Consider the following 115,343-nt stretch of genomic DNA (forward strand, 5'->3'; position numbering starts at 1 on the left):
GGATCTGGTGGAGCACGAGGTGTACGGCAACGGCATCCAGAAGCAGGTGTTCGACGTCCGTCGATAACCGTAATCGTCGAAGACCCGGATTCGTCGACAGCGCGCGATTCAGATGTCGTCGCTCTTCAGGGTGCGCCGCCGAACGGCTACGAGATGAAGCTCGGGTCGGGACGCCGCCATCCGCTCGACCCGGTCGAGGATGTCGGTCACGTGCTCGAGGTCGCCGGCTACCACCGACGCTCCGATTTCGGCCCGTCTGTGCAGGTCGCGATGGTCGGTTTCGGCGACCGACACCGCGAATTTTCGATGCAGCTCCGAGATCACGGGCCGAATCACCGAGCGCTTCTCCTTCAGGGAGTGCACGTCGCCCAACAAAAAATCCAGTTCTATCCATCCGATCCACATAGGCTTTCGACTGTACCGCGGTAGTGGGCGGGGCTACCTGGTGCGAGCCGAAGGGCCCGCACCAGGTAACGGTCAGCTCTTGGCCACCAGGCCGAGTGCTACCAGATCGGCCAGATACTTCTCGATCAGTTCTCGCCCGAGGTGTGGGATATCGCCGACAGCCGACGCGAATTCGTCTGCCGGCAGGATTGCTCCCGACGACGGGTGCTGGGGATGCGCGTAAGAGTGGATCAGCGGCAACAACGAGTGTGACCGTTGTTTCTCCGGTAGTTCCTGAACTGCCGCGCTGAACCTCTCGAACCATTCGTCGTAGTCGTCGACGATCTCGATGGTGCAGCCTGCATCACGTAGCCAATCGACGAACGTATCCAGCGATATGTCGTCGTCGTGGGGGTTCAGGATGTCGAAGGTTCGGTAGCCTGCCACGTCGTCGCCCGCGATCGAGGTGATGGCCTCTGCACTGAAGTCCGCAGGCAATCCGTCGTAGTGAGCCAGTGGCCTGCCCTGCTCGTCGGTGGGCGCTCCGGTGTCGGTGGCATAGAAGCTTCTCGGTGCCAGCCCGGTTGCGACCACCGACAGGATCAGGCGCGTGAATACGTCGGGCACGTTCAGCTGACCGGACCAGGTGCTGTGGGCGAGGATCATGTCGGACCGGAAGACCGAAACGGGAAGCGAGTACTCGTCGAAAGCATTGCGCAACAACACTTCGCCTGCCCACTTGGAGTTTCCGTAACCGTTGGCGTACGACTCGTCGACTGCTCGTTGCGGACTGTCCACCCGAATGTCACCGTTCTCGTGGAAGTCGTCGACACCGACGGCAACCGCGACCGTCGACAGGTAGGTCACCGGCTTGATGTGGTCGGTCAAGGCCAACCGGATCACCTCGGCCGTTCCGACGACGTTCGGTCCGAAGAGGTGCTCGTACGGCAGCGCGTGATTGACCAGTGCTGCCGGGTGCACGACGCGGTCCACGCGGCGGGAAAGTTCCTCCCAGACATCGTCGGTCAACCCGAACCGGGGAGTGCCCAGATCGCCTGCAATCACGTCGAGTGCGGCGTCGGCCAAGGCGCGGTATCGATCGGACAACGTCGCGTCCCCGCTGTCGAAGGCGGCGTCGAGCCGAGCGCGGGCATCGGCATCGGAGCGTCCGCGCACCAGGCAGATGACTCTTCCGCCGGCGGCTGCCATCTTCTCGAGCCATTCGAGGCACAGAAACCTGCCCAGGTAGCCATTCGCTCCCGTCAGCAGCACGGTGTTCGTTACCGTCCGAGGGCCTGGAATTCGATGAGCGGCATCGAGCAGTGAGGCGTCCAGAAATGCCGACAGGGTCAGATCCGATGCGTGCGCGACGGAAGCGTCGCGTCCGTGAACCGACGCGAATGTCGCTGTGTCGGAATCGTTGTCGATTGCGGACGTGATGTAGTCGGCAAGAGCCGCCAAGTCCATTGCGGGTCCGGTGATCACCCCGACCGGGATGTCGACGTCGTAGATGTCGCGCAGCAATGTGGAAAACGTCAACGCCGACAACGAGTCACCACCGAGATCGGTGAAGTGGGCATCGGGCCGGATGTCCGCGCCCGAACAGCCGAGCAGAGCCTGGGCGGCGTCCCCGACCGTGGCGAGCACGGGTGCCTGGGCACCGGAACGCCGGAGCTCACGCAGTCGATCGGTCTGCCCCGATTCGAGTTCTGCGTAGCGACGCTCGAGTTCGTCGCCGTACCGCTCGACGAGTTTGGGACGCAACTGCTTTCCGGCACCCGACAGCAGACCGTTGTCCTGAGTGAAGGGCTCGCGTTCGAGCACGACCTCGCGAGGTATCTCGTACGAATTCAGCGACTCCGTGCGAGCGATCCGCTGTAACGACTCCATGATCGCGCCCGCAGTCGAGTTCGCTTGGGCAGGAACGACGATCGCCAACAGATACGACCGCTGGCTGTTGCCGTACAGGAAGATCTGGTCCACCAGCTCGCTCGTACCGAACACCGCTTCCAGGCGCGCCAACGCGACGAATTCGCCCTGGGCCAACTTCAATACGTTCTTGCGACGATCCACGTATGCGAGCCGGTCCGGTTCCAGCTCGGCCACGACATCGCCGGTGCGGTAGAACCCGTCCGAATCGAAGACGTCTGCGGTCACATCGGGCCGCTTGTAGTAGCCGGGGATGATCGACGTCGTCTTGAGCAGGAGCTCACCACGTGGATGGGGAGTGTCGGTGGAGAAATAGCCGAGTTCGGGCACGTCGTCCAACTTGTATTCGAGAACCGGTGGCCGCGCGACGATCCCGTCGAGAAGTACCATTCCGGCTTCGGTCGAACCGTAATTGTCGCGCACCCGAACGTCGAGCAAGTCGGTCACGAAATCCTTGACCTCGGCGGCGATGGGTGCGGTGCCCACCATTGCAGCCAGGATTCGTCCACCGAACTGCTCGGACCGCACGCGCTCGAGCACGCCTCGCGAAATCTGCTCGTGTTCGCCCGCATCGGTACCGTCGACCGCACGATCGATTTCGGCGAGCACTGTGTGGCGAATCATCTCGCACACCCGCGGAATCAACAACGCCAGCGTAGGGCGCGCCAGAGCGAAGTCCTCGAACAACGTGGACAGGTCGCTGGAGCCGGCGAAATGAACCGTGCCGCCCGCCGCCAGAGTCGAGAAAACGAGCCCGCGGCCCGCAAGGTGGCTCATCGGTAGGTAGTCGAGAGTGATGACGGGAAAAGCCGGCTCGTCGACACCCTCGGACGAGGCACCCGTCCGATGCCAGGCCCCGGTCCACACACCGGACACGATCTGCTCGGTATGCATCGCCCCTTTCGGAGTACCGGTGCTGCCGGAGGTGTAGATCAGTGCGGCGAGGCGCTCGGGATCCTCGACGTCGAACAACGGCACCTGGGGGAGTCGGGAACCCTCGTCCACCAGTTCGGTGAGCGGTCGAACAGCAATGCCGGACCCGTGGACACCCTCGCGCGCGGACGTCAGCGCGCGGGTGTCGGCATCGATTCGGTCGTCGTAGTCGAGTACGACCACTGTGCGGATCGACCGGCAGTGACCGGCGACCTCCATCGCGACGGCGAGGTTGTCCACGTCGGAGGCCAGGACCACCGGCTCGACCTCGTCGACGATGGCCCTCAGTTGACCCGCGGTGGCTCCGGCCTGAAGTGGAACTGCGACTGCGCCCACACGGATGGTGGCCAGTTCGGTGATCACGTAGTCGATGCCGGCGAAACCGAGCGTGGCCACGAAGTCGCCCGCAGCGATGCCGCCGTCGTCGTGACCGAGGGCGGACGCCAAGGCTCCCGCGTCGGCCCAGGCCTGCCGGTAGGTCACCGTGTCGAATCGGGGGAGCAAGCGAGCGGTAGTGCTGCCGTCGGTGTCCTCGATCGTGCGCGCGCGGCGTCCCAGGGCGGGGCGGTCGGCGTACCTGGTCATGATCTCGGCAACCACGCGAGCGAGGTTGGGGGCCAATTCTCGAGCAGCGTCGGCAATCGACCGATCCGGCTCGGCAGCCCGGAACTCCGGATCGCTGTCGTGCAGATGCTGGAAACGGTCTCGTTGGCGGATGTCTCGATCGTGTTCGCTGTCGACGGCCACTGTGCTTTTCATGGCAATTGTTCGGGTCATGCTTCGCTCCCCTCCACGATGCACCGGACGACGCCGGATCATCGTGCTCGTACGTCGAATATCGTTATCAAAGGTAAGTATATGCCCGTGGCCGAGTAGGCAATCGTGACGCTGCTCATAGTCCAATTGGCCGGAAATGTCTGTGTTTCAACCTTTCTCGCGTACTGCTATGCCGGGCAACCGTCGTGTATCCGGGCGGCGTAGGTACTCGATGTGGACGACCGAACTCGACTTGTATGGTGAGTTGCACGTCACGTGCGACGCGGTTGCCGCTCCCTCGTAGAGCTCACGCCGTCGGCTCACGCGTCACCCCTCTCGATCGGAGCAGCGAAATGTCGGACGTTCTCTCACGCCGCGACCTGGATTTTCTGTTGTACGAATGGCTCGATGTGGTTGCGTTGACGGAGCGGCCACGTTTTGCGGAACACTCGCGCGAAACGTTCGATGCGGTACTGGACCTGAGCGCAGACATCGCCCACAAGCATTTCGCCCCGCACAACAAGAAGGCCGATGCACACGAGCCCACCATGAACAGGGATGGTGCGGTGGAGCTGATCCCCGAGGTGAAGGCCGCTCTCGACGTGTACCGCGACGCGGGGTTGATGGCCGGGCAGTTCGACGAATCGATCGGCGGTATGCAGTTGCCCGCCACCGTCTCTCGAGCTGCCATGGCGTTCTTCCAGGCTGCAAATGCTGGAACGTCGTCTTATCCGTTCCTGACGATGGCCAACGCCAATCTGATCGCCACCTACGGCAGCCCGGAGCAGGTGCGCGACTACGTGCGGCCCATGATCGACGGGCGTTGGTTCGGCACCATGTGCTTGTCCGAACCGCAGGCCGGGTCGTCGCTGGCGGACATCACCACGAAGGCTGTGCCGCAGGACGACGGCAGCTACCGGCTCACCGGTACCAAGATGTGGATCTCCGGTGGAGATCACGAACTGACCGAGAACATCGTGCACCTGGTTCTGGCGAAGACGCCGGGTGGACCTCCCGGCGTCAAAGGGATCTCGCTGTTCATCGTTCCCAAGTTCCTGCCGAACGGTGAGGGCGGCATCGCCGAACGTAACGACATCGTGCTGACCGGGCTCAATCACAAGATGGGCAACCGCGGTACCACCAACACCCTGCTCGCGTTCGGCGACGGAACCCATTCTCCCGGTGGGAAAGCCGGGGCAGTCGGCTATCTCGTCGCGGAGGAGAACCGTGGTCTGTCGTACATGTTCCACATGATGAACGAGGCCCGGATCGGCGTCGGATTCCTGGCGATCGCACTCGGCTACGTCGGCTACCTGAAGTCCGTCGAGTACGCGAAGACGCGCACCCAGGGACGGCCACTGGGAGCCAAGGATCCGGCCGCGCCTCCGGTCGCATTGATCGAGCACGCCGACGTGCGCCGAATGTTGTTGGCGCAGAAGTCGTATGTCGAGGGGGCATTGGCCCTCGGGCTCTACTGCTCGCGTTTGGTGGACCACCAGGATTCGGCATCGGACGCCGCCGACGCAGCTCGATCGACACTGTTGCTCGACGTACTGACACCGATCGCCAAGAGTTGGCCCTCGCAGTGGTGTCTCGAGGCCAACAGTCTTGCCATTCAGGTGCACGGGGGTTACGGCTACACCCGCGACTACGACGTGGAACAGCACTACCGCGACAACCGGCTCAACCCCATTCACGAAGGTACACACGGCATTCAGGGCTTGGACCTACTCGGCCGCAAGGTCGTCATGCAGAACGGTGCCGGGTTGGCGCTGCTCGCCGAGCGAATCGCCGAGACCGTGACGCGAGCATCGACTCACGGGGGAGCGGCCGAGCAGTACGGCACCGAGCTGAACAACAGGTTCTCGAGGATCGTCGAGGTCACCGCCGCAGTCTGGGGTACCGGTGACGCCGCCGTGGCGTTGGCGAATTCCACGGCCTACCTCGAGGCAATGGGCCACACGGTCATCGCGTGGATGTGGCTCGAGCAGCTGCTTGCCGTGGGAGACCGAATCGGAGACTTCTACGACGGAAAGCGCTCTGCTGCACGGTACTTCTTCGTCTACGAGCTACCGAAGGTCGATGCACAGCTCGATCTGCTGGCGCTTCTCGATCGAACGACCCTCGATATGTCACCCGCCTGGTTCTGAGCACGAGACACCCGATACAAGGAGATTTCAGAACATGTCGATCTTGGACAAATTCCGCCTCGACGGCCGCGTCGTCATCGTCACGGGCGCATCGTCCGGTTTGGGAGTGTCTTTCGCGAAAGCGGCGGCCGAGGCCGGAGCCGACGTGGTACTGGCCGCCCGTCGCGTCGACAAGTTGGCACAGACTGCCGCACTGATCGACAGCGTCGGTGGGCGTTCGCTGAGCGTGGCAACCGATGTGGTCGATCCAGACCAGTGCACGGCCATGGTCGAGGCCGCCGTCGCCGAGTTCGGCAAGGTGGACGTGCTGATCAACAACGCCGGCGTCGGCACGGCGTACCCCGCCACCCGCGAGACTCCCGAGCAGTTCCGCTCTGTCATCGACATCAACCTGAATGGCTCCTACTGGGCCGCTCAGGCGTGTGGACGGGTGATGCAGCCCGGAAGCTCGATCGTGAACATATCCAGCATTCTGGGGCTCACCACCGCCGGTCTGCCTCAGGCTGCCTACAGTGCCAGCAAGGCGGCCATCGTCGGTCTCACTCGTGACCTCGCGCAACAGTGGGGCGCTCGAAAAGGCATCCGCGTCAACGCTATTGCGCCTGGTTTCTTCGAGAGCGAGATGACCGATTCCTACCAGCCGGGATACCTCGAGGCATTGGCTCCCCGAATGATCCTCGGACGCAAGGGCGACCCCGAAGAACTGGCCGCCACCGCGGTCTGGCTCGCCTCCGACGCGGGCGGATACGTGACGGGCCAGACCATCGCAGTGGACGGCGGCGTGACCATCACCTGATGGTCGGGGTCACCATCACTCGATGGCGGTGACTGCGATGCCTTCGCGCACGAGCCTGCGACCGACCACGACAGCATCGTCGGTGTCGAGGCCGGGCAGAGAATCCAACCGGCACGGCGATCCTTCGAGCAACAATTCGAGGGCATCGGCGCACTGAGGCGGCATCGACACGGTTTTGTCGCGCAGCACGACAGCCGCGGACTCGGGGGTTCGCACCACTCGCGCGATCACCCCGGCCCTGAGCCGAATCGAGTCCTGACCCCGCAGCGCGCCCATCTGGGCAACACTGCGAACGGGGCGCACCGGTTCGGGTCGAACCAGCTCGTCGTACCGACTCGCAACACGCTCGGTGATCCGATGCAGCGCCTCAGGATCTCGATCCAACTCGTCGAGAGCTCGGCGCATGTCGCCGAGCACGCGGCGTACGTGGGGGAGAACGGACTCGGAATCGGTCGGGTCCCATCCGGCCGGCAACGGTGCGCGCAGTCCCTCGACGTCCTGAAGAGCACCGAGGGTGTGATGGGCGATGTCGTAATCGTTGAACGACGCGACGCCTATCGTCAGATGCACCGTCGTCTCGCCCAGGGCCTGCGCCGAATGGATCCAGCCGCGCGGGAGATACAGAACGTCACCGGGCTCGAGCACGATGTCCAACTCCGGGGAGTCGTCGGCGTGACGTTCCACTGCTGCTCGTCGGTCCGACCACGGCTGATTGTTCAGTGGATGGCGATGCACCGGCGAGTGAATCGTCCACCGCTTACTACCGGCGATCTGCACGACGAACACGTCGTGAACATCGTAATGCGGCGAAAAGCCCTGGGACGCAGCCGGAGTGACGTAGGAATTGACCTGTACCGGGTGGCCGAGCTCGCGAACGAGCTCGCCGGTGAAAGCAATCAAGGGCGGCCACAGGCGATGCAGGCCCTGCAGCACCAGAGTGTTGCCGGCCGCGAAGGCCGACAGAACCGCCGCGGAATCGACCTGGTCGGTGATCTCGGCGCCGAACCCTCCGGACCCCGTGAACTTGTTCTTCTCCAGCAGGCGGCCGTCCTTGGCCATCCGCACGAACGGGGTGCGTACGCCGCGCTCGGCGATCAACTCGTCGACCGCGTCGACCGTCATCAGATCCTCGAACGATCCGGACAGTTCGGCAGATCGGGTGAACTTGGGTGCTATGCCCCAGTGACGCTCCGCGAAAGTGGCGGCGTCGATTCCGGTGAGACGACGAAGCGCGGACCGGTTGCCCGGTCCGCGCTCGTCGTTCGACTCGATGATCAAGCGGAACCGTCCGCACCGCCGTCGTGTCCGCCGGGGTTGGATCCGCCGTCGGCCGGGCCTTCTCCACCCGCTGGGCCGTCGGCTCCGCCGTCGTGTCCGTCAGGATTCGATCCGCCGTCAGCGGGTCCTTCGCCTGCTCCGGCCGGGCCGTCGGCTCCGCCGTCGTGTCCGCCGGGATTGGATCCGCCGTCAGCGGGTCCTTCGCCTGCAGATCCGCCTGAGGTGGTGATGTCGTCGTCGTTGATGCTCATCGAGGTCCTTCCGTTGATGGAGGTTCGTGCTCTCGCGCAGCGCGGGAACATCGGGGGTATTGACGCAATCTCTGTGATTCAAACAGCGACGGCACCGGGAAATATCACTCCTGATCGTCGGCGATCTCCGGGGCGTTCTCTCGTGTCGCCATCCCACCGCCGCCTCCGCCGTCCACCGGTCCGGGGCGGCCGCCCTTGGGGGAGTCCGCCGTGTCGTGTTCGGTCGAGGTGCCGCCGTCTGTCTTGTCCTTGTCGTCCTGTCCCATGGTTCGACACTAGACCGGCCGTCCGTCCGTGGGAGCATGGAACGATGGATCGATCCCCTGCGCAGCACGTGGTGCTGCTCGACGACGAAGGCCGCGCCGTCGGCACCCAGGACAAGACCACGGTGCACACCGAACAGACCCCGCTGCACCTGGCGTTCTCCAGCTACGTGGTGCGTGAGGACGGTGCCGTGTTGCTCACGCGACGGGCGTCGAGCAAGACGACATGGCCCGGCGTGTTGACGAACAGTTGTTGTGGACATCCAGCACCCGGCGAGGACCTGGAGTCGGCAGTGCTCCGGCGCATCGGCGAGGAGCTGGGTCTGCAGGCCCGGTCCGCGGAACTGGTGCTGCCGCATTTTCGGTACCGCGCTGTGATGGACAACGGGATAGTCGAGAACGAGATCTGCCCCGTCTACCGAGTGACGGTCGGCGACGACGCAACACTCGACCCGGATCCTGACGAGGTCGACGAAACGCGATGGGTGTCCTGGTCCGAATTTTCGGCCGACGTGCTCGCAGACCGAATCGATGTATCGCCCTGGTGTCGAACACAAGTGGAGCAACTCGCCGGGTTGGCCGAGCACGCACTGGCCTGGCCCGCGTCCGCCGACGAACTCCTTCCTCCGGCCGCGCGTCTCGCGGATTCCGCGTGACGGCAATCGAATCGGTGGGTACTCATGGCGCGTAGCGACGAGTCGAGCGACTGCCTCGGCCGCGACTCGATGGAGCGCGCACTCGGCCACTTCGAGTTTCGGACAGCAGATGCCGACGGTCTGCGCCACGCAGCTGTTGCTCTGGCGGTCGGCGGGGAGCGCGGAGACCATCGCCTGCTGTTGACCAGACGGCCGAGCCGATTGCGCGCTCACCCGGGTCAGTACGCGCTACCTGGTGGCGGAGTCGATCCGGGCGAAACCCCGGCACAGGCCTGCCTGCGTGAACTCCAGGAAGAGTTGGGCATTCGTACCGACCCGGGGGAGGTACTCGGGCGCCTCGACGATTACGTCACCCGTTCGGGTTACGTCATCACACCGTTCGTGGTGTGGGTGGGCGAGTATTCGTCGTCGCTGCAGCCCAGTGCCGACGAGGTGGCCGAAGTGTTCGAGGTGACCGAGGCCGAACTCGATGTCGATGCGGAATTCGTCACGATCCCCGAGTCGCCCCGACCCGTGATTCGGTGGCCGTTCCGAACCGGTGCCATCCATGCTCCCACGGGTGCCATCGTGCACCAGTTTCGTGAAGTGGTCCTTCGCGGTCGACACACCCGGGTCGCGGACTTCGAGCAGCCGGTGTTCGCGTGGCGCTAACGTGGCCTCGAACCGCCGGTGTGCTCGCGCCGGCTGCCACGACGCCCGAGGCGACAGGAGGTGAGCGGTGACGGACAAGAGCGAACTCGAGGTAACGGATCGGATCGCAACTGTTCCCAACCTGCTCAGTGCCGTGCGACTCGCCGGCGTTCCGCTGTTCTTGTTTCTTCTTCTCGGCCCCCAGGCAGACGGCTGGGCGCTGGTCATTCTGCTCGTCAGCGGCGGCACCGACTGGCTCGACGGAAAACTCGCGCGTTTGCTCGGGCAGTCGTCGCGGCTGGGGGCGATTCTCGACCCGCTCGTCGATCGCTTGTACGTCGTCAGCACGCTGGTCGCATTCGTGGTGCGCGGCATCATCCCGTGGTGGGTCGCTGCCATCCTGATCGGGCGAGACGCGGTTCTCGGCCTGACCATGTTCGTCTACCGACGTCGCTCCCTCCCGCCTCCGGACGTGATCTATCTCGGGAAGGCAGCCACGTTCGTGGTCATGATCGCGCTGCCGGTGCTGTTGGTCTCCGTGGGCACCGGTTCCGTGGCCGACGCCGCTGGGCCGCTCGGTTACGCGCTCCTGATCTGGGGGACGGTGCTGTACACGTGGACCGGTGCGTTGTACCTCGGCAAGGCAGTGGCCGTCGCGCGAGCGATCGCGCCCACCTCCGCACCGGGCAGGTGACGGTGCAGCCACCAGCACGACCGAAGAGGAACCCGACTCCGTCACTGCTCACATCGCTGTTGACGGATCACCTCGATCCGGGTTACGCAGCCGCTGCCGTCGAACGGTCGGCGCACCACGTGCGTACCCCTAGGGTGCCGCCTGTCCTCTGGCTGATCACCGGTGCCGTCGCTGTCGGAGTGGTCTTCGGGGTCGCGATGTCGCAGCTGGCCTCCGACGCGGCGGAGATCGACCGGGCCAGTGCCGACGCCTCTGCTGCAGTGCGTGCTGCCCAGGAGCGTGAGGCCGAACTGGACGTCACGAGGGACGAACTCGCAGCCCAGGTATCGACCGAGCGTGATCGCGCGCTCCAGTCCGATGCTGCCGGGAGCGAGCTCCTGGACCGTCTCGATGCGGTCGAGTCGGCGGCCGGTATCGACTCGGTGACCGGTCCCGGCTTGTCGGTCGTCGTGACAGAACCTGCCGCAGGCGGTGCATCCAACAGATCGGTCCGTACCGGTTCCGGCGCAACCGTTCTCGACCGCGACATCGCTGCCGTCGTCAACTCCCTGTGGGCCAGCGGCGCCGAAGCGGTGTCCGTCGACGGCAATCGAGTCGGGCCGAACGTGACGATCAGACAGGCAGGCGGCGCGATGCTGCTCGACAATCGCCCGATCACCTCGCCCTACGACATCGATGCGATCGGTCCACCGCAGCGCATTCAGGTGCAGTTCGCCGTCAGCGACGCGTACCTGCGCATGAGCACGGTCGCTCAGCTCTACGGTGTCGGTTTCTCGGTACGGCCTGCCACCGATCTCGAGTTCGGGCCGGCCGTCGCCAGGGAGTCGTTCGAGGCGAAGGAGGTGGCCCCACGATGACGGCGAGTGACGTCCCGGACGTCGAGGCATCCGACTCCGGCAGCCCCGGTCCCGAGGTGCCCGGCGGCACCGAGCCCGCCGCCACCGGCCGCGCCGGATTCGCGCTCGCAGCATTGGTCGCGCTCGTCGTCGGAGTCGTGATCGGTCTCGTCGCCGGGCCTCGAGTTCCAGCAGTCGTCGCCCCATACCTGCCGATCGCCGTCGTGGCCGCTATCGATGCAGTGTTCGGCGGCGTGCGCGCCTTTCTCGACGGCATTTTCGACGCCAAGGTGTTCGTCGTGTCCTTCGTCTTCAACGTCCTCGTCGCGGCGCTCATCGTGTGGCTCGGCGATCAGCTCGGAGTCGGAACGCAACTGTCCACCGCCATCGTCGTCGTGCTCGGAATACGTATCTTCGGCAACGCCGCTGCGTTGCGCCGACGGCTTTTCGGTGCCTGACCGATGAACGCAGGCCCCGGACGGCACGGTCGGCGCACCCGACGTGGACAGCGCACGTGGTTCGGCATTCTCGCTCTCGTGTTGATGTGTGCCCTCGGAATCGGAATCGCGACACAGGTGCGGGAAACGAGCACGTCGGGCAATCTGGAGAACTCGCGGCCCGAGGACCTTTTGGTGGTGTTGGACTCCCTGACGCGACGCGAGGCGTCGATCCGCGACGAGATCAGCGCGCTTCAAGGCACGCTCGCCACCCTCCGGCAGTCCGGTTCCGGGTCGGACGCCGCGGTGGCGGAAGCCCAGGAAAGATTGTCCGCGTTGTCCATTCAGATCGGCACCGTGGCGGCCCGAGGACCCGGCGTCACGTTGACGATCGACGACACCGACGCCGGCGTCGGAGCAGAGGTTCTGCTCGACGCGTTGCAGGAGCTGCGGGCCGCCGGTGCCGAGGCGCTGCAGATCGACGGTGGTGGGGTCGCGGTCCGCATCGGTGTGGATTCGTGGATGGCCGGACCGGCCGGCCGAGTCGTGGTGGACGGCCGAGAACTACGCGCTCCCTACACCTTCACTGCCATCGGAGATCCGGCGACTCTGGAAGCTGCACTGAACATTCCGGGAGGGGTGATCGACACGGTCGCTCGCAACGGGGCGAGCTCGCGAGTCGAGCGATCGGACCAGGTCACGGTCTCCGCCTTGCGAGATCCGCGCCCACGTCAATACGCTCAGCCCGGAAACTGATCGCCCGCTCGCCCCGGGCCACGATGGAAGGGAATGCCGCGTTGAGCGACATCGACACACCAGCTGATCTGCTTTACACCCCCGAGCACGAGTGGGTGCAGCGGACGGGGCCCGCGACGGTTCGAATCGGTATCACCGACTACGCCCAGACGCAGTTGGGCGACGTCGTGTTCGTTCAGCTTCCGGCAATCGGTGACAGCGTCACCGCGGGCGAGTCTCTCGGTGAGGTGGAATCGACCAAGAGCGTGTCCGACGTGTTCAGTCCGCTCACGGCCAAAGTCGTTGCCGTGAACGAAGATCTGGATTCCGAACCCGAGAAGGTGAACTCCGGACCGTACACCGGCGGGTGGCTGATCGAGCTCGAGGTCGCATCCTCGGAGGCATTGGACGCGGCGCTGGCACCGATGCTCGATGCCGCCGGATATGCTCTCATCACAGCTGAGTGACGAAGGGCCGTACACACCGGCCAACCGACCACAGGTCCTCGGCGCGCAGGGTACGGTCGACACCGAGCGAACAGCCTGTCGGGGCGAAGGTCGCGCATGGTGAGTGGTCCGCCACGCACCGAGGAACCGAAACGCACCACCGAACGCCAGCAGAACCAGAAGTGAAGACCATGTACTGCGTTACCCGAGGTGATCGTTGCCCGGGTCAACGGACTGAGAAGGAGTAACGGTGAGCCAGAACGACAACGACAGCAACTACGGGGAGTCGCCGGCCGAGACCACCTCGGTCTTCCGCGCCGATTTCCTCCAGGAGCTGGACAACTCCGCTACCGCCCAGAGCACCGAAGCTCCGGTATCGGGTGTCGAGGGCTTGCCTGTCGGAGCTGCCCTGCTCGTCGTCAAGCGTGGTCCCAACGCCGGATCCCGATTCCTGCTCGACCAGCCGACCACGTCGGCCGGTCGTCACCCCGACAGCGACATCTTCCTCGACGACGTCACCGTGAGCCGTCGACATGCAGAGTTCCGCCAGGACGAGGACGACTTCCAGGTCGTCGACGTGGGCAGCCTCAACGGCACCTACGTCAACCGCGAGCCGGTCGACTCCGCCGTGCTGGCCAACGGTGACGAGGTGCAGATCGGCAAGTTCCGTCTGGTCTTCCTCACCGGGCCGCGTGGCGGCAACGGATCTGCAGTCGGCGAGTCGTCTGCGGGTGCAGGAAGCCAGTGACCGCCGTCGGGCAGCAGTCCAGCGGGGGGATGTCGATTGGCTCCGTCCTCGATCGACTCCGGCCCGACTTTCCCGACGTGACCATCTCGAAGATCAGATTCCTCGAAGCCGAGGGTCTGATCTCTCCGGAGCGCACTCCGTCGGGCTATCGGCGTTTCTCGATCGCGGACTGCGAACGGCTGCGGTTCGTGCTCACCGCTCAGCGTGATCAGTACCTGCCGCTGAAGGTGATCAAGGAACAACTCGAAGCGATCGACCACGGCGTTGCAACCGTCGAGAGAGCAGACGCCTCGGTCAAGCGCCCGCGGTCGCTGACGATCGCGGCCGGTGAGGTCTCGCCGGAGGAGTTCCTACCCGATCGCGAGGTCCGCATCAGCAAGGCAGATCTACTGGCCCAGGCCGGCATCGATGACGCCTTCCTGACCGAGTTGCTACGCAGCGGTCTGATCACTCCCGGGCAGGCCGGGTTCTACGACGACGGTGCCGTCACGCTCGCTCGTACCGCGCACGCGATGTTGCAGTTCGGGCTCGAGGTTCGTCACCTCCGTGCGTTCAAGCTCGCGGCGGACCGCGAAGCGGGTCTGGTCGCTCAGATCGCCGGGCCGGTCGCCAAGGGGCGCGATGCCGGTGCGCGTGATCGTGCCGAAGAGATGATCCGGGAATTGGCAGCTCTGTCGTTGACCTTGCATACGTGTCTGGTCAAAGCAGCGGTGCGTGGTGCGCTCGACCGGTGAGGATCGCTCGCGCCGGTTCGGATTCCAATAGACTCGGTTCTGGTGAGCTGGACCAGCGACGACCAGCGAAGATTTCTCGAGGTGTGAGGTGGACACGATGAGTGAAATGCGTGTGGTCGGTATTCGTGTCGAACAGCCGCAGAACCAGCCCGTGTTGCTGCTGCGTGAATCCGACGGAGATAGGTACCTCCCGATTTGGATCGGCCAAACCGAAGCTGCCGCAATAGCTTTGGAGCAGCAAGGTGTGCAGCCGGCTCGGCCGCTGACGCACGATCTGGTGAAGAACCTGATCTCTGCGTTGGGGCACGAGCTCAAGGAGGTGCGCATCGTGGACCTCCAGGAAGGCACCTTCTACGCCGATCTCGTATTCGACAAGGACATCCGCGTGTCGGCGAGGCCGTCGGATTCGGTTGCCATCGCGCTCCGCGCCGGAGTCCCGATCTATGCGGAGGAGCCTGTGCTCGCCGAGGCCGGCCTGCTGATGCCGGACGAGCGTGAGGACGAGGTGGAGAAGTTCAAGGAATTCCTCGAATCGGTGTCGCCGGACGACTTCAAGGCCACCGACGGGTAACGGAATAGTCTCAACCTCAACTTTAGGTTCAGGTTTACGGCGCGTTGCGTTGAATCTGGTCGATTGCCCCCATAACGTTCGTGCCAGTGAAGTTCATCGCCGGCGCAGTTCGGACCGACGCAGTTCACGCCTCTTCGATTGCCGCCGAGGCGTAGTCTGGCCCTGGTACACGGTATGACTTCACGCGAGTACACCGAGGCGTTCAGGCGCGCCTCGGACGGATCCCAGTACTGACTGGATCCGAACGCAGTGAGACATCCGAGAGGGAGCAGTCAGTGGGAGATCAGCCGCAGCAGCATCACGGCAGTCGAGAATCCGACGCCGCAAGCCGGACAGAGGACGCGTCCGCAGCCGATGCTCGGGTCGAGACCCCCGACGAGGCGTCGAATCGCCCTGTCGCACAGTCGCAGGACATTCAACCCGGCCTGTTCCCCGACGATTCGGTGCCCGACGAACTCGTCGGATACCGCGTACCCAGCGCGTGCCAGATTGCCGGCATCACCTATCGGCAACTCGACTACTGGGCGCGTACGGGCCTGGTCGTACCGTCCATCCGAGGCGCAGCAGGTTCGGGCAGCCAGCGGCTGTACTCGTTCAAGGACATGCTGGTCCTCAAGATCGTCAAGCGCCTACTCGACACCGGAATCTCGTTGCAGAACATCCGCGTCGCGGTGGATCACCTGCGCCAGCGTGGTGTCGGCGACCTCGCCAACATCACCCTGTTCTCCGACGGCACCACCGTCTACGAGTGCACGTCGGCCGAGGAAGTAGTCGACCTGCTGCAGGGCGGGCAGGGCGTCTTCGGTATCGCCGTCAACGGCGCGATGCGCGAGCTCACCGGCACCATCGCCGACTTCCCGGCCGAGCGAGCAGACGGCGGAGAGAGCCAGCCGAGCCCCGAAGACGAACTGGCGTCCCGCCGCAAGAATCGCGCGAGTCGTAAGACCGGCTAGACTTCTCACCGTCGCGCCTGCGCGGGAGAGTTCCGAGGCATCCAGTCTCGGACGCCGAAGGAGCAATACCTCCCCGTCAATCTCTCAGGCACACGGACCGTGTGGGCTTCGACAACTCTGGAAAGTGGTGGGAGCACCCACCCGCCCAAGGGGAAAGGTGCCGGTGCGCGCACGTCAGCGCGCCGTGTTCTACCGAATCTCTCAGGCGCACGCGTCAGCGAGCACACGACAGAGGGGGAGGAGCGGTCGGCGCGTATGCCCCGGCCGTCCGACGCCTTGTCTTGGGACCCCTGGGAGTAGACCGTGACCGACCGAATGACTTCGACCGCATCGGCTTTCGTCGACAGACACATCGGCCCCGACACCACCGAACTGGCCCGCATTCTCGATGCAATCGGTGTCGACGGCCTCGACGAGCTGGCCCGCAAGGCTGTTCCCGAGTCCATTCTCGATACCGTCGTCGACGGGGTTCCCGATGGCCTGGCAACATTGCCGCCTGCTCTGAGCGAGCACGATGCGCTGGCCGCGCTGGCCGATCTCGCCGGCCGCAACACGGTGGCCACCTCGATGATCGGCCTGGGCTACTACGACACCCTGACGCCTCCGGTGCTCACGCGCGGCATCCTGGAGAATCCGGCCTGGTACACCGCCTACACCCCCTATCAGCCCGAGATCAGTCAGGGCCGACTCGAGGCACTGCTCAATTTCCAGACGATGGTGTCGGACCTGACCGGTATGGATGTCGCGAATGCCTCCATGCTCGACGAGTCCACTGCCGCAGCCGAATCCATGACGCTCATGCGTCGCGCCAACCGAGGCTCGAAGTCACCCCGCCTCGTCGTCGATTCGGATATCTTCCCGCAGACCAAAGCCGTCCTCGCCACGCGCGCCGAACCCCTCGGGATCGAGCTGGTGTACGCCGACCTCGCCGACGGCCTGCCCGAAGGCGACTTCTTCGGAGTGCTGGCGCAGCTGCCGGGAGCATCAGGCCGTCTGGTGGACCACACCGCCACGATCGAAGCAGCACACGAGCGCGGTGCGCTGGTTGCAGTCGGGGTCGATCTGCTGGCCGCCACCCTGGTGACCGCGCCCGGCGAAATCGGTGCCGACGTCTGCTTCGGAACCACCCAGCGCTTCGGGGTTCCGATGGGGTACGGCGGTCCGCATGCCGGTTATCTCGCAGTGCGCTCCGGGCACTCGCGCCAGCTGCCCGGGAGGTTGGTCGGAGTGTCCGTCGATGCAGACGGACATCGGGCCTACCGCTTGGCCCTGCAGACGCGCGAGCAGCACATTCGCCGTGAGAAGGCGACCTCCAACATCTGCACCGCCCAGGTGCTGTTGGCCATCGTGGCCGCGATGTACGCCAGCTACCACGGCGCGGATGGGCTGCGCGCGATCGCACTTCGCGTCAACACCCGTGCTCGAACCGTCGCAGCAGGGTTGCAGGCTGCGGGCATCGACGTGGTGCATGCCGAGTTCTTCGATACCGTGCTCGCCGCGGTCCCCGGCGCGGCCCACACCGTCGTCGATGCCGCCAAACAACGCGGTATCAACCTCCGACCGGTCGACGACGATCACGTCGCGATCGCCTGTGACGAGGCAACCACGGAGGCTCACATCGTCGATGTGCTCGCTGCATTCGGTGCCGAGCCCGCCGGACCGGGAGCCGAGTCCGTCCCGGCCGATTGGGCCCGCACGTCCGAGTACCTGACGCATCCCGCCTTCACGCGCTACCGCACCGAGACAGCCATGCTGCGCTACCTTCGCGCGCTGTCGGACAAGGACATCGCCCTCGACCGCAGCATGATCCCGCTGGGATCGTGCACGATGAAGTTGAACGCGACCGCTGAAATGGAGTCGATCACCTGGCCTCAGTTCGCGCGCCAACACCCGTTCGCGCCGTCGACCGACGTTCCCGGACTACTCCGGGTGATCGCCGACCTCGAACAGTGGCTCGTCGACATCACCGGCTACGACGCGGTCAGCCTGCAGCCCAATGCAGGAAGCCAGGGCGAGTACGCGGGACTACTTGCGATCCGCCGATACCACCAGGCCAACGGCGACACCGGTCGCACGGTCTGCTTGATCCCGTCGAGCGCACACGGCACCAACGCCGCCTCCGCGGTGATGGTCGGGATGCGCGTCGTCGTGGTGGCGTGCCGACCGAACGGAGACGTCGACGTCGACGACCTGCGGGCCAAGATCGCCGAGCACGCCGACACCCTCGCCGCCATCATGATCACCTACCCCTCCACCCACGGTGTGTACGAGCACGAGATATCCGATATCTGCGCCGCGGTGCACGACGCGGGTGGACAGGTGTACGTCGACGGTGCCAACCTCAACGCTCTGGTCGGGTTGGCTCGGCCGGGTCGTTTCGGCGGAGACGTCAGTCACCTGAACCTGCACAAGACCTTCTGCATCCCGCACGGCGGTGGCGGTCCCGGCGTCGGACCCATCGGCGTCCGTTCGCATCTGCAGCCGTACCTGCCCGGCCACCCGCTGGCACCGCAACTGGGCGACGGTCCGACCGTTGCGGGCGCGCCGTACGGAAGCGCGTCGATCCTGACGATCACGTGGGCATACATCGCGATGATGGGTGCGCAGGGACTGCGCCGGGCGACCTTGACCGCCATCGCGTCGGCCAACTACATCGCGCGCCGCCTCGACGAGTACTTCCCCGTGCTCTACACCGGCGACAACGGCATGGTGGCGCACGAGTGCATCCTCGATCTGCGAGGTCTGACCAAGGACACCGGCGTCACCGTCGACGACGTGGCGAAGAGACTGGCGGACTACGGCTTCCACGCGCCGACGATGAGCTTCCCGGTGCCGGGGACCCTGATGGTCGAGCCGACCGAGAGCGAGAATCTGGAGGAGATCGACGCATTCTGCGACGCGATGATCTCCATCCGCAGGGAAATCGACCGCGTCGGCTCCGGCGAGTGGACCGTAGAGGACAACCCGTTGCGCGGCGCTCCGCACACGGCGCAATGCCTCGTCGCAGACTGGGACCACCCGTACTCGCGGGAACTCGCGGCGTACCCCGCAGGCTACGACCGACCGAAGGTGTGGCCCGCGGTCCGGCGGATCGACGGCGCGCACGGCGACCGCAACCTGGTGTGTTCCTGCCCGCCGATCGAGGCGTTCGCCTGACCTGCTGTTCGCCCGATGGACGAGCGGATGGTCAGCCCCGCGTGAGTTCGAGCATCGCGATCTCGGGCGGGGCTGCTACGCGTACCGGCGGACCCCACGCGCCTGCACCGCGGGTGGTGTAGAGCGTGGTGTCACCGATCGTGTCCAGCCCCTCGACACTGGGCTGCTGGAGCGGCACCAGATAGCGGATCGGCCAGATCTGCCCGCCGTGAGTGTGTCCGGACACCTGCATGTCCACGCCCAGCTCGGAGGCCTCCACAGCCTGCTTGGGCTGATGAGCCATCAACAGCACGAAGCGATCCGGGTCGATGCCGTCGAGCGCAGCGCCGAGATTCGGTTCGTACGGTTCCGGGGCAGTGGCGTCGTTGATGCCGGCGATATCGATGGCAGCGCCATCACGGGTGATCGTCGTGCGCTCGTTGCGCAACACGTCGATGTCGAGGGTCGACCAGAAGTCGAGCCACTCTCCGCCGTCGCCCGCGTAGAACTCGTGGTTGCCGCTGACAGCGAAGACCCCGAGAGGGGCTTCGAGGTCGCGCAGCGGCTCGAGGTCTTCTCCGACCAACTCCACTGTCCCGTCGATGAGATCGCCGTCGAGCAGCACGACATCAGGCTGCTGCGCGTTGACCGAATCCACGACCGTGCGCACGAAGCCCGCACCGTGAGACGGTCCGGCGTGAATATCGGACACCAATGCCACTCGCAGACCGTCGAATTCGGCCGGCAACCGGTCGAGCGCAACCTGGGTGCGTGTGACACGAGGCGAGGCGGCTTCGACGAGGCCGTACCCCACTGCGACGACGCTGACGAGAGCCACGACGACGGAGCCGACCCGCGATATGCGCAGCCGAACAGCAGTCGAATCACGATGCGACAGCGCGAACATCACCCGCACGACGGTGCAGATAAGAGCAACGAGGACCGTGCCGAGGAACAGATACAACACCACCGCCAACCAGGTCAGGCCGAGGAAAGCCGGGCCACGGGCCCAGGACGGATCGAACTCGACGCCGCTGCCGAAGCCGACCACCGCGCACAACCACAGAAGTATCAGCAACAGATCTGCAGGGCGTCCGACACGTGCCGGTGCCCTCGTTACGGAGAGAAACCGCCAGTGCAGGAAGAGCGTGACGAGGAGTAGGAAGACGCCGACAAAAAGTACACGAGACATGTTCTAGTACAGCAACTTTCCGAGTCGATCGAGGAGGTCTGGGGAATCCGATGTCGGGACCGTGTCCACGGTGCCGCCGGTGCGAGCTGCGATGTCGGTGAACACGGGGGCAGGGCTGCCGTCGCCGATGCGCACGACGTTCACCGCGACCGGCCGCGCCGGATCGGACGCCGATGTCAGTTCGGTGAGTAGCTCGTCCGCCGACAAGGGTGAGTCGTCCGGGCCGTCCGTGATCAGCACGACCGAATTGACGCGGCCGGGGACGTAACCGGCCACGGCGTCGAGATACGCGACGAGGACGGACGCGTACGTGAACGAGCCGGTTGCCGGCGTCAACGCCTCAGCGGTCGCATCGAGGGCGGAGCGCCTCGGAGTGGTCCCGACGGGAACTGTCATCGGTCCGGTCGGGACATCCACCCGGAAGGGCAGCGAGTTGTTCAGGTCTTCGCTGAAACTCCACAGACCGAGTTCGGTGGCGTCGGGGACTCGTCGGAACTGCTCGCTCAGTGCGCGAACAGTGTTCTGCAGCCGCGTCGCACCGCCTTCGGTGGTGCGCATCGACTCGGACACGTCGAGTAGAACAGTGGCACGGCGGGGCAGAACCGGATTGCGAAGCACAGCGAGCAGAGCGTCGGCAACCGGCCCCGATGGTGGGGCGACGATGCCCGCGTCCTGGGGCTCGTCCACGCTGAATCCCGCGTCCAGGAGTGTCTGCGTACCGTCGGGCTGACGAACGAAATCCACGAATGCCGCGGCTGCTCGGGTGGAGGTCTCGTCACCGGAGAGCACGACCGCCGGATGATCGGCGACAGGCGTTGCACCCTGTGGGCGAACGGCGGTCAGCGTCGAGGAATCGGTCGACGCGAGTTGCTGTTCGGTGACCGGGACCGCGTGGACGGCGGCGTCGGGGCCTGCGGCATTCTCGAGCGCCGCGAGGGCGTCGTACGTGGTGGAGGCCGAGGTTGCGGCAGCGCCGGTATCGGTCACCGCCAACTCCGACATCGCCGACACCAGTGGCGTCGAGGAGGCCTCATCGACGGTGAGTGCGGTGGTCGGGTCACCGCGTACGCCTGCCGCGATGGCCGTGACCGCAAGAGTGCTCGCGCCGGTGTCGGAGCCGGACGGCACGGCGAGTCGAAGCCCACCCCACTCGGGGAGTCCGAGAGCCTGCGGGTTGCGTTGCAGTCGTATCAGATCTGCCCAGCTAGAGCCTGCAGCGACGACGGCGTCGGCCACCGCGCTCGGTGCAGCGAGGACGATCGGACTCGATGCGACGGGCCGCGGCGTACCGTCGATGGCTCCACGGTCGGCGACGGCCTCGACGTCTGCCGAGGACTGGGGTATCCACAGACCTGGACGAGCGCCGAGCGCACCGACATCCCAATTGTCGGCGCCGGAGTTCAGTGTCGCCCGCACCGCATCGGACGCGATGGCTCGAACCTCTACTGTTACACAGTGATCGCGAATTACCGGGGCGGTCGCGTCGAATCGTGTTGCCAGCTGTTCGATCGCGGCGGAGATGTCGGGGTCGGCCGCCACGGTGAGGACGGCCGGTCCCTCCACGCAGGTGTCGGCTGCCTCGATCCCCTGATCCGAAATTCGATCACGCAGCGCAAACCATCCGAACACGGCTGCCACCAGGACCGCGATCGTCAGTACGACGATCACGGGCCCGGCGGCTATGGAACGTCCGCGCCCTGAGTTCCGGTGTTCACCCACGTGGTCGACAAGTCCGTCAGGCGTTGACGGCCTTGTACTCCCGTCGGCGACGATGCAGGATCGGCTCGGTGTACCCGTTGGGCTGGCTCGTGCCCTGGAAGATCAGATCACTCGCAGCCTGGAAGGCGATGTTGGTGTCGAAATCGGGTGCCAACGGCTTGTACGTCGGATCGGACGCGTTCTGCCGGTCGACCACCGGTGCCATTCGCTTCAGCGATTCGCGCACCTGCTCCTCGGTGACAATGCCGTGCCGCAACCAGTTCGCGATGAACTGGCTCGAAATGCGCAGCGTCGCACGGTCTTCCATGAGAGCGATGTCGTTGATGTCGGGCACCTTGGAGCATCCGACACCGTGGTCGATCCAGCGCACGACATAACCGAGGATGGACTGCGAATTGTTGTCGAGTTCGTTCTGCTTCTCCTCGTCGGTCCAGTCGGTGGACGGCGCGAGAGGGATCTCGAGGATCTCGTCGACGGTGGCGCGCTTGGCTTTCGCGATCTCGTGCTGACGGGCGAACACGTCGACCTTGTGATAGTGCAAGGCGTGCAGGGTCGCTGCGGTGGGGGAGGGAACCCACGCAGTGTTCGCGCCGGCCTTGGGGTGGCCGATCTTCTGCTCGAGCATGTCGTGCATCAGATCGGGCATGGCCCACATGCCCTTGCCGATCTGCGCCTTGCCCTGCAAGCCGGCCGCCAGCCCGGTGTCGACATTGAAGTCCTCGTAGGCGGCAATCCACTTCTCGCCCTTCATCGCTCCCTTGCGAACGACGGGCCCTGCCTCCATCGAGGTGTGAATCTCGTCGCCGGTGCGGTCGAGGAAGCCGGTGTTGATGAACACGACCCGCTCGGACGCGGCCTGGATGCAGGCCTTGAGGTTGACCGTCGTGCGGCGCTCCTCGTCCATGATGCCGACCTTGAGCGTGTTGGTGGGCAGGCCGAGAACCTGCTCGACCCGGCCGAACAGTTCGGCGGTGAAGGCGACCTCGTCCGGTCCGTGCATCTTCGGCTTGACGATGTAGAGCGAGCCCGTGCGCGAGTTCGAGAGCACGTTGTCCGGAGTCAGCGAGTGCAGACCGGCGAGCGAGGTGAACAGTGCATCGAGGATGCCCTCGGGGACCTCGTTGCCCTCGGCGTCGAGGATCGCGTCGGAGGTCATCAGGTGGCCGACGTTGCGGACGAACAGCAGCGAACGGCCGTGCAGCGTCAACTCGGAACCGTCGACCGAGGTGTAGGTGCGGTCCTTGTTCATCGCACGAGTGAACGTCTTGCCGCCCTTGGAGACCTCCTCGGTGAGATCGCCCTTCATCAGGCCGAGCCAGTTGCGGTAGCCCAGAACCTTGTCGTCGGCATCGACTGCGGCGACCGAATCCTCGAAGTCCATGATCGTGGTGACAGCCGACTCGAGCAGCACGTCCTTGACGCCTGCTCCGTCGGTCTTGCCGATCGGGCTCTCGGGGTCGATCTGGATCTCGAAGTGCAAACCGTTGTTCACGAACAGGATGGCCGTCGGCGCATCGGGTGTGCCCTGGTATCCCAACAGCTGTGCCGGATCCTTCAGGCCCACGGTGCTGCCATCGGCCAACGTCACTGTCAGCGACGCGGCGTCGACGACGTATCCGGTGGTCCCGACGTGCGAGCCGGAGCTCAGCGGCAATGCCTCGTCGAGGAAGTCACGCGCGAACGCGATGACCTTGTCTCCGCGGACCTTGTTGTAGCTCGAGCCCTTCTCGGCTCCGTCGGTCTCGGGAATGGCGTCCGTTCCGTAGAGGGCGTCGTAGAGCGAGCCCCATCGTGCGTTGGAGGCATTGATCGCAAAGCGTGCATTGAGCACAGGAACCACCAGCTGCGGCCCGGCCGTGGTGGTGATCTCGGTGTCCACGCCGGAGGTGGTGATCTGGAAGTCGGCAGGCTCGTCGAGCAGGTAGCCGATCTCTTTCAGGAAGGTCTTGTACGCTGCGCGGTCGTAATCGGCACCGGCATGTTCGCCGTGCCACGCGTCGACCTTGCCCTGGATCTCGTCACGGACGGCAAGCAACGCTTTGTTCTTGGGAGCGAGATCGGCGATCACCGACGCGGCACCGGCCCAGAAGGCCTCCGAATCTACGTCGGTACCCGGCAGCGCCTCCTTCTCGACGAAATCGAATAGGACCTTGGCGACCTGAAGTCCACCAGCCTGCACACGATCGGTCATGAATTCCTCACTCTTTCCGGTCACGGACACCGGTGACGGTGTCCCCACGACAACGCTGTCGATGTTACTCGGCGGTAGGTCCGACGCCGAACCCGCCGCCGGTGAGCAGATTTCGACACCGATCCACCAGTGCCGAGCGTAGGGGAGCGGCCTTTTCCGACAGCTCTCCCTGCGCGCGAACATACTCTGCCCGTCCAACCGCAGTTTCGATTCGGATGGGATCGAGATGGTACTCGCTCAGGTCGTACGGACTTGCGCGCATATCGATCGTTCGCGCCTCCAACGCCAACTCGAAACAGTCGGTCACGAACTCCGAGTCGATCAACGGACCCAATTTGTAGCACCACTTGTACAGATCCATCGACGCGTGGATGCAACCGGGCTGCTCGGACCCCAGGCGCGACTCGGGGGACAACGCGAGGGCGTTACGCGGTACCGCGTCCTCGGTGAAGAAGCGGTAGGCGTCGTAGTGAGTGCACCGCAACGTCATCGAGTCCACCACGGCGTCGGTTCCCTCGTGACCGAGTCGCAACGGGACCTGGCTGTGCCGGACTGCCGAGTCGCCGCCGCGGTAGACCATCGCCCATTCGTGCAGACCGAAGCAGCCGAGCAGGGGCGCTCGCTCCCGCGTCGCCGACAGCAGACCCAGAACGAACTCGATGCTGGGCCGGCGTCGCTCGAGCAGATCCGACCGCACCCGGAATCCTGGACCGTCCGCAGTCTCGACCTGCTCGTACGAGGCGAACTCGGCGAAGTCACGCGCCCGATCGCCCGTCAGAACCGTGCCGTGGCCGGGATTCCATCGGCGCAACTGACCCGGGCGATGGCTGTAGTAGGTGAACAAGAAATCCACCACCGGATGCACATTGCCGTGTCCGCGATCGACCAGATAGCTGCCGACGAGACTCTCCACCCGCGCCGAGTGCACGTCTCGCCGGGCAGTCCACTCCGCCTCGGTCAGCGTTGCCGATCCGCCCATTCAGACGTTCCGCGGGGTACCGGTAGGTGCGGACTGACCCGGTCGGGGACCGGCGACACGGTGAGTCCCGTCTCGAACCGTGCCCACGAACTCCTCCACCAGATCCTCCAGCGCGACGATGCCGACCGTGGCACCGGTCGCATCGTGCACGGCACCGAGGTGGCTACTGGCGCGCCGCAGCTTCGTCAGCGCGTCGTCGAGCACGGTGTCTATGGACACCACCGGCAGGGCCCTGACGTCGCTGCGGGGAATGACGGTCTCCGGGCCGGCGGAGTCGTCGGCCATGTCGTCGAGCACGTCCTTCAGGTGCAGATAGCCCACCAGGGAACCGCTCGCATCACGCACCGGGTACCGAGAGAACCCGGTTTCGATGACTGCGCGTTCCACCGAACCGAGGGTCGGACCGAGAGTGTGGTCCGGCCCGGACAGCTCGATACTCCGAACCTGATGCGAGGGAATCAGAACCTCGGCCACGGTTCGGCCCGAGGTCTCGAGAGCCTGGCGCAATCTGCGGTGTTCCTCGGCGTCGATCAGTCCCTCCGAGCGCGATTCGCCGATCATCTGCGACAGCTCCACCGCCGAGACGGACGAACTCAGTTCGTCCTTGGGCTCGATGCGAAGCATGCGCAGCGTCAGGTTGGCGCACAGGTTGTAGAACGAGATCAGGGGCAACGCCACCTTGATGAACATCAGGTGGATGGGCACGAGCACCATGGCGGTGCTCTCCGGGCCGGCGATGGCGATGTTCTTCGGGACCATCTCGCCGACGAGGATGTGCAGAACGACGACGAGTGTCAGCGCGATGGCGAAGGCGATCGGGTGCAGGAACGAGCCGGGGATGCCGACCAGCTCCAGGGGCACCTCGATCAAGTGCGCGACCGCGGGCTCGGCGACGCGGCCGAGCAGAATCGAGCAGATCGTGATGCCGAGTTGTGCCGCGGCGAGCATCTGCGACAGATTCTGACCGGCCTCGATGACGCTCTGCGCGCGCTTCTTGCCCTGCGCCAGCAATGCTTCGAGACGATCACGGCGAGCTGAGATCAGTGCGAACTCGGCACCGACGAAGAAGGCGTTTCCGGCCAGCAGCAGAACTGCCAGACCTACCCCGAGAAAGTCACCCATCGACCTCACCGTCCGATCGCAGACGCGCCACTGCTTCGGCGTCGACCGGCAGGATCAGCACACGATCGATACGGCGGCCGTCCATGCGGATCACGCGCGCCATCCACCCGCCGTCGCCGTCGGGGACGTCCTCCGTCGCCGGGGACGGTAGAAGCACCGCGTCTCCCTCTGATGGAATCCGGCCGAGTTGCATCAGTACCAGGCCCCCGATGGTTTCGTATTCGCCTTCCGGGGCCGAATAGCCCGTCGCCGACGCAACCTCGTCGATGCGAAGCAGCCCCGCGCAGTCCCAGCCGTCGCCCGAACGAGCGACGTCCAGTTCCGGCTCGTCGTGTTCGTCGCGCACGTCGCCGACGATCTCCTCGATCAGATCTTCCATCGTCACCATGCCTGCGGTGCCGCCGTACTCGTCCACCACGAGGGCTACCTGCATTCCGTCGGCTCGTACGCGTTCCATCACAGCGTCGCCGTCCAGGCTCGACGGAACGACCGGAACGTCGCGCGCCAGGGACTCGACAGTGGTGGACCGGCGGTCCGCTCCGGCCACCGTGAACGCATGCTTGATGTGTACGACGCCGACGGTGTCGTCCAGGTCGCCGTCGACCACCGGGAACCGAGAAAAGCCCGTTCGCGCAGCGGTTTCGATCAGGTCGGCGACGGTCGCGTCGGTGGCGAGAGTCTCGATCTTGACCCGCGGAGTCATCAGTTCCTCGGCGGTGCGGTCGCCGAACTGCAACGACCGGTCGACCAGACGTGCGGTGTTCTCGTCGATCGAGCCCTGCTGGGCCGACGTCCGGACCAGTGAACCGAGCTCCTGCGGTGACCTCGCCGAACGCAGTTCCTCGGCCGGTTCGATGCCGAGCCGTCGCACGAGCCAGTTGGCCGAGCCGTTGAGTCCGTTGATCGCCCATTTGAAGATCAGGGAGAACCCGGCCATCGCTCCGGCTGTGACCCGCGCGGTCGACATCGGTTTCGCAATGGCGATGTTCTTGGGGACCAGTTCACCGAAGATCATCGAGAACGACGTGGCCAAGATCAGAGCCACCGCGAGGGAGATGCCCGACGCGAGAGAGTCCGAGGCACCCAGCGCGGTGGTCACCGGCCTGATAAATCCTGCCAGCACCGGCTCCGCGAGATAACCGGTGATGAGGGTGGTGATCGTGATGCCCAACTGCGCGCCCGACAACTGAAAAGACAGCGTCTTGTGAGCATGCAGAACTTGACGCGAGCGTAGGTCGCCGTTCTCGGCCTGAGACTCGACCGCACTGCGTTCGAGAGCAGTGAGGGAGAACTCTGCCGCGACGAAGAGGGCAGTACCTGCCGTCAGCGCCACGAAGCCGATCAGGCTGACGATGGTGACGAGAGTGGCCACAGGTCAACGCCGCCGAAGTTGAGAGAGCAGTACCGCTCCGCTCGTCTGCGGGGACCTGTCGAAATCGGTGTCGCCGGGTTTCTCTCCCGGCTCGATAGAGGATCCCTCCGATGTGGAACCGTCGTCGTGCTGTTCCGCAGTTGCCGAACCGGCAACCGAAATAGTGGGTGCCTCGGGCACCTGATTCCCTTCTGTCTGGTTCGCGTTGCGGCACACCGGTGGTGGCCGACGCGTCGTCGATCCGCGCCGAGTCGACGTTGTCGTCTCGGCGCGGGCAACGACAGCGAACGTCGTCGAACTCGTAGTGGGTGAGTCTAACCGTCTCGGTGCGTTACCACCCGGACGGCAGGGGGCGCCCTTCGGCAAATCCTGCGGCCGACTGGACCCCGAGGACGGCTCGTTCGGCCAATTCGGGCAGGGAACGGGCCCCGGCATAAGTGCATGTGCTGCGCACACCTGCGCAGATGTGATCGATGAGGTCTTCGACGCCGGGACGATCAGGATCCAGCCGCATCCGGGAACTGGAAATCCCTTCCTCGAACAACGCCTTGCGGGCGCGGTCGAAGGCCCCGTCGGTGGCAGTGCGCGCCGCGACGGCACGCTTGGACGCCATGCCGAAGCTTTCCTTGTATCGGTTGCCCGCCGCGTCGACGCGAAGGTCTCCGGGAGATTCGTAGGTGCCCGCGAACCAGGATCCGATCATGACGTTGGCGGCACCGGCCGCGAGCGCGAGCGCGACGTCGCGAGGATGGCGAACACCGCCGTCGGCCCAGACCGACGCACCGAGTTCGGCTGCGGCAGCCGAACAGTCGGCCACGGCCGAGAACTGCGGCCGACCCACGCCGGTCATCATGCGAGTGGTGCACATGGCCCCGGGGCCGACACCGACCTTGACTATGTCCGCACCCGCCGCCACCAGGTCACGGGTGCCCTGAGCGGAGACGACGTTGCCGGCGGCGAGCGGTACGCCGAGATCGAGCGAACGCACTTCGGCCAACGCTTCGAGCATCTTCTGTTGGTGCCCGTGGGCGGTATCCATCACCAGGACGTCGGCACCGGCCTCGACCAGTGCCGTCGCCTTCTTCGCCACGTCGCCGTTGATGCCGACCGCGGCAGCGATCCGCAGCCGTCCCGACGCGTCGACGGCAGGAGCGTAGATGCCGGTGCGGACGGCACCGGTGTTCGTCACCACACCGGCCAACGAACCGTCGTCCTCGACGACGATCGCGAGCCGGGCGTGGGCGGCCTCCATCAGCTCGAAGACCTCTTTGGGTGAGGCGTTGCGGGCCACCCGCACGAAGTCGGTCGCGGCCACCGAGCTGAGCCGAGCGAAGCGATCGACGTCCGCGCAGGCGCTCTCGGTGACGACACCGACGGGCTTGCCGTGCTCGACGATCACCACGGATCCATGAGCGCGCTTGTGCACCAGGGCGAGCGCATCGGAGACCGAGGCGTTGGGGCCGAGAACGACCGGTGTGTCGGCAACGAGATCTCTGCTCTTGACGAATGCGACCGTTTCGGCGACGGCCTCGGTGGGCAGGTCCTGCGGAATGACGGCAATGGCACCGCGTCGTGCGACGGTCTCGGCCATCCGCCGACCCGATACTGCGGTCATGTTCGACACCACGATCGGAATGGTCGTTCCCGACCCGTCGACCGTGCTGAGGTCCACGTCGAAACGAGAAGTGACATCGGTCCGGTTCGGGACGAGGAAGACGTCGTCGTAGGTGAGATCGTAGGGCGGCTGGTGACCATCGAGGAACTGCACGTTGATCGAGACTACCGGTCGGATGGACTTCCTGGGTTCGACGCCCCGTCCCGAGCGGTCGGTTCGGACGCGTTCGCAGCCTGCGTACGCGACAGCAGGACCGTCGTGACGACCATGACGGCCACGGCCACGACGATGACCGTCAGGGCTGCGCCCTCGGTTCTGATTCGCTCGTTCAGGACAGTGACTCCGACGAACGCCGCGCCGAGTGGTTCACAGATCGTCACGGCCGGCATCGACGCCGACAGCGGACCCACCTGGAATGCACGCTGCTGCAGGTAGAAGCCGACGACGCCGGATCCGATCAGCGTGTAGGTCTGCCAGGCCGTCAGCGCCTCGACCGGGTTACCGTCGACGAGGTCGGTGACGTTCTTGGTCAGCGCAGCCGCCAGGCCGAACAGCAATCCTCCCGCTGCACCGAGGAGTAGTGCCCGAACTCCCGGCGAGGTGAGCAGCAATCCGCCCGCGGCGGCGCAGCCGACCACGACGGCCACCACGATCAGTGGAACGAGCCATTGCACGAAAGGGGCGTCGGTATTGCCCTCGCTCGGGTCGCCCACCACGATGAAGACGGCGAGTGCCGCGGCCATCGCCACGGCGAGCGCCCAGGTGGTGGCGGGCAGTGTTCTCCCGACCAGCTTTGCCGACATCGGGAGAGCGAACAGCAGTGCTGTCACCAGCAGAGGTTGGACGATCAGTACCGAGCCGACCCACAGCGCGGCGATCTGAACCGCATAGCCACCGCCGTCTCCGAGGACCCCTACCCACCACCGCGGGCTGCGCACCAGTGCCGAAACGAGGGATTCACCTTCGGGGACGGACGCGGCCGCACTCTGTTGCGCGACCGACGCGCAGGCGAACAGGAACGCCGAAATCAGCGCGAGTACGACCGCCGGCCAGGACGCGGTCACCCGCGTCGTCCTCTGCTACCGCCACCCCGCCGGCTCCCGGTGCCATCGCTCCGCCCACGCCTGCCCGGCGTACCCGTCCGGCCCGCACCGCGCGCAGTTCGGGGGTCGGCCCCAGCACCGCTCGTCGTCGGTACCGAGGCCGGTAGCGGTCGACCGATCGGGGTGCGTGCGCCCGTCGGTCGACGCCACGCGGACTGGTCCAGATCGGTATCGATGACCGTGGCGGCAACGCCGGCCTCGTCGGCCATCGATCGGACGCGATCCAACTGGTCGTCCGTTGCCAGCGTCACGACGGTTCCGCGGGCACCCGCACGTGCAGTACGTCCGGCGCGGTGCAGGTAATCCTTGAAATCGACCGGGGGATCGACGTGAACCACGAGCGTCACGTCGTCGACGTGAACACCGCGGGCTGCCACGTCGGTTGCGATGAGAGCCACGGACGTGCCCTCGCCGAAGGCCGCGAGCGATCGGGTGCGGTGCGCCTGAGTCTTGTTGCCGTGCAACGACGATACCGGCACACCCAGCGCGAGGCACTCGTCGGTGAGTCGATCGACGGCATGGGTGGTCCGTAGGAACAGAAGTGTCTTCCCGTCGCGGTTGGCAAGTGCGGCAGCGACTTCGGTCTTTCGGGCCGCGTCGATTCGGAAGACGAAATGGGTCATGTCGGGTTCGCTGACGGCTGCCGCGGTGGAGTGCACAGCGGGGTCTTTCAGAAACTTCTCGACCAGCCCGTCGACCTCCCCGTCCAGCGTCGCGGAGAACAGCATCCTCTGACCGTGTGCCGGGGTGGCGGCGAGCAGTGAATCGACTTGAGGCAGGAAACCCATGTCCACCATGCGATCTGCCTCGTCGATAACGGTGACCTCGACATGCTCGAGTGTGATCGAGCGTCGCTGGAGGAGATCGATGAGCCGGCCGGGAGTCGCGACCACGATGTCGACTCCGCGCTGAATATCTCGGACGTTGCGTTCGAGCGGAACACCTCCGACGACGCCGACGGTTCGAAGTCCGAAGGTGGCACCGTGGATGTCGAGTACTTCACGAATCTGCAGTGCCAGTTCCCGCGTGGGGGCGAGAATCAACCCGCGCGGTGCCGCAGGTGCGCTTCGCTTGCCGGCGAGGTGGACGAGAATCGGCAGTGAGAACGCCAGGGTCTTACCCGAGCCCGTGGGTGCGCGCCCGAGGACGTCCCGTCCGGCAAGGGCATCGGGGATCGCCGCGACCTGAATGGGAAACGGGTCGCGAGCACCTGCATTCCTGAGGGAGTGCACCAGAACGACGGGGAGACCGAGGTCTGCGAACGATCGAGTGGATTGACCCGGCATGGAGCTGACCTTACCGCCGCATCGACGACGCGTTCGACCGTTCTTGTCGGTACCGCACGCAATACTTGTCCTAGAACGTGAGTTCGAATGGCGTTCGAGACGCAATCTCCGCAGGGGCGGTTGCACGGCGAAGGTGGGGGAGTCATGTGCAAGATGTGCCGAGGGTTCGGTGTCGACAAATACATCGATGATGTGAGGGCAACGATCGAGACATTCGGGTGGGCGCTGCAGTACGTGGAATCGGAGGTCGATCGAGACGGCATTCATCCCGCGTTCTGCTACACGGTCGGTCTCACCGACTTGGGCAGCCCCGAAATCGTCGTGACGGGACGCGGGCCACGTGAATCCTCGATGATCCTGAACGCGCTGGGGACTTCGGTGGCGTCGGGGATGTTGGACATCGAATCCGGAATCGGTTGTGCAGCAGCAGGATTCGATCTTCTGGCCATCGACGTACCGGATTGTGCGGACATACTGTACGTCGCCTCCGACGTGTACGGCACGGGACGCTTCAGCGCCGTACAAGCCGTCTGGAGGGACCTCGAAGGTGCACTGCCGTGGGAGGGAATTCCGTCGACGGTGGTGCAACCCATACTCGGGCCGGTGCCCTTCTGAGCGAGCGAAGACCGGTCACACCGGTGGCACCGCACGAAAGTACGCGCGGTGCCACCGGCGGGGGACCGATGTCAGGCTTCGATCTCGGAGCGATCTCCACTCCACAGAGTGTGGAACTTGCCCTCGGAATCGGTGCGCTCGTAGGTGTGCGCACCGAAGAAGTCGCGCTGTCCCTGTGTCAGGGCGGCAGGCAGACGCTCGGCACGCAGCGCGTCGTAGTACGAGAGCGAGGATGCGAACGCAGGCACCGGGATGCCGAGCGACGCAGCCGTGATGACGACGCGCCGCCAACTGTCGATCGCGTTCTCGATGGCGTCACGGAAGTACGGCGCCAGGATGAGGCTCGGTAGTTCGGCGTTGTCGTCGTACGCGTCCTTGATGCGGTTCAGGAATCGCGCCCGAATGATGCAGCCACCACGCCAGATCGTGGCGAGATCGCCCGGATGCAGATTCCAATCGTATTCGGCGCTACCCGCCGCGATCTGATCGAAGCCCTGTGCGTAGGCGACGATCTTCGACGCGTACAGCGCCCGGCTGATGTCGTGGGTGAACTGCTCGGCATCGGTCGGCTTGTCGGCCAATGTTCCCGATGCGAGGCCGACAGCGGCCTTGCGCTGGGCTCGCGATCCCGACAGAGCCCGTGCGAACACTGCCTCGGCGATGCCGGTCACGGGCACTCCGAGATCGAGTGCCGCCTTGACGGTCCATCGACCGGTGCCCTTCTGTTCGGCAGCATCGACGATCACATCGACCAGTGGCTGCCCGGTCTTCGCGTCGACCTGGCGAAGGACCTCCGCAGTGATCTCGACGAGGTAGCTCTCCAGATCGCCCTTGTTCCACTCGGTGAAGACGTCTGCAACCTGGGCAGGCGTGTACCCGAGCGCGTCGCGAAAGAGGTTGTACGCCTCGCCGATGAGCTGCATATCGGCGTATTCGATGCCGTTGTGCACCATCTTGACGAAGTGGCCGGAGCCGTCGGGCCCGATGTGGGTGCAGCACGGCGTGCCGTCCACCTGCGCAGCGATGGACTCGAGCAACGGTCCCAGTGCCTTGTAGGACTCGGCCGGGCCACCCGGCATGATCGACGGGCCGTTGAGCGCGCCCTCTTCGCCGCCGGAAATACCGGCACCGACGAATAGCAGACCGCGGTCCTTCATGGCCGCCTCGCGGCGGATCGTATCCGTGTAGAGCGCGTTGCCGCCGTCGATGATGATGTCGCCTTCCTCCATCACACCGGCGAGTTCCTCGATCACCGCATCTGTCGGGTCGCCTGCCTTCACCATGATGAGCACGCGCCGCGGCTTCGCCAGCGCGGCCACGAACTCCTCGATGGTCTCGGTACGGATGAAGTTGCCCTCGGTACCGTGCTCGGCGATCAACGCGTCGGTTTTCGCGATACTGCGGTTGTGCAACGCGACAGTGTGCCCGTGGTGGGCGAAGTTACGCGCGATGTTGGAGCCCATGACGGCGAGTCCGGTGACTCCGATCTGAGCCAGTTCTGTCTCTTTTGCTGCTGAGGTCATACAGACAGCTTTCCTTGCCGCGCGATTTCGCGCGAGCCAACCCCCTGGGTCGGGTGCGACGCCGGCCGACACGACGAAAAAGGTGCCGCATTCGCGAAGAATGCGGCACCTCGTGGTTCGAGCGACGAAGCCCGTCGAATCAGGGCTTCGCCTCGAACGATCGATCAGTGGCTGCGTGCAGGCCCGTCGAAACCGTCGTACGAACGACGCTCGGTGCGGCTACGGAACCCACCCGACCGGTTCTCGTCCTGGCGCGGGGCGGATGCGGGACGACGGTTGTCCGAGCCACGGTTGTCCGAGCCGCGACCTTCGTAACCGCGACCCTCTGAGCCGCGGTACGAGCTCGAGTCGGAGCGACGCGGGCGGTCACCCTGGTAGCCGCCTTCGCTGCGCGGGTTGGATCCCTGGTAGCCGCCGGTGCGAGGGCTCGATCCCTGGTATCCCGTGCGGGGACGGTCACCCTGGTAGCCGCCTTCGCTGCGCGGGTTGGATCCCTGGTAGCCGCCGGTGCGAGGGCTCGATCCCTGGTATCCGGTGCGGGGACGGTCACCCTGGTAGCCGCCTTCGCTGCGCGGGTTGGACCCCTGGTAGCCACCGCTGCGGGGGTTGGACCCCTGGTAGCCACCGGTGCGCGGGCGGCTGTTGCGATCACGCGGGGTGGATTCGGCACGCAACGGCTCACCGGTCGGCTTCTTGGCTCCGGTGATGCTGTTGAGTTCGGCCGAACCGGGGGAGACGTTGACCGCGGTGGCCTTGACGCCGGCCATCCCGGTCAAACGCAGAACCTGACGACGCTGATTGGGGAGCACGATCGCGACGACGGTGCCCTTTTCTCCGGCGCGTGCCGTGCGGCCGGCGCGGTGCAGGTAGTCCTTGTGGTCGGCGGGCGGATCGACGTGTACGACCAGGTCGATTCCGTCGACGTGAATTCCGCGGGCCGCGACGTCGGTGGCCACGAGAACAGGGGTGCGACCGTTCTTGAATCGCTCGAGCACTCGGGTGCGCTGGTTCTGTGCCTTGCCGCCGTGCAGCGACTCTGCAGCGATGCCGAGGGCGCGCAGGCGATCGGTGATGCCGTCGCAGCCCAGCTTGGTGCGCGCGAACATGATGGTGCGGCCGCCTTCACGGGCACCGATCTCCGAGAGCACCAGATCCTTCTGGCCGCGGTCGACCATGAGGACGTAGTGGTCCATGGTTCGGACGCTGGCCTTGCCGTCCTGGGTGGAGTGCTCGACGTGGTCGGGCAGGAACTGGCGAACCAGTGACTGGACCTCGCGGTCGAGGGTGGCCGAGAACAGCATCCGCTGTCCGTCTGCGGGTGTATCGGCGAGTACGGCGCGCACCTCGGGCAGGAAGCCCATATCGGCCATCTGATCGGCCTCGTCGAGCGCGGTGATCTCGATGGAGTCGAGGATGCAGGTGCCCTGACGCAGGTGATCTGCCAGTCGTCCCGGAGTGGCGACCAGTACGTCGACTCCGCGGCGAAGCTGCTCGACCTGCTTGTTGAACGGGGTGCCGCCGACGGCAGGCATGACCCGGAGGCCCTGTGCGTTGGCGTAGGGAGCGAGCGACTCGACTACCTGGAACGCGAGTTCGCGGGTGGGAACCAGTACGAGCGAACGCGGGCGCTTGGCGGCCGGTCGATCGGTGTGCAGCGACAGGCGCTGCAGAATCGGCAGGCCGAAGGCGAGGGTCTTGCCCGAACCTGTCTGCGCGCGACCGAGGACGTTCTTGCCGGCGATGGCGTCGGGAAGCGCCTTTTCCTGGATGGGGGACGGCACGGTGATCGAGTTACGAGCGAGAGCCGCGACGACTGCCTCGGGCAGACCGAGCTCGGCGAAAGTGAACGCCGGTGCCGCTGCGGGCGTCGGTACGGCCGTCGAGTCGGACTCGGGGGAAACGGTGGTATTGGAAACAGCGTTGGTCACGCAGTAAAGCCTCTCCGGATTGCGGGCACGCCAATAAGCCCGAAGCTGAGAGACCCGACGAGAAGGGAAACACGAAAAACAGCCAGAACACATTGATACGAGCCAGGGCACTGTCACCTGGCCATCGGTACGCAGGTCGAACCTGCATAAAGTGGGGCTGTTTGTGCCATTTCGATTGCTTGGTCGCGATGGCGACCGAGTTCTACTGTACGGGACGTACCGCCATTTGTTCACCCGGATGGGTGTGACCTGCGTGACCCCCTGGGGAGGCGCTCGATCAGCCGAGGAGTTTGCTCAGCTCTTCGAGCCACGGCATCGCAACGTAGATGGTCGGCAGCACGAGTATGACGACGGCGGCCAGATATGCCACAGCGGCGATCCGGACGTCGCTGCCCGGCCCGCTCAACCGCTGGACGCGAATGAGTGTGTGCGGTCCGCCGGCTGCCATGGCACCCCGCGGTGCGGTGGATCCGGCACACGTCACGAGTGCGCGCGCGAGAGGGGTGGGTCCGGTGACCTTGACCGCCGTGTCATCGGCCAGCAGTTCGACCAACAGCTGAACGCTGCTCAGGGCGGACTTGCTACGAACAATTCTGGGGAACGCCTCGTTGACCGCGGTGAACGCTTCCAGTACGAGATCGTGCCGGGATCGTAGGTGTGATCGCTCGTGGCTGAGGATCGCGGTCACCTCCGCTTCGGAGAGGCTGGCAAGCGTTCCGCGGCTCAGCACCACCCGCTGCCGTAGTCCGGGCAGGCAATACGCAATCGGTTCCGCCGCGTCCAGAACCCGGATGTCTGCATCACGCAGGCCCCTGAACGGATTGTCGCTCTTGTCGGTCCGGTCGAGCAGATCGACCAACATGCGATGACGGGAGCGGCGACGGCGGGTACGCACCGCCACCTGAGCCACCGAGAAGATCAGTTTCGCTCCGATGCCCAGAGTGATCGCGAGCACCACCACGTACAAGGTCCACAGAGGCAGGCCCAAGGCGTCGATCTCGTCGGTCGGAGCCGTGGTCGGACGGCCGTCGGGGCCCGGCACGAGCAGCAATCCGCCGATTGCGAGGCCGGAACTGAAGGCCGACAACACGGCCGCGAGGGCGATGGCCTGCCACAGCACCAGAGCAGCGCGAGGAGACCGGTACGGCCAGCTCGCACGGGCGAGCATCGCCGGCACAGGTCCAGCCAGGATCAGCGCGAGTATCGCGAATACCAGCGCAGTGGTGGAGTTCATGTCCTCACTTACTACGAGGAGCCTCAGTCCGTCGGACGGCCTTCTGCAGCAGAAGGTGACTCTGTCGTCGATTGTGCCACTTCCAGCGCCGCGAGTGCTTCACGGAGGGCGGCGGCCTCATCTGCTCCGACCTGCCCGACGAAGTGCACGAGGGCGGCTGCACGACCGCCGGAGGCGGGGGCCTGGGACAACGCGTCGACCATCAGGCTCGCGACCAACTCGTCGCGACCATGGACCGGGGCGTAGCGGTGAGCTCGGTCGTCGCGCTGCTGGACGACCAAACTTTTCTTCGCCAGACGCTGCAGGACCGTCATCACGGTCGTGTACGCGAGTTCACGATGAGTCGCAAGGGCCTCGTGGACCTGACGAACGGTCTGCGGCTCCGTCGATTCCCACAGATGGTCCATTACTGCGCGTTCCAATTCACCAAGGCCAGCCATTCCTCCGAGTCTACGGCCAGTCCGACGCGGATGCGTACTACTCGTAGTAGTAACTACCGTCCGAGTGCTGTGGTCTCGGTCATAGCCGCGGTCGAGTGGCGTCGGCGGGTCGTGACCGTGAGCGGGTCCGTGGGCATACTCTGTCGAGAGTTGGTGCCGCTGGGCCGAGTCGGAAAGATGAGTGGAGACCTCGCGTGAAGTGGTTCGATTCACTGTCGTTGCTCGATGGGCCACTGCCGGTGATCGTGTCCGTGCTCGGCGCCGCCGGCGGACTGTGGTTGCTGGTCTCGAGGTCGCGTCGGTACGCCAGGCGTGCGCTGCCGATCGCTGCCACCGCGGCGATCGTCGTCACGGCTATCGGTTACGTACTGGTCGAAAAAGTATGGCGTCCGTTCCCCGATCCGATCGACATCTCGATCTACGTGTGGATCGGGGTGGGTGTGGCTGCCCTGTTCGCACTCGTACCACGGTCGATCGCAGCCCGCGGCGTGGTCGGCACAGTGGTGTCGGTGCTGGCGGCGGTCCTCGTGGTGGCAACGTCTGCTCTGCACGTCAACCTCGAATTCGATGCGTATCCGACCGTGGGTAATGCGCTCGGTGTCGAGTCGGCCGAGCGCATAGCGTTCTCGGACGTGCCGCCTCCGGTCTCCGACACCGTCACCGGCACGCCCCTGGAATCTGCCTGGTCCGCACCTGCCGACCTGCCTTCCGCCGGCCGCGTCACCTCCGCCACCATTCCTGCCACCGCGTCGAACTTCACGGCGCGAGACGCCCAGATCTACCTACCGCCGGCCTACTTCGCCGATCCCCGTCCGCTCCTTCCTGTCCTCGTACTGCTCGCCGGCCAGCCCGGCGCACCCGAAGACTGGTTCAACGGGGGCAAGCTCGCCGAGACCATGGACAACTTCGCGCGTGATCATGCCGGTCTGGCACCGGTGGTGGTCGTGGCCGACGGCACCGGCTCGTCGATCGCCAATCCGCTCTGCGTGGATTCGATACTCGGCAACGCGGCCACGTACCTCGCACGTGACGTTCCCGATTGGATCGACAACTCCCTGCAGGTGGATCGCAACCGTGCTCATTGGGCGATCGGCGGATTGTCCTACGGCGGAACGTGCTCGATACAGATGGCCACCAGTCATCCCGAGGTCTATCCCACGTTTCTCGACCTGTCGGGTCAGCGAGAGCCGACCCTCGGCGATCGAGATCGAACCGTGCAGCAGGCGTTCGGCGGCAACGCCGCAGCGTTCACCGCGATCAACCCTCTCGACCTGCTGAAATCGCGCCGATACCCGGACTCTGCCGGTATTTTCGTCGTGGGGTCCGAGGACAAGGATTACCAACCGGGTCAGCAGGAGATGTACGACGCGGCGAAGGCCGCTGGAATGGATGTGCAGTACGTGGAGGTACCAGGGGGACACAGCTTCGCGGTGTGGTCCGAAGGCTTACGTCGAGAACTGCCGTGGCTGGCTACGAGAACAGGACTGACGGCGTGAACACCGACGAGTCGGGGGGTCCGACGGAAGCGATCGATGCTGCGGCACCGACGTGGATGTCCGAGAAGGTGGCCGTCGTGAGATCCGCCGCCTCGGCGACGATGCGGCAGTCGCGGCGATTGTGGTCGCTGATCCTGTTCGGTGCCGTGGGTGCCCCGGTCAGCTTCACCCTGCTCGCCGTGGTCTGGCTTTCGGGGATGTATGCCGTCGTGTCGGACGGCCATGGTCAGGTCGACAGGTACTTCGCGGTAGGCATTGTCCCGTTCGAGCACTGGCATCTCTGGACGCCGCTGACATCTGGTCTGGCAGCGCCGAATATCGCGGGCTGCGTGGTGGCGACCGTTGCGGTGCTCCTCGCTGCTGCCCCGATCGAACGTCGTATCGGTTCCCGTCGGTTCGCGGTAGCCGCATTCGTGACGCAGGTTGCGGGGTCGTTGTTCGGGCTGGGCCTGGCCGTGCTGGCGAAGACCGTCGACGAGGATTGGGGTTTCCGCCTGCACGTAGGTACGGCCGTGGGCCCGACGACATGGGTCTGCGGAGTTGTGCTGGTTGCCACGTCGCGGATGGACACGCTGTGGCGCAGGCGGATTCGCGTCGGACTGCTGACCCTTCTGGTGACCCTGGCCTTGTTCGGCGGTCACCTGCAGGACGTCGTTCGGTTGGCGGCAGCGGTGATCGGTCTGATCGTGGGCCCGTGGATCGTCGGCCGCTCGGCGCGCGGTCCGAGGTTGGCGGGAACGCAGCGTGAAGGACGTGTGCTGGTCGCGCTGATCGTCGCCGCCAGTGCCCTCGGTCCGGTGCTGGCGGCCTTGAGCCCCAATGCCGTGGGGCCGTTCGCGGTGCTTCGCGACGTGGTGCGCGGCGTGCCGTACACAGCTGCCGAGGTTCGTGAGATCTGCGCCGATGCCACGACCGATCCGGTGGAATGCCGCCGCGGGCTGCTCGACCTCAGGCTGGGCGGAGTCGGGCCGACGATCCTGAGCATCATGCCGTCGCTGTTCCTGTTGGTGGTCAGTGACGGTTTGCGCCGCGGTCGACGATTCGCGTGGGCGATGGCAGTGATCTCGCAGGTGGTTCTGCTCGCGCTGTCGGTGGCGAACTACGCCATCCGATTCCTCGAAGCCGGTGACGACGAATCGTTGTTCTACGGGCTGGAATCTCCCACTGCCTACCGCACTGCCGTGCCCTTCCTTCTGCCCCTGATCGTCCTGCTGGTCCTGATCGTCACTCGGAAGTTCTTCGACGTGTCGGCACCGGCTGGCACGTACCGACGCTGGGCCGCGTCCGTCGTGGCCGCCGTAGTAGGACTCGGCCTGATCTATTCGATCGGTGGCTATCTCGGTCGCGGCGGTTTCGCCGACTCGCCGTCCTTCGGCGGATTGCTGATCGATTTCCCGCAGAGGCTGGTTCCGCCGGTCTATCTGCAGTGGCTCGAGCCCGCCCTTCTACCCCAGAGCACCCCGACCACCTTGCTGTTCGAGTGGACCGGCGTCGTGTTCTGGGTCGTGGTGTGTGCGCTCACGATCAGCACCTTCCTCACACCGGTGTACGGCCCGGAGACCGATGCCACCGAACGGGCTCGCAGCGTGCTGATGTCGAGCAGCGGCTCGGCGCTGTCGTGGATGACGACCTGGCGAGGGAACAAGTACTGGTTCAGCGCCGACGGCCGCAGCTACGTGGCGTATCGCGTCATTTCCGGCGTGGCGTTGACCACCGGAGATCCCGTCGGGCCGCGAGAATCGTTGCGAGACAACGTCGTCGAGTTTGCCGAATTCGCGTCGAAGAACGGGTGGATTCCGTGTTTCTACTCCGTCACCCCGGCCGTCCGGCGTATCACCGATTCTCTGGGATGGGGCGGTATCCAGGTCGGTGAGGAGACCGTGCTCGATCTGGACGGGATCGCGTTCACCGGCAAGCGGTTCCAGGATGTTCGTACTGCGCTCAATCGAGCGAAGAAGGCAGGCGTCGTCGCGGAGTGGATTCGGTTTCCCACCGCTCCACTGGCCATCACCGATCAGATCACCGCGATCTCCGAGGAGTGGGTGGCAGACAAGGGGATGCCGGAAATGGGCTTCACCCTCGGCGGACTCGAGGAGGTCGACGACGAGAACGTGCGATGCCTGATTGCCGTCGACGAACATCGAACCGTGCACGGGGTCACGTCGTGGATGCCCGTCTACGAGGACGGCGTCATCGTCGGGTGGACGCTCGATTTCATGCGGAGACGGTCGGAAGGTTTTCGGCCGACAATGGAGTTTCTCATCGCCTCTGCCGCCCTGCTCCTCGAGCAGGAGGGGGCCAGGTTCCTGAGCCTGTCCGGTGCACCTCTGGCCAAAGTCGACGAGAAGCAGCCCGAGCACGTGTCCAGCGCCGAGCAGTCGACGCTGTCCGGCTTGCTCGAACGGTTGCTCGATGTACTCGGGCGCACCCTCGAACCTGTCTACGGGTTCCGGTCTCTGCTGGCATTCAAATCCAAATTCCAGCCGCGCTACGAGCCGATGCACATGACGTTCGCCGATCCGGCCGCCCTGCCCAGTATCGGCAACGCAATCGGCCGGGCCTACCTGCCCGACGTGTCCATCGGTCAGGGCTTCAAGCTCGTCCGAACGATGATCGAGCGGTGACGCTCTGCGCTAGACGGCCCGCGAGTCCGGTGTCCCGGAACGCCTGTCCGATTTCACCGGACCACCGACCGACCCGTACACGTGGCGAGTTCCGATCGGAACGATGAGCGGGCGATCCGACATGGGATCGTCGATCACGGCTGCCTCGAGTCCGAACACGTCGAGCAGTAGTTCCTCCGAGATGACGTCCTGGGGGCGACCGGACGTGACGATGGTTCCTTGCTTCATGACGATCAACTGGTCGCTGTATCGCAGTGCGAGGTTGAGATCGTGCAACACCATGACGATGGTGCGGCCGAGCTCCTCGTGCAGGCGATCGACGAGGTCGAGTACCTCGATGGAGTGGGCGAGGTCGAGGTAGGTGGTCGGCTCGTCCAACAGCAGGATGTCGGTGCCTTGCGCCAGTGCCATCGAAATCCAGGCGCGTTGCCGTTGACCACCGGACAGCTCGTCGACGGGACGGTCGGCGAGGTCGCCGACGCCGGTGAGTTCGAGTGCGTTGGCCACTTCTGCCTCGTCGTCCGAGCTCCACTGCCTGATCCACGACTGATGGGGGTGACGACCGCGCGAGACCAGATCGGCGACGGTCAGTCCTTCCGGAGCAGTAGGTGCCTGCGGCAGCATGCCCAGGGTTCGGGCAACCTCTTTGGTCTTCATCGAGGAGATCGCCCGGCCGTCGAGCATCACGCTTCCGGCCTTGGGCTTGAGCAGGCGTCCGAGCGATCGCAACAGGGTCGACTTGCCGCAGCCGTTCGGGCCGATGACGGTGGTGATCACTCCGGTGTGAATCGCGAGGTCGAGGTGCTCGATGATGGTCCGGTCGCCGTAACCGAGGCTGAGATCGTCGGCGACCAAACGCGAGGCGTGGCTGATTGTCATACGGAAGCCTTTCGATTACTGCGCACGAGAAGGTACAGAAGGAACGGTCCACCGAGTGCCGAGGTGACGATGCCGACCGGCAGTTCCACCGGCAGGATCGTCCGCGCGATGAGATCACTCGCCACTACCAGCAGTCCGCCCAGCAATGCCGAGGCGATGATCGGCGGTCCCGGGGTTCGAAGGAGCCGTACCGCGATCTGCGGGGCTGCCAGTGCGACGAACGCGATCGGTCCGGCCGCAGCTGTGGCAACGGCAGCGAGTGCGACGGCGGCGAGCAACATCACGGCCTGGCTGTGCTGCAACCGCACTCCGAGCGATCGTGCATTGTCGTCACCCAGACGCAGTGCTCCCAGCGTGAACGTCGACACGATGGTTGCGCCCCCGACGATGACGACGGCGACTGCGACCGGCCACACCGTCGACCAGTTGGCTCCGTTGAGAGAACCGTTGAGCCAGACCTGCGCGCGCGACACGTCGTTGATGTCGGCGCTGATCAGCAACCACCCGATGACGGCCGTGAGCATGGCGTTGACGGCGATTCCCACCAGAATGAAGCGAAAGCCGTCGACGCCTTTCCGCCAGGCGAGTGAGTAGATCGCTATTGCGGTGAGTACTCCGCCGATCAGCGCTGCCAGTGGCAGCCCGAGGGTGGCGAGCAGACCGCTGAAGGTACCGCCGCCGCCCAGGACGATCAGCGCGACGGCTGCAGCACTGGCACCGGCGGTGATGCCGAGAATATCGGGACTGGCGAGTGCGTTTCGAGAGATGGATTGCGTGATCGCACCGGAAATTCCCAGGGCCGCTCCGACGAGCAAGCCCGTCAACGACCGGGGCAGGCGCAGGTCCATGACGATGAACCGTTCGATCCGCGTTCCGCCGCCGAGCAGGACGTCGAGCACCTGGGGGATCGACAGCGGAAAGTCGCCGCGGCCGATGTTGACACACATGACCAGAATCAAGGCGGCAGCCACGAGGACGGTGGTGACGACCATCAGTGGACGGCGGACAAGGGACACCCGCCCCAGGCGAACGGCGGGCCGTGCGGGCACGGTGCCGGGACCGGCCGTGGAGGGTTCGGGGGACCGGATCTCGGCGGTCACAGGCTCGCCAACTTTCTACGGCGTACCAGTGCGATGAAGAACGGCGCGCCGAAGAGTGCGAGGACGATGCCCACCTGCAACTCGCCCGGGCGCACCACGACGCGTCCGATGACGTCGGCGATCATCAGCATCACGCCGCCCATGAGGCCCGCGTAGGGCACGAGCCAGCGGTAGTCGGGTCCGGTCACCGCTCGGGCGATGTGCGGAACGACGAGGCCGACGAAGGCAATGGGCCCGCACGCGGCCGTTGCCGCTCCGGTCAGCAGAGTGATGGCCAGGATTCCGACGGTTCGGGTGACCGCGATGTTGGTTCCGAGGGATCGCGCTACGTCCTCGCCCAGGCTCATGACGTTCAGGCCCGGGGTGCTGGCGAGTGCGATCAGCACACCGAGAATCAGGAAGGGGAGAACCTGCCACAGCACGTCGAGCCCCCGACCGGCGACCGATCCCACCACCCAGAAGCGGTAGCCGTCGAGGCTCGTTTGGTCGAGCAACACGACGGCATTCGTCATCGCGGAGAGGAAGAACGCGACACCCGCGCCCGCCAGGGCGAGGTTGATCGGACTCGATCTGCCCGACCCGATGGACGACAGACCGAACACCACGACGCTCGCCACTGCCGAACCCGCGAACGCGAACCACAGGTACTGGCTCGGAGAGGTGAACCGGAACAGGTAGATGGCCATGACGACGAAGAACGCAGCCCCGGAATTGAGGCCGAGCAAGCTGGCATCGGCCAGCGGGTTGCGCGTATGTCCCTGGATGAGGGCACCTGCGATACCGAGCGCGATGCCGACCACCAACGCCAGCACCGTTCGGGGGACCCGCAAGGTCCGCACGATGATGTCGGTGTCCGTGCCGTTCGAATCGATCAATGCATGGGCGATCTCGGCGAACGTCAGTGGTCGGGCACCGATGGCGATGCTCGCAAAGATGCCGGCGGCCAGAGCGACGACCAGCACTGCCAGGCCGAGCAATCTGCGTCGGCGAATGGCGGCAACCGAACCATCCTTGGGAATGGGCTCGAAATCATCCGCTGCAGCTGTCTTCTCGCGCACGACCTCCGAAGTGGACCGGCCGAGACCGAACTGGCGACGGAGAGCTCGACGGACACCGACCGGGCCGGTGGTGTCGGTGTCGCGGAGCGTCAGACTCATCCACCGTCTACCTGTGCTCTGCCCCTCGTTGCCATCGCGGTAGCCGCGGTTCCAGACGAACAAGGCGACGGCCACCGAGAGAGAAATGGCTCCGAACACGACACGGTCGGCCTGGCCACCGCCGTTGTCGTCGCGAAGGGCGTCGACGATCGACCACCCGATGAACAACGGCACGAGCACGATCAGCGCGTCGATCCCCGCGGCTGCGATGCGTGTACTCCACGGTGCGGGCCCGGTGGGCACGTCCTCGGTCCCGTATCGCTCGTCGGGCGAGCGACGCGAGCCGTGAGGGCCGAGTAGCGGAGCTGTGGTCACTGGGGTCGTGACTCCTCGCTGGATCGAAGGGACACGGTTTAGGTTACGGAACCCTTGCTCGCCGTGCGACACGAGGTAAGGGTAGCGGTGCCTGACTCGGCAGCCGTATCTGGTTAGGCTAACCTACATCCATTGGTCGACGGTGGGGCGAGTTCACCGATCACGAACAGAAGGAGCGTTCAGGTGTCAGTTGCAACTGCGGCATTCACGGGCTGGGCCGATGTGCACCGATTCTCGGACCGATCCGGTGGGCACGCGCTGTTGGCCGAGTCGTGTTCCACTCTGCGCGCGCTCAATCCCGACTATCCGAGGATGTACGCGGTGGCCGCCATGGCCGACGAGGGCAAGCGGCGTTGGTGGCAGCTGTCGGTCGGCCTCGACGACGGTCGCGTCGAGCAGATGTACCGCCGTTCGCTCGAGGATCTCGAAGTACCGCACGCTGCGGCGGTGCAGGTGGCGACTGCGCTGATTCATGCGGTGGTCGGGCGGGTTGCAGCACTGCTCGTGCTCGAAGCGCGTGCCTGGGATCCGGGCATCGAGAACTTGTGGATCCATATGGACAGCGACGGGGGAATCGATTGGGCGGGTGTTGCGTCGCCCATCTTGCGAGTGCTGCCGGAGGATCCGGCTGCGGGCGAGCCCGGAACCGTGACGTTGCCCTGCGAACAGGCTCTTCTCGTCTGGACCGCGCATCGGTGCCTGACGTCTCTCGGGTCTGTCTATCGCGCGATCAGTGAGCGGGCTCCTCTGGATGCTCGCGTTTTCTGGGCGCTGGTGGGTGACGCGATCCTCGGTGCGTCGACGTACGTCCCGATCTTGGCCGGGACCGGCCCCTCCGCCGGAACGCGGCGCGGCCAGTTACTGCTCGACGCGATGGTCGCTGCCGGCGCGCCCGTGCGATCGCGAGTCGGAGTCCCGGGCCGGCAGCGGCTACGCGCGTCATGAAGGTCTTGCGTCGGAACTGAGGTATGCCTATGCTAATTTCATACCAACGGACCGCGCCGGAGACCTGAGGGCTGCAGTGTCTCCCGGTCCTTGCCACGGTGGGCCTCTCGTTCGACTCGAACGAGAGGCCCACCGATTTTCTCGGGCGGAGTGTCGTGTATTTCTGGTCATGGGTCGACTGCAGTCGGCGAACATTCTCAGTACGCGACCGGAAGCGGAGCAATGACCGATTCGAACGGCACCACCGAAGCGAGCCCCTTCGAGACCCTCACCCCGGAACAGCTGACCGAACTCTGCGGACGCGGATTCGACGGCGTGGTCGGACTGACCTACCGAGAAGTGACCGGCGACGTCGTTCGCGCAGAGTGGGATGTCACCCCGCAACTGCACCAGCCGGCCGGGATCATGCACGGTGGTGTTCTGTGCGCCGTGGTGGAATCTGTTGCCAGCATCGGTGGATCGGCCTGGTTCGGTTCGCGCGGTCATGTCGTCGGGGTGAACAACAGCACGGACTTCCTGCGAGCAACGCGCTCGGGCTCTCTTGCCGCGCACGGACATCCGATACATCGAGGCCGCACCCAACAACTCTGGCAGGTCGACATCTCCGACGAGGGCGGCCGCCTGGTGGCACAGGGCAAAGTGCGGCTGGCGAATATCGAAAACACAGCACGTCTGGGACAGTGAAGCCCATGACCGGACACGACGATGTCGTTCCCCCTTCCGCCGGCGGAGCGCTGAACGACGACGCGTTCGCCCGCATCGAAGCACTCTTCGAGCCCATCGATGCCGATCTGGCGCAGCACTATCCGGGAGACCGAATAGGCGGGCAGCCCTCCCACACTGTCTACATCCCGGCCTCCGAGGCGTCCGAGAACATCCCGGCCGCATGGGGAACCGCAGCCCTCGGCCTGCTCGATGCGCACCCCGAGGTCTTCGCCGGCCTCGGCACCACCGATGCTCTACCGGTGGTACGGGACCGGCTGAACGCAGCACCGATCCAGGACCTCAGGTTCGATTTCGAGGACGGCTACGGGTGGCGCTCCGACGCCGTCGAGGATCGTCACGCCGCGGCAGCAGGTGCAGCGTTGGCTGCGCTGGCACACGACACGGCGGGCCCGTCGTGGCTGGGCATCCGTGCGAAAGGCCTTGCCGCTCATGAGCGTCGGCGTGGCATTCGAACCCTGGAACTCGTCCTGGACGGGGCCGGGGGAGTGCCCGACGGGTTCGTGTTCACAGTGCCCAAACTCCGCGCGGTCGAGCAGGTTTCGGCCGTGGTCGCGTTGTGCGAAGAACTCGAGCGGGCTCACGGTCTTCCCGATCGGGCACTCCGTTTCGAGTTGCAGATCGAAAGCCCACAGGCCGTGATCGGTGCCGACGGTACGACGACGTTGGCGCGTGCGATAGCCCGCGCGGATGGTCGCTGCACGTCGCTCCACTACGGCACCTACGACTACAGCGCGGCGTGTGGAATCACATCGGCGCAGCAATCTCTGGCTCATCCGGTGGCAGACCATGCCAAGAACATCATGTTGGTTGCGGCAGCGCAGACAGGCGTGTGGGTGTGCGACGGGTCCACCCAGGTGGTTCCGACCGGTAGCTCCGAACAAGTGGCAGCGTCGGCGCGGCGCCACTTCGATCTGGTGACCAGATCCCTCGAGCGGGGCTTCTACCAGGGGTGGGACATGCACCCCGGTCATCTGGTGACGCGGTGGTTGGCCACGTTCGAGTTCTTTCGTCACGCGATGCCCGTCGCCGCAGCTCGGCTGGGCAACTACCTCGATCGTCGCGGCGGAGATGTGATGGACGAGCCGGCGACGGCGCAAGCTCTCGCGGGCGTATTGGTACGCGGCCTGGACGCGGGCGCGTTCGGGGTCACCGAACTGCAGGACGTGGCCCCTTCTGTCGACCGAAATGTCCTGCGGGGTCTGCTCGATCGGTCGGTCACCGTGCCCTTGGGCTGACTGCGTGTCAGAATTGCCGAGCATCATCACCGATCGGACGGAGAACCTACATGCGGTTGTCTCCGCACGAGCAGGATCGACTGCTCGTCAGCTACGCCGCCGAACTCGCGCGGCGGCGCCGTGCTCGCGGCCTGAAACTCAATCACCCCGAGGCGATCGCGGTCATCACCGATCACCTCCTCGAGGGTGCTCGTGACGGAAAGTCCGTGGCAGAGCTGATGGCGTCGGGCCGGGAAGTGCTCACGGCCGACGACGTACTGAGTGGTGTGCCCGAACTGCTTCCCGAGGTGATGGTGGAAGCGACGTTTCCCGACGGAACGAAGCTGATCACTGTGCACGAGCCGATCTCGCCCGAGCGCGGAGACGGCCATCTGGTTCCGGGTGAGATCTTCACCGTCGCAGGAGATATCGAGATCAACGATGGCGCCGAATCGATCACCTTGACGGTGGTGAACGGCGGCGATCGACCGGTGCAGGTGGGAAGTCACGTGCATCTTCCTCAAGCGAACGCCGCCCTGCAGTTCGATCGCGATCGCGCCTACGGGTGTCGGCTCGACATTCCGGCCGGCACTGCCGTGCGCTTCGAGCCGGGCATCGAGCAGACGGTGCAACTCGTGCCCCTCGGTGGGACCCGCGAGGTATACGGCTTGAGCATGACACCTCCAGGAAAGTTGGACAGCTGATGGCGCGTATGAGTCGCAGTCGATACGCCCAGTTGTTCGGCCCCACGACGGGTGATCGGATTCGGTTGGCCGACACCGACCTTCTGATCGAGATCACCGAGGACAGAAGTGGTGGTCCGGGCAAGGCCGGCGAGGAAGCGGTGTTCGGCGGCGGCAAAGTGATCCGTGAGTCGATGGGCCAGTCACGTGCCACCCGGGCAGACGGTGCCCCGGATACCGTCATCACCGGAGTGGTCGTCGTCGATTACTGGGGAATCATCAAGGCAGACCTCGGTATTCGCGACGGTCGGATCGTTGCGCTCGGAAAGGCCGGCAATCCCGACACCATGACCGGCGTTCATCCGGATCTCGTGATCGGACCATCGACCGAGATCATCGCGGGCAACGGAAAGATCGTCACGGCCGGCGGCATCGATTGCCATGTGCACCTCATCTGCCCGCAGATCAAGGAAGAAGCCCTGGGCGGCGGCATCACCACGGTGATCGCGGGTGGTACCGGGCCCGCCGAAGGGAGCAAGGCAACCACCGTCACCCCGGGTGCCTGGCATCTGTCCAGGATGCTCGAATCTCTCGACGACTGGCCGATGAACATCGTGCTGCTCGGCAAAGGCAACACGGTCAATCCCGATTCGATGTGGGAGCAGTTGCGCGGCGGCGCTTCGGGATTCAAGTTGCACGAGGATTGGGGGTCGACTCCCGCCGCGATCGACGCGTGCCTGCGAGTGTGCGACGAGGCGGGAGTTCAAGCGGCTCTTCACTCCGACACCCTCAACGAGGCCGGATTCGTCGAGACCACCCTCGCTGCGATCAACGGCCGTGGAATACACGCTTATCACACCGAAGGTGCAGGCGGCGGACACGCTCCCGACATCATCACCGTTGCCGCGCAAGCACACGTGCTGCCCAGCTCGACCAATCCGACGCGTCCGCACACCGTGAACACGTTGGACGAGCATCTCGACATGTTGATGGTGTGCCATCACCTCAGTCCGAGCATTCCGGAGGATCTGGCGTTCGCCGAGAGCCGCATTCGGCCGTCGACCATCGCGGCCGAGGACTTGCTGCACGACATGGGAGCGATCTCGATGATCGGCAGCGACGCTCAGGCCATGGGACGTATCGGTGAGGTGGTACTGCGAACCTGGCAGACGGCTCATGTCATGAAGGCGCGGCGCGGATACCTGCCCGGGGACAACGGTGCCGACAACAATCGGGTCAGGCGATACGTCGCGAAGTACACGATCTGTCCGGCCGTGGCCCACGGTCTCGATGCGGAGATCGGGTCGATCGAAACGGGCAAGCTCGCCGATCTGGTGTTGTGGGATCCAGCCTTCTTCGGTGTGCGTCCGCACATGGTCATCAAGGGCGGCATGATCGCGTGGGCCGCGATGGGCGACGCCAATGCATCCATTCCTACGCCGCAACCCGAACTGCCGCGGCCGATGTTCGGAGCGTCACCCAAGGCAGCCGCTGCGACGTCGCTGCATTTCGTTGCGCCACAAGCGATCGAGGACGGTCTGGCCGATCGCCTCGCGTGCGATCGTCGTCTCGTTCCGGTTGCGAACGTGCGCGGGATCAGGAAAGCCGATATGCCGCTCAACGATTCGCTTCCGGAGATCGAAGTCGATCCGGACACCTTCACCGTGCGTATCGACGGCGAGGTGTGGAAGGAACAACCGGCGTCGGAATTGCCGATGGCGCAACGGTATTTCCTCTTCTGATGGCGCTTGGATCCCTCTCGTCGACTGCGTCGTCGTACGCTGCACGTCGACAGGTCACAACCCTCCTCTCGCTTGCAGATTCGCGGCTTCCCACCGGTGGGCACGTCCATTCCGGGGGAGTCGAAGAAGCGATCGCATCAGGTTTCGTGCGCGACATCGATACCCTCGAGGCATTTCTGCGTCGGCGAATTCGGACGTCGGGAGCCACGGCGGCGTCCATCGCGGGTGCGGTTGTTCTCGGCTCGTTGGACACGGATGCGGCCGACGCCGAGTGCGATGCCCGGACGCCGTCGCCGGCAGTGCGAGCTGCGTCGCGAGCTCAGGGTCGGGGGTTGCTCAGATTGGCCAAATCAGCATGGCCGCATCACGATTGGCTGTCCATCGGCCGGCGGCCGCATCTGGCCGTCGCGGCGGGGCACGTGGGACTCGCAGCCGACCTGTCCGTCGCCGACACCGCGGCTGTGCAGGTGTACATCACCATGACCGGCTCGGCGATCGCGGCGCAACGTCTGCTTGCGCTCGACCCCGCCGAGGTTGCCTCGTGCACCATTCGGTTAGGGGACTTCTGCGACGAGGTGGCCGACGCCGCGTGCGCATCGCTCCCGGTTCTGATGGAGCTGTCCGATCCGCTGCTGGACATGTTCGCCGAAGCCCACGCCGTCCGCGATCGCCCATTGTTCGTATCCTGAACTCACGACCGCCGACACGGTTCTCGACCGCAGTACCGTTTTCTCGACCGAAGGAGATGTCATGCCCCCGCACCTGATCGATGGTGAGCCCCACGACCACGGGTTGGACCGACCCAAGCGCACACGGGTCGCAGGCGATGCTTTGCGTGTGGGAATCGGCGGACCCGTCGGGTCGGGCAAGACCGCCTTGGTGGCCGCCTTGTGCCGCCAGCTCCGCGACGAGCTGTCTCTGGCCGTGCTCACCAACGATATCTACACCACCGAGGATGCCGACTTCCTGCGGCGGCACGCAGTGTTGCCGGACGAGCGCATCACGGCCGTGCAGACCGGCGGCTGTCCGCATACCGCGATACGCGACGACATCACCGCCAATCTCGACGCGATCGACGACCTGATCGAGAACAACCCCCCTCTCGACCTGATTCTGGTGGAGTCCGGTGGCGACAATCTCACCGCCACGTTTTCGTCCGGTTTGATCGACGTCCAGATTTTTGTCGTCGACGTCGCGGGAGGAGACAAGGTGCCTCGTAAGGGTGGCCCCGGCGTGACGTTCTCCGACCTGCTCGTCGTCAACAAGACCGATCTCGCGCCGTACGTCGGTGCGGATCTGGGTGTCATGGAGCGCGACGCCGCGCAGGTGCGCGAGGGTCGTCCCACGGCCCTGATCTCTCTCACGGACGATCCCGCAGCAACGACGGTGCTCGGCTGGGTGCGTGAGCAATTGAAGGTCATCGCCGACGCCGACGCACACGACCACGCGCACTGAACGATGCACACCGAGCTCCGCATCGACGCGAGTCGTCGACGCAGTCCCCGCATCACATCGGTCGGCGGACTCGCAGGTAGGCAGACGGGGCCCGACACCGTCCACTTGATCGGCACCGCGGCCACGCCTCTCGGCGGAGACACCATCAGCGTCAGGATCTCGGTGGCTGCCGGCGCTCGTCTGGATGTGCGCAGTGTGGCGGCGTCCTTGGCGATGCCCGGTGCAGCACAACGTCATTCGTCGGCGCACTGGCACGTCGAGCTGGGGGCGGGGGCGTCACTCGTCTTCGACCCCGAGCCGATGGTTGTCGTGTCCGATGCCTCTCACACGGTGCTCAATGTCATCGAATTGGAACAAGACTCCGATCTGTGGCTGCGTGAGCGCGTACAGATCGGCAGGCTCGACGAGGTGGCGGGACAGTGGGCGAGTTCGATGCACTGCGATGTGGGAGGTACGCCGCTGTTGCGCCACCGGGTGGAACTGGGGGAGGGGACGGTGGCGCACGACGGGTTGTCGGCACCGATGTCGATGTCCAGCACGCTTCGCTATCCGGACAGCCGGGATTCCGAGGTCGATCTGGCGGGCGGCACCGTGCGCTTGGCCTTGGCTGGGGGTGGCTCGCTGAGTACCTCCGTCGGTCATCGCCTTCAGCCGACCCGATAGATCGGGCAGGGCAGAAAGAAAGGGCTCCGTCCGACGATGTGCGTCGGACGGAGCCCTTTCTGCTTCGCTTACCTTGCGGGTGCTGCGTGAATCAACCCGCTGCTTTTTCGCGTTCCTCTTCGACCTCGGCCGTCCGCTTGTTCACGTCGCCCGCTTTCTCGAGAGAGTTCAGTTGTTCGATGGCAAGCCGCGCGAACACCTGCTGCTCCGTCGATGCCATCTGAGCACGGCCTCTACCGAGGAACGTGACGAACCAGGAAATGACCGTGGTGATACGGCTGCGGTACCCCACCAGGTAGTACAGGTGGAGGGCGAGCCACATGAGCCATGCGATGAAGCCACCGAACTCCAGCTTGCCGACCTTCGCCACCGCATTGAAACGCGACACCGTGGCCATGGAGCCCTTGTCGAAGTACTTGAAGGGTGCTCGCTGGGTGGGGTCGTCCTGCCCCTTGACCGATGCCTTGATCAGCTTGGCGGCGTAGGTGGCACCCTGGATCGCACCCTGCGCCATGCCGGGAACGTCCTTGACCGACATCAAGTCGCCGATGACGAAGACGTTCGGATGACCCTTGACAGTCAGATCCGGTTCCACCAGAACTCGGCCGGCGCGGTCCGTCTCCGAACCCGACTGGTCGGCCAGCTGCTTGCCGAGCGGGCTGCCCTGCACGCCCGCGGACCAGACCTTGCACTGAGCCTCGATACGACGCGTCGTTCCGTCTTTTTCCTTGACGGTCAGGCCGTCGTTGTCGACGTCGGTGACCATCGCGTTGAGCTGGATCTCGACACCGAGCTTCTCGAGCCGTTCGGCTGCCTTGCGGCCGAGCTTCTCGCCCATCGGGGGAAGGACGGCCGGTGCGGCGTCGAGCAGGATGACGCGCGCGTCGCGGGGGTCGATGTTGCGGAACGCCCCGTCGAGGGTGCGGTCGGCGAGTTCGGCGATCTGCCCGGCGAGTTCGACACCCGTCGGACCTGCTCCGACGACGACGAACGTCATCAGGCGGTCCTTCTCCTCTTGGTCGTCGGAGAGTTCCGCCTGCTCGAAGGCTCCGAGGATGCGTCCGCGCAGTTCGAGTGCATCGTCGATTGTCTTCATGCCGGGCGCGAACTCGGCGAAATGGTCGTTACCGAAGTACGACTGCTGGGCACCGGCGGCCACGATCAGGCTGTCGAACGGGGTGACGGTGACGCGCTCGAGCAACTTGGACGTGACCGTCTTGGCTTCGAGATCGATGTTCAGCACGTCGCCCAGCAACACTTCGGCGTTCTTCTGCTTGCGCAGAATGACGCGGGTGGTGGGAGCGATCTCACCGACGGACAGAATGCCTGTGGCCACCTGGTAGAGCAGCGGCTGGAATAGGTGGTGGGTCGTCTTTGCGACGAGGGTGATATCGACGTCGGCCTTCTTGAGCGCCTTGACGCCGAACAGACCTCCGAACCCGGAACCGATGACGACGACACGGTGACGCTTCGATTCGACCGGTTGGATGCTCATTACCTGCTCCCTAGACGTTGCGATGTAGCCACAACGGTAGTCGCCCCGGGGCGGAGCGTCTCGCCAAGGGCCCAGCTATCGGTCGAGGTGCAGCTTTCACTGTCACGAGGACTACGGGGCGGTCGCCGACCTCCTGGCCAGTTCCACCGTTGCAGCGCGCAGCTCGTCCGCGGAATCGATGGGCTCGGAGTAACCGACTCTGGTGTAGGCCACACCGCGCGGTGTGTGGACGTTCAGATCGAGGCCGTATCGATCTGCGGCTGTACACGTCGCCGAGGTCGCGTCCGGGTAGCCCCCCAGCTGACGGGCCATCGCCAACAGTGACGTCGCATGGTCCGCGTTGAGGTGCTCGACGGCGTAGGCCGAGGACGGAGACACGGGATCCGGGGACGCCTCGGAGTACGCGTCGGCCGTCGCCGAATCCATTCGGCCGTACCCGCCGACCCATCGCACCCGATGTACTCGCATGACCCAAAGCGTGAAGTCGCTGTAATCCACGTAGTACTTGGCGGCCGGCACCGCGTCGAGATGCGCTTGTCGTGCGGCAGTGAGCTCGGCTCCTGCCGGTCGCTCGACCACCCCGGCCAGCGTGATGCGGCCCGAGGCCAGCGGGTCCGTCTGTGACTGGGGTGCAACGATCGACAGACTCGCTCGTGGATCACCGTCGAGATTTCGACCATGCTCCGCCATCCGCGACACGCACAGCACGGGTGCTCCGTCGAGCAAGCCGTATGTCACGAACGACGCCCATGGATCGCCGTCGGCGGTCAGGCTGGCCAGCGTCGCGATATTGGTGGACGCAGCGATCGTGCGCGCCTCCTCGGCCGCCGACGGACGACGGTCCGCGACCACCGGAGACAGGGGAGGGGGAACGGACGGGGCGTCGCCGGGATCGCCGTGATCGAGTGCCATGGGCGGCAGTCTACGTTCGTCCCGGAACGAGATGGTGTGCGTGCGTGACCGGGTTGCCGTCAGCACGAGTCGAACAGAGCAACAATAGGAGCGTCAGGCTAGCGGCCGACGAACGCGACGTCCTCGGTGGCGACGGCCGATGCGGTTCGACCGGGTGCGGTCTGGTTGTCCCAGTACATGTTCGTGTGCGCGATGACCTGCTGCGCTGTAGGCAGGGCGGGGTCCGGCAGGTTCTCCGTCGTGTGGGCGTCGCTGACCAAGGTCACGTCGTACCCACGAATCAGAGCTCCGTGCAGAGTCGATCGCACACAGAAGTCCGTTTGCGCGCCGGCAACCACCACACGACCGACGCTGGCACCGGCGAGCACCTCCTCCAAGGACGTGTCCTCGAAGGCGTCTCCATGCTTCTTGTGCACCAATGCGTCTCCGGCGTCGATCGGAAGTTCCTCCACGAGTTGCCAGCCCGGGCTGCCGGACACGAGCTCGTGGTCCGAGGAATGCTGCACCCAGATCACCGGTGTGTCGGTCTTTCGCGCTCGTGAGACCAGTCGCACCATGTTGTCGACGACGCGAGTGCGATCGTGGGCGGCGGCCATGACGTCGTTCTGGACGTCGACGATCAACAGCGCAGTTGCAGGGCGGTCGGGCAGGGTGGTCACGTCGTCTCCATCGAGTATTCGGTTCTGGTCAGCTATCCGACGTACGCGGCCAGGTGCTTCGCGGTCAGGGTGGATCCGTCTGCCACCAGATCTGCGGGGGTGCCCTCGAACACCACGAGGCCGCCGTCGTGCCCGGCCCCAGGGCCGAGGTCGATGATCCAGTCGGCGTGGGCCATGACGGCCTGATGGTGCTCGATGACGATCACCGACTTACCCGAATCGACCAGGCGGTCGAGCAACCCGAGCAGTTTGTCCACATCGGCGAGGTGTAGCCCGGTGGTCGGCTCGTCGAGTACGTACACCCCGCCCTTCTCGGCCATGTGTGTCGCGAGCTTGAGTCGTTGCCGTTCGCCGCCCGACAGAGTCGTCAGCGGCTGGCCGATCTTCAGGTAGCCGAGTCCGACGTCGTCGAGCCGTTGCAGAATCTTGTGTGCCGCAAGCAGTTTCGCCGGGCCGTCGGAGAAAAATTCCTCGGCCTCGGCGACCGACATGGACAGCACCTCGTCGATGTTTCGGCCGCCGAAATGGTACTCGAGTACCGAAGCTTGAAACCGTTTGCCCTCGCACACCTCACACGTCGTAGCAACGCCGGCCATCATGGCGAGGTCGCTGTAGATGACTCCCGCCCCATTGCACGTCGGGCAGGCACCCTCCGAATTGGAGCTGAACAGAGCGGGTTTGACCGCATTCTCCTTCGCGAAGGCTTTGCGGATGGGTTCGAGCAGACCCGTGTAGGTCGCGGGGTTGCTTCGCCTCGATCCGCGGATGGCACCTTGATCGACCGAGACCACATCGTCGGTGCCCGAAAGCGACCCGTGAATCAGCGAGCTCTTACCGGAGCCCGCCACTCCGGTGACAACGACCAGCACGCCGAGTGGAACGTCGACGTCCACGTCTCGCAGATTGTGCGAATCCGCCCCTCGAATCTCGAGCACCTCGGAGAACTCGCGAACCGAATCCTTGAGACTCGCGCGGTCGTCGAAATGGCGGCCGGTGACCGTATCGCTCTGCCTCAGTTGGTCGACGGTGCCCTCGAAGCAGACGTGCCCACCCGCACTGCCGGCACCGGGCCCCAGGTCGACGACATGGTCGGCGATGGCGATCGTTTCCGGCTTGTGCTCCACAACGAGAACGGTGTTTCCCTTGTCCCGCAACTGCAGAAGAAGGTTGTTCATCCGTTCGATGTCGTGGGGGTGAAGACCCGTCGTCGGCTCGTCGAACACGTAGGTGACGTCGGTCAACGAAGAGCCGAGATGTCGAATCATCTTCGTGCGCTGCGCTTCTCCGCCCGACAGTGTGCCCGACGGCCGATTCAGGCTCAGGTAGCCGAGGCCGATCTCCACGAACGAGTCCAGGGTCTCGCTCAGCGTCGTCAGCAGCGGTGCGACCGACGGTTCCTTCAGGCCTGCGACCCACGTGGCCAGATCGCTGATCTGCATCGAGCAGGCGTCGGCGATGTTGATGCCCTTGATCTTCGACGATCGTGCACCCTCGTTGAGCCGCGTTCCGTCGCATTCGGGACACGTGGTGAACGTGATCGCACGCTCCACGAACGCCCGGATATGCGGCTGCATCGCGTCGACGTCCTTAGAGAGGAACGACTTCTGGATCTGAGGGATCAGGCCCGAATAGGTCAGATTGATGCCCTCGACCTTGATCTTCGTGGGCTCTCGATACAGCAGATCGTCGAGCTCTTTCTTCGTGTATTTCGCGATGGGTTTGTCGGGGTCGAAGTAACCGCAGCCGCGAAAGATTCTGCCGTACCAGCCTTCCATGCTGTAGCCGGGAATCGTGATGGCGCTCTCGTTGAGGGACTTGCTCGCGTCGTACAGGGCATTCAAGTCGAAGTCGCTGATCGAGCCGCGTCCCTCGCAGCGCGGGCACATTCCACCGGTGACGGAGAAGGACTTCTTTTCGGTGGTCTGACGACCTCCCTTGTCCACCTTGTAAGCACCTGCACCGGAGACCGATGCCACGTTGAACGAAAAAGCCTGTGCAGAGCCGATATACGGCTTCCCCACTCTGCTGAATAGAATGCGAAGCATGGCATAGGCGTCGGTGGCGGTTCCGACGGTGGAGTGGGGATTGGCACCCATTCGCTGTTGATCGACGATGATGGCCGTCGTGAGCCCGTCCATCACATCGACGTCGGGCCGCGCGAGAGTCGGCATGAAGCCCTGAACGAAGGCGCTGTAGGTCTCGTTGATCATGCGCTGGGATTCGGCCGCGATGGTGCTGAAGACGAGGGAGCTCTTTCCGGACCCGGAGACACCGGTGAACACCGTGAGGCGTCGCTTGGGAAGTTCGACGCTGATGTCGGCGAGATTGTTCTGCCGCGCGCCCTGTACTCGAATCAGATCGTGACTGTCGGCGGCGTGCGCTGCCGATTTCTGCGTGACCTTGGTCGTCGCCATGCTCGCGGTGTCTCCTGATCGTCACGGCAACCGAAACCGAGAAGGTCGATTGCACCGAGGTATGTGTGCGATCACGGTAGTCGTATCGGAACGCGCATGCTTCTCGATTCCTGATCGATTCCTGTCACCGCCAACGCGTGGGTCAGACGCTGCAGATCTGCGGCGGACGATTCGAGCAACGGGCGCCGCACTGTGGCGTCGACCAGCACACCGATGGCGACCAAGGCCGCCTTGGCCATGATCGCTCCCTGGGTGGTGCGCATGACGGCCTCGACGAGAGGTAGCAGCGATCGCTGTACCGCGTTCGCGCGAGTCAGATCTCCGGCACGGACCGCGTCGAAGAGGTCGGCGTAGCGGTCGGCGACGACATTGCCGACCACACTCACCGAACCCGTTGCACCGCAGCACAGATAGGGCAGGGTCAATTCGTCGATACCGCAGTAATAGGCCAGGTCGGTTTCAGCCATGACGTTCATCGCCTCGTATAGGTCGCCTTTCGCGTCCTTGACCGCCGTGATCGAGGTATGCCGCGAGAGGTCGACCAGCGTCGACGCGTCGATCGGCACACCGGTCCGAGCCGGCACGTCGTACACCATGACCGGGAGCGCTCCGGCGTCGGCGATGGCAACGATGTGATCGGCGATGCCGGCCTGCGTGGGGCGCGAATAGTAGGGGCGGTGACGAGCAACGCGTCGGCCCCTGCATCGGCGGCACGTCGCGCCGACTCGATCCCGGCGGAGGTGTCGTTGGTGCCGACACCCGCGATCACGCGCAGGGCGTGGCCCGAGAATTCGCGCGTCGCCGTGATCAGATCGGCCTGCTCACGCGGCGTGAGAGTCGGTGCCTCCCCGGTGGTGCCGGCGACAACGACGCCGTCGCAACCGGTCGCGAGCAAGTGGGCCAGCAAGGCGTCGGTGCCGGTGCGGCTCACCTGCCCATCGGCGTTCATCGGTGTGCACATGGCAACCAGGTTGGTGCCGAACGTCGACGTGGCCGAAGAATTGGACATGTTCATCGTCCGAGTGTGAGCCCACATGATCGTCTCGGTCCAGCGATGTAATTTCGGCAGTATTGCGTACCGTTACTTCATGATCGATGTCAATGCACTCCACGCGCTGCGTGCAGTTGCCGCCCTGGGCACGCTGATGAAAGCGGCCGACGAGCTCGGCTACACCGCGTCGGCCGTCTCCCAGCAGATCAAACGGCTCGAACGCCAGGTCGGAACGCCGGTACTTGCGCAGGCGGGCAGAGGTGTTGTCCTCACGCCGGCCGGACGGGCAATGGTCGAATCTGCGGACGAGGTGTTCCACGCTCTCGAGCGGTGTCTGGAGTCGGCGAGATCGGCAGACGAGGGTGCCGCGCGCGGGGTGGTACGAGTGGTCGGATTCTCCACTGCGATCCGCGGTCTGCTCGCCCCTGCACTCGCGACCCTGAGCGCTCGCCATCCCGACCTCACCGTGCAGATCGGGGAGGAGGACCCGGATAAGGCGCTGCACAGTGTGCATTCGGGGGCAGCCGACCTGGCGCTGGTGCACGACGCCGACGGAGTTCCCGCAGTGGCTCCCCGCTCGATCGTTCGGCGATCCATTCACACCGACCACGGCGATGTCGTCATGAATCGAACCCACCCCCTCGCCGCAGGGAAGTCGCCCCTGACACCGGCAGGCCTCGCGACGTACCCGTGGGTGACGAGCCCGGCGGGCACGTTGTGCCACCAGTGGTTTCGTCGACTGTTCGCGGACACGTCGAGCGAGATCGACGTTCGGCACCTCGTCGACGACTTCTCCACTCAGCTTTCCCTGGTGGAGGCAGACAATGTGCTGGCACTGATTCCCCGTCTCGCGCGACCGCCTCTGGGCCCGACGCTCGTGGCGGTCCCGCTGGCGCGCGCCCCCAAGCGAGAAGTGCATGCCGCGTGGAGGCGCAGCGCCAATGCGAGTCCGGCGATCCACGCCGTGCTGGATCTACTCGATTCGCTCGCGCTGCGACGAGGTCAAGATGACGAGTAGACCTGTGGCTCGTGTCATCGCCACATACGTGTCGACAGCACCTGCGACGCCGGAGCCGAACAAATCCGGGTCGATCAGAACGACCAGATCGAATTCCAGACCTTTGGCGAGCTGCGGTGTCAGCGAGCTGATTCGATCGGACTGCGGAAAAGTAGGATCACCGATCACGCATGCGGTTCCGCCGGTCGTCGAACCGAGCCAATCGGCGAGAACCGTCGAAAGCGATGCGACGTCACCGTATTCGACCGGCACGCCGGTACTGTGTATCGACGTGGGAACGTTGGCGTCGGGCAGCGCCGCCCGGATCACCGGCTCGGCCACGTCCATAATTTCCTGCGGCGTCCGGTAATTTACGCCGAGAGCGGCGACGGTCACCTCGTCGATACCTACTCGTTCGAGCCGATCCGGCCACGTCTCGGTAAAGCCCCGACGAGACTGCGCTCGGTCTCCGACGATGGTGAAACTCCCAGCAGGGCATCGCCGAATCACCATCTGCCACTGCGCATCGGTCAACTCCTGAGCCTCGTCGATCACGATGTGCGCGAAGGGACCCGCCAGCGGATCCGTCGGATGGTCCTCGAAGCCGGACGAATCGACGAGTGCATCCCGAATTATCTCCTGACGGAATTGCGCGGCCATCATCTCGTCGTCGTCGACCGCCATCAACTCGTCGACGACACTGTCCATTCGCGAGCGTTCGATCGCAGCAGCCAGTGATCGGCGTCGTTGTCGTAGAGCATGTTTCGGATCGCCGAGTCGCGCCCGTGCCGCGTCGAGCAGCGGTAGGTCGGCCACAGTCCAGTGTGTCGCATCAGCGCGTCGAAGTGCTCGAATGTCGTCCGCGTCGAGCCAGGGTGCGCATGTGCGCAGGTATGCCGGAACGGTCCACAGGTCCGCGACGAGGTCTGCGGCACGGACGATCGTCCACGAGCGTTCCAGGACGTCACGCAGATCCTCGTTCAACTGCAGCGACTGCCGAAATTCTTCGCTGGATCCCTGTGCGGCACAGCGATCGGTCACGATGGTCGTCAGTAGGTCCCAGATCAGCTCGCGAGCCTCGTTGTGCGGCGTACCGGGATCTGGCGCACCGAATGCCTCCACCCAGTCGTTCGGCGTCAATACAAATGTTCCCCAGTCTGTTTCGACTGTGACGTCGTGGGTCGGTGGTTGTTCGTAGAAGGCAACAGCCGCCTCGATGACCGCGTCGACGTCGAGGTCTTCCTTGAGCCGCGCCGCAACAGGATCGGTGTCGTCGAGAGCATGTGTCCCCTCTGCGACGAGGTCTCGCAGGGTGCATGTTTGTACTCCCTCCTCGCCGAGACTGGGGAGTACGCCCGAGACGTACGCGAGGTAGGGCTGATGCGGACCGATGAACAGTACTCCGCCGCGGTTGTGTCCTATCCGTGAGTCTGCGTACAGCAGGTACGCGGTGCGGTGAAGGGCAACAACAGTTTTCCCGGTTCCCGGTCCGCCGTCGACCACCAATGCCCCGTGCGCATCGGCTCGAATGACCGCATCTTGATCCGCCTGGATCGTGCCCAATACGTCACGCATCCGAGGTGAGCGCTCGGCACCCAGACTGGCGATGAACGCGGACTGATCGTCCAGCGCGGCGTTGTCGTCCAGAGACGTGGGATCGAACACTTCGTCCCAGTAGTCGGTGATGCTGCCGTTCGTCCACCGATAGCGGCGACGGCTTTTCAGCCCCATCGGGTTGGCATGGGTTGCACCGAAGAACGGCTCGGCAGCGGGGGAGCGCCAGTCGACGAGCAGTTGCTCGCCCGCATCGCCGAGCAAGCCGGTACGCCCCACGTACACCGGTTGGTCCGAGTCGATGGGGACGAACCTCCCCAGACACAGATCGGCACCGTAACGACGCAGTTGGCGCAGTCGCCCGTTCAATCGGTGAATCTCGAAATCACGTTCCATCACCTCCTGCCCCATCCGCCCGGATGACTTCTGGATGGCGTTCAATCGAGCGATCGTGTCGGAACGTGACTTCTCGATGCTGGCGGTGATTGCCGAAAAGTGCTGTCGGTCATGACCGATGAGCGTGGGTTGGCGCTTCGGTGCGAGCCTGTCGGGGAGGTCGAAGACATGAGGCGGCACTGATTTCACGGGACTCCGATCCGATGGTGCGGGTGTGCAGCGAGCCATTCTGAACCCTCGACGGGGTCTTGCCGCAAGACCCCGGGTGAGCTATACATTGAAAGTGGAAAGAGAGCGAATCTTCTTCTCCGCATCACGCCGCAGACGCCCGTTGCGTGTTCTGCGTGGATTACTTCCCTTGATCGGCACGGGCGTATTGGCCGGCGGAGCCGTTCAGCTCGGTTTTGTGACCGGCGTACGGGTCGACGGTCACGGCGGTGAGGTCGGCGCTGCTGTCGCTCTGATCGGCGTGACATGTTGCGTAGCGCTTCTCGCGTGGGGTTGGACCGGATTGTGTGCGTCCCCGAAGGCGCTCGCGGCGGCCATCTCGACCGGGGTCCTGGCGTTCCTCACCACGGCGCTGACCATTTCCTTCGTGGCAACGCCCTACGACGCGATCGTGTGCGGACACTCATCGGACTTCTGCGGACTGGGAGTGCTTCAGGTGGTTCCGACTGTCGGGGCGGTAGCGCCATGGACCGTCGCCGGAATTCCCGGCCTACTTCTCGTACTCACGGATCGGCGTGCACGACGCGTAACAAACGATCAGACGGTCAGCCCACCACCGCGGTGGAGCTCCAGTCGGTAGATGACGCCGCCGAACAGGGTTCGTTGTACTGCTTCGTCGGCGAAGTAGCTGTCGATGTGCAGGGGTTCGAGATTGGGGTGCGCTTCGAGGTGTTCACGAATGACCGGTACGACAACATCGGGCGTGAGCACGAATCGCTCACCACCGAGGTCGGTGATGCTCGCTCGGCCGCAGCCGTCCCAATCGTGGACGTTGGACCAGTGGCGGATTCCGCAGCCCTCGATCGCTTCGATCAACAGTCGCTGCGCGTAGGGCAGCACGATGGTGCAGTGCGCGCGCACCGCCGCAAGGCCCTGCCGATACGTGACTCCGTGAGCCGCGGCGTAAGCCCGAGCTGCGTGCTTTTCGACGTGGTTCCTGGTCATGAGAGTTCCAATCGCATTGTGCACCAGCCCCGCGCGCCGTTGCACCGGTCGGAATCATGAACACGGCGTGACGTAACTGAACGTTCTTCATCGCAGATCCGGGCGGACCTTGCCCCTGAAGCGCTGTCGGAGGCGGCGCGGGTGCCTTCTGCAGCTGGGGTGGCTATGCGAGTAGCTCTGATTCGGCACGCTATCACGAAGCGAAGTGACGGGGGTTCACTCAGAAGAGAGCAGCAGATCGGTGATTGCTGCGGCGCTCATCGGACGTCCGAGCAGGAATCCCTGAGCTACGTCGCATCCTGTTGCGGCGAGTGCTTCGAGTTGTTCTTCGGTTTCGACGCCTTCGCCGACGACTGTGACGTCGAACGCGCGGGCGAGTGCAACGATCGCCGAGATTATTGCCCTGGCGCGGACGGCGGGCAATCGGGCCACGTATGACTTGTCGATCTTGAAGCTCTCGAACATCGGGTACCGGTCCAGATACGACATGGAACTGTGCCCTTTGCCCATATCGTCGAGGAGTAAGGACACGCCCATTGCGTGCAGCGCCGCAACGGTATTCGCCACTCGTTCGGTGTCTGCGACCCACACTGTTTCGGTCACTTCCAGACCCAATGCGTTCGGTGGTAGGCCGGTGTCAGCCAGGACAGTGGCGACCTGCGCCGGAAACTCGTGGTCTCGCAGTTGGAGCGCACTGACATTGACGCGCACCACGACGTCGGAGAATGCGCGCCACCGCACTGCGTCGCTGCACGCGACGCGGAGCGCCCATGCGCCCAATGGTGTTGCGAGACCTGTTCTTTCGGCGACTGCGACGAATTCGGTCGGCTCGACAGGCCCTAGATCATGATGATTCCAGCGGGCGAGCGCCTCGACTGCAACGACCTCACGCGTCGAGATGTCCACCAGAGGTTGGTATGCCATGGTGAGTTCGTTCGAGCTCAATGCCGCGCGCAGGTCGACCGACAGCGATCTGATCCGGTCGGCGTCGTACAGGTCTCCCGGGTCGAAAACTGCATGGCCACCGGTTCCGCTGTCCTTGGCGCGGTACATTGCCAGATCTGCCCGGTGAATCAGCTCATGCCTTGTCGAATTCGAGTCGGAGACAGCGACACCGATGCTGGCACTGAGGGGGATGGGGACGTCCTCGGCAGCGAATGGTTTCGCGATGGTGCGGGCGATGTGTCGCGCGATCTCCTCCGCTCGTTCCACAGTGCGCACCCCTTCGCAGATGATCAGGAATTCGTCCCCGCCGAGACGAGCAATGGTGTCGGTCGCGCTCGTTGCGGACACCAGTCGCTCCACGAATTTCACCAGCGCCCTGTCTCCGGCGTCGTGGCCCAGGCTGTCGTTGATGATTTTGAAGTCGTCGATATCCAGCAGAAGGAGGGCCAAAGTATCGGACTGAAAGCGTGCCCGAGCCAGAGCGGTGTCGAGGACGTCGTAGGCGAAAGTGCGATTGGGCAACCCGGTGAGTGCGTCGTGGGTGCTGCGCCGTCGGAGTTGGCTTTCCAGTTCCATTCGTCGAAGTGCCGCGGAGACGATACCCGCGACGGAGCTGAGGAACGAGACTTCCTGTTCGCGATACAGCCGTGCTTCCACACTGTGGATCGAGAGGACTCCCCAGGCGTCTCCAACCGCAGTCATGATCGGTACTGCCACACCGCTGCGCAGTCCGAGCTCCGCCATCGTGTCTGTACGAAACCGGCTTTCGTCGCCGCGGTTGCTGCAAATCACTGGCTGTTCGTGAGCGAGTGCGTACCCGGTCATGGAGCCGTCGCCGGAAGGAACGTCCCGACGAATACCGAGCGAACCGCTCGCGGCATCCATGGTCAAGTAAGGATCGGTGGAATTCTCGAGGTGCGCGATGGCGGAATTTCCCACACCCATCAACGTGGCGGCAGTGTCGGTGGCTGCAGTCAACAGCTCCGACAGCTCGGCGACGACTGCGAACCGACTGAGGTCGGCCAGGGCTTTTTGCTCCTGTGCGTGTCGGCTGGCGGTTACGGCATCGGCCGCCATCCGGGCACTACGTTGTTCGACGGTGTGCCGATGCCGGATGATCGAGACGACGACGTCAGGTCGGCCGTCCGGGGTGTGAACGACGTATGCCGAGACCACGACCGGAATACCTGCACCGGTCCCGTGATGGCGTAGTTCGCAGTAGCCGTCCCACCTTCCCTCGGAACGCAGCGCCGTACCGATCTCCTCGGCGCGCTCACGGCCGTCCGCAGTGAGAAAATCCAAAGCCGGCAGTGTCGATGCCTCGGCCCAGTCGGACACGCCGATGAGTTCCAAGCCTGCTGGGTTGATGTGGAGAACTGTGCCCGTCAGGTCGGCGAGTGCGACGAAGTCCGGCGATCGCTCCAGAAATTGCCGAAGCGACATCACATCGTCGGCAGCATCGAACATCGGCCCTCCGATCTGCGTCGCTCGGTGTTCGAGCGGCTCGGGCCAATGTTATTCGGCCACCGAGTTCGATGGGTTCGAACACGAGCGGGCAGTAACCCGATTGTCAGAAGCACGCCGCCTTCGAACAGTCGACAATGGTTGCGGTCAGAGACTTCTCCGCCACGGAGAACGCGAGCTTCGATGGGGCCGAAAAACAACTGGGCCAGCAATACATTTTCCGACTCGGACCCTCCCCGAGAATCACGTGCAGGCGAGTCGGATGTCTTCACCAATTGTCTCGGCAATTTTGCAGAAATTCGGAACGTAGAGAATGCCCGATGACCCGTCCGCACACAGCGCCGAAAAGGTCGGTTTCATTGCTAGCCTCGCCTTCATGGTCATCGACGAGTGGCTGCTCGATTCGGATCCAGCGATTCGATGGCAGGTACTGCGCGATCTGCACGACGCGCCCCCTGCTGATGTGGCGAGTGAGCGCAATCGAATTGTGTACGAAGGCTGGGGCGCGCGTTTGCTTGCCGCGCGCGACCCGAACGGCCTGTGGGCCGGAGGTGCTTGCTTCCCATCGGGTTTCGACGGCAATTTCTCAGGAGGGCAGCCGTGGACTTCGACGCTTCATTCGTTGACGTTGATGCGCGAGATGGGTGTCGACCCGTACGCCGGTGAAGTACGGACCGCCATCGAGGCGGTGCGCCGGAATTGCCGGTGGGAACACGCAGGCCAACGGTTCTTCGACGGTGAAGTCGAGCCCTGCATCAACGGGAGGACTGTCGCCGTGGGTGCATATTTCGGAGTCGACGTCGACGCGATCGTCACCAGATTGGTGAAAGATCAGCTCGCCGACGGTGGCTGGAACTGCGAGGCGGAGTACGGATCGACTCGCGGGTCTTTTCACTCGACGATCTGTGTGCTCGAAGGGTTGCTCGAGCACGAACGAGCCACGGGCGGCACTCCCGCGTCGAGTGCCGCACGCCACCGAGGCGAGGAGTACCTTCTGGAACGCCGGCTGGCCAGGAGGGTGAGCACGGGGGAGCTCGTCGAACCGAACTGGTTGCTTTTCTCCTTTCCGACCTGGTGGCATTACGACCTGCTTCGTGGAGTCGACTACTTCCGAACCGCTGGATCTTTCGTCGACCCGAGATTGACGGCGGCAATCGAACACATCCGGTCGAGACAGTGTGACGACGGCACTTGGCTGCTGGACAGAACTCACGCCGGTGCGGTCCACTTTCCGATCGAGAATGGCGATGGGCGTCCGAATAGGTGGAATACCCTGCGCGCCCTGCGAATCATGAGATGGTCCGGAGTGGAGACATCGTGACAATCCGCGCGTGAGCCGTCGACCGAGTGAGCAGCGAAAACCTCTGTGCGGACATCGGTTTGGTGAACCGATGCCGAATTCGCCGAGCCTCAGGAATTCTCGAGCCAGAGGGTTCCCGGATCGGACCTGACTGGTTAGAATAATGCGGTGTCGGGGATCGACCACAACCAGGTGGATCGAGCGGGTTCCGCAGGCGAACCGGCTTCGGTGTTATTGATCGCTGATCCCGGCAAACCCACTGCGCTCGCACACCGGGTGGCTGCGCACCTACCGCAACACTTACGAAGCAGAGACCACCGCGAACGCAGATGGACGTCGCGAGTACGCAGTAAGCCGTACCTCTCTGGAGAGCAAGCGGACTTGGCGGACGTTATCGACGCTGTCGATCCGTCTTCTGAGGACGCAGAATCGTCGTGTACCTCACTGATCTGCCACGGCGAGAAGACACCATGCCGGTGGTGGCCGACGTCAGCGCCGAACGATTATTCGCGCTCATCTCCGTTGCAGCGGTGGGTGGTGTGCGTATCGAGGACCGCGTCCGCACGGTGACCGAACTGGCAATCGCCTGTGCCGTGGGTGAACCGGAACTAGCCCCACCCGGCGCACCATCGCGGTTTCCCAGCGAGAACATCGAGGGCGGAACACGCTTCTTCGCACCGTCGGGACTTCGACGGTTGCGGCTGTTGTCGGGGATGGTGCGGGCGAACCGGCCGTGGCGGCTCGTGACAGGGCTGTCGAAAGTGCTGGTCGGAGCTTTTGCCACCGGAGCGTTCGCGCTGGCTACCAGCACGATTTGGTTGTTCGCCGACACAATGGGCCCATGGCGAATGTGCGCGGCGACGATTCTCTCCATTGCGGCGATGGTTCTGTGGCTGATTCTCGATCACGAATTGTGGGAGCGGCCGAAATCACCCGAAGAGCGAGACAGATCTGTGCTGTACAACGCAGCGACAGCCGTGACGTTGGTGATCGGCGTTGTCGTCCTCCACATAGCCCTGTTCTGCATGCTGCTGGGGACCGCGTGTCTCACACTTCCTCCGGGACTGCTGTCCAGCACCCTCGGACACGCGGTCGGCTTTTCCGATTACCTCAGTCTCGCTTGGCTACTCGCGTCCATTGCGACCATCGGTGGGGCGCTCGGTTCGGGCCTCGAAGACGATCGCGCAGTCACCGAAGCCGCATACGGTGTGCGGCAGAGGCAACGGATCGAAGAGACGCAGGCACGCTCGAACGACCCGGAATGACACTGCGACCGATAGAATCGTGGCCTGCCCTCTTCGACGGCGGCACGGATTTCGTCGGCCGACCATCGATGACTGCCCGGGTTCGCAACGCGCACAGTCTTTTCGATACCGGGCGAAAGCATCAATGGCACCCAAGATGGTTCGGGTGGTGCGCGTCGGGTTGCTCCATGGGATGAAGCGGTCACGGTTGTTCCGGTACCGATGGTCCGTAGTTTCGGTCTACCCTGTGGTCGGGCCGTGACTGGCGCTGTGGATGGATCACCATCGGGAAGCGGCCTCGTCTGTTGACGTCTGCCGCGCGCCTGGGCTCCCACCGAGCCGAGGAGAACCATGAGCCACACCCCACCGCGTGATACCGCCGATTCTGATGCACGTAAGACGGGTGGACTGGCGCCACCGATCACGGCAGGCGTGGTCTCGGCCTTGGTCGGGTTCACCAGTTCGTTCGTGATAGTCCTGAGCGGCCTGACAGCGGTAGGAGCGAACCACGAGCAGGCCGCCAGCGGCCTGCTCGCTGTCACCGTCGTCATGGGTCTGGCCTGCATCGTCCTTTCCTGGCAGACTCGGCTGCCGATCACCGCCGCCTGGTCCACCCCCGGCGCGGCCCTGCTCGCGACCACCGGCACCGTCGATGGCGGTTGGCCCGCCGCGGTGGGGGCGTTCCTTGTCACGGGGGTGCTGATCGTCCTCACCGGTTTGGTACCCCAGCTCGCGGCGCTGGTCACCCGGATCCCCACCTCCCTTGCCCAAGCCATGCTCGCCGGGGTCCTCCTGCAGCTCTGTCTCGGCCCGGTCACCGGGTTGGCTGTGAACCCGATCGCTGTCGCCCCGGTTGTCCTGACTTGGCTTGTTGCACTTCGGTTCTCGCCCCGTTGGGCCGCGTCCCTCGCCTTTCTTGCCGCCGCAGTCGTCATCGGGATCACGGTGGCGGCCGGTGATACCACGGTGGGCCCGGCGGACCTCGTACCTCGTGTCCATTTCACGTCGCCGACGCTCACCGTCGCGGGTGTCGTCGGGATCGCACTTCCGCTGTACCTCGTGACCATGGCTTCACAGAACGTCCCGGGTGTAGCGGTCATGGCCGGTCTCGGCTACCAGGTTCCGTGGCGGCGATCGATGCTCGTGACCGGCGCAGGCACCCTGCTCGGCGCGACCGCCGGCGGGCATGCGATCAACCTGGCTGCAATCAGCGCCGCCCTGGCTGCCGGGCCGGACGCGGGTGTGGACCGCACTCGCCGATGGATTGCAAGTCTGACTGCGGGAATCGTCCTGATGTTGCTCGGCGTGGCGTCGGCGTCGTTCGGCACACTCGTTGCACTCGCCCCCGTCGGAGTCATTGCCGCGGTCGCCGGACTCGCACTACTCGGGACACTCGCCGCGTCGTTGACCGCCGCGTTCGCTGATCCGGTAGAGCGAATCCCTGTCGTCATCACTTTTGTGACCGCCGCGTCCGGCACAGTCATCGTCGGTGTCAGCGCTGCCTTCTGGGCGCTCCTGGCGGGGCTGGCTGCACGCTTGCTGGTGGGCAAGCCACGGTCCGCCGCTTGACGTCCTCGGTAACAGCGTGAGTCGACGGGGCGCGGGGGCGAGTGTCGGTCATGGACACCGGTGTGCCGATCCGGTATTGACCTTCCCCCTGGGGGAGGTATCACCGTGGTGTCATGACCACAGAATGGGATGGACTCCCGGACAACGTGAAGAAGTTCATGACCGCCCTCGATGCTCGACAGGGCGCTCGCGCGATCACCGTGTTCACCGCAGATGCCGTCGTGACCGACGAGGGCCACGACCACTCGGGCCGCGAGGAGATCGAGGCCTGGCTGACCGCCTCGGTCAATGAGAGTGAGTACACCTACACAACGGAGTTCACTGGAGCGACCGCGACCGGCACGACCGTCGACGTCACGCAGCACCTGGAAGGCAATTTTCCCGGGGGAGTCGTCGACCTGCACTACCGTTTCACTCTGGACGGCGCGCTGATCAACCGGTTGGTGATCGAGCCATGAGCAAGCGATGGTTCATCACCGGTGGCACACCAGGCGGCTTCGGTATGGCGTACGCCGAGGTGGCTTTGGGTGCGGGGGACCGCGTGGTACTCACGGCGCGGCGTCCAGGGGAACTGGCGTCGTGGGCCGATCAGTACGGTGACCGCGTTCTCGTCGTGCCCATGGATGTTACGGACGCGGCACAGGTACTGCAGGCGGTACGAACGGCCGAAGAGCATTTCGGCGGTATCGACGTGCTGGTCAACAACGCCGGTCGCGGCTGGTACGGATCGATCGAGGGAATGAACGAAGCCTCGATCCGGGCAATGTTCGAGCTGAATTTCTTTGCAGTACTGTCCGTTACGCGAGCCGTGCTACCAGGAATGCGCACCCGCAGAAGTGGGTGGATCGTCAACGTATCCTCAGTGGCCGGACTTCTGGCGGCGGTCGGATTCGGCTACTACAGCGCTACGAAATACGCGATCGAAGCCGTCACCGACGCTCTGCGCCAGGAGGTTGCCGAGCACGGCATCTCCGTGTTGGCGGTCGAACCAGGGGCTTTCCGCACCAACGCCTACGCTGGATTCGCCGACGAGCCTGTCGCGGAAGCGATTCCGGATTACCACGACATGCTGGAACAGGTTCGTGCCGATTTCGTCGACATGAACGGGGTGCAGCCGGGCGATCCGTATCGTGGTGCCCGTGCGGTGATCGAAGCGATGGCTCAGGACCCGCCGCCGCGCCGACTGATCCTGGGCAACAGCGGGTACGACGCCGTGATCGGTGCGCTGGAACAAAACTTGGGCGACATCCGGTCGAACGAAAGGCTTTCTCGTAGCGCGGATTTTCCGGAGTAACCGAGTTGGTGGAGCTCGCTGATTCTGCCGCGGCTGCACGAGGGGACCGGTGAGATCCAGCGGTTGATCGTCGGAGGCGGACTGATGAGAGCCGAACAGAAGCGCAATTCGTTAAACATGCCAGGCGTAGGCTCCTGGCATGTCGTTCAGAATCCTTCGCTCCGACCACGTCGGCTTCGCCGTCGGTTCCCTCGATGACGCCCTTCGGTTCTGGGTCGATGGTCTCGGCGCGGTCCTCGAACGCACCGGCGAGATGGGTGGAGAGTTTCTGGGAGAGGTCACCGGAGCGCACGGGGCTACAGTCCGGATGGCGGTGGTATCCGTTGCGGGTCAGACGGTCGAACTGCTGGAATATCGCAACGTCCAGGGAGAGCAGGGATCCTCTCGACCACACGATCCTGGTTTTGCGCATCTTGCCTTCGAGGTCGACAACATCGACGCGGTCCTGACGCGAATCGCGGACTTCGGGTGGACGGCGCAGGGAACTCCTCAACTTATTGCCGGCGGGGCAAAGGTGGGCACCCGCGTGATGTACGCGGTGGGTCCACACGGAGAGACGATCGAATTCATGGAGCCGCCGCAGTGACAACCGATTACCAAGGAAGTCAGGTTCCGCACAAGGTTTGGAATCCGGCGCTGAAGTTCTCGCGCGCAGTTCAAGCGTAGCTCGACCGGTCGTCCCGTCGATCGAACGTTCAGGACAGTACCGGTAACCCTGCATATCAGAACTGGTCGTATTGCTTCGCAACCCGCAAGCCGATGCGCGAAGCCGACGCTAGGGTCGTCTCCGTGCCCGGAGATACTGAACCTGTTCTGCAGACCTCGGGAATAGTCGAGGTCGACCATGATCAATTCGTGGTCTCGAACGACGACACGGACACTCTCGACGTGCAGGCGAAAGGCACGTTGATCGAGGTTGGTCCGGGATTTCTGTCCACGTACACGGGCGTGTCCTATGGTCCTGCTCGCGTAACTGTGCAGGTGTGGCAGGCAGAGCCCGCCGCCGAGTACGACAACTGGGAAGTAGTCGAACAATCGGTCATCACCGCGTCGGCCGCAATCGAAGTGCGATCACTAGACGGGCGTCCTTCGGACGGCGTGGGGCGAATCCCCGCTGGGACCTATCGTGTTCGAGCACACGCACGTGGCCGCGATACGTCGATCTCGCAGGAGGTGACAGAACCGGTAGAGGACTACCTGTTCCAATTCTGGCCCACACAGCTCGATGACCTCGCCGAACCACCTGTGGTTGCGACGCTGAAGAAGACGGACAGGGCGTGGTCCGACGAGCAGCCGAATGACACCGAGCTGTGGCCTGACAGGTCGATGATCTATGCCCGTGACGAGAACGGTTTAACTCGAAAGGTCGACCCCGAGTCAGATCTCGGCCGCGCTGCCAGGGCGCTGAAGCTCGCTTATGGTGGTCGGCCGCTCGAGGGCAAGCTCACCGACCAAACGTATGCGAAGGCGCTGGCCTTCCTCGACCGACCCTTAGTCGACTGGCTCGCGGAACAAGGCGATGAGATGCTCGACGAGTTCAAGGCCTTCTGTGTCAGAACATGTTTCGCGGTGAGCGGGCTCGACAACTACCCTCGAGTCAACGCGTGGGCTGATCGGGCGATTGCGCAGCGCCGACTCCACGAGGACTACTTCGATCTGGCCGAACGCGTGAAGTGGGATCCGACCATTCCGAAACGGATCGTTCCCGGCGTACCGTCCAGGCGCGAGTCGCTACAGCAATACGAGGCAGTGAAGACACTGGCCGGATTCTACGAGCTGGTCCCTTTCGACTCGTTGCATCGCGCACTGGAGACCTACATGTGCGCCCTGGACACATTCGGCATGGACGGATACGAAGAGTTCATCGCGAAATTGAAGGACCGCTTCGAAATCTCGGATGAATGACGCCTCCACGATGACTCGAAGCCTACGCGGAGCCCGGACTGAACAGTGTCCGTGCGAAATATGCTGCGACACAGCATATGCAGACGACAGTAAACAAGCCGCCGCTACCATGAAAGTCGATAGCTGGAAGCTGAGGAGTGTCCAATGAGCAAATCCCACTGGGGCGCTGCTATTGCGGCCACAGCCGCAATAGCAGCGGTCGCGGGCGTAATCCTCGTGCAAGGTGACAGCACCCCAAGCTCAGACCAACAACCGGCGCAGACCTCGTCTACCGCCCCGGAGGCACACATGAATCAAGCCACTGACCCCGAAGATCCCTACATCGAGGATTCTGAAGGCCCAGGTAGCCCAAGCGAATGGCTCGAGGATGCCCGTGAGGGTCGAGATCCCAACGAGCAACCGCAACAACTGGACGGAGGGGTATCTTCCGAAGCGGGCTTCGACGAGGATGGTGCCGCAATTCTGAGATCCGAGGTCACTCCCGAGAAGTAGGAGCCGGTCTCCGATTTCAACGACGACCAGGCAGCACGTAACATCCCCACTCTGAACAGATTTCGTGCTTCAGCAAGAGATGCGTGCAGTCAGTTTTCCGGAGCTGGATGAATCATCAGATGTAACATGCAGAGGTTTGCCGGTATCCCTGCATATCACGACCGGTCGTAAGGCGGCCAGTGCAGATCCACTAGCTGGAGTACGCAGTCCACGGTCCTCAAATGCTTGCGATTAGAGTTGGTCCTGCGACTGGAACCCGCCGGCCAGGACACGCGCCTGCCGGTGGAGTACCCAATTCGCCGCCATGGACTAGACGTTGGTCTGTCGATCGCAGTCTGGATGGAGGACGAAGTGGAGACAGAATCTATTCGTGCTGTGGCCGCAGCGATGGCAGCGACATTGTTGGTGCTGTCGATAACCGTCTACGTGACGGCATTGGTGACAAAGGGTGATCAAGAGCCGAATTGGGTTATCGGTATTAAGACTCGTGCGACGAAGTCGAGCAAAGAAGCCTGGGTTGCGGGGCACCGTGCGGCGTACCCACTCATGATGGGCGGCGCGACGCACTGCGTGGTCTCCGCGGTACTGATAGCGGCGCTCCTGTTGATCGACCCATCACCTGGGACCGCGGTTCTCATACTCTCCGGTGCGCTAGCACTCGGGGCGGCCGTCATTCTTGCGATGAGTGGCCTCGAGGCTGATCGAGAGGCGAAAAAACATGTCCCAACCACCTAGATTCGCGCAGTGAGTCGAATCGTTGGTGCGTGGGTGTCGCCTGGTGTGATGGCATCGTTGAACCGCTGATAGGGGCAGGGCCGCTGATCATGATGAGGTCTCCGTCCTGTCCGACGCCGTAACGCCTGTTTGTCTGACCTGGCAGCGAGGACGACCGACAGCACCGAGTGCCCAAGTACCGAGTACCGCTCTAGATTCACGCATTTACTTGTAAGCGAAGGGATAAGGACAGATGTCCGTCTACACGGTTCGAGCGCTCCGGTATGCACGTGCGTATTCGACACGAGGCCGAAACTTTCTGCATCCAGATCCACGGCCCAGTGATCCGATGAATCTCGACTACTACATCTGGCTTCTGCAGTCCGAGAGCGAGACCGTCGTCATCGACACCGGGTTTGCTCCCTATCTTGCGGCATCACGGGACCGGGAGTACCTGGCGACGCCTCGCAGTCTTCTGGCAGCAGCAGGCGTCGACTCACACTCAGTGGAGAAGGTCGTGCTCAGCCACTTCCACTACGACCACGTCGGCTGCCTCGCCGACTTCCCTTCCGCAACGTTCTTTGCCCAGCAACGAGAGAAGGACTTCTGGTACGGCGACAATGCGCCGTCCGACGACAAGAAGCTGGTCGAAAACGCGGATCTCGAGATGCTCAACGAACTCGACCTAGCCGGCCGCATCAAGTGGTTCGACGGAAGCGGCACGGTGGCCCCTGGAGTCGAATGCCACCTCGTGGGCGGCCATACGCCCGGCACTCAGATCGTCAGCCTGGAAACTTGTGAGGGGACTGCGGTTCTGGCGACAGATGCGTCGCACTTCTACGAGAACTTTCAGAACCGTCAACTTTTCCGCTTCGTCCACTCGACCGAGGAGATGTTTGCGGGATACGAGCTCATGCGCGCCCTAGCTGACAATCCAGAACTGATTTTCCCCGGCCACGATCCCAATCTGCACGCGCGCGAATCTATCGCTGTCCCAGGCGGGGGAAGCATCCTCCACCTCCTTTGAGTATTGGTGCGAGCTTCCTCTGCTGGTAACGGCGTCGCCGGTTTCGCGCGGACCGTCTAAACTCGATTTTTTGACTGGACCTCGATGTCGGCCGCATCCTGCGACCAGACGTAAACTATTGCAGCGCAACGATACGCAGAGGCTTACTGGTAACCCTGCATATCAAGACTGGTCGTATTGATGAGACCTGCAATTCCAAAAGGTGAGGAGCGGCAGGTGTTTTTGCTTGAGTTTGAACATCGTTGGTTGGCACAGGACTTCGTCGAGGAGTCCAGACGACTGGGTGAGCTGGAGAAGACGAAAAACCAGCACTACGTACCGCAGCTGTATCTGCGCCGGTGGGCGGTCGATGGCCTCGTGCAAATGACTGTCGTAGACCGGCGGCAACCACCTCTGGTGCCGCAGCCTTCCAAGGAGATCGGGAAGCGGAGAAACCTCTACAGCTTGCCACCAGACGACAGCACGATGGGCCCGCCGTTGCGATGGATCGAGAAACACCTGTCTCGAATCGAGGGGGAGTCGGAACGGCACCTGGCGGAGCTTGAGCGACACGGTCTCGGTGTTGTGACCGACGTTGATCTCAAGCGAGATCTGTCGGTGTTCCTCGGCATTCAGATGACGCGCACTCCGAGCAACCGTGAGCGCGCTCTCGTTCTTGTCCAAGCTCCGGATCGAGCGAAGCGGCCGCTCTACCCCGGCATGTCGGACACGGAGTTTCAGGCAATGATCGACCGGACCGAGAAAGACCCTAAGCGCGAAGCGCTCAATCTGATGCTTCTCGATGTGCGCAACGTCGTTGCAGGCTCGCTGTTGCGGCGTGAATGGGCCGTTGTTGAGACCAATGGGCCACTGCTCACTTGCGATGACCCTGTGGTGCTCGTCGGTGGTGGCAACTTTCCTCGCGGCTTTGGTGGTGTCACTTTTAGCTCCGTGGTGATGTATCCGCTCAACCCGACGCGGCTGTTGGTGATGTTCATGCTGCCTGGGCGGGGTTCACGCGGTGGGTACGTCCTCGACGAACGCGAGACGTACTCAGTGAACTTGGAGATTGCTGCCGCTTCACATGCCGTGGTGTTCGAGCGCCCCGGTGACGAACTTGCTGAGCAGTTCCAGGTGCCGCCCCGCGCTCCGGTTGGTTACGACGCCGGCTTGTTGTCCCAACTCGACGATCATGCTGCGATGGTGATGATGCTGCGGGGTGCTAGTCCGCAGAGTAGGTGGGCAGGTCTACCTGATCCCCCGGAGTGGGCCGTACCGCGGTGGCACTCCTGACCTTTCGGCACACCTGCCCCTCCGCGACCGTGTCCTAGGAGATCGCCCATCAGCAAATGCCGGAAATATCTGGTATGCACGGTCACACGCAATATTCTAGAACTCCGGCCACCCTCTGCATCCGGTCGGTTCGCGCTTGCACCGATAAATAGACCAATTGGTCGTTTAATCGGCGCTCTTGGGCTTCTAGCCCACGCCGCTTCAACTCCCTTCGATGCGAGTCCGACCGAACCCCGTTTGCTGAGGTTCTACCCGAAAGAGCTCGGTAAAGAATTTGCCAAGACTTTTCTGATCCTGCCTGTTCCGAACTGGCGGGATCGATGCAAGACTTCCAAGCAGTCATCCGCCTGAGTTTGACCCGAAAGCGGTAGCAGCGCATGATATTACGTCCATCTCGTATGCGATCAAGGTCGTCGCTTGTCCTGGTCGGAGCGTGCGTCGCCACCATGGCCATGGTGCCCGGTATTGTCGTTCAAGCTCAGCCCGCCGCCCCCGAAGTCCCGGTGGTGGACGAACCCGCACCGAATTCTGCACCCGGTGCCGGCGAGTCGTGCATCAACGAGGCGTTAGCCCGCAAGCTTCCCGAATGGAGCTGTGTCGGTGAATTCTTGACGACACCGCAGGGAACCGAAACGGTAGAGGTCATACCGGATGCCCGTGTTCCGGAGGACGTGCTCCCGGAAGAGCCAGCTGTTCAACGGCGCGACCTTCCGGACCCTGACGACTACGACACTTGGTGTGAGACGTCCGCCAGCGGCAGCTGCGCCCGATGGGTATCCAACGACGTCACCGAGTCCAAACACAGCATGGCGTACGGTGACGACGACGGCGTGATCGGAACCTGGGAAATCATCATTCGCACCAATATGAACGGGCGCTCCGCCCGATGGACCGTGACATACATCTGGGATACCGGCCCACCGATCACGATTCAGCGATCCGACATCCATTGCTTCGAAGTCGTGCCGGGACCGTTCCAAGATTCACGCTGCGGCATCCACTATGCCGGAGCTCCCGCAACAATCGGTGGTGGCCCGAAGCGGTTCCAGTATGGACCGATTCAAGGTGGTCGGTTGGCCGATGCGGGAACCTACTACGGGTCGCTGTTCGGGCAGAACACGCCATCGGGCTACCCGTATGTGCTCTCGTTCCCCACGATGGAAACGGGCCGCTTCGTTTGCCCGACTCAGAACGGCAACTGCTACGTACCGGAGGACTGAACCACATTGCGTTGGAACGACTATCCGGAAAGGCAGCCTTCGAGCGCCGACAACCAGCAGGGCCTGGACTCGTATGTTCAGGTGGACGAGAACAGCTATGGCATGTTGACCGTCTGGGCCGCTGGACCCTCCCGGTCATTTCGAGTGCAGGCAAAACCCGACGACTATCGCCCCAGCAAGGTCACGACTCGGGACGACAGTGGAAACATCACCGTACGTTCTGAATCTCGAACGCAACGGGACCAGGAGATGATCGACGAAACGATCAACGAGTTTTTAGCGGAAGCTCAGGTTCCACCCGTCCTATCCGGTTTCCACTGGTTCGTGAAAGTGCCACCGCACGTCTCACGACAGCAATTGACCGATCACATCAGCGCAGCCAACGAATACCTAGATGCCCCCTCCGTGAAGAGAAGGATCGCGGAACTGTACGAAGATTTGCAGCCTTCTCCATAGCCTCGAAAGCTACAGATAAGTCGACCAACGCCAGCTCAAGCGAACAAAGGACCACTTCATGACGATGAATCGCAGCACCCTTCGAGTGGCCGTATTGTCTGCAACCCTCGCCGCCGGAATCGCGGTCGCGCTCCCCTCCGGGGCAAGCGCGGAGGTCCGTACAGGATGGATCGGGCCCACGCCTCCGGTGGGCGGAATCGTCTACCTCCACACGTCGACTATCGACAACGGAGGCGTGCCGAAGGCGTCGACGAGGATCTACACCTCGTTCGGGCAGACTGTTGTGCAAGGCACGATCGGGTCCAAAGCTCGACTCTTCCGCGAAGGTGCTCTCTGCTCGGCAACGGACTATCAATTCAACGCCTTCCTGAGTTCCTCACAGAACGCAACCGTGCAACGCGATTGTGGCCCAGGGTTTTACAACAGCCATGGCTTCGTCGCTACGTTCCCGCCCGGCGGTTCTTTGACTGAGTACGTGACTTTCCCGTCGGACCCGCTGCAGTACGCCCCTGCCTCCGCACGATCCGCAGCGCCAGCCGCTCAAACCGAGAGCGGGGTGAATACATCCGGGCAAACGTACGGAAGCGCTCTCAATGCAGAGAGCGATGCCGATCTCCCGGAATTAGTCAGTGCCGTCGGAACGAACGGGGTCGACGGATACATACGATCCTCCGATCTGACCGACCCGACACCCGACGATGCTGGTTCGCGTTCGGTACCCGTCTATGACATCAGCGGAGAGACTGTCGTCGACCAATTCGCCATCGAGGGCAGCTAGAGAAGATCCGCACGCTTCTGTGCCCGGCGAAGCATCGACAGCAACGACGTGCGCATTCCAGTGAAGTGGGGTGCGCACGTCTCGTTTTTTGCACGTCAGTCCAACCGGCGTGAACAGGGTCGAGGATGGCCCGCGAGATGCAGCCCGGTGCCGAAAGTTTTGATCCGACAACTGGGCCGAGTTTCAGCAAGGCAACTGACCTCTGGTTGGTGGGGAGCATGCCCACGCGGCAGACTCCATGCGCGCATAGGCTATTGATTCTGCTGATTCTGTATTCCCCTGGTGAGCTCACATTCTTCACCAGTCCCCGGGCGGTTCACTCCGCCGGTCGCTGCCAGGCAAGACGACCCGGGATGCTCTCCTACCTATGCCAAAAGAATGCACGCTTGATCGGGATCACCCAGGCCGCATACTACTTCCGCTGGGCGGAGTACTGCGCCCACGGTTGCGCTGCTAACTCGGCATGGCGGTGGGCGACTGAGTAGCTGTATCCGAGCATTTCGGCCGCGAGCGGCGGTGGTACCTGGGTGACGAGGGTCCGCAGCGATGCTGTGCGCGCGCCGAGCAGGTTGATTCCGAGTGATCGGATGCGGTCCATCATCGTGTTGGGGTGCAGGTGGCGTCCGGTGCGGATGCTGGGGAACAGCCAGCCGGTGTCGGTGCCGGTGAGTTGAGTTGTGCGCAAGTTAATGTGGCTGCGGAGAAGCTCTGCGAAGGGTTCAGGCACAGGGGCTGGTTCGGCACCGAGGGTAATCCATAGTCCATCGGCGTCGGTACCGACTTGATCGGTGCGTAGAGCGGCGATCTTCACTATCGGTTGGGCGTAGAGCAAGAGAAAATGCCGGCCACTCGATACAGGAGCGATTCGCTACTGCCGGTGAGTAGTTCGCGGATCCAGTGCAGTCGCTCGTCTTGGGTGAAGGTGGTTGTCGGGGCGGGGGAGCGGTGGGCGATCGTCACGTTCCGGTTGATGCGGGTTGTCTTTGCCCAGACGAAGAACGTCCGAATCTGGTGTCGGGTGGTGGGTCCGGTGGCAAGCCATTCGTCGACATCGAGCTGGTTGCATGTCGCGGCGGTGCGGCTGTGGGTGTCGTGGAGCCAGGTCAGGAACTTGATGGTTTCGGTGATGTCCTGTTTGGAGGCGTGGACGGGTCCGCGGGTGGGTTTGCCTGCGGCTGCGATTGCGCGAACTCGTTTGAGGTGGTGCCAGGTCGCGAACTGTTCGGCGTAACGCCGAATCGAGTGGTGATCGATGGAGGTCATCTTGGTGTCGATCCAGTCCTCGAAGAGGGCGAGGTAGCGGTCACGCGGCGGGATGAGTTGGTGGTGCTCGAGGATGCCCCGCAGGTGCATTGTGCGGCGATCGTCGCCGACGCTGTCGAGGCCCTCGTGGGTCATCGGAATCTGGCCGGTTGCCAGCTGACGCAACAGCTCGTGCACCTTTGCGGATCGTTTCCAGGTATGGATGCTTTCGGGGCGGTCCACGGCGCAGAAGATGCCCACCAGTGTGTTCATGGCAGCAGGATCGGCGGGGTTGTCGAGAAGTAGCGAGGTGAGGTCGTCGCGGAGTGCGCAGCGTGCGCAGATGCCGCGCCGGTAGTGCTCGGCCTCGGTGCCGCAACTGCTGCAATGGAAGTCGGTAGCAATGCCGGCGCAGTCGACACAAACAGCTGAGTCTCCGACTCGCCCGGGGATCATGCGCTCGAATCCACACGCTGCGCAGTATCCGTAGGTGCGTACGGCGGCGTGGAAGCACGTTCCGCAGATCTTGCCGTCGGGCCAGCGCACGCGTGGTTTGCCGGCCTCACGTCCGCATCGATCGCAGGTGAATCCGCCACCGGTTCTCGGTCGCCCCCGAACGGTGTTGCGGGGTCGGATCTCAATGGTCATCGCGGATCACTCGTGCGCGTCGCGGTCGGACTGTCTTGTTGAGCTCGACGACGTTCGGTGCCGATGACGTCGCAAGTCGTTTCTTGCGTTCGTCGGCTGCGGTGACGGTGACCAGGTCCTGCATTCCGCAGCCGAAGATGTCGCAGAGAGCCGCCATCATCTGCAGCGAGACACGTTCGGGTCGTTGCGTGACGAGGCGGTAGACCTGAGGGCGGGAGAGGGCGATTCCTCGTTCGAGCAGGCGGGGGATGAGGTCGGTGCTGTTGTGCATGCCGTGTGCGGCCATCAGCTCGGGTAGGCGCCAGGTGTAGTCGACGGTGCGTTTCACGAGATTTCTCCTTCCATTCCGAGAGCGTCGCTCACGGTCGCATCCAACGCTCGCCGCAATGTGCGAGTGCGGAAGTCGCTCGACACGCACGTGTAGAGGGAGGTGGTGCTGGCGTGCTCGTGACCCATCTGCTGTTGTACGAACAACGGACCCCAGCCGTCTTCGATCAGGTGGGTGGCGTACGCGCGACGCAGGGAGTGCAGGTCCAGCCCGGGGGAGAGCTGCAGCTCGGTGCAGTAGCGCCGGAACCGGCGTATCAGGGTCGATTCGGCAACGAGCGCGCCACGTTCGGACGGGAACAGATCGAGTCCCGCATCGAGATAGGGCTGGCCGTGGGTGAGCCAATCCTCGACAATCTCAGGGGTCCAGTCGAAAACCGTCAGGACGCTACGCCGTTTCGGGGGTGACCCGCGTTTGGCTTTGCCATAGCGCACGGTGAGAACTCCGAAGCGGCCGAACTCGCGTGCGTGGGGATTGCGGGCGAAGTCGACGCTCTGCAGGTGACGTACTTCGTTGAAGCGCAGCCCGTAGGAGTAGGCGAGTTTGAGCATCACCGCGTCACGGTAGGCCGGCAGCCACCCCTTGCGGCCTGTTGCCGCGATGGTCTCGACCTGGGCGTCGGAGTGGTCGAACAACAGTTGCAGCTCGGTCTTGGTGAAGGCACGCTTGGCCGGTGTCTGCTCGTTGTCCTGGACGTGTGCTGCGGTGTTCCACTCGAAGAACACCTGAGCGGGGTGCGTACCGAAGCGGCTCTCACACAGTCGATCCCACCCGTAGTCGGGGTTGCTGATGTAGGAGCAGAACAGCTTCAGCGAGGTCTGATAGCTGCGGATCGTCGAGTGTGCGATTCGCCGGATCGAGCGGAGGTCTCCAAAGTATTCCTCGACCATGGCCGGGGTCCATGCCCACGGGAACTCGTTGGTGTAGTCGATGAACCGCACGACCACCTGTTGCCGTTGCTCGATGGTCCCGAGCTGCAGATTTCGGCAGAGCTGCTGGTTCCGCCATCCCGTGAGCATATCTTCGACCGTTTGCTCCTCGGGATGCAGTGGTGTCACCGATTCGACCAGGATGACGCGCCCGCTCGTGTCGACCCCCATGACACCCCTTCGTCGTCTCGTTCAACGCATCAATGATTCACCAGATGAATCATTGATGTCAATAGCACTGCCGCAGAATGACGTTGAACATCGACAACTCTAGGGTGCTGACGCCACGGTAAGGCACTCTGAACGAACAGCCGCTCAGGCAGCGCGTAACATACTCATACTGAACAGGTTTCGCAATACCTTGCCGACAGCTTCAAGGGCGGCGGCGGAGGTCTGTTGATTCATCGGATGCAACATGCAGTAATTTACCTGACATAATGTTGATTATCGGCCAACTGTCGACCTGCAGTTCGCTGGGATCGACCGTAGTTCGCTGCAGCCCAACAACTTTGCTCGACGCAGTCGATTCGGCTGAAGCTCTTCGTTGTCCGAAGTCTGCGTCGACGCGACGCGTCCCGGTGGTATCGAAATGCCTGCGGGAAATGTGACGGGCTTCCGGTCGACAGCTATCGCAGCCGGCCCGCTGACTACCCGCTGTCATGGGATCGGCGCACTGCGGATCGGACGGCACCCTCTCCCTCTCCGCTCTTTCCTCACAGTTGTTTCGTCACTGTGACGAAACAACTGTGAGGAAACCCGTTCTGGATATCCACTGCCGCGTCGGCCGATTGTGCTGGCTACCGTAGACGAACTCTGGTTAGAGTTCGTTCGATGGACGCCTTCCTCGAGACATCCCGTCGCCGGAACTTCCACCGCCGAGTTGCTGCAGCCGTACTGATGGCCCTCATTGCATCGTTCGGCCTCGTTGGCTGCTCCGACGATCCGTCCGGCGGAGACGCCGGCTTCGAGGGTTTGACCTCGGGTCAGCGTGTCTACGACCGAACGGGTTTTTCCCTGAATCCGGCGCAGACCGCGGACATCCAACGTCAGTTGGAGAACTTGAAGTCCGACACCGGTGCGGACGTGATCGCGTACGTGCGTGAGCTCGACGCGGACCCCGACAACACGTTGGATCAAGTAGAAGACCTGCAGCAGAGATGGGTGTCCCTGACGGGCGTCGACCAGGACACTGCAGGCGCAATATTGATCAACCGGGAGCCTGGAAAGATCGACGAGGCTCGCGCGGGCATCTTCGTCGGCTCCACGTACGACGACGGTAACGTTCCGCGGGACGAACAAGAGGCCATCATCGAGGACGCACTGATTCCGCCGCTGCGAGATGGTGACGTCGCAGGAAGCCTGACCGCGGGCATAGATCGCCTGGCGTCCGACATTCGCACCGGTCCGCCGGTGACTGCCTTGGACAGATTCGCCGACGGTCCAGGCTCGACCTGGCTGCCGTGGGCCGGTTCGGTGATCGCGCTTCTCGGGCTGCTTCTGGTGGGAACGGTGTTTCGGGGCCGAGCGAAACCGACTGTCTCCCAAGAATATCCGACGACGGTTCGACCGGACCAGGCCACCGATGCAGCGTACGCGGCCGCCCTGGTGCACCGCAGCGCGCAGCCCAGCGGCGTACCGGGGACCGTACTGGCGCTTGCCACCGCCGATGCGCTCACCTTCGAGCAGGACAAGAAGCCGGGAAAGGTCGACAAAGGGACAGTCAAGATCAGGCTTGTCGACCGAACCCGTGCCCGCGGCGAGGTTCAACAGGCGGTCTGGTCGATGCTCGCCGAACGAGCCGAGGACGATGTCGTACCCGGCGACGAGTTGAAGAAGATCGCTCGAGGCCCCGGTGCAACCAAAGAACTCGTGGAGAACACACTGCGGGCGAGCGGATTCGTTGCCGACGGCTCAGGTCGACGCCGGACAGCGTTGGCCGGTCTGGGCGTACTCGGCGGGGCTCTCGCGATCGGAGGAATTGCCGTCGCGACGTCGGGTGCACCGACGATGTGGCTCGCGGTGGTGTTGTCAGGGCTTCTCTTCGTTGCAGGACTGTGGACGGCGATCGCCTACTCACGCTTCTCGGTCGCGGGCCTGGACGCCTCTCGCCCCTGGGAGGCGTACCGCGACGGACTGAAGCAGGCCGCCAAGGACAACGACGAGTCGGTCGATCTGAACGTAGCTCTGCCGGACATCGTTGCGTTCGGCTTGGCCCCGTTCTTTCGGAAACGACTCGAGGCCGCAACCGACCCCGGGAGTGACACGCCGCTACGAGCCTTCACATCACCCGCGGATGCCGACTATGCGGCGGGTGTTCCGGTGGTCCTCCCCTGGTCGGCGTTCTCCGGTGTGTTCGTCTCCAGCAGTAGCGGATCCGTTGCGTCCGGTGGAGGTGCAGGTGGAGGAGGCGGAGCGGCAGGCAGTACCTGACGACTCCCCCATTCGTTTCCGGCGAGCGCCTCCATCACTCGCACCGCCGACCTATCCGGTGTTGTCCGGTGTACGCGGCTCGTCGGTCTCGGAGTCGGTGCGATCATCGATGTATTCCGGGGTCGAATGCCCCACTTGGTCGGCCAGTTCCAATCCCGCGCCGGCGTAGACGTTGAAGGCGATATCGACGCCCTGGTCTTTTGCCCACTGCACCTCGTCGTCGTACCGTGCGACCGCCGCCACTGTTCCGCCGAAGCCGGACTCTCGCAGACACGCCAGTGCAGTGACGTTCGCACCGTGCCGCGGCATGGCGAGCACCGCGATCCGGACGGAATCCGATCTGCGTAGTCGGTGCCAGAAGTCGAGGTCGGTGGCATCACCCTCGATGACACGCAGTCCCTGCTCGGCCAGTCGACGGATGCGCGGGCCGTCGTAGTCGACTCCGACGACGTCCAATCGGTAGTGCTCGTTCAGTCGCTGGTAGGCCGCGAACCCCACACGCCCCATGCCGATGACGACGACTTCGGCGTCGCCGGCATCACCGGGGCGTTCCTCGGGGTGGAGGCTCTGCTCGTCCTGGACGGGCAGCCGGCTCGCCATCTTCTCGACCATCAGGTGGCCGCGGCCATTGACCAGCGCGGACACCACAAAACTCAGAGCCACCGCGATCGACATCTCGACCAGCCACGTGGGTTCCAGCAGCCCGGTCGTCACTCCGACGGAGACGACGATCAGACCGAACTCCGAGTAGTTCATCAGACTCAGTCCTGCGAGCAGGGCCGTTCGATACCGAAGTTTCATCGCGGCGAACAGCGCTACGTAGAGCACGGATTTGAGCGGCAGAACGAGCATCATCAGCAGAGCGACAACGAGACTGGGCACATCGGGTAGTCCGGACAGGCCTATCGAGACGAAGAAGCCCACCAACAGAAGTTCCTTGAGGTGGAACAGAGACCGTGCGAGTTCGGACGACGCGGAATGCGAAGCCAACAGGACACCGATGATCAAGGCACCGAGGTCACCTTTGAGGCCCAGCGTGGAGAACAATGCGTACCCCGGAACCAGAGCCATCACGATGCCGAACAGCGACTGCATCTCGCCGTGCCCCAGCCCGCTCCAGATTCTCCGAAGAATTCGCGTGAGCGGCCACAGCAGGACGAGGGTGAAGGCCCATGGGCTGGGCAGAGTGCCGCTGGTGACCGTCAGGAAGACGACGGCAACGATGTCCTGCATGACAAGGACGCCGATGGCGACGCGGCCGTAGAGCGCATGCGACTCCCCCCGCTCCTCGAGTACCTTGACGACGAACACGGTGCTCGAGAACGACATGGCGAAGGCCAGGAGTGCGATGGTCGTCAGGCTTTGCCCGGACAGCATGGCCAGGCCGGCCACGGCGGCCAACCACAACACCGTGGTTCCGAGCACGACGCTGATCGCGAGATGGACCGACGTGGTGAGCCAGACCTCGCGGCGCAACAGAATGCGGAGATCGAGCTTGAGGCCGATGGCGAACAACAGCAGCGTCACCCCCAAGTCGGCGAGCAGGTCCAGCTGCGGCACCTCACCGACATCGAGAGCATTGATGACGAACCCAGCCGCCAGAAAGCCGACCAATGGAGGAAGTCGCACCGCCATCGCGAGTCCGCCGAGGCCGAATGCGATGACGAGATAAATCGCGGCAACAGTCATGCTCGGTCTCCTCGGTCACGGATCGATCGGTCCGCTGACGCGTCGACGACGTCTGTGCACCCAGCCGGAACGAGCAAAGTAACCCGCGGAGTAGGAAATTGCAGGACAGATGGAATCCAGGGACGGCGACGGCGACCGACGACGTCGAAGCGTCGTCGGTCGCCGCAGACCTCATCCGGTCTCGATGCCCACGTCGGAGCGGGTCAGAGCTCGAACTCGGCCGGGTCGATTCCCACTGCGAAGCATGCGTTGCGAACGGCGGCCTTTTCGTGGTCGTCGAAATGCCCGTCGGCACCGCCGATGATGATGCCGATTTGGATGACGGCACGGGCCTGGTCCGGCTTGGACTTTAACTTGCCGATCGTCGCGGTGGCCTCGACCTTTCCGAAGTCGAAGTCACCCTGCAGCTTGTCGCAGTACCAGTCGAACTTCTGGCGGAGCTCATCGGACTCGAAGACGCGGAGAGCTTCGTTTCCGGCGATCAGCGCTGCCGTCTTCTGCCGCTCGGCCGGATCGATCGTGCCGTCCGCGGCGGCGATGAGAGCGCACATCGCCATGCTGCCGTTGGCGAACTCCTTGTTCTTGAACTGGCTGGTCTTGGTCTGCAGCTGCCCGTTCAATTCCTGTGCTTTGGACTTGAGTTGATCCCAGAACGCCATGGAGCTCCTCTGTGTGTCTTTGCGTCCGCGCAAGACGCGCGTGCGTCGCCCATTGTCCACGGACTCGGTGAACAACGACGGGAGCGATGTCGTCCACCGTCGCGCCGCACGAAGGACGACCAGCGAGGAGCCCCGAAAATACTCAGCGCAGCCGCTCGGCATCGTGTGCTTTCGCCACGAGCTCGATGCACAGGCGCTGCAGTTCGTCGGCGGCGGCGCCTTCTGCCACTGCGGTGCTGACATCCTCGGCCGCGCAGCGCAGTTCGAATGCGCGATCTGCAACGGCCGATGCTTCCTCGGCGGTCAGCACGACGGCGTCGACGGGAATGGACGTCCCCTTGACGGCACTGCGCTGCTCGTACGCACGTTGTCTGCACGATTGTCGGCAGTACCGTCGTTTGCGGCCGGTGCCGACATCGTCGATGGGACGTCCGCACCACTCGCACGTCTGGTTGCGACGGGTTTTCACGGACATGGTCGCTCAGCCTACTTTGCCGGCGAGGTAAGATGCCTTGATCTGCGCGGGCGAGCCGGGAACGAACGGACGCTCGACGACGTTGTAGATCAGTGGGTGGACGACGAAGCTCGGCCGCGCCGAAACCGGCCGGTGGAATCGGCGCACATACCTACTATCGATGGAGAGGACTTCACTATGGCAGATCGTGTACTTCGAGGTAGTCGACTGGGAGCCGTCAGCTACGAGACCGATCGTGATCACGATTTGGCACCCCGCCGCGTGGCTCGCTATCGCTGCGACAACGGTGAGGAATTCGACGTCCCGTTCGCCGACGACGCCGAGATTCCCGGTACGTGGGCGTGCCGTAACGGACTCGAGGGTTCTCTGATCGAGGGCACCGCGCCCGAGGCAAAGAAGGTCAAGCCTCCTCGTACCCACTGGGACATGCTCCTCGAGCGCCGTTCGGTGGATGAACTGGAAGAGTTGCTGAAGGAGCGCCTCGATCTACTGAAGGTCAAGCGACGCGGAGCCTGATCCCCTGAGCGATGCACCGCCCGATTGGAAACAATCCGGCGGTGCATTTTTTCGATGGGTTGGAAACTCGGAGATTTTTTTCGGGTGACTTGTGTGATTATTGTCGTTCAGCGTCCGTTTTCTTCGCGTTTGAGTGGCGCGAAAACGGCTCGGGATGACACCATCGAACATCGCATGTAGTCGGTTACCGAGTCTGTGATGATCGCGGTAACAAATGTCGGCTGCGACCGATAATCATCAGCACCGTAGTCGTCGAAAACAGGGGGGCATCAACTCGTGAGCCAGGGTTCCGATCAGTGTCTGCACGACGATCCGCGGACGGCGGCGTCCGACTCGGAATCGGACGGACGCGTTGCGGTCGGCGAACAGAAGTTGGCGGAATTGCGCCGCGAATTGGACGGTATCGACGAGGTCTTGCGCGCAGCCGTACGCGACCGAATCGATGTGTGTGTACGGGTGGCCCACGTCAAACGCGAATTCGGTATTCCCATGATGCAGCCGGGCCGGGTGGGCGTGGTGACCGAACGGGCTCGTGAGTTCGCGTCCGCGAACGGATTGTCGCCCGACTTTCTCGAAGAGTTGTACAAGTCGATGATTGCCGAGGCGTGTCGCGTCGAGGATCTCATCATCGATTCTCCGGGGCCAGAATCTGGCTTCGAGGGCGAACGATAGAGGTACGTCGATGACGATCAGAACCCTCCTTGTGGACAATTACGACTCGTTCACCTACAACCTGTACAGCCTCCTCGCCGAGGTCAACGGCCGACCACCGACCGTGGTCAAGAACGACGTCGCGTGGTCTTCCCTCGACTTCGCCGCGTTCGACAACGTCGTGATCTCGCCCGGTCCCGGCCGCCCGGACGTCGAGCAGGACTTCGGTATCAGTGGTCGAGTGATAAGCGAATCCGGTCTCCCGATTCTGGGTGTCTGCCTCGGCCATCAGGGGATGTGCCACCTCTTCGGGGGCGAGGTCGATCTGGCCCCCGCACCGATGCACGGCCGCATCACCGACATCACGCACACCGGGGTGGATCTGTTCGAGGGGATTCCCTCGCCGTATTCCGTGGTGCGCTACCACTCTCTGGTCGTCACCCGGACTCCCGCCGACTTCGAGGAAGTCGCCTGGACCCCGGACGGTCTGGTGATGGCGGTTCGTCATCACAGCAAGCCGTTGTGGGGAGTGCAGTTCCACCCCGAGTCGATCAGCACCGAATACGGGCGTGAGCTGCTGGCGAATTTCCGCGATCTGACGCTAGCGCGGTCGAGCGCAGCGAACGCAGCGGGGACCCACGATTCGATGTTCACCATCGAAACCCGCACTATCGACAGCGATTTCGACTCCGAGCGCGTGTTCCAGACGCTGTTCGCGCACGACACCAAGAGTTTCTGGCTGGACGGAAGCGCCGCACTCGAGCCCGAGTGCCGATTCACCGTCATGGGCGATTGCTCCGGGCCGCACGCCGAATACGTGACGTACTCGGTAGCCGAGACGATGGTGACCGTCGAGGGCTCCGACGGCACGAAAGAACACATCCACTCGACGTTCTTCGACTACATCGACGCCCAACTACGTCGCCGAGCTACTCCCCCGCGGCACGATCTTCCCTTTGCATTCGGACTGGGCTACGTCGGCTACCTCGGGTACGAACTCAAGGCCGATACGGGCGGGCAGCTGGTGCACACCTCGGCGACCCCCGACGCCTCGATGGTGTTCTCCGATCGGGCGTTGGTGTTCGACCACGAGGCCGGCACCCTGTACTTGATGGGGTTGGCCGATACCCCCGGGGATCCGGTCCTCGCGCAGTGGTTCGACTCGGTCACCGCAACGCTGAGTGGACTGTCCGAGAAGGCGCAGACCGTGAGCGCGCCCAGTGGGATACCTGCGTCCGGTGCTCCGTTGCTCGGCGCAGAGCTATCCCTGGAGCCACGGCTCAGGCACGATCGCACGCATTACCTCGACCTCATCTCTCAGTGCCTCGCCGAAATCCGTTCCGGTGAAACCTACGAGGTCTGCCTGACGAACACTGCCACCGTGGCCGGTTCCATCGACCCCGCGGCGACGTACTCCTACATGCGGGAAATCAATCCCACCCCGTACAGTGCCTTCTTGAATTTTCCCGACGTCTCGGTCCTGAGCGCCTCCCCCGAGCGATTCCTGCGTATCGACGCCGACCGCATCGTGGAGTCCAAGCCCATCAAGGGAACTCGGCCGCGCGGGGCCACCCCCGAAGAGGACAACGCACTCAAGGCCGACCTCGTCGCGAACGAGAAGGACAAGGCCGAGAATCTGATGATCGTCGATTTGGTGCGTAACGACCTGGCTCAGGTGTGCGTTCCTGGTTCGGTACACGTGCCGAAGCTGTTCGACGTCGAAACCTATGCTCCCGTGCACCAATTGGTCTCCACGGTTCGTGGCCGGCTGCGTGACGACGCGTCGGCTGCCGACTGCATCAGAGCGGCGTTCCCCGGCGGCTCGATGACCGGCGCTCCGAAGATTCGCACGATGGCAATCATCGACAAGCTCGAAGATGGGCCGCGCGGAGTGTATTCCGGTGCCATCGGCTACTTCTCGATCACGGGTACGGCAGATTTCTCGATCGTCATTCGCACGATCGTGGCGACCGAGCACGAGGTCACGTACGGCGTTGGAGGCGCGATCGTCGCGCTCTCGGACCCCGACGAGGAGTTCGAGGAGACGATGGTCAAAGCGGTGTCGATGCGTCGAGCCCTCACTGGCCGGACAGCGAACAGCGGGTAGAGCGCACGCGCTCTACCCGCTGTTCCACATCCCTCGGCCAGTGGCCGTCGTGCTCTACGCAGTGGTGAAGTACTCGAACACCGCAGGCTGAGCTTCGGGGTTGGCGTTGTTGATTCCGATGACCGTGCCGGCGACCGTACCGATCACGGTTCCGATGATGCAGCCCGAGATGAAGTTCGGGAAGATCGAGACGCAGCCGATGGCGAAGCCGAGGCCTGCACCGATGGCCGTGCCGACGCCGCCGCCGTTGTTCCAACCGATGGCGAGCTGGTTGACCATGTTGTCGAAGGCCTGCTGCTTGGTCTTCGCGCCTGCGACCTCAGCGACAGGAACGGTCTGCGGGGTGAGAGTGAGTTCCCGACCTTCGGCACCGATCAGGGGCGCAATGGAGTAGACGGTTCCATTGATGGAGTACTCCAGCGGGATCGACGCCACCGTGGAGCCGGCCTGGTCGACGATCGACACCGTCTCGCTCGTCGCATCGACGCGGAAGAGACCGGCGTCGAGGATGGTCTTGACGGTTCCATCCGGGTTGACCGACGTCTGGTAGTTCATCGACTCCGACGTCGGATCCGCTACGGCCTGGCCTGCGCCGGTGGCTACGGCTGCGGTCAACGCCACCGCGACCGTTGCTGTTCTGATCAGTTTCACTGTGTCCCCTGGTAGTAGTGATTCGCATTCGACCACTCGAGTATCGAAAGCCGATGGTATTCGAGCGAGTGCTCTTTCACGGAAGAACACTCGCAAACGTTATGGATATGTATTGCCCAGATGTGCGTCGACAACCGGACCGATCACCGAGACAGCATCGGGATTGGTCATTTCGTTGTGGAAAACGTCCACACCGTGGATGACGATATCTCCTGACACGTACGGTCGCCATTCCTGTGGTGACCGAACAATTCCGTCACTCGCGCCTTTCGTTGCAGAAAAGAACAAAACATTTCCGTCGAACACGTCCGGGATGAACTCGGCCATGATTCGCGTCGAGTTCTCGAATCCTGCATTGATTCTGCGCAAATGATCCGCCGTGACACCGGTGGTCTGCCCCAGGGATTCGTCGAGCAGTTCGACACCACGTTCGTAGGTCAACGGCTCGGACGACGCCTGCGCAGTCAGATCCAGCCCCAGACCCGCGAGCAGGTTCTCGACGCTCAGCTCACCGTCGGCCGTCTCGTCATGGCCGTCGACATAGCTGTCCAGCAACGCGAGAGTCTGCACTTCGCTGCCGGTGCTGCGTAGTTCCACTGCGATCGCATGGGCGAGCGAACCACCGAGCGACCACCCGAGCAGGTGGTACGGACCGACCGGCTGGACAGCCCGAATCTCGTCGGCGTACCGGTGCGCGAGGTCTCGAATCGAGCCGAACGGCGTGCCTTCCACGATGCTGGGCAACTGCAGGCCGTACACGGGACGGTCGTCACCGATCTGGGACACCAGGCCCGCATATCCCCACGACAACCCGATTCCGGGATGGACGCAGAACAGCGGTTCCTTGGAACCTGTACTGCGCAGTGGGATGACCACTCCGAACACCGAATCCAGTTGCGCACCGGACGAATCGACGTCCGACGCGACCCGAGCCGCGAGCCCTGCCGGGGTCGGATCGACGAACAACGCCTGCAGCGGGACGCGAACTCCGACCGCGTTCTCGATGGCCGGGCCGATCTTGGTTGCCACCAGCGACGTGCCACCGAGTTCGAAGAAGTTGTCGTCCATACCGACTCGTTCGACACCCAACACCTCGGCGAACGCGTCGGCGATGGCTGCTTCGAGATCGGTACTCGGTGCCCGATACGGCGTCGTCGACACCGTCAGTTCCGGCACCGGGAGCGCGCGTCGATCCAGCTTGCCCACCGGAGTGAGTGGGATGTCGGCGAGTTCGATGATCGTCGACGGGACCATGTGGCGCGGAAGAACGGTCGCGACACTGTCGCGCAATGCCTCGACGTCCACCGATGCACCCTCGGCCGGCAGGACGTAGGACACGAGAACCGTGTCTCCCGACGCCGCATTGTGACCGATGGTCGCCGCGAAGCCGACCTCGTCGTGATCGGTGAGCGCGGAGTCGATCTCGCCGAGCTCGATACGGAATCCGCGGACCTTGACCTGGAAGTCGCTGCGTCCGACGAACTCGAGCACACCGGTACTCCCCCAGCGCACGACGTCACCGGTTCGGTACATCCGCTCACCGGCGGTACCGAACGGGTCTGCGACGAAGCGTTCGGCCGTGAGCCCGAACCGTCGCAGGTATCCGCGTGCCGTACCGGGGCCTGCGATGTACAGCTCGCCCGACACCCCGGCCGGGACCGGCCGCAGGCGTGCGTCGAGCACGAGGAACCGGAATCCGGTACCAGGCCGGCCGACGTCCACCGTGCCGCCTGGCATCAACGGACCGCCGACACTCGCCTGAATGGTCGTCTCGGTCGGACCGTAGCCGTTGAACATCTTGCGGCCCGGTGCCCACTTCGCCACCAGCTCCGGAGTGCAGGCCTCGCCGCCGACGGCGAGGACGCGGACCGTGCCCAAACGTGTTTCGTCGATCGAGGACAACGCCGCCGGAGTCAGGAACGCGTGTGTGACATGTTCCGATTCGAGCAGGTCGGCCAGTTCGCTGCCACCGAACGTTCCCGGCGGCACGATCACCACGGTGGCACCGACGCCGAACGCCATCGTGAGCTCGTACACCGAGGCGTCGAAACTCGGCGAGGCGATGTGCGACACCCGCGAATCTCGGGTGGGACGGAATCGATCGATCACCTCAGCCTGCAGGTTGGCCAGGCCCCGGTGCCGCACTGCGACGCCCTTCGGGCGACCGGTCGAACCCGAGGTGTAGATCAGGTACGCCGGGTGGTCGAGGTGCAGCGTCGCGGTGCGCTCGGCATCGGTGACTGCGGCCACGGGATAGCGAGAGAGCTCCGATGACGTCTCGGGATCGTCCAGGACGAGCCACGGCACGGTGTCGGGCAGCGACTGCCGACTGTCGACGTCGGTCAATCCCATTGCCGCACGCGAATCTTCGAGCATGTGCGCAATGCGGTCGGCCGGGTAGTTCGGGTCGACCGGCAGGAATGCCGCACCGGTCTTGGCGACCGCCCACACCGACAGAACCGACTCGATGGATCGAGGCAGGGCCAAGGCGACGAACGTTTCCGGTCCGACGCCGTAGTCGATGAGCATTCGCGCGATTCGGTTCGACCAACTGTCGAGGTCGGCGTAGGACAGGCTCACACCCCGATACGTGACGGCGACCGCGTACGGGTCGAGCGCCACCGAGGCGGCGAGCATTTCCGGCCACGTTCGCAACGCGACGTCGGCGGACCCGCGAGCCGGTGCCAGAGCCTGCTTCTCGTCGGCACCGAGAATGTCGATATCCCCCACCGCGGTGAGTCGATCGTTGCCGACGGCGTCGAGTACGCGAACCAGTCGCGCCGCGATCGCATCGACGGTGGACGCGTCGAACAGCGAGGTGGCGTAATCGAACGCTGCCTCGAATCCGGTCGGTCGCCCGTCGTCGTCGAAGGTCTCGGACACCAGGAGTTGCAGATCCTGCTTGGCCACGGGAACGTCGAAGTCGAAGCCCTCCACGCGCAGATCCGGTAGCTCGAGTGACGCCTTCTCGTTGTTCTGGAACGACAACGCCACCTGCGACAGCGGTGCATACGCCGTCGATCGCGTGGGATTGAGCACCTCGACGATGCGCTCGAACGGCATCTCGGTGTGATCGAAGGCGTCGAGGTCGTGTGCTTTCACCTGCGTGAGCAGATCCACGAACGAGGCGGAGTCGTCGATCCGGCTGCGCAACACCAAGGTGTTGACGAACATGCCGACGAGATCGTCCAGTGCCGCGTCGCCGCGCCCTGCCACCGGAGTGGTGATCGCGATGTCGTCGGTACCGCTCAGGCGCGCCAGCACCACCGCGAACGCGGCGTGCAACACCATGAACATACTGACGTTCTGCTCGCGGGTGATCTCGACGAGTGCCCGATGGATCTCGGCGTCGACGGTGAAGCGAACCCGGCCACCCCGGAAATCCTGCGTGGTGGGCCGCGGGCGATCGGTGGGCAACGGCAGCAGATCGGGTAGACCTGCGAGCGCCGTCGACCAGTACTCGAGCTGGGCCGCGGCCACGCTCGACTCGTCCTTCTCGTCACCGAGCAACGAACGCTGCCACAGCGTGTAGTCGGCGTACTGCACCGGCAGGGGCTCCCAGCCCGGCGCTCCTCCCGCGGTGCGCGCCGAGTACGCGAGCACCACGTCTCGTGCCAGCGGTGCCATCGAGGCTCCGTCGGCCGCGATGTGATGCACCACCATCGCCAGTACGAAGACGGGCTCGGCATCGGTATCGGCACCGACGACGTGGAACAGCTCGACGTGCACCGGAATCTCGGTGGTCACGTCGAATCCACGACCCGCCAGGTGCGCCACCCGGTCGGTCAGCACACCGGCATCGATCGATTCCGGCTCGACCACCGGAGCTACCTCCACGGCCGGATGTACGAGCTGGACCGGGAAGTCCGGTCCGTCCGGGAACGTCGTCCGCAGCGATTCGTGCCGCTCGAGTACGTCGACGACTGCCGCGGCGAGGGCCGCAGTATCGAGCTGCCCGGTCAACTTGACGACCAGTGGCACGTTGTACGCCGCCGAGGTGGTGTCGAACTGGTTGATGAACCACATGCGTTGCTGAGCGAGAGACAGCGGAATGTGATCAGGACGTTGTGTCGCAACGAGATTCGGACGCTGTGTCCGTGTGGACGTTGCGCCGACCGCGCTCGCCAATCCGGCGACAGTCGGCATCTCGAAGATCGTGCGCACGCCGATCGTGGTGCCGAGTTCGGCATTGACGCGAGCGATGACACGGGTGGCGCTGAGTGAGTCTCCACCGAGCTCGAAGAAGCTGTCGTCGGCACCGACCCGATCGACGTCGAGAATTTCGGCGAACACGGCGGCCACGGTGAGCTCGGCCGGTGTGCTCGGCTCGCGGTACGACGTCGCCGACCCGAACTCGGGCACCGGCAACGCGGACCGATCGAGTTTGCCGACCGGGGTGAGCGGAATGGCGTCGAGCACCACGATGGCTGCGGGAACCATGTGCGACGGCAACATGCCGGCCAGGTGGTCACGCAGGACACCGGTATCGAACGCGTCCGCCGCGCCCTCGGTGGTTCGTACGTACGACACCAGGACGGTCGCTCCCGAGGGACCCGGAGTGCCGAAGGTCGCGGCGAAGTCCACGGACGGATGCGATGCGAGTGCCGCGTCGATCTCGCCGAGTTCGATGCGGAAGCCGCGAACCTTGACCTGCGAATCACTTCGACCGACGTATTCGATCGTCAGATCCGGCGACCACCGCACCACGTCTCCGGTGCGGTACATCCGCGAGCCGGGCGCGCCGAACGGGTCGGCGACGAATCGCTCCGCCGTCAGGCCCAATCGATCGTGGTAACCGCGGGCGAGTCCGACACCCGCGAGATAGAGCTCACCTGCGACGCCGACAGGAACAGGCTGCAGCCGTGAATCGAGCACCACCTCGTACACGCCGCGAACAGGACCACCGATCGAGACGGTGTCACCTGCAGTCATCGGCGTGCTGATGTTGGACATGATCGTGGCCTCGGTCGGACCGTAACCGTTGTAGAGATTCCGGCCCGGTGCCCACTTCGCGACCAACTCGGCCGGTACGGCCTCGCCACCGACGACGACGTCGGCGAACGTGTCGAGCCCGCTCGGGTCGACCGACGCCAGAGCCGACGGGGTGATGAAGCCGTGGGTGACCGACTCCGCTGCCAACAGTGCCGCGAGTTCGTCGCCGCCGTACACGGTGGGCGGCACGATGATCATCGTCGCGCCGACGCCGAAGGCGAGCAGGTACTCGAGCACGGATGCATCGAAGCTCGGGGACGAGACATGCAGTGTGCGTGAGTATTTGGTGGTTCGGTATCGCTCGCGCTGCTCGGTTGCGAAGTTGTCGAGACCGGAGTGCGTGACGACGACACCCTTGGGCACACCCGTCGAACCCGAGGTGTAGATGGTGTACGCCGCGCTCTCGAAGGCGATGCGTCCGTTCCGCTCGGTGGCGTCGATCGGCTCGTCGCTCACTGCGTTCGGGCCGTCCGTCGCCAGATCGTCGAGGACGATCCAGGGCACGGTCGACGGCAGGTCGTCGAGATGGGCGCGGGTGGTGACGCCGAACGTGGCACCGGAGTCGGCCAACATGTGCTCGATGCGATCGGCCGGGTAGTTGGGATCCACCGGTACGAATGCCGCGCCGGATTTTGCGACGGCCCAGACCGTCAGCACCGATTCGATCGATCGTGCGATGCCGAGTGCCACGAAGGTCTCGGTGCGCACGCCGTGGCCCAGCAGAATTCGAGCGAGTCGGTTGGACCGACGGTCCAATTCCCGGTACGTCATTTCGCCGTCGGTGCTGCGCAGTGCGATGGCGTCCGGGTTCACCGCGGCAGCGTCGGAGAAGATCTCCGGCAGCAGCCGGGCCGAGCGTCCTTCGGGTCCGAACACCGGTGCCAGCGAGGCGAACTCGGCGTCACCGAGGAGTCGCAGCCGTCCCAGTGGCTGCTGTTCGTCCTCGAGCACGGCGTCGAGGACACGCTCGACGCGATCGACGATGGCGTGCACGGAATCGACGTCGAACAGTTCCGGCAGGTATTTCGCCTTCAGGTTCAGGCGCTCGTCGACCGACGAAACCAGAGTCAGCGGGTAGTGCGCTGCGTCGGTTCCGAGAATGTCGGTGACCTGCATGCCGGCGAAATCGGTTGCCGCAGAAGCGCCGGCCCGGTCGACGGGGTACGACTCGAACACCGTCAAGGTGTCGAAAGCCACGCCTGCACCCGCTGCGCGTTGGATGTCGGTCAGGCCGAGGTAGTGGTGGTCCAACAGCGAAGCCTGCTCGGCCTGAACCCGATCGACCAGTGCACCCAGCGTTTCGCTCCGGTCGAGCGTGACCAGGACGGGCAGGGTGTTGATGAACAGCCCGATCATGCCCTCGATACCCGGAACCTCCGGCGGACGACCCGACACCGTCGCACCGAACACGACGTCCTCGCGTCCGGTGAGGGTGGCCAGCACGACGCCCCATGCGGTCTGGACGAGGGTGTTGAGGGTCGATCCACGGCGAGCAGCGAAGTCACGCAGTGCCGCGGTGGTCTCGACCGACAACGACCGCTCGGTCTCCCGCGACACGGTGGACAATTGCCGGCCACGATCGTCGGTGACCAACAGCGTGGGTTCTTCCACGCCGGCCATTGCACTGACCCATTGCGCAGTGGAGATCGCCACGTCGCGTTGGCGCATCCACGCCAGGTAATCCCGGTAGGCAGGAATACGCGGCAGCATCGAGTCGTCGGACTCGGTGACGTAGAGCGTGATGAGTTCCTTGACGACCAGCGGCGTCGACCAACCGTCCAACAGGATGTGGTGGTTGGTCAGCAGCAGACGCCAGTGATCGTCGGCCAGGGTGATCAGCGTGAACCGCAGCAGCGGTGCCCGGTCCATCTCGAAGCGCACCGCACGGTCGGCCTCGAGAACTGCCTCGAGGGCCACCTCGACATCGGGCTCCCCCCGGAGATCGATCTCGGACCACGGAACAGTGACCGAACTCTGCACGATCTGCAGTGACTCGCCGTTGCTGTTGTGTACGAACGCTGCTCGCAGGTTGGGATGGCGAGAGACCAGTTTGTCGACGGCAGCATGCATCCGCGTCGCATCGACAGTTCCCCGGAGCTCGAGGCCCAGCTGAACCATGTACGCGTCGACACCCGAACCGGCACTGCCGATTTCGCCTGCCAGGCGAGCGTGGAACAGCAAGCCGGCCTGCAGAGGCGACAACGACCACACGTCGTCGAGATTCGGGAACTGCTCTTCCAGAGCATCGATGGATGTCTGATCGATGTCGACCAGCTCGAGATCCGACGGCGTGAAGCCGCCCGCACCGTCGGCCGAGGCGTGCTCGGTGATCGAGGTGAGGGCCTGCGTCCACAGTTCGATCAACCTGCCGACCTCGTCGGCGTCGAGAACGCCCGCGGGGAAGGCGAACGTCGCGTCGAGCTGCGGGCCGTCGGGGGTCGAGGTGGTGACAGCGTTGATGTCCAGCGCCGCAGGCACCGGCATGTCCGGATTCTGCGCGTCGCCGAGCTCCGCGTCGGCCACCGGGATCCAACCCACGTCGTCCATGCCTTCGGTGGATCCGGTGGAGAACCGGCCGAGGTAGTTGAAGCTGACCTGTGGTGCGGCGAAGCCGGACAGAGCCTCGGCTGCAGCGGAATCGAGGTACCGCAGCATGCCGTAGCCGATGCCGTGATCGGGGATCTCGAGCAGCTGTTCCTTGATGGTCTTGACCAGGGCACCGGCCGACGCGCCGCCTGCCAGAGCGTCGGCGACGTCGAGCGACCCGAGATCGAGACGCACGGGGAAGATGGTGGTGAACCAGCCGACGGTCCGACCGAGATCGGCACCGGGCACCACCGCGTCCTCGCGGCCGTGGCCCTCGAGAGTCACGAGAGCGTCCCGCACCGCATCGCCGCGTTCGCGACGCCACGCGGTCAAGGCCAGAGCCAAACCAGCCAGCAGGCCGTCGTTGACGCTGCCGCGGAACACGTCCGGGACAGTGGTCAACAGGCGCTCGGTGACCTCGACCGGCAGAGACGTGCGGACACGCTGCACGGTGGCGTCGACGTCGATTCTCTTGTCGAGCGGGCGAGAACCGATCGTCGGGTCGGCTCCGTCGAGGATCCGACGCCACAGTCCTAGCTCGTCGGTTCGGGCGGCCGTGACCTCGGTGAGTCCGGTGGACCACCGACGCATCGACGTACCGATCGGAGCCAGTTCAGGCTCCTGGCCGGCGACGATCCGACTCCATGCCGTGGCGAGGTCGGGGACCAGAATGCGCCAGGACACGCCGTCGATCACGAGGTGGTGGGCGACGACGAGCAGTCGACCCGAGCCATTGGGGCTCTGGAACCACACCATCTGCACCATGACGCCGTCGGCCGGAACCAGACGATCGGCAGCGGCGTCGAGCTCGGCCGCGGCAACGACGGAGAATTCGGGGCCGTCGACGGATTCGACCGAGACCGCGTGAAGGACGCTCGCAGCCGAGACTGTTCCGACCGGAGACACTTCCTCGTGCCACTCCCCGTCCGCGTCCTGGTAGAGGCGCGCACGCAGCATGTCGTGACGATCGAGCACCGCTGCCACCGTGAGTTCGAGCGTCTCGCGCTCGATGCCGACCGGAAGCTGAAGCAGCGCTGTTTGTGTGTAACGGCCGAATTCGGTGCTGCGGTCCAACATCCACCGCACGACCGGGGTGAGCGGCATCGGGCCGACTCCCCCACCGTCGAGTTCTTCGAGCACCACGGCGTCGCCGCCGAGAACAGCGACCTCGGCGAGAGCGGCCACGGTCTTGCGCTCGAAGATGTCGCGGGGAGCCAGCACCAGCCCGGCGGCCTTGGCGCGCGAGACCAACTGGATCGACATGATGCTGTCGCCGCCGAGTGCGAAGAACGAATCGTCGACGCCGACGGTATCGAGCCCGAGAACGTCCGCGAACAGACCGGCCAGGATCGACTCGACTTCGGTTGCGGGCAAACGACTTTCGGTGACGTTTGCCGAGAAGTCCGGTGCCGGGAGTGCACGGCGATCGAGTTTGCCGTTGGCGGTCAGCGGCAGCTCGTCCAGGACGATCAACGCTGCGGGCACCATGTACGAGGTCAACGAGTTGCCCACGAAGTCGAGAACGGCCGCATGGTCGAGCGCGCGACCGGCCTCGGCCACGACGTAGCCGATCAGGCGATCACCGAAACCGTCGTCGCGGACGGCGACCACGGAAGCCGCTACCCCGTCGAATGCCAGTAGCGCGCTTTCGATTTCGCCCAGTTCGATACGGAAGCCGTGCAACTGGACCTGCATGTCGCTTCGACCCAGGTATTCGAGAGCCCCATCGCGATTCCACCTGGCGGTGTCACCGGTGCGGTACATACGCGCACCCGTATCGCCGGAGGGGTCGGCAACGAAACGTGTTGCGGACAGCCCTGCTCGGCCGAGGTATCCGCGAGAGAGCTGTGCCCCGGAGACGTACATCTCCCCGACGACGCCGGGCGGAACAGGATTGAGGCGGGTGTCGAGAACGGCGACACGCAGCGCCGGGATCGCCTGGCCGATGACGCTGGCCGAAGCGGACGCCGCGAACTGCTCGGTCAGAGCCAGGTGGCTCACGTGGACCGTCGTCTCGGTGATGCCGTACATGTTGACCAGGGTCGGCGAGGTCTCCTCGTGCCGTGCGTACCAGCGACCGAGCTGCCCGAGATCGAGTGCTTCTCCACCGAAGATGACGTACCGCAGCGACAGTGCGTCCGATCCGTCGGCGGATCCACCGGCCGCGGTTGCCACACGATCGGCTTCGGCGAACTGGTAGAACGCCGTCGGCGTCTGGTTGAGAACCGTGACCTTCTCACGAATCAGCAACTCGCGGAACAGTTCCGGCGAGCGTGCGGTGTAATAGTCGACGACCACGAGAGTGCCGCCGTGCAGCAGTGGTCCCCACAGTTCCCACACCGAGAAGTCGAACGCGTAGGAGTGGAACATGGTCCACACGTCGCGGTCGTCGAAGTGGAACAGATCCGTGGTGTTCGCGAACAGTGTCGCCACGTTACGGTGCGCGATCTGCACACCCTTGGGACGTCCGGTACTACCCGAGGTGTAGATGACGTAGGCGATCGAATCGGCATCGGTGGTGCCGATGCGGTCGGCGTCGGTCAGCGGGGCTCCGGACACGCTTGCCAGCTCGGCGACCGCTTCGGGTGCATCGAGCAGCAGCATCTCGACATCGGAAGCAGGCACCGATGCACTGTCGGCGACGGTGGAGATCACACAGACCGGTGACGCGTCGTCGAGCATGAATGCGAGCCGGTCGGCCGGATAGCCGACGTCGATCGGGAGGTAGCCGCCGCCGGATTTGACGACCGCCAGCAGAGCAACGATCAGCTCCTCGGTGCGCGGCATCGCAACCGCCACCAGGGACTCCGACGTCACACCCCGAGCCACGAGGATTCGCGCAAGTCGGTTCGAGCGGTCGTCCAGCTCGGCGTAGGTCAGCGAGCGATCGCCGAACACGACTGCCTGTGCTTCGGGGAACTGCGCAGCGGCAGCGGCGAAGCGGTCGGCCAGTGTCGCATCGGTCGCCGTGTGGCCGTCGTGGTTCCACTGCCGGGCCATGGCGTCGAGTTCACCCGGCAACAGGATGTCGATGTCGCCGACAGCACGATCGGGATCGGCGGTCACGCCGACGAGGACGGCACCGAATCGAGTCGAGAACTCGTCCACGGAGATCTCGTCGAACAGGTCGACCGCATAGGTGATCGCAGCGGTCATACCTGCCGGAGCACCGGAGTCGTCGAACCGTTCCGCAACGGTCAGCTGGAGGTCGAACTTCGCGACGTGGGCGTCGATGTCGACGGCCTCGACGGTGAGTTCGGGTAGCTCCAGTGCCGCCGAGGTGTTGTTCTGGAATTCGAGCAGTACCTGGAACAACGGCGAGTGATCGGTGGACCGGGCCGGATCGAGGACGTCGACGAGGCGCTCGAACGGCACGTCGGTGTTGTCGAACGCCGCCAGGTCCGCGGTACGGGTCCGGCGGAGCAGCTCGGTGAACGAGAGATCGGGCGCTACCTCGGTGCGCAGAACCAGAGTCCCGACGAACATGCCGACCAAATCGTCGAGCGCCGCGTCGCCACGCCCGGCGATGGGCGTGCCGACTGCGATGTCCTCGGTCCCGCTGAGGCGAGCCATGAGGATCGACCATGCTGCATGCATGGCCATGAACACGGTCGCGTCGTTCGCGCGGGCGAGGTCCACCAGGCCGGCGTGGACGTCTGGCTCGATCTCGAACCGAACACTGTTGCCGCGCATCGACTGCCGTGCCGGGCGAGGATGGTCGAGCGGAAGCGGCAGCAGCTCGGGTAGATCCGCGAGAGTGGACTTCCAGAACTCGAGCTGCTGTGCTGCCACCGAGCTCGGGTCGGACTCGTCGCCGAGAACCGAGCGTTGCCACATCGCGAAATCGGCGTACTGAACGTCGAGCGGTGCCCACATCGGAGCTACTCCCGACACGCGAGATCCGTACGCCACCATGACGTCTCGAGCCAACGGTGCCATGGACGCGCCGTCGGCGGCAATGTGATGCACGATGATCGACAGCACGAAATCCTCGGGTGCCGTCCGGTACAGAACGGCCCGGAAGGGCAGGTCCTTCGACACGTCGAATCCGCGGGCGGCAGCGGACGAGATCGCGGTGACGATGTCGGTGGCATCGACGTCGACGACCTGCAGATCGGTCGTCGCCGCGTCGGTGCCGAGAATGTGCTGCTCGGGGCGATCGCCGTGCGAGGGGAACACGGTGCGCAGCGACTCGTGCCGCGCCAGCACGTCACCGATCGCAGCGTTCATTGCCTCGATGTCGAGACGGCCTGTCAATCGAACCGCGAGCGGGATGTTGTAGGCGGCCGAGTCGACGTCGAACTGGTTGATGAACCACATTCTCTGCTGAGCCATCGACAACGGAATCGAGCTCGGGCGAGGCTTCGCAGTGAGCGCCGGACGGCGCGCGCCACCGGCCGGGTTGCTGTGCACTCGCACCGCCAACGACTCGACCGTGGGTGCCTCGAACAACGCACGAACGCTGACAGCAGTGTCGAGGGCTGCATTCACCCGAGCGGTGAGGCGGGTGGCGCTCAGCGAGTCTCCACCGAGATCGAAGAAGCTCGAGTCGATGCCGACGCTGCCCACGCCGAGAACCTCGCCGAAGATGTCGGCGATGATTCGCTCGGTCTCGTTGCGAGGAGCGCGCGAGTCGCTGCCGAGGTGCAGATCCGGGGCGGGCAGCGCCTGTCGATCGAGCTTGCCCGCGGGCGTGAGCGGGATCGACTCCAAGGCAACGAACGCCGTCGGAATCATGTGTGTCGGAAGCGAACTCGACGCCCGAGTGCGCAGCGTCGTCACGTCGATTTCGTGGCCGGGCCGCGGAAGAACGTAGGCGACCAGGATCGTGTTTCCGGCAGGTCCGTCGACACCGATCGTCGTAGCGAATTCGACTGTCGGATCATCGGTCAGCACCGCGTCGATCTCGCCGAGCTCGATACGGAAACCGCGCACCTTGACCTGGAAGTCGCTGCGTCCGACGTACTCGAGGGTGCCCGACTCGGTCCACCGCACGACGTCGCCGGTTCGGTACATACGCTCGCCGGGCTCGCCGAACGGGTTCGCGACGAACCGCTCTGCCGTCAGACCGAATCGCGAATGGTAGCCACGCGCCAGGGCGGGGCCGGCGAGGTAGAGCTCTCCTGCGACACCGACCGGTACCGGATGCAGACGCGAATCCAGCACTACTTCGCCGAAACCGATTGTCGGCGAGCCGATATCGATGGGCGAGCCCACATGCAGCTGGTCACTGACGGAGGAGAAGATGGTGGCCTCCGTGGGGCCGTACGCATTGAACATGCGCCGGCCCGGTGCCCACCGTGCGACGAGCTCGGGCGGACACACGTCGCCACCGGTTGCAACGACGCTCAGTTCGGTCAGACCGTCGGGGTCCACCGAGGCGAGGGCCGCGGGAGTCACGAACGCATGCGTGACGTGCTGCTGCGCCAGGAGCTCGCCGAGCTCCACGCCGCCGTAGACGGAGGTGGGTGCGATCACCATCGTGGCGGCACCCGAGATCACCATGGCCAGCTCGAGAATGGATGCATCGAAGCTCGGTGACGCGAACGCGAGAACCCGAGCGTTCGGAGTCACCTCGAAGCGAGACCGTTCTTCCTCGGCCAGGTTGGCCAGGCCGCGATGAGTGACGGTGACGCCCTTGGGAACTCCGGTGGAGCCGGAGGTGTAGATCAAGTACGCGACCTGATCGATGTGTACCGGTCGAGTGCGGTCGGAGTCGAGAACCGGTGCGGTCGAACGGTTCGCGAGATCGCGGCGAGTGTCGTCGTGGTCGAGGACGGACCACGCAGCCGAGCCCAGACCCTCGACGGCACCGACGTGTTCGGTCGACGTGACGCCGATGGACGCGCCGGAGTCGACCAGCATGTGCTCGACTCGATCACGGGGGTAACTCGGATCGATCGGCAGGAAGGCCGCACCGGTCTTGGCCACGGCCCAGATTGCGAGAACCGATTCGATGGAGCGCGGCAAAGCAAGTGCCACAACGGTTTCCGGACCTGCTCCGCGGGCGATCAACGCACGCGCGAGCGCAGACGACCGAGTGTCCAATTCGGTGTAGGTCAGTGTCCGACCTGCGCTCCACACTGCCGTACCACCGGGGTTGCGGGCAGCAGCATCGGTGAGGATGTCCGGCAGGAGGCGCTCGGTCGTGGAAGCGGGACCACGTACCGGGGCCAGCCTGTTCGATTCCTCCGAGGACAGCAGCGACAGCGATGCGACCCGTTGGTCGGTGTCGGTCGCGATCGCCTCGAGAACACGCACGATTCGATCGACGGTGGCGACGACGACACTGTGCTCGAACAGCTCGGGCAGGTACTTGGCTTCGATGTGCAATCGGTCGTCGACCATCGCGACCAGGGTCAGCGGATACTGGGCGGTGTCGCTGCCGTCGTGCACGTCGTGCACCCGCATGCCGGCGAGATCGGTCTCGGCCGACAGTCCCGCGCGGTCCATCGGATACGACTCGAACACGGTGAGCGTGTCGAACGCGACCGCGGGACCGACGGCACGCTGGATATCGGTCAGGCCCAGGTAGTGGTGATCGAGCAGCGAAGCCTGTTCGGCCTGCACCCGATCGAGGTACTGGCCGAGTGTTTCGGCTGGATCCAGCACAATGCGCACCGGCAGCGTGTTGATGAACAGACCGACCATGGACTCGATATCCGAGACCTCCGGCGGACGTCCCGAGACGGTGGCACCGAACACTACGTCCGTGCGACCGGTCAACGTGCCCAGCACCATCGCCCACGAAGCCTGCACCATCGAGTTCATCGTGATGCCGCGTGCCCGGGCGAGACTGCGCAGTCGTTCGGTCTGCTCGATGTCCAGGGAAACCAACGCGCGGCCGGCCAATGTCGACTCCTGGCGACGGCTCTCGACCGGCGTCAGCAGGGTGGGTTCGGCGAGACCCGCGAGGGCTTCCGTCCATGCCGCACGAGCTGCCGAGTGATCACGCCGCGACAACCACGACAGGTAGTCGCGGTACGCAGGTACGCGCGGAAGAACGGCGTCGTCGCCGTCCACGACGTAGAGCGTGAGCAGGTCCTTGAGGAGCAGCGGCGTCGACCATCCGTCGAGCAGGATGTGGTGGTTGGTCATCACCAGACGCCACTCGCCCGGGGCCAGCGTCACGAGCATGAAGCGCAACAACGGCGCCTGTGCCATGTTGAATCGCGTTGCGCGGTCGTCGTGTTCGATTCGCTCGAGCTCGGCTGCGCGATCGTCGACGCTCAGCGACGACAGATCGACCGAGGTCCACGGCACATCGACGTCGTGATGCACGATCTGGATGGATTCGCCGTCGTTGTTGTGGACGAACGCCGTGCGCAGGTTCGCGTGGCGCCGCAGTAGAGCCTGGGCAGCGCGGCGGAAGCGAGCCTCGTCGACGTCCCCGCGGAGGTCGAGCACCAGCTGGACGATGTAGGCATCGACGGACTGATCCGACAGTTCGGCATGGAAGAGCAAACCGGCCTGCAGAGGCGTCATCGACCAGATGTCGTCGAGAGTCGGGTACACCCGCTCGAGATCGTCGATGGACTTCTGGTCGAGGCTCACCAGATCGAGATCGGACGGCGTGAACCCGCCGGTCCCCGGCCGCTGAGCGAGCTGCGTCAGCGCGGTGAGAGCCTGCTTCCACAACTGGGCGAGTTCGGTGACCTCGTCGGCGTCGAGCACGCCCGTCGGGAATGCGAAGGTCGCCTCCAACCGAGGCCCGGTCGGTGTCGCCGTGGTGACCGCGTTGATGTCGAGCGCAGCGGCGACCGGCAGGTCCTCGTCCTGAGAATCGCCGACGCCGGAGTCGTCGACCGGCAGCCACCCGTGTCCGCGGAGCTCGTCCGGAACGTCGGTGCTGTATCGACCGAGGTAGTTGAAACTGACCTGGGGTGCCGGGAAGTCACGCAGTGTCGCACCGGCCTCCTCGTCCAGGTAGCGGAGCATGCCGTACCCGATGCCATGATCGGCAACGGCGAGCAGCTGCTCCTTGACGGACTTGACCAGCGCTGCTGCCGCGTCCCCGCCGGCGAGAGCGTCGTCGAGGTCGATCCCGTCGAGCGTCAGTCGAAGTGGGTAGATGGTGGTGAACCAACCGATGGTGCGGCTGAGATCGGCTCCCGGAACCACATGGTCCTCACGGCCGTGGCCCTCGAGAGAGATCAGTGCGTCGGACACGACGACACCGCGGTTTCGTCGCCACACGGCTGTCGCCAGGGCCAGAGCGGCCAGTAGACCGTCGTTGACGCTGCCGTGGAACGCCTCGGGCAGAGCCGTCAACAGGCCCTCGGTGACATCGGTCGACAGAGTGACCTCGACCTTGTCCACCGTTCGATAGACGTCGATCTCGCGGTCGAGTGCGCGTGAACCGATGAGCGGATCGGGATCGGCGAGCGCGTCGCGCCATACTGCGAGCTCGTCCGAACGCGTTGCGGTGACCTCACGCAGGCCGTGCGCCCAACGACGCATCGAGGTACCGACCGGGGCCAGTTCCGGTGTGCTGCCGCCGATGATCTGAGCCCACGCCGACGCGAGGTCGGGCACGAGAATTCGCCACGAGACGCCGTCGATCACCAGGTGGTGCGCGACGACGAGCAGTCGGCTGCCTTCGGAGCCGGCGTCGAACCAGACCATCTGAATCATGACACCGGCATCGGGTGCCAGACGATCCACTGCTGCAGCGGCTTCCGACCTGGCCTGATCCGAGAACTCCGGTCCTCGAACACTGTTCGACTCCACCCGGCGGACGACGGACTGCGCCGTGACGGAACCGATCGGGAGCACCTCCATCGACGGCTCTCCGGCGCGGTGCAGAACTGCACGGAGCATGTCGTGGTGATCGAGGACGGTCTGAACGGTTGCTTCGAGAACGTCGAGCTCGATATCGGACGGCAGTGTCAGCACGGCAGTCTGTGTGTGCTTGTCGAGTACCGACGTGCGGTCGAGCATCCAGTGCACGATCGGGGTGAGCGGGACGTCTCCGACGCCGCCGCCGGGCAGCTCGTCCAGCACGAGCGGAACGGTCCCGTCGCCGGCCGCGACGACCTCGGCCAGTGCGGCAACGGTCTTGTGCTCGAACACATCTCGCGGCGACAGAGCCAGCCCTGCCGCTTTCGCGCGGGAGACGAGCTGAATCGACATGATGCTGTCTCCGCCGAGCGCGAAGAAGGAGTCGTCGACTCCGACGCGATCGAGGCGGAGCACCTCGGCGAACAAACCGGCGAGCGTCTTCTCGACGGCATTGTCGGCGTCGCGTCCCGAGGTGACCTGAGCGGACCAGTCGGGTTCGGGGAGGGCTTTGCGGTCGAGTTTGCCGGCCGGAGTCAACGGGATCGACTCCAACATCACGAACGCCGAGGGCACCATGTGCGCAGGCAGCACCGACGCCGCATGATCACGCAGCACACCGGCATCGAACGACGCACCGGCCACCGGCAACACATACGACACCAACACCGTCGACCCCGCCGCGGACTCACGCCCGACAGTGACCACGAAATCGACACCCGACACCGCCGCCAACACCGAATCGATCTCACCCAATTCGATGCGGAAACCACGCACCTTCACCTGAAAATCGCTGCGCCCCACATACTCCAACGCACCCGAGGCATTCCACCGCACCACATCACCGGTGCGATACATCCGCGAACCCGCACCACCGAACGGATTGGCCACGAACCGCTCCGCCGACAACCCCGACCGCGCGTGATACCCACGAGCCAACGCCGGACCCGCCAGATACAACTCACCCACCACACCCACGGGCACCGGATTCAACCGCGCATCCAACACCACCTCCGCGAAACCGATCGTCGGCGAACCGATATCGACCGACTCCCCCACCACCAACGCCGACGAAATCGACGAGAAAATCGTCGCCTCCGTCGGACCGTACGCATTGAACATCCGCCGACCCGGCGCCCACCGCGCCACCAACTCCGGAGCACACACATCACCACCGGTGACCACGACCTCCACCGAATCCAACCCCACCGGATCCACCGACGCCAACGCCGCCGGAGTCACGAACGCATGCGTGACCCGCTCCTCGGCGAGCAACGACGCCAACTCCACCCCACCGAACACCATCGCCGGCGCAATCACCATCGTCGCCCCACCCGAGAACGCCAACACGAACTCGAGAATCGAAGCATCGAAACTCGGCGACGCGAACGCCAACACCCGAGACGACGGCCCCACACCGAACCGAACCCGCTCCTCGGCAGCCAAGTTCCCCACACCACGATGAGTGACCACCACACCCTTGGGCACACCAGTGGACCCCGAGGTATAGATCAGATACGCCGCATCATCGAGACGCAACACACCCGAACGCTCGGCATCCAACACCGGAGCAGGCGAAGCGAACGCCAGATCCGCCACCACATCGGCATCGTCGAGCACCACCCACGACACCCCACCCACACCCGCAACCGCATCCAGATGCGCACCCAACGTCACACCCACCACAGCACCGGAATCGACCAACATGTGCTCGATCCGATCCACCGGATAATTCGGATCCACCGGCAAGAACGCACCACCGGCCTTCGCCACCGCCCACACCGCCACCACAGACTCCACCGACCGCGACAACGCCAACGCCACGAACGACCCCGGACCCACACCACACGACATCAACACCCGCGCCACACGCGACGATGCCGCATCCAACTCCCCATACGAGAGCACCCGCGAACCCGACACCACCGCAACACCACCGACACCAGCAACACCGACCGCACCAGCCAACAACTCCGGCAACACCACACCCGCAACAGAACGCGGACCACGAACCGGAGCCAACGCTGAGTACTCGTCGCTCGAGAGGATGTCGATGTCGCCGACGCGAACGGACGGCGTGGCCGTCACAGCGTCGAGGATCCGCACCAGACGATCGGACATGACACGCACGGTGTCGGCATCGAACAGTTCTGTGGCGTAACGGAAGCTGGCTTCGATGCCGACCGGGTTCCCGGAAGCGTCGAACTCCTCGGAGACCGTGAGCTGCAGGTCGAAGTTGGAGATGTCGTTGGGCAGTTCGATGCCCTCGATCGACAGCCCGGGCAAGGTCACCGTCGGGCGATCGGTGTGCTGGAACTCGAGCATCACCTGGAACAACGGGGCGTGAGCGGTGGACCTGGCGGGGTCGACGGCGTCGACGACCCGCTCGAACGGCACGTCCGCGTGGGTGAAGGCCGCCAGGTCGACGGTGCGCACATCCGCCAACAGATCCTCGAACGGAGTCGACCCGGGCACCTGCGTGCGGAGGACGAGCGTGTTGACGAACATGCCGACGAGCTCGTCGAGTGCGGCATCGCCTCGACCGGAGATCGGTGTGCCGACCGAAATGTCCTCGGTACCGGACAGCCGTGCCAGCAGCACGGCCAGAGCGGCGTGCACGATCATGAACGAGCTCGAATTGTGCTGCGCGGCAACGGCCACGAGCCGAGCATGTACTGCGGGATCGATCGCGAACGAGACGGTGTCGCCGCGCAAGGACGCCACTGCCGGACGCGGGCGATCGGTCGGCAACGGCAGCACTTCCGGGCTGCCCGCCAACGCGTCGACCCAGTACGTCACCTGCTTCGCCATCAGGGAGTCGGGATCGGATTCCTCGCCGAGGAAACGGCGCTGCCACAGCGCGTAGTCGGCGTACTGCACCGGCAACGGTTCCTGGCTCGGCGCATGACCTGCAGCTCGGGCGCTGTACGCCACCATCAGGTCGCGGGCGAGCGGCGCGCTGGAGAAGCCGTCGGACGAGATGTGATGGACCACCATGACGAGTACGTGTTCGTTCTCGTCCTGACGGATCAGGCGGACGCGCAACGGAACATCGGCCACGACGTCGAAGCCGGCACCGGCTACGGCACCGATGAGCTCGGCGACCTGCCGGTCGTCCTCTGCGGGAACCGGAGTCAGGTCCGGAACGGCCGATGCCACGTCGAGGACGGACTGCACGGGGCCGTCGTCGGTGAGCGGGAACATCGTTCGAAGAGACTCGTGGCGTGTGAGCACGTCCGCTATGGCCGAGCGCATCGCGTCGACGTCGAGGATGCCGCTCAGGCGCATCGCGAACGCGACGTTGTAGGCAGCCGACTCGGTGTCGTACTGATTGATGAACCACATCCGCTGCTGTGCCAGAGACAGCGGCACCACCGCGGGTCGTTCCTGTGGCACCAACCGAGGCGTCGGTGCGGAGTCCTGTGTGCTGACGTCGATGCCCGCGGACAGCGATCGGACAGTCGGTGAATCGAACAGATCTCGGATGCCGATGTCGGTTCCGAGGGCGGCATTGACGCGTGCGACGAGGCGCATCGCGATCAGCGAGTTGCCGCCGATCTCGAAGAAGCTCGAGGTCGCGCTGACCTGTGCGACGCCGAGCAGATCCGCGAAGACGCCCGCAACGATCTCTTCGACCGGATTCTCCGGTCCGACGAATTCGGACGCAGCAACGGTGAACTCGGGGGCCGGCAGTGCCTTTCGGTCGAGCTTGCCGCTGGCATTGAGAGGAAGTGAGTCGAGTACGACCACATGCGAGGGCACCATGTACCCCGGCAGCCGACGTCCGGCTTCGGCGATCACCTCGGCCGAGTCGACCGCGTGACCGGATGCGGAGACCACGTAGGCCACCAACGTCTCGCCGGTGTTCGGATCCTTGTGCACCAGAGCGATTGCCTGGGCGACGGACTCCGAGCGCAGCAGCACCGCTTCGATCTCGGGAAGCTCGATACGCAGACCACGCAGCTTCACCTGGAAGTCGGTACGGCCGATGTACTCGAGTTCGCCGTCGGCGCGCCAACGAACCAGGTCGCCGGTGCGGTAGAGACGTTCACCCGGCTCGCCGAACGGATCGGCGACGAAGCGATCGGCGGTGAGATCGCCGCGGCCGACGTAGCCGCGAGCGAGCTGAACTCCGGCCAGGTACAGCTCGCCGGGAGCACCGATCGGGGCCGGTCGAAGCGACGCGTCGAGCACGTACAGACGGGTGTTCCAGACCGGCGAACCGATGGGAATGGACACGCCGTCGTGGCCGGTGACGTGGTAGTAGCTGACGTCGACGGCGGCCTCGGTAGGACCGTAGAGGTTGTGCAGCTCGGCCTGGGAGAACTGCGCGAACTGCGCGGCGGTGGCGGGCGGAAGTGCTTCGCCACTGCAGAAGACGAGCCGTAGTGACACACAGTCCGCAGCCCGAGCTCCGGCTGCGAACACCGCGAGCATCGACGGCACGAAGTGCGCGGTGGTGATGTGTTCGGCCGCGATGATCTTCGACAGGTACACCGGGTCGCGATGGCCGTCGGGCTCCGCCACGACGAGCTTGGCACCGACCTGTAGGGGCCAGAAGAACTCCCACACCGATACGTCGAACGTGGCCGGGGTCTTCTGCAACACCGTGTCGGCGGGCGCGAGGTGGTACTCGTCCTGCATCCACAGCAGTCGGTTCAAAATGGCCGAGTGCGTGACGGCGACGCCCTTGGGTCGGCCGGTGGAGCCGGAGGTGTAGATCACGTAGGCGGTGTTGGCTCCGTGCAGGCTTCCGAGGCGGTCCTGGTCGGTGATCGAGGAGCGGTCGCGATCGGAGACGTCGAGAAGATCCACCGCGAGAACGGGAGTGGCGACCGCGATGTCGATCCAATCGCGGCTCGTGGTGAGAATGCACACCGGCTGAGCGCTCGACAGCACGTAGGACGATCGCTCGACCGGGTGATCGGGGTCGATCGGTACATAGGCACCGCCGGCCTTGACGATCGCGTACATGCCCACGAGCAGATCGATCGAACGTCGGATCGCGAGCCCGACGTGGGACTCGGGCCCCACGCCCAGTGAAATGAGATGCCGTGCAAGCTGATTGGCGCGCTCGTCCAGCTCCAGGTAGGTGATGTGCTCGTCCTCGAAGACGAGGGCGGTCGAGTACGGACTGCGCAGCACCTGACGGTCGAACAGACTGCTCAGAGTCATGTCGACGGCCCCGGTGTGGAGCTGCCGGTGGACCGGATCCTCGATGAGACGTGCGGTGTCGTTCCACTCGAACAGTACGAGTTCTCGTTCGGCCGGGGACAGAATGTCGATGTCGCCGGTACGAATGTCCGTCGAGCTGCCGATGGTCGCGACGATCCTCAGGAACCGGTCGACGAAACGGTCGATGGTCTCGGGATCGAACAGATCCGTTGCGTACGTGAACGACGCCGACAGGGCGCCGGACTCGTCGACCGGTTCCTGGTCGACGCGAAGCTGCAGGTCGAATTTCGCAGTGTCGGTACCGATTTCCTCGAACTCGACGACGAGTTCGGGTAGCTCGAGCACTGCGGTGGCGTTGTTCTGGAATTCGAGGAGCACCTGGAACAGGGGTGAATGATCGGTCGACCTGGCGGGATCGAGTACGTCCACGAGCCGCTCGAACGGAATGTCGGTGTTGTCGAAGGCCGCGAGGTCGGAGCTACGAGCGCCGGCGAGCAGTTCGGCGAAGCTGGCCTGTGGCTCGACCTGCGTGCGAAGAACGAGGGTTCCGACGAACATTCCGACGAGATCGTCGAGTGCTGCGTCCCCTCGGCCGGCGATCGGGGTGCCGATGGCGATGTCCTGGGTGCCGCTCAGGCGCGCGAGGAGCACGGCCAGAGCGGAGTGCACCACCATGAACAGAGTCGACTCGTGTTCGGCAGCAACCGAAGACAGGCGAGCTGCGACATCGGCCGGAATGGTGAACGGTGTGACGCTGCCGCGCATCGACTGACGGGTGGGGCGCGGTCGGTCGAGCGGCATCGGTAGTACGTCGGGAAGGTCGGTCAGCGCGGACTTCCAGAATTCGATCTGGCGTGCTGCCACGGACGTGGGGTCGTTCTCGTCGCCGAGCACGTCGTGCTGCCACAGCGCGAAGTCTGCGTACTGCACCGGCAGTGGCGCCCACGTCGGCTGCGAACCCGCGGATCGAGCACTGTAGGCGACCATGACGTCGCGGGCGAGCGGTGCCATCGAGGCACCGTCGGCAGCGATGTGATGGACCACGATCGAGAGCACGAAGCTCTCCGGGCCGGTGCGGTACAGAACCGCCCGGAAAGGGAGATCGACGGTGACGTCGAATCCCGTTGTGGCGGAGCTACGTACGAGCGCGTCGACGGCATCGGCAGCCACGTCGACGACGCGGAGCGGAAGGTTCGGTCCGGTGACGTTCTCGGGCGGAAGTATCACCTGATTCGGCAGGTCGCCCACTGTGGGGAACACCGTGCGCAGCGACTCGTGTCGAGTCAGCACGTCGCCGACGGCAGCGGACATCGCATCGACGTCCAGCCGGCCCGACAGGCGAACGAGAAGAGGAATGTTGTACGCAGGCGAGGATGCATCGAACTGATTGATGAACCACATACGTTGCTGCGCCAGCGACAGCGGAACGGACTCCGGCCGATCGGCGGGAACCAGTGCCGGGCGACGGTGCAGCGATGCGCCCGTCGACTCCGCACGGTCGGCGAGGGTGCGAACCGTCGATGCCTCAAACAGATCGAGGACCCGCAGATCCGTACCCAGAGCTGCGTTGACGCGGGCGATCAAACGTGTTGCGACAAGGGAGTTTCCGCCGAGATCGAAGAAGCTGTCGGTGACGCCGACACGATCGAGCTCCAGTACGTCGCAGAACACGGCAGCCACAGCCGCCTCGTACTCGGTTTCCGGCGACTCCGTGGTGCTCTGCGAACCGAGCTCGGGTTCGGGGAGGGCTTTGCGGTCGAGTTTGCCGGCCGGAGTCAACGGGATCGACTCCAACATCACGAACGCCGAGGGCACCATGTGCGCAGGCAGCACCGACGCCGCATGATCACGCAGCACACCGGCATCGAACGACGCACCGGCCACCGGCAACACATACGACACCAACACCGTCGACCCCGCCGCGGACTCACGCCCGACAGTGACCACGAAATCGACACCCGACACCGCCGCCAACACCGAATCGATCTCACCCAATTCGATGCGGAAACCACGCACCTTCACCTGAAAATCGCTGCGCCCCACATACTCCAACGCACCCGAGGCATTCCACCGCACCACATCACCGGTGCGATACATCCGCGAACCCGCACCACCGAACGGATTGGCCACGAACCGCTCCGCCGACAACCCCGACCGCGCGTGATACCCACGAGCCAACGCCGGACCCGCCAGATACAACTCACCCACCACACCCACGGGCACCGGATTCAACCGCGCATCCAACACCACCTCCGCGAAACCGATCGTCGGCGAACCGATATCGACCGACTCCCCCACCACCAACGCCGACGAAATCGACGAGAAAATCGTCGCCTCCGTCGGACCGTACGCATTGAACATCCGCCGACCCGGCGCCCACCGCGCCACCAACTCCGGAGCACACACATCACCACCGGTGACCACGACCTCCACCGAATCCAACCCCACCGGATCCACCGACGCCAACGCCGCCGGAGTCACGAACGCATGCGTGACCCGCTCCTCGGCGAGCAACGACGCCAACTCCACCCCACCGAACACCATCGCCGGCGCAATCACCATCGTCGCCCCACCCGAGAACGC

The 115,343-nt window shown here is 64.3% G+C and carries 81 protein-coding genes, 3 pseudogenes and 2 riboswitches (2 of these 86 running past the window's edge); of the genes and pseudogenes, 46 read left to right on the plus strand and 38 right to left on the minus strand.

Annotation, left to right across the window (positions count from 1 at the left end; genetic code table 11):
* On the plus strand, positions 1 to 67 hold the final stretch of the coding sequence (locus J2X62_RS14070; RefSeq protein WP_204856586.1) for a dihydrofolate reductase family protein. 497 nt of this gene lie to the left of the window's left edge; only the last 67 of its 564 coding nucleotides appear in the window; the start codon falls outside the window, past its left edge; its stop codon occupies positions 65 to 67.
* 41 nt (positions 68 to 108) lie between these two features.
* Here J2X62_RS14070 and J2X62_RS14075 read toward each other — a convergent pair whose 3' ends face one another.
* Together J2X62_RS14075 and car are read right to left on the minus strand one after the other, a co-directional pair.
* The gene (locus J2X62_RS14075) at positions 109 to 405 is read right to left on the minus strand and encodes a DUF503 domain-containing protein (RefSeq protein ID WP_032366161.1); all 297 of its coding nucleotides are present in this window, start codon (positions 403 to 405) and stop codon (positions 109 to 111) included.
* 72 nt (positions 406 to 477) lie between these two features.
* Entirely contained in the window at positions 478 to 4,023 is a 3,546-nt protein-coding gene (gene car / locus J2X62_RS14080) for a carboxylic acid reductase (RefSeq protein ID WP_310181347.1), read from the minus strand.
* A 332-nt stretch (positions 4,024 to 4,355) separates the two neighbouring features.
* On the opposite strand from car, the gene J2X62_RS14085 reads away from it, so the two are divergent.
* The gene (locus J2X62_RS14085) at positions 4,356 to 6,152 is read left to right on the plus strand and encodes an acyl-CoA dehydrogenase (protein WP_032388358.1); all 1,797 of its coding nucleotides are present in this window, start codon (positions 4,356 to 4,358) and stop codon (positions 6,150 to 6,152) included.
* 34 nt (positions 6,153 to 6,186) lie between these two features.
* Positions 6,187 to 6,948, plus strand: coding sequence for an SDR family NAD(P)-dependent oxidoreductase (locus J2X62_RS14090; RefSeq protein ID WP_027497177.1), 762 nt, complete (start codon positions 6,187 to 6,189; stop codon positions 6,946 to 6,948).
* Positions 6,949 to 6,963: 15 nt separating this feature from the next.
* Here J2X62_RS14090 and J2X62_RS14095 read toward each other — a convergent pair whose 3' ends face one another.
* The 3 genes from J2X62_RS14095 to J2X62_RS14105 all read right to left on the minus strand — a co-directional run bounded on the left by J2X62_RS14095 (position 6,964) and on the right by J2X62_RS14105 (position 8,743).
* On the minus strand, positions 6,964 to 8,226 hold the full coding sequence (locus J2X62_RS14095; RefSeq protein WP_052066234.1) for a cupin domain-containing protein: 1,263 nt from the start codon (positions 8,224 to 8,226) through the stop codon (positions 6,964 to 6,966).
* Positions 8,223 to 8,477 carry a hypothetical protein gene (locus J2X62_RS14100; RefSeq protein ID WP_027497175.1) on the minus strand — a complete coding sequence of 85 codons (255 nt, stop codon included), beginning with the start codon at positions 8,475 to 8,477 and terminating at the stop codon, positions 8,223 to 8,225. The genes J2X62_RS14095 and J2X62_RS14100 overlap by 4 nt, the downstream gene beginning before the upstream one ends.
* 104 nt (positions 8,478 to 8,581) lie before the next feature.
* Entirely contained in the window at positions 8,582 to 8,743 is a 162-nt protein-coding gene (locus J2X62_RS14105; RefSeq protein WP_167328012.1) for a hypothetical protein, read from the minus strand.
* Between the two features lie 44 nt (positions 8,744 to 8,787).
* Here J2X62_RS14105 and idi point away from each other — a divergent pair, with 44 nt between their 5' ends.
* The 12 genes from idi (at position 8,788) to gcvP (ending at position 19,336) form a co-directional block, all read left to right on the plus strand.
* Positions 8,788 to 9,396: an isopentenyl-diphosphate Delta-isomerase gene (gene idi, locus J2X62_RS14110; RefSeq protein ID WP_032366164.1), complete on the plus strand. Its 609-nt coding sequence runs from the start codon at positions 8,788 to 8,790 to the stop codon at positions 9,394 to 9,396.
* A 24-nt stretch (positions 9,397 to 9,420) separates the two neighbouring features.
* Positions 9,421 to 10,047, plus strand: coding sequence for a CoA pyrophosphatase (locus J2X62_RS14115; protein ID WP_032370581.1), 627 nt, complete (start codon positions 9,421 to 9,423; stop codon positions 10,045 to 10,047).
* Between the two features lie 67 nt (positions 10,048 to 10,114).
* Positions 10,115 to 10,720 carry a CDP-alcohol phosphatidyltransferase family protein gene (locus J2X62_RS14120; RefSeq protein ID WP_032366166.1) on the plus strand — a complete coding sequence of 202 codons (606 nt, stop codon included), beginning with the start codon at positions 10,115 to 10,117 and terminating at the stop codon, positions 10,718 to 10,720.
* A gap of 2 nt (positions 10,721 to 10,722) precedes the next feature.
* The gene (locus J2X62_RS14125; protein WP_032366220.1) at positions 10,723 to 11,577 is read left to right on the plus strand and encodes a DUF881 domain-containing protein; all 855 of its coding nucleotides are present in this window, start codon (positions 10,723 to 10,725) and stop codon (positions 11,575 to 11,577) included.
* A 113-nt stretch (positions 11,578 to 11,690) separates the two neighbouring features.
* Positions 11,691 to 12,014 carry a small basic family protein gene (locus J2X62_RS14130; protein ID WP_205912519.1) on the plus strand — a complete coding sequence of 108 codons (324 nt, stop codon included), beginning with the start codon at positions 11,691 to 11,693 and terminating at the stop codon, positions 12,012 to 12,014.
* Between the two features lie 3 nt (positions 12,015 to 12,017).
* Entirely contained in the window at positions 12,018 to 12,749 is a 732-nt protein-coding gene (locus tag J2X62_RS14135) for a DUF881 domain-containing protein (protein WP_027497170.1), read from the plus strand.
* Between the two features lie 41 nt (positions 12,750 to 12,790).
* Positions 12,791 to 13,195, plus strand: coding sequence for a glycine cleavage system protein GcvH (gcvH, locus tag J2X62_RS14140; protein WP_027497169.1), 405 nt, complete (start codon positions 12,791 to 12,793; stop codon positions 13,193 to 13,195).
* 229 nt (positions 13,196 to 13,424) lie between these two features.
* Positions 13,425 to 13,922, plus strand: a complete 498-nt coding sequence (gene garA / locus J2X62_RS14145) for a glycogen accumulation regulator GarA (protein WP_027497168.1) — start codon at positions 13,425 to 13,427, stop codon at positions 13,920 to 13,922.
* Positions 13,919 to 14,656 carry a MerR family transcriptional regulator gene (locus tag J2X62_RS14150; RefSeq protein ID WP_027497167.1) on the plus strand — a complete coding sequence of 246 codons (738 nt, stop codon included), beginning with the start codon at positions 13,919 to 13,921 and terminating at the stop codon, positions 14,654 to 14,656. The genes garA and J2X62_RS14150 overlap by 4 nt, the downstream gene beginning before the upstream one ends.
* A 97-nt stretch (positions 14,657 to 14,753) precedes the next feature.
* Positions 14,754 to 15,227 carry a bifunctional nuclease family protein gene (locus J2X62_RS14155; protein WP_027497166.1) on the plus strand — a complete coding sequence of 158 codons (474 nt, stop codon included), beginning with the start codon at positions 14,754 to 14,756 and terminating at the stop codon, positions 15,225 to 15,227.
* A 413-nt stretch (positions 15,228 to 15,640) separates the two neighbouring features.
* Positions 15,641 to 16,180, plus strand: coding sequence for a MerR family transcriptional regulator (locus J2X62_RS14160; protein ID WP_157226114.1), 540 nt, complete (start codon positions 15,641 to 15,643; stop codon positions 16,178 to 16,180).
* Positions 16,181 to 16,192: 12 nt separating this feature from the next.
* Positions 16,193 to 16,290, plus strand: a riboswitch (glycine riboswitch).
* A gap of 205 nt (positions 16,291 to 16,495) precedes the next feature.
* Positions 16,496 to 19,336, plus strand: a complete 2,841-nt coding sequence (gene gcvP, locus J2X62_RS14165; protein WP_310181762.1) for an aminomethyl-transferring glycine dehydrogenase — start codon at positions 16,496 to 16,498, stop codon at positions 19,334 to 19,336.
* A 31-nt stretch (positions 19,337 to 19,367) separates the two neighbouring features.
* On the opposite strand, the gene J2X62_RS14170 is transcribed toward gcvP, so the two are convergent.
* The 9 genes from J2X62_RS14170 to J2X62_RS14210 form a co-directional block, all read right to left on the minus strand.
* Positions 19,368 to 20,507: a metallophosphoesterase gene (locus tag J2X62_RS14170; protein WP_310181353.1), complete on the minus strand. Its 1,140-nt coding sequence runs from the start codon at positions 20,505 to 20,507 to the stop codon at positions 19,368 to 19,370.
* Positions 20,508 to 20,510: 3 nt separating this feature from the next.
* A complete protein-coding gene (locus tag J2X62_RS14175) occupies positions 20,511 to 22,175 on the minus strand; it encodes a VWA domain-containing protein (protein WP_310181354.1) in 1,665 nt (554 codons plus the stop codon).
* Positions 22,176 to 22,242: 67 nt separating this feature from the next.
* Entirely contained in the window at positions 22,243 to 24,417 is a 2,175-nt protein-coding gene (locus tag J2X62_RS14180) for a malate synthase G (RefSeq protein WP_222059447.1), read from the minus strand.
* Positions 24,418 to 24,481: 64 nt separating this feature from the next.
* On the minus strand, positions 24,482 to 25,396 hold the full coding sequence (locus tag J2X62_RS14185; RefSeq protein WP_310181356.1) for a 3-methyladenine DNA glycosylase: 915 nt from the start codon (positions 25,394 to 25,396) through the stop codon (positions 24,482 to 24,484).
* Complete coding sequence (locus J2X62_RS14190; RefSeq protein ID WP_032370576.1) at positions 25,397 to 26,518, minus strand: hemolysin family protein; 1,122 nt, start codon at positions 26,516 to 26,518, stop codon at positions 25,397 to 25,399.
* Entirely contained in the window at positions 26,511 to 27,890 is a 1,380-nt protein-coding gene (locus J2X62_RS14195; protein WP_027497158.1) for a hemolysin family protein, read from the minus strand. Before J2X62_RS14195 ends, J2X62_RS14190 begins: the two co-directional genes overlap by 8 nt.
* A 331-nt stretch (positions 27,891 to 28,221) precedes the next feature.
* Positions 28,222 to 29,658, minus strand: coding sequence for a GuaB1 family IMP dehydrogenase-related protein (locus J2X62_RS14200; RefSeq protein WP_283542060.1), 1,437 nt, complete (start codon positions 29,656 to 29,658; stop codon positions 28,222 to 28,224).
* A gap of 11 nt (positions 29,659 to 29,669) precedes the next feature.
* A complete protein-coding gene (locus J2X62_RS14205; protein WP_032384324.1) occupies positions 29,670 to 30,569 on the minus strand; it encodes a DMT family transporter in 900 nt (299 codons plus the stop codon).
* Complete coding sequence (locus tag J2X62_RS14210) at positions 30,566 to 31,894, minus strand: DEAD/DEAH box helicase (protein ID WP_032366173.1); 1,329 nt, start codon at positions 31,892 to 31,894, stop codon at positions 30,566 to 30,568. Before J2X62_RS14210 ends, J2X62_RS14205 begins: the two co-directional genes overlap by 4 nt.
* A gap of 87 nt (positions 31,895 to 31,981) precedes the next feature.
* Here J2X62_RS14210 and J2X62_RS14215 point away from each other — a divergent pair, with 87 nt between their 5' ends.
* The gene (locus tag J2X62_RS14215) at positions 31,982 to 32,509 is read left to right on the plus strand and encodes a DUF4262 domain-containing protein (RefSeq protein ID WP_052073772.1); all 528 of its coding nucleotides are present in this window, start codon (positions 31,982 to 31,984) and stop codon (positions 32,507 to 32,509) included.
* A 71-nt stretch (positions 32,510 to 32,580) separates the two neighbouring features.
* On the opposite strand, the gene gndA is transcribed toward J2X62_RS14215, so the two are convergent.
* From gndA to J2X62_RS14235, 4 genes are all read right to left on the minus strand, one after another.
* Positions 32,581 to 34,032 carry an NADP-dependent phosphogluconate dehydrogenase gene (gene gndA, locus J2X62_RS14220; protein WP_032366174.1) on the minus strand — a complete coding sequence of 484 codons (1,452 nt, stop codon included), beginning with the start codon at positions 34,030 to 34,032 and terminating at the stop codon, positions 32,581 to 32,583.
* A 164-nt stretch (positions 34,033 to 34,196) separates the two neighbouring features.
* Positions 34,197 to 35,960, minus strand: a complete 1,764-nt coding sequence (locus J2X62_RS14225) for a DEAD/DEAH box helicase (protein WP_032370571.1) — start codon at positions 35,958 to 35,960, stop codon at positions 34,197 to 34,199.
* A 277-nt stretch (positions 35,961 to 36,237) separates the two neighbouring features.
* A complete protein-coding gene (locus J2X62_RS14230) occupies positions 36,238 to 37,194 on the minus strand; it encodes a M56 family metallopeptidase (RefSeq protein WP_310181361.1) in 957 nt (318 codons plus the stop codon).
* A gap of 23 nt (positions 37,195 to 37,217) precedes the next feature.
* On the minus strand, positions 37,218 to 37,634 hold the full coding sequence (locus J2X62_RS14235; RefSeq protein WP_032366177.1) for a BlaI/MecI/CopY family transcriptional regulator: 417 nt from the start codon (positions 37,632 to 37,634) through the stop codon (positions 37,218 to 37,220).
* A gap of 194 nt (positions 37,635 to 37,828) precedes the next feature.
* Between J2X62_RS14235 and J2X62_RS14240 the strand changes: the two genes are divergently transcribed.
* Positions 37,829 to 39,130: an alpha/beta hydrolase-fold protein gene (locus J2X62_RS14240; RefSeq protein WP_310181364.1), complete on the plus strand. Its 1,302-nt coding sequence runs from the start codon at positions 37,829 to 37,831 to the stop codon at positions 39,128 to 39,130.
* A 101-nt stretch (positions 39,131 to 39,231) separates the two neighbouring features.
* Positions 39,232 to 41,754: a bifunctional lysylphosphatidylglycerol flippase/synthetase MprF gene (locus J2X62_RS14245; RefSeq protein ID WP_283550404.1), complete on the plus strand. Its 2,523-nt coding sequence runs from the start codon at positions 39,232 to 39,234 to the stop codon at positions 41,752 to 41,754.
* 9 nt (positions 41,755 to 41,763) lie between these two features.
* Here the strand turns inward: J2X62_RS14245 and J2X62_RS14250 are convergent, their stop codons facing one another.
* From J2X62_RS14250 to J2X62_RS14260, 3 genes are read right to left on the minus strand one after another with little or no spacing between them, the layout of a single operon-like run.
* Positions 41,764 to 42,633 (minus strand): ABC transporter ATP-binding protein, encoded by an 870-nt coding sequence (locus tag J2X62_RS14250; RefSeq protein WP_027497146.1) that lies wholly within the window; start codon positions 42,631 to 42,633, stop codon positions 41,764 to 41,766.
* Complete coding sequence (locus J2X62_RS14255; protein WP_174557250.1) at positions 42,630 to 43,682, minus strand: iron chelate uptake ABC transporter family permease subunit; 1,053 nt, start codon at positions 43,680 to 43,682, stop codon at positions 42,630 to 42,632. Before J2X62_RS14255 ends, J2X62_RS14250 begins: the two co-directional genes overlap by 4 nt.
* Before the next feature lie 47 nt (positions 43,683 to 43,729).
* Positions 43,730 to 45,205 (minus strand): iron chelate uptake ABC transporter family permease subunit, encoded by a 1,476-nt coding sequence (locus J2X62_RS14260; RefSeq protein WP_080732069.1) that lies wholly within the window; start codon positions 45,203 to 45,205, stop codon positions 43,730 to 43,732.
* A gap of 222 nt (positions 45,206 to 45,427) precedes the next feature.
* Here J2X62_RS14260 and J2X62_RS14265 point away from each other — a divergent pair, with 222 nt between their 5' ends.
* The 8 genes from J2X62_RS14265 to J2X62_RS14300 all read left to right on the plus strand — a co-directional run bounded on the left by J2X62_RS14265 (position 45,428) and on the right by J2X62_RS14300 (position 52,633).
* Positions 45,428 to 46,150 carry a hypothetical protein gene (locus J2X62_RS14265; protein ID WP_228139410.1) on the plus strand — a complete coding sequence of 241 codons (723 nt, stop codon included), beginning with the start codon at positions 45,428 to 45,430 and terminating at the stop codon, positions 46,148 to 46,150.
* A 222-nt stretch (positions 46,151 to 46,372) separates the two neighbouring features.
* On the plus strand, positions 46,373 to 46,834 hold the full coding sequence (locus tag J2X62_RS14270) for a PaaI family thioesterase (protein ID WP_027497142.1): 462 nt from the start codon (positions 46,373 to 46,375) through the stop codon (positions 46,832 to 46,834).
* A gap of 5 nt (positions 46,835 to 46,839) precedes the next feature.
* A complete protein-coding gene (locus tag J2X62_RS14275; RefSeq protein WP_310181369.1) occupies positions 46,840 to 48,111 on the plus strand; it encodes a DUF6986 family protein in 1,272 nt (423 codons plus the stop codon).
* A 50-nt stretch (positions 48,112 to 48,161) separates the two neighbouring features.
* Positions 48,162 to 48,794, plus strand: coding sequence for an urease subunit gamma (locus tag J2X62_RS14280; protein ID WP_048320343.1), 633 nt, complete (start codon positions 48,162 to 48,164; stop codon positions 48,792 to 48,794).
* Entirely contained in the window at positions 48,794 to 50,515 is a 1,722-nt protein-coding gene (locus J2X62_RS14285) for an urease subunit alpha (protein ID WP_027497140.1), read from the plus strand. The genes J2X62_RS14280 and J2X62_RS14285 overlap by 1 nt, the downstream gene beginning before the upstream one ends.
* Positions 50,515 to 51,204 (plus strand): urease accessory protein UreF, encoded by a 690-nt coding sequence (locus tag J2X62_RS14290; RefSeq protein ID WP_048320346.1) that lies wholly within the window; start codon positions 50,515 to 50,517, stop codon positions 51,202 to 51,204. The genes J2X62_RS14285 and J2X62_RS14290 overlap by 1 nt, the downstream gene beginning before the upstream one ends.
* Before the next feature lie 61 nt (positions 51,205 to 51,265).
* Complete coding sequence (gene ureG / locus J2X62_RS14295; RefSeq protein ID WP_032370566.1) at positions 51,266 to 51,970, plus strand: urease accessory protein UreG; 705 nt, start codon at positions 51,266 to 51,268, stop codon at positions 51,968 to 51,970.
* 3 nt (positions 51,971 to 51,973) lie between these two features.
* Positions 51,974 to 52,633 carry an urease accessory protein UreD gene (locus J2X62_RS14300; RefSeq protein ID WP_032366181.1) on the plus strand — a complete coding sequence of 220 codons (660 nt, stop codon included), beginning with the start codon at positions 51,974 to 51,976 and terminating at the stop codon, positions 52,631 to 52,633.
* Positions 52,634 to 52,724: 91 nt separating this feature from the next.
* Here the strand turns inward: J2X62_RS14300 and J2X62_RS14305 are convergent, their stop codons facing one another.
* From J2X62_RS14305 to dapA, 5 genes and pseudogenes are all read right to left on the minus strand, one after another.
* Positions 52,725 to 54,128, minus strand: a complete 1,404-nt coding sequence (locus tag J2X62_RS14305) for an NAD(P)/FAD-dependent oxidoreductase (RefSeq protein ID WP_032366182.1) — start codon at positions 54,126 to 54,128, stop codon at positions 52,725 to 52,727.
* Positions 54,129 to 54,239: 111 nt separating this feature from the next.
* Positions 54,240 to 55,040: a HugZ family protein gene (locus tag J2X62_RS14310; RefSeq protein WP_032366230.1), complete on the minus strand. Its 801-nt coding sequence runs from the start codon at positions 55,038 to 55,040 to the stop codon at positions 54,240 to 54,242.
* Between the two features lie 98 nt (positions 55,041 to 55,138).
* Positions 55,139 to 55,699 (minus strand): isochorismatase family protein, encoded by a 561-nt coding sequence (locus tag J2X62_RS14315; protein ID WP_027497135.1) that lies wholly within the window; start codon positions 55,697 to 55,699, stop codon positions 55,139 to 55,141.
* 32 nt (positions 55,700 to 55,731) lie between these two features.
* Positions 55,732 to 58,113, minus strand: coding sequence for an excinuclease ABC subunit UvrA (locus J2X62_RS14320; protein WP_310181376.1), 2,382 nt, complete (start codon positions 58,111 to 58,113; stop codon positions 55,732 to 55,734).
* Positions 58,114 to 58,184: 71 nt separating this feature from the next.
* Positions 58,185 to 59,149, minus strand: a pseudogene (dapA, locus tag J2X62_RS14325) (4-hydroxy-tetrahydrodipicolinate synthase).
* A 52-nt stretch (positions 59,150 to 59,201) separates the two neighbouring features.
* Between dapA and J2X62_RS14335 the strand changes: the two are divergent.
* Positions 59,202 to 60,122: a LysR family transcriptional regulator gene (locus tag J2X62_RS14335; RefSeq protein WP_310181377.1), complete on the plus strand. Its 921-nt coding sequence runs from the start codon at positions 59,202 to 59,204 to the stop codon at positions 60,120 to 60,122.
* Here the strand turns inward: J2X62_RS14335 and helR are convergent.
* On the minus strand, positions 60,078 to 62,240 hold the full coding sequence (gene helR, locus J2X62_RS14340; RefSeq protein WP_310181379.1) for an RNA polymerase recycling motor ATPase HelR: 2,163 nt from the start codon (positions 62,238 to 62,240) through the stop codon (positions 60,078 to 60,080). The two genes, J2X62_RS14335 and helR, sit on opposite strands and share 45 nt — an antisense overlap.
* A gap of 94 nt (positions 62,241 to 62,334) precedes the next feature.
* Between helR and J2X62_RS14345 the strand changes: the two genes are divergently transcribed.
* Positions 62,335 to 62,859: a hypothetical protein gene (locus J2X62_RS14345; RefSeq protein ID WP_156394670.1), complete on the plus strand. Its 525-nt coding sequence runs from the start codon at positions 62,335 to 62,337 to the stop codon at positions 62,857 to 62,859.
* On the opposite strand, the gene J2X62_RS14350 is transcribed toward J2X62_RS14345, so the two are convergent.
* Together J2X62_RS14350 and J2X62_RS14355 are read right to left on the minus strand one after the other, a co-directional pair.
* Positions 62,817 to 63,224, minus strand: coding sequence for a hypothetical protein (locus tag J2X62_RS14350; RefSeq protein WP_310181380.1), 408 nt, complete (start codon positions 63,222 to 63,224; stop codon positions 62,817 to 62,819). The genes J2X62_RS14345 and J2X62_RS14350 overlap by 43 nt on opposite strands.
* A 216-nt stretch (positions 63,225 to 63,440) precedes the next feature.
* Complete coding sequence (locus tag J2X62_RS14355; RefSeq protein ID WP_032372765.1) at positions 63,441 to 65,636, minus strand: EAL domain-containing protein; 2,196 nt, start codon at positions 65,634 to 65,636, stop codon at positions 63,441 to 63,443.
* A gap of 373 nt (positions 65,637 to 66,009) precedes the next feature.
* Between J2X62_RS14355 and J2X62_RS14360 the strand changes: the two genes are divergently transcribed.
* From J2X62_RS14360 to J2X62_RS14425, 14 genes and pseudogenes are all read left to right on the plus strand, one after another.
* Positions 66,010 to 66,954, plus strand: coding sequence for a squalene cyclase (locus J2X62_RS14360; RefSeq protein ID WP_310181382.1), 945 nt, complete (start codon positions 66,010 to 66,012; stop codon positions 66,952 to 66,954).
* A 147-nt stretch (positions 66,955 to 67,101) separates the two neighbouring features.
* Positions 67,102 to 68,198, plus strand: a pseudogene (locus J2X62_RS14365) (hypothetical protein).
* A gap of 227 nt (positions 68,199 to 68,425) precedes the next feature.
* Positions 68,426 to 68,513: riboswitch (ZMP/ZTP riboswitch) on the plus strand.
* A 15-nt stretch (positions 68,514 to 68,528) separates the two neighbouring features.
* On the plus strand, positions 68,529 to 69,746 hold the full coding sequence (locus tag J2X62_RS14370; protein ID WP_310181384.1) for a benzoate/H(+) symporter BenE family transporter: 1,218 nt from the start codon (positions 68,529 to 68,531) through the stop codon (positions 69,744 to 69,746).
* A gap of 113 nt (positions 69,747 to 69,859) precedes the next feature.
* Complete coding sequence (locus J2X62_RS14375) at positions 69,860 to 70,204, plus strand: nuclear transport factor 2 family protein (protein WP_310181386.1); 345 nt, start codon at positions 69,860 to 69,862, stop codon at positions 70,202 to 70,204.
* Positions 70,201 to 71,040, plus strand: coding sequence for an SDR family NAD(P)-dependent oxidoreductase (locus tag J2X62_RS14380; protein WP_310181388.1), 840 nt, complete (start codon positions 70,201 to 70,203; stop codon positions 71,038 to 71,040). Before J2X62_RS14375 ends, J2X62_RS14380 begins: the two co-directional genes overlap by 4 nt.
* A gap of 139 nt (positions 71,041 to 71,179) precedes the next feature.
* On the plus strand, positions 71,180 to 71,626 hold the full coding sequence (locus J2X62_RS14385) for a VOC family protein (protein ID WP_310181389.1): 447 nt from the start codon (positions 71,180 to 71,182) through the stop codon (positions 71,624 to 71,626).
* Positions 71,627 to 71,829: 203 nt separating this feature from the next.
* Positions 71,830 to 72,945, plus strand: a complete 1,116-nt coding sequence (locus J2X62_RS14390) for a hypothetical protein (protein WP_310181391.1) — start codon at positions 71,830 to 71,832, stop codon at positions 72,943 to 72,945.
* Between the two features lie 288 nt (positions 72,946 to 73,233).
* A complete protein-coding gene (locus J2X62_RS14395) occupies positions 73,234 to 73,437 on the plus strand; it encodes a hypothetical protein (RefSeq protein WP_156394672.1) in 204 nt (67 codons plus the stop codon).
* A 351-nt stretch (positions 73,438 to 73,788) separates the two neighbouring features.
* On the plus strand, positions 73,789 to 74,172 hold the full coding sequence (locus J2X62_RS14400; RefSeq protein ID WP_162247568.1) for an SdpI family protein: 384 nt from the start codon (positions 73,789 to 73,791) through the stop codon (positions 74,170 to 74,172).
* A gap of 328 nt (positions 74,173 to 74,500) precedes the next feature.
* Positions 74,501 to 75,178 (plus strand): N-acyl homoserine lactonase family protein, encoded by a 678-nt coding sequence (locus J2X62_RS14405; RefSeq protein ID WP_162247569.1) that lies wholly within the window; start codon positions 74,501 to 74,503, stop codon positions 75,176 to 75,178.
* A gap of 216 nt (positions 75,179 to 75,394) precedes the next feature.
* A complete protein-coding gene (locus J2X62_RS14410) occupies positions 75,395 to 76,450 on the plus strand; it encodes a DUF4238 domain-containing protein (protein ID WP_310181397.1) in 1,056 nt (351 codons plus the stop codon).
* A 455-nt stretch (positions 76,451 to 76,905) separates the two neighbouring features.
* Positions 76,906 to 77,670 carry a hypothetical protein gene (locus J2X62_RS14415; protein ID WP_156394674.1) on the plus strand — a complete coding sequence of 255 codons (765 nt, stop codon included), beginning with the start codon at positions 76,906 to 76,908 and terminating at the stop codon, positions 77,668 to 77,670.
* A gap of 6 nt (positions 77,671 to 77,676) precedes the next feature.
* Complete coding sequence (locus J2X62_RS14420; RefSeq protein WP_155293775.1) at positions 77,677 to 78,126, plus strand: DUF5956 family protein; 450 nt, start codon at positions 77,677 to 77,679, stop codon at positions 78,124 to 78,126.
* A gap of 58 nt (positions 78,127 to 78,184) precedes the next feature.
* A complete protein-coding gene (locus J2X62_RS14425) occupies positions 78,185 to 78,904 on the plus strand; it encodes a hypothetical protein (RefSeq protein ID WP_052073780.1) in 720 nt (239 codons plus the stop codon).
* Positions 78,905 to 79,316: 412 nt separating this feature from the next.
* Here the strand turns inward: J2X62_RS14425 and J2X62_RS25455 are convergent.
* The 3 genes and pseudogenes from J2X62_RS25455 to J2X62_RS14445 all read right to left on the minus strand — a co-directional run bounded on the left by J2X62_RS25455 (position 79,317) and on the right by J2X62_RS14445 (position 82,222).
* Positions 79,317 to 80,419, minus strand: a pseudogene (locus J2X62_RS25455) (recombinase XerD).
* A 364-nt stretch (positions 80,420 to 80,783) separates the two neighbouring features.
* Positions 80,784 to 81,122 (minus strand): helix-turn-helix transcriptional regulator, encoded by a 339-nt coding sequence (locus tag J2X62_RS14440; protein ID WP_057474975.1) that lies wholly within the window; start codon positions 81,120 to 81,122, stop codon positions 80,784 to 80,786.
* Entirely contained in the window at positions 81,119 to 82,222 is a 1,104-nt protein-coding gene (locus J2X62_RS14445) for a site-specific integrase (protein WP_310181409.1), read from the minus strand. Before J2X62_RS14445 ends, J2X62_RS14440 begins: the two co-directional genes overlap by 4 nt.
* Before the next feature lie 660 nt (positions 82,223 to 82,882).
* On the opposite strand from J2X62_RS14445, the gene J2X62_RS14450 reads away from it, so the two are divergent.
* A complete protein-coding gene (locus J2X62_RS14450; RefSeq protein WP_094717485.1) occupies positions 82,883 to 84,481 on the plus strand; it encodes a TPM domain-containing protein in 1,599 nt (532 codons plus the stop codon).
* A gap of 51 nt (positions 84,482 to 84,532) precedes the next feature.
* On the opposite strand, the gene J2X62_RS14455 is transcribed toward J2X62_RS14450, so the two are convergent.
* The 4 genes from J2X62_RS14455 to J2X62_RS14470 form a co-directional block, all read right to left on the minus strand.
* Positions 84,533 to 86,170: a cation:proton antiporter family protein gene (locus J2X62_RS14455; protein WP_032370555.1), complete on the minus strand. Its 1,638-nt coding sequence runs from the start codon at positions 86,168 to 86,170 to the stop codon at positions 84,533 to 84,535.
* 203 nt (positions 86,171 to 86,373) lie between these two features.
* Entirely contained in the window at positions 86,374 to 86,829 is a 456-nt protein-coding gene (locus J2X62_RS14460; protein WP_027497122.1) for a tellurite resistance TerB family protein, read from the minus strand.
* Positions 86,830 to 86,971: 142 nt separating this feature from the next.
* A complete protein-coding gene (locus J2X62_RS14465) occupies positions 86,972 to 87,304 on the minus strand; it encodes a hypothetical protein (RefSeq protein ID WP_027497121.1) in 333 nt (110 codons plus the stop codon).
* Positions 87,305 to 87,310: 6 nt separating this feature from the next.
* Positions 87,311 to 87,451: a hypothetical protein gene (locus J2X62_RS14470; protein ID WP_155288453.1), complete on the minus strand. Its 141-nt coding sequence runs from the start codon at positions 87,449 to 87,451 to the stop codon at positions 87,311 to 87,313.
* A gap of 30 nt (positions 87,452 to 87,481) precedes the next feature.
* Between J2X62_RS14470 and J2X62_RS14475 the strand changes: the two genes are divergently transcribed.
* The 3 genes from J2X62_RS14475 (at position 87,482) to pabB (ending at position 90,578) form a co-directional block, all read left to right on the plus strand.
* Positions 87,482 to 87,820, plus strand: coding sequence for an RNA polymerase-binding protein RbpA (locus tag J2X62_RS14475; protein WP_027497120.1), 339 nt, complete (start codon positions 87,482 to 87,484; stop codon positions 87,818 to 87,820).
* A gap of 276 nt (positions 87,821 to 88,096) precedes the next feature.
* Positions 88,097 to 88,492, plus strand: coding sequence for a chorismate mutase family protein (locus J2X62_RS14480; RefSeq protein WP_027497119.1), 396 nt, complete (start codon positions 88,097 to 88,099; stop codon positions 88,490 to 88,492).
* A 10-nt stretch (positions 88,493 to 88,502) separates the two neighbouring features.
* Entirely contained in the window at positions 88,503 to 90,578 is a 2,076-nt protein-coding gene (gene pabB / locus J2X62_RS14485; protein ID WP_032372412.1) for an aminodeoxychorismate synthase component I, read from the plus strand.
* A gap of 54 nt (positions 90,579 to 90,632) precedes the next feature.
* Here pabB and J2X62_RS14490 read toward each other — a convergent pair whose 3' ends face one another.
* Both J2X62_RS14490 and J2X62_RS14495 read right to left on the minus strand, forming a co-directional pair.
* Positions 90,633 to 91,229 carry a hypothetical protein gene (locus tag J2X62_RS14490; protein WP_032365824.1) on the minus strand — a complete coding sequence of 199 codons (597 nt, stop codon included), beginning with the start codon at positions 91,227 to 91,229 and terminating at the stop codon, positions 90,633 to 90,635.
* 99 nt (positions 91,230 to 91,328) lie between these two features.
* Positions 91,329 to 115,343, minus strand: partial view of a non-ribosomal peptide synthase/polyketide synthase gene (locus tag J2X62_RS14495; RefSeq protein WP_310181421.1) — the 3' portion only. 2,739 nt of this gene lie beyond the right edge of the window; the window shows 24,015 of its 26,754 coding nt (coding positions 2,740-26,754); its start codon lies off the right edge, out of view; it ends in the stop codon at positions 91,329 to 91,331.

This window comes from Rhodococcus sp. 3258 (assembly GCF_031456475.1).
GTDB lineage: Bacteria > Actinomycetota > Actinomycetes > Mycobacteriales > Mycobacteriaceae > Rhodococcoides > Rhodococcoides fascians.

Bases quoted from the DNA above. Each gene is read 5' to 3' on its own strand.
- J2X62_RS14075 (WP_032366161.1), bottom strand. From the start codon at position 405: ATGTGGATCGGATGGATAGAACTGGATTTTTTGTTGGGCGACGTGCAC.
- car (WP_310181347.1), bottom strand. From the start codon at position 4,023: ATGACCCGAACAATTGCCATGAAAAGCACAGTGGCCGTCGACAGCGAA.
- J2X62_RS14085 (WP_032388358.1), top strand. From the start codon at position 4,356: ATGTCGGACGTTCTCTCACGCCGCGACCTGGATTTTCTGTTGTACGAA.
- J2X62_RS14090 (WP_027497177.1), top strand. From the start codon at position 6,187: ATGTCGATCTTGGACAAATTCCGCCTCGACGGCCGCGTCGTCATCGTC.
- J2X62_RS14100 (WP_027497175.1), bottom strand. From the start codon at position 8,477: ATGAGCATCAACGACGACGACATCACCACCTCAGGCGGATCTGCAGGC.
- J2X62_RS14105 (WP_167328012.1), bottom strand. From the start codon at position 8,743: ATGGGACAGGACGACAAGGACAAGACAGACGGCGGCACCTCGACCGAA.
- idi (WP_032366164.1), top strand. From the start codon at position 8,788: ATGGATCGATCCCCTGCGCAGCACGTGGTGCTGCTCGACGACGAAGGC.
- J2X62_RS14115 (WP_032370581.1), top strand. From the start codon at position 9,421: ATGGCGCGTAGCGACGAGTCGAGCGACTGCCTCGGCCGCGACTCGATG.
- J2X62_RS14135 (WP_027497170.1), top strand. From the start codon at position 12,018: ATGAACGCAGGCCCCGGACGGCACGGTCGGCGCACCCGACGTGGACAG.
- J2X62_RS14155 (WP_027497166.1), top strand. From the start codon at position 14,754: ATGAGTGAAATGCGTGTGGTCGGTATTCGTGTCGAACAGCCGCAGAAC.
- gcvP (WP_310181762.1), top strand. From the start codon at position 16,496: ATGACTTCGACCGCATCGGCTTTCGTCGACAGACACATCGGCCCCGAC.
- J2X62_RS14170 (WP_310181353.1), bottom strand. From the start codon at position 20,507: ATGTCTCGTGTACTTTTTGTCGGCGTCTTCCTACTCCTCGTCACGCTC.
- J2X62_RS14180 (WP_222059447.1), bottom strand. From the start codon at position 24,417: ATGACCGATCGTGTGCAGGCTGGTGGACTTCAGGTCGCCAAGGTCCTA.
- J2X62_RS14185 (WP_310181356.1), bottom strand. From the start codon at position 25,396: ATGGGCGGATCGGCAACGCTGACCGAGGCGGAGTGGACTGCCCGGCGA.
- J2X62_RS14190 (WP_032370576.1), bottom strand. From the start codon at position 26,518: ATGGGTGACTTTCTCGGGGTAGGTCTGGCAGTTCTGCTGCTGGCCGGA.
- J2X62_RS14210 (WP_032366173.1), bottom strand. From the start codon at position 31,894: ATGCCGGGTCAATCCACTCGATCGTTCGCAGACCTCGGTCTCCCCGTC.
- J2X62_RS14215 (WP_052073772.1), top strand. From the start codon at position 31,982: ATGGCGTTCGAGACGCAATCTCCGCAGGGGCGGTTGCACGGCGAAGGT.
- gndA (WP_032366174.1), bottom strand. From the start codon at position 34,032: ATGACCTCAGCAGCAAAAGAGACAGAACTGGCTCAGATCGGAGTCACC.
- J2X62_RS14230 (WP_310181361.1), bottom strand. From the start codon at position 37,194: ATGAACTCCACCACTGCGCTGGTATTCGCGATACTCGCGCTGATCCTG.
- J2X62_RS14235 (WP_032366177.1), bottom strand. From the start codon at position 37,634: ATGGCTGGCCTTGGTGAATTGGAACGCGCAGTAATGGACCATCTGTGG.
- J2X62_RS14245 (WP_283550404.1), top strand. From the start codon at position 39,232: ATGCGGCAGTCGCGGCGATTGTGGTCGCTGATCCTGTTCGGTGCCGTG.
- J2X62_RS14250 (WP_027497146.1), bottom strand. From the start codon at position 42,633: ATGACAATCAGCCACGCCTCGCGTTTGGTCGCCGACGATCTCAGCCTC.
- J2X62_RS14270 (WP_027497142.1), top strand. From the start codon at position 46,373: ATGACCGATTCGAACGGCACCACCGAAGCGAGCCCCTTCGAGACCCTC.
- J2X62_RS14275 (WP_310181369.1), top strand. From the start codon at position 46,840: ATGACCGGACACGACGATGTCGTTCCCCCTTCCGCCGGCGGAGCGCTG.
- J2X62_RS14280 (WP_048320343.1), top strand. From the start codon at position 48,162: ATGCGGTTGTCTCCGCACGAGCAGGATCGACTGCTCGTCAGCTACGCC.
- J2X62_RS14285 (WP_027497140.1), top strand. From the start codon at position 48,794: ATGGCGCGTATGAGTCGCAGTCGATACGCCCAGTTGTTCGGCCCCACG.
- J2X62_RS14290 (WP_048320346.1), top strand. From the start codon at position 50,515: ATGGCGCTTGGATCCCTCTCGTCGACTGCGTCGTCGTACGCTGCACGT.
- ureG (WP_032370566.1), top strand. From the start codon at position 51,266: ATGCCCCCGCACCTGATCGATGGTGAGCCCCACGACCACGGGTTGGAC.
- J2X62_RS14300 (WP_032366181.1), top strand. From the start codon at position 51,974: ATGCACACCGAGCTCCGCATCGACGCGAGTCGTCGACGCAGTCCCCGC.
- J2X62_RS14305 (WP_032366182.1), bottom strand. From the start codon at position 54,128: ATGAGCATCCAACCGGTCGAATCGAAGCGTCACCGTGTCGTCGTCATC.
- J2X62_RS14310 (WP_032366230.1), bottom strand. From the start codon at position 55,040: ATGGCACTCGATCACGGCGATCCCGGCGACGCCCCGTCCGTTCCCCCT.
- J2X62_RS14320 (WP_310181376.1), bottom strand. From the start codon at position 58,113: ATGGCGACGACCAAGGTCACGCAGAAATCGGCAGCGCACGCCGCCGAC.
- J2X62_RS14335 (WP_310181377.1), top strand. From the start codon at position 59,202: ATGATCGATGTCAATGCACTCCACGCGCTGCGTGCAGTTGCCGCCCTG.
- J2X62_RS14350 (WP_310181380.1), bottom strand. From the start codon at position 63,224: ATGACCAGGAACCACGTCGAAAAGCACGCAGCTCGGGCTTACGCCGCG.
- J2X62_RS14355 (WP_032372765.1), bottom strand. From the start codon at position 65,636: ATGTTCGATGCTGCCGACGATGTGATGTCGCTTCGGCAATTTCTGGAG.
- J2X62_RS14360 (WP_310181382.1), top strand. From the start codon at position 66,010: ATGGTCATCGACGAGTGGCTGCTCGATTCGGATCCAGCGATTCGATGG.
- J2X62_RS14370 (WP_310181384.1), top strand. From the start codon at position 68,529: ATGAGCCACACCCCACCGCGTGATACCGCCGATTCTGATGCACGTAAG.
- J2X62_RS14375 (WP_310181386.1), top strand. From the start codon at position 69,860: ATGACCACAGAATGGGATGGACTCCCGGACAACGTGAAGAAGTTCATG.
- J2X62_RS14380 (WP_310181388.1), top strand. From the start codon at position 70,201: ATGAGCAAGCGATGGTTCATCACCGGTGGCACACCAGGCGGCTTCGGT.
- J2X62_RS14385 (WP_310181389.1), top strand. From the start codon at position 71,180: ATGTCGTTCAGAATCCTTCGCTCCGACCACGTCGGCTTCGCCGTCGGT.
- J2X62_RS14395 (WP_156394672.1), top strand. From the start codon at position 73,234: ATGAATCAAGCCACTGACCCCGAAGATCCCTACATCGAGGATTCTGAA.
- J2X62_RS14405 (WP_162247569.1), top strand. From the start codon at position 74,501: ATGAATCTCGACTACTACATCTGGCTTCTGCAGTCCGAGAGCGAGACC.
- J2X62_RS14425 (WP_052073780.1), top strand. From the start codon at position 78,185: ATGACGATGAATCGCAGCACCCTTCGAGTGGCCGTATTGTCTGCAACC.
- J2X62_RS14445 (WP_310181409.1), bottom strand. From the start codon at position 82,222: ATGGGGGTCGACACGAGCGGGCGCGTCATCCTGGTCGAATCGGTGACA.
- J2X62_RS14450 (WP_094717485.1), top strand. From the start codon at position 82,883: ATGGACGCCTTCCTCGAGACATCCCGTCGCCGGAACTTCCACCGCCGA.
- J2X62_RS14455 (WP_032370555.1), bottom strand. From the start codon at position 86,170: ATGACTGTTGCCGCGATTTATCTCGTCATCGCATTCGGCCTCGGCGGA.
- J2X62_RS14460 (WP_027497122.1), bottom strand. From the start codon at position 86,829: ATGGCGTTCTGGGATCAACTCAAGTCCAAAGCACAGGAATTGAACGGG.
- J2X62_RS14465 (WP_027497121.1), bottom strand. From the start codon at position 87,304: ATGTCCGTGAAAACCCGTCGCAACCAGACGTGCGAGTGGTGCGGACGT.
- J2X62_RS14475 (WP_027497120.1), top strand. From the start codon at position 87,482: ATGGCAGATCGTGTACTTCGAGGTAGTCGACTGGGAGCCGTCAGCTAC.
- pabB (WP_032372412.1), top strand. From the start codon at position 88,503: ATGACGATCAGAACCCTCCTTGTGGACAATTACGACTCGTTCACCTAC.